This is a genomic window from Kitasatospora humi (assembly GCF_020907985.1).
GTDB classification, from domain to species: domain Bacteria; phylum Actinomycetota; class Actinomycetes; order Streptomycetales; family Streptomycetaceae; genus Kitasatospora; species Kitasatospora humi.
On sequence record NZ_JAJJPA010000028.1, the window covers coordinates 1 to 86,402 of the forward strand.

The 86,402-nt window shown below is 70.3% G+C and carries 81 protein-coding genes and 4 pseudogenes; 24 read left to right on the top strand and 61 right to left on the bottom strand.

The window, feature by feature from the left end; all coding sequences use genetic code 11:
• Positions 1–260: hypothetical protein (locus LN042_RS23790; protein WP_230053358.1), on the bottom strand; the 260-nt coding region annotated here is incomplete at its 3' end.
• 3 nt (positions 261–263) lie between these two features.
• Positions 264–782, bottom strand: coding sequence for a hypothetical protein (locus tag LN042_RS23795; protein ID WP_230053359.1), 519 nt, complete (start codon positions 780–782; stop codon positions 264–266).
• Between LN042_RS23795 and ku the strand changes: the two genes are divergently transcribed.
• Positions 769–1,857, top strand: coding sequence for a non-homologous end joining protein Ku (ku, locus tag LN042_RS23800; RefSeq protein ID WP_249801408.1), 1,089 nt, complete (start codon positions 769–771; stop codon positions 1,855–1,857). The genes LN042_RS23795 and ku overlap by 14 nt on opposite strands.
• Positions 1,858–2,052: 195 nt before the next feature.
• Here the strand turns inward: ku and LN042_RS23805 are convergent, their stop codons facing one another.
• The 5 genes from LN042_RS23805 to LN042_RS23820 form a co-directional block, all read right to left on the bottom strand.
• Positions 2,053–2,658 (bottom strand): HD domain-containing protein, encoded by a 606-nt coding sequence (locus LN042_RS23805; RefSeq protein WP_230053361.1) that lies wholly within the window; start codon positions 2,656–2,658, stop codon positions 2,053–2,055.
• On the bottom strand, positions 2,655–3,767 hold the full coding sequence (locus LN042_RS23810) for a helix-turn-helix domain-containing protein (protein ID WP_230053362.1): 1,113 nt from the start codon (positions 3,765–3,767) through the stop codon (positions 2,655–2,657). Before LN042_RS23810 ends, LN042_RS23805 begins: the two co-directional genes overlap by 4 nt.
• A gap of 29 nt (positions 3,768–3,796) precedes the next feature.
• Complete coding sequence (locus LN042_RS23815; protein WP_230053363.1) at positions 3,797–4,303, bottom strand: NUDIX hydrolase; 507 nt, start codon at positions 4,301–4,303, stop codon at positions 3,797–3,799.
• Positions 4,300–4,425: a hypothetical protein gene (locus tag LN042_RS37785; RefSeq protein WP_308191856.1), complete on the bottom strand. Its 126-nt coding sequence runs from the start codon at positions 4,423–4,425 to the stop codon at positions 4,300–4,302. The genes LN042_RS23815 and LN042_RS37785 overlap by 4 nt, the downstream gene beginning before the upstream one ends.
• A gap of 373 nt (positions 4,426–4,798) precedes the next feature.
• Complete coding sequence (locus tag LN042_RS23820) at positions 4,799–6,181, bottom strand: NsdA family TPR-like regulatory protein (protein WP_230053364.1); 1,383 nt, start codon at positions 6,179–6,181, stop codon at positions 4,799–4,801.
• Positions 6,182–6,550: 369 nt separating this feature from the next.
• Between LN042_RS23820 and LN042_RS23825 the strand changes: the two genes are divergently transcribed.
• From LN042_RS23825 to LN042_RS23840, 4 genes are read left to right on the top strand one after another with little or no spacing between them, the layout of a single operon-like run.
• Positions 6,551–8,092, top strand: coding sequence for a DNA polymerase subunit beta (locus LN042_RS23825; RefSeq protein ID WP_230053365.1), 1,542 nt, complete (start codon positions 6,551–6,553; stop codon positions 8,090–8,092).
• A complete protein-coding gene (locus tag LN042_RS23830) occupies positions 8,089–9,351 on the top strand; it encodes a hypothetical protein (RefSeq protein ID WP_230053366.1) in 1,263 nt (420 codons plus the stop codon). The genes LN042_RS23825 and LN042_RS23830 overlap by 4 nt, the downstream gene beginning before the upstream one ends.
• Positions 9,348–10,199 carry a class I SAM-dependent methyltransferase gene (locus LN042_RS23835; protein WP_230053367.1) on the top strand — a complete coding sequence of 284 codons (852 nt, stop codon included), beginning with the start codon at positions 9,348–9,350 and terminating at the stop codon, positions 10,197–10,199. Before LN042_RS23830 ends, LN042_RS23835 begins: the two co-directional genes overlap by 4 nt.
• On the top strand, positions 10,196–10,555 hold the full coding sequence (locus LN042_RS23840) for a MazG-like family protein (protein WP_230053368.1): 360 nt from the start codon (positions 10,196–10,198) through the stop codon (positions 10,553–10,555). The genes LN042_RS23835 and LN042_RS23840 overlap by 4 nt, the downstream gene beginning before the upstream one ends.
• A 69-nt stretch (positions 10,556–10,624) precedes the next feature.
• Here the strand turns inward: LN042_RS23840 and LN042_RS23845 are convergent, their stop codons facing one another.
• A complete protein-coding gene (locus LN042_RS23845; protein ID WP_230053369.1) occupies positions 10,625–11,926 on the bottom strand; it encodes a UDP-glucose dehydrogenase family protein in 1,302 nt (433 codons plus the stop codon).
• A 158-nt stretch (positions 11,927–12,084) separates the two neighbouring features.
• Between LN042_RS23845 and LN042_RS23850 the strand changes: the two genes are divergently transcribed.
• A complete protein-coding gene (locus LN042_RS23850) occupies positions 12,085–12,639 on the top strand; it encodes an NUDIX domain-containing protein (protein WP_230053370.1) in 555 nt (184 codons plus the stop codon).
• An 82-nt stretch (positions 12,640–12,721) separates the two neighbouring features.
• A complete protein-coding gene (locus tag LN042_RS23855; protein ID WP_230053371.1) occupies positions 12,722–12,895 on the top strand; it encodes a hypothetical protein in 174 nt (57 codons plus the stop codon).
• A gap of 317 nt (positions 12,896–13,212) precedes the next feature.
• Here the strand turns inward: LN042_RS23855 and LN042_RS23860 are convergent.
• Both LN042_RS23860 and LN042_RS23865 read right to left on the bottom strand, forming a co-directional pair.
• A pseudogene (locus LN042_RS23860) lies at positions 13,213–13,751 on the bottom strand (GNAT family N-acetyltransferase).
• A 357-nt stretch (positions 13,752–14,108) separates the two neighbouring features.
• Positions 14,109–15,020: a DNA-3-methyladenine glycosylase family protein gene (locus tag LN042_RS23865; RefSeq protein WP_230053372.1), complete on the bottom strand. Its 912-nt coding sequence runs from the start codon at positions 15,018–15,020 to the stop codon at positions 14,109–14,111.
• Between the two features lie 259 nt (positions 15,021–15,279).
• On the opposite strand from LN042_RS23865, the gene LN042_RS23870 reads away from it, so the two are divergent.
• Complete coding sequence (locus LN042_RS23870) at positions 15,280–18,738, top strand: DNA polymerase III subunit alpha (RefSeq protein WP_230053373.1); 3,459 nt, start codon at positions 15,280–15,282, stop codon at positions 18,736–18,738.
• Complete coding sequence (locus LN042_RS23875; protein WP_230053374.1) at positions 18,735–19,802, top strand: DNA polymerase Y family protein; 1,068 nt, start codon at positions 18,735–18,737, stop codon at positions 19,800–19,802. Before LN042_RS23870 ends, LN042_RS23875 begins: the two co-directional genes overlap by 4 nt.
• Here the strand turns inward: LN042_RS23875 and LN042_RS23880 are convergent.
• From LN042_RS23880 to LN042_RS23905, 6 genes are all read right to left on the bottom strand, one after another.
• On the bottom strand, positions 19,766–21,109 hold the full coding sequence (locus tag LN042_RS23880; RefSeq protein WP_230053375.1) for a hypothetical protein: 1,344 nt from the start codon (positions 21,107–21,109) through the stop codon (positions 19,766–19,768). The genes LN042_RS23875 and LN042_RS23880 overlap by 37 nt on opposite strands.
• Positions 21,110–21,530: 421 nt before the next feature.
• Positions 21,531–22,106, bottom strand: a complete 576-nt coding sequence (locus tag LN042_RS23885) for a hypothetical protein (protein ID WP_230053376.1) — start codon at positions 22,104–22,106, stop codon at positions 21,531–21,533.
• Positions 22,107–22,257: 151 nt separating this feature from the next.
• Positions 22,258–22,530, bottom strand: a complete 273-nt coding sequence (locus LN042_RS23890; protein WP_230053377.1) for a hypothetical protein — start codon at positions 22,528–22,530, stop codon at positions 22,258–22,260.
• 121 nt (positions 22,531–22,651) lie between these two features.
• Positions 22,652–23,197 carry a telomere-protecting terminal protein Tpg gene (tpg, locus tag LN042_RS23895; RefSeq protein ID WP_230053378.1) on the bottom strand — a complete coding sequence of 182 codons (546 nt, stop codon included), beginning with the start codon at positions 23,195–23,197 and terminating at the stop codon, positions 22,652–22,654.
• Positions 23,198–23,202: 5 nt separating this feature from the next.
• Positions 23,203–25,524, bottom strand: a complete 2,322-nt coding sequence (gene tap / locus LN042_RS23900; RefSeq protein ID WP_230053379.1) for a telomere-associated protein Tap — start codon at positions 25,522–25,524, stop codon at positions 23,203–23,205.
• A gap of 27 nt (positions 25,525–25,551) precedes the next feature.
• Entirely contained in the window at positions 25,552–25,908 is a 357-nt protein-coding gene (locus LN042_RS23905) for a hypothetical protein (RefSeq protein ID WP_230053380.1), read from the bottom strand.
• 167 nt (positions 25,909–26,075) lie between these two features.
• Here LN042_RS23905 and LN042_RS23910 point away from each other — a divergent pair, with 167 nt between their 5' ends.
• Entirely contained in the window at positions 26,076–26,330 is a 255-nt protein-coding gene (locus LN042_RS23910) for a hypothetical protein (RefSeq protein ID WP_230053381.1), read from the top strand.
• A 316-nt stretch (positions 26,331–26,646) separates the two neighbouring features.
• Here the strand turns inward: LN042_RS23910 and LN042_RS23915 are convergent, their stop codons facing one another.
• Together LN042_RS23915 and LN042_RS23920 are read right to left on the bottom strand one after the other, a co-directional pair.
• On the bottom strand, positions 26,647–27,306 hold the full coding sequence (locus tag LN042_RS23915) for a pentapeptide repeat-containing protein (RefSeq protein ID WP_230053382.1): 660 nt from the start codon (positions 27,304–27,306) through the stop codon (positions 26,647–26,649).
• 651 nt (positions 27,307–27,957) lie between these two features.
• Positions 27,958–28,161: a hypothetical protein gene (locus LN042_RS23920; RefSeq protein ID WP_230053383.1), complete on the bottom strand. Its 204-nt coding sequence runs from the start codon at positions 28,159–28,161 to the stop codon at positions 27,958–27,960.
• Between the two features lie 1,091 nt (positions 28,162–29,252).
• Here LN042_RS23920 and LN042_RS23925 point away from each other — a divergent pair.
• A complete protein-coding gene (locus tag LN042_RS23925; protein WP_230053384.1) occupies positions 29,253–29,921 on the top strand; it encodes a CPBP family glutamic-type intramembrane protease in 669 nt (222 codons plus the stop codon).
• A gap of 302 nt (positions 29,922–30,223) precedes the next feature.
• Complete coding sequence (locus LN042_RS23930; protein ID WP_230053385.1) at positions 30,224–32,206, top strand: WD40 repeat domain-containing protein; 1,983 nt, start codon at positions 30,224–30,226, stop codon at positions 32,204–32,206.
• 76 nt (positions 32,207–32,282) lie between these two features.
• Here the strand turns inward: LN042_RS23930 and LN042_RS23935 are convergent, their stop codons facing one another.
• From LN042_RS23935 to LN042_RS23955, 5 genes are read right to left on the bottom strand one after another with little or no spacing between them, the layout of a single operon-like run.
• Positions 32,283–32,993 carry an ankyrin repeat domain-containing protein gene (locus tag LN042_RS23935; RefSeq protein ID WP_230053386.1) on the bottom strand — a complete coding sequence of 237 codons (711 nt, stop codon included), beginning with the start codon at positions 32,991–32,993 and terminating at the stop codon, positions 32,283–32,285.
• On the bottom strand, positions 32,990–33,586 hold the full coding sequence (locus LN042_RS23940; RefSeq protein ID WP_230053387.1) for a type VII secretion system-associated protein: 597 nt from the start codon (positions 33,584–33,586) through the stop codon (positions 32,990–32,992). Before LN042_RS23940 ends, LN042_RS23935 begins: the two co-directional genes overlap by 4 nt.
• 18 nt (positions 33,587–33,604) lie before the next feature.
• Positions 33,605–35,341: a putative T7SS-secreted protein gene (locus tag LN042_RS23945; RefSeq protein ID WP_230053388.1), complete on the bottom strand. Its 1,737-nt coding sequence runs from the start codon at positions 35,339–35,341 to the stop codon at positions 33,605–33,607.
• The gene (locus LN042_RS23950) at positions 35,341–35,979 is read right to left on the bottom strand and encodes a hypothetical protein (RefSeq protein WP_230053389.1); all 639 of its coding nucleotides are present in this window, start codon (positions 35,977–35,979) and stop codon (positions 35,341–35,343) included. Before LN042_RS23950 ends, LN042_RS23945 begins: the two co-directional genes overlap by 1 nt.
• On the bottom strand, positions 35,972–36,346 hold the full coding sequence (locus LN042_RS23955; protein ID WP_230053390.1) for an SseB family protein: 375 nt from the start codon (positions 36,344–36,346) through the stop codon (positions 35,972–35,974). The genes LN042_RS23950 and LN042_RS23955 overlap by 8 nt, the downstream gene beginning before the upstream one ends.
• A gap of 573 nt (positions 36,347–36,919) precedes the next feature.
• Here LN042_RS23955 and LN042_RS23960 point away from each other — a divergent pair.
• Positions 36,920–37,474 carry an NUDIX hydrolase gene (locus tag LN042_RS23960; protein ID WP_230053391.1) on the top strand — a complete coding sequence of 185 codons (555 nt, stop codon included), beginning with the start codon at positions 36,920–36,922 and terminating at the stop codon, positions 37,472–37,474.
• Positions 37,475–37,600: 126 nt separating this feature from the next.
• Here the strand turns inward: LN042_RS23960 and LN042_RS23965 are convergent.
• Both LN042_RS23965 and LN042_RS23970 read right to left on the bottom strand, forming a co-directional pair.
• Positions 37,601–37,923, bottom strand: a pseudogene (locus tag LN042_RS23965) (hypothetical protein); the annotation flags it as partial.
• The gene (locus LN042_RS23970) at positions 37,924–38,511 is read right to left on the bottom strand and encodes a hypothetical protein (protein WP_230053392.1); all 588 of its coding nucleotides are present in this window, start codon (positions 38,509–38,511) and stop codon (positions 37,924–37,926) included.
• Positions 38,512–38,743: 232 nt separating this feature from the next.
• Between LN042_RS23970 and LN042_RS23975 the strand changes: the two genes are divergently transcribed.
• Entirely contained in the window at positions 38,744–39,073 is a 330-nt protein-coding gene (locus LN042_RS23975) for a hypothetical protein (protein ID WP_230053393.1), read from the top strand.
• A 153-nt stretch (positions 39,074–39,226) separates the two neighbouring features.
• Here LN042_RS23975 and LN042_RS23980 read toward each other — a convergent pair whose 3' ends face one another.
• The 8 genes from LN042_RS23980 to LN042_RS24015 all read right to left on the bottom strand — a co-directional run bounded on the left by LN042_RS23980 (position 39,227) and on the right by LN042_RS24015 (position 43,095).
• The gene (locus LN042_RS23980; protein ID WP_230053394.1) at positions 39,227–39,643 is read right to left on the bottom strand and encodes a hypothetical protein; all 417 of its coding nucleotides are present in this window, start codon (positions 39,641–39,643) and stop codon (positions 39,227–39,229) included.
• Between the two features lie 204 nt (positions 39,644–39,847).
• On the bottom strand, positions 39,848–40,162 hold the full coding sequence (locus LN042_RS23985) for a hypothetical protein (RefSeq protein ID WP_230053395.1): 315 nt from the start codon (positions 40,160–40,162) through the stop codon (positions 39,848–39,850).
• 40 nt (positions 40,163–40,202) lie between these two features.
• Positions 40,203–40,871, bottom strand: a complete 669-nt coding sequence (locus LN042_RS23990) for a hypothetical protein (RefSeq protein ID WP_230053396.1) — start codon at positions 40,869–40,871, stop codon at positions 40,203–40,205.
• A gap of 217 nt (positions 40,872–41,088) precedes the next feature.
• Positions 41,089–41,415 carry a hypothetical protein gene (locus tag LN042_RS23995; protein ID WP_230053397.1) on the bottom strand — a complete coding sequence of 109 codons (327 nt, stop codon included), beginning with the start codon at positions 41,413–41,415 and terminating at the stop codon, positions 41,089–41,091.
• Positions 41,416–41,546: 131 nt separating this feature from the next.
• Positions 41,547–41,795: a plasmid transfer protein KilB gene (gene kilB / locus LN042_RS24000; RefSeq protein WP_504871034.1), complete on the bottom strand. Its 249-nt coding sequence runs from the start codon at positions 41,793–41,795 to the stop codon at positions 41,547–41,549.
• Between the two features lie 216 nt (positions 41,796–42,011).
• Entirely contained in the window at positions 42,012–42,620 is a 609-nt protein-coding gene (locus LN042_RS38070) for a Pycsar system effector family protein (protein ID WP_372495804.1), read from the bottom strand.
• Positions 42,621–42,638: 18 nt separating this feature from the next.
• On the bottom strand, positions 42,639–42,821 hold the full coding sequence (locus LN042_RS24010; RefSeq protein ID WP_230053400.1) for a hypothetical protein: 183 nt from the start codon (positions 42,819–42,821) through the stop codon (positions 42,639–42,641).
• Positions 42,796–43,095 (bottom strand): hypothetical protein, encoded by a 300-nt coding sequence (locus tag LN042_RS24015; RefSeq protein ID WP_230053401.1) that lies wholly within the window; start codon positions 43,093–43,095, stop codon positions 42,796–42,798. Before LN042_RS24015 ends, LN042_RS24010 begins: the two co-directional genes overlap by 26 nt.
• 159 nt (positions 43,096–43,254) lie before the next feature.
• On the opposite strand from LN042_RS24015, the gene LN042_RS24020 reads away from it, so the two are divergent.
• The 4 genes from LN042_RS24020 (at position 43,255) to LN042_RS24035 (ending at position 46,792) form a co-directional block, all read left to right on the top strand.
• Positions 43,255–43,848: a GNAT family N-acetyltransferase gene (locus tag LN042_RS24020; RefSeq protein ID WP_230053402.1), complete on the top strand. Its 594-nt coding sequence runs from the start codon at positions 43,255–43,257 to the stop codon at positions 43,846–43,848.
• A gap of 149 nt (positions 43,849–43,997) precedes the next feature.
• The gene (locus LN042_RS24025; RefSeq protein WP_230053403.1) at positions 43,998–44,993 is read left to right on the top strand and encodes an IS256 family transposase; all 996 of its coding nucleotides are present in this window, start codon (positions 43,998–44,000) and stop codon (positions 44,991–44,993) included.
• On the top strand, positions 44,990–45,904 hold the full coding sequence (locus LN042_RS24030) for an alpha/beta hydrolase (protein WP_230053404.1): 915 nt from the start codon (positions 44,990–44,992) through the stop codon (positions 45,902–45,904). The genes LN042_RS24025 and LN042_RS24030 overlap by 4 nt, the downstream gene beginning before the upstream one ends.
• A gap of 582 nt (positions 45,905–46,486) precedes the next feature.
• On the top strand, positions 46,487–46,792 hold the full coding sequence (locus LN042_RS24035; protein WP_230053405.1) for a hypothetical protein: 306 nt from the start codon (positions 46,487–46,489) through the stop codon (positions 46,790–46,792).
• 26 nt (positions 46,793–46,818) lie between these two features.
• On the opposite strand, the gene cydC is transcribed toward LN042_RS24035, so the two are convergent.
• From cydC to LN042_RS24065, 6 genes are all read right to left on the bottom strand, one after another.
• Positions 46,819–48,546, bottom strand: coding sequence for a thiol reductant ABC exporter subunit CydC (gene cydC / locus LN042_RS24040; RefSeq protein WP_230053406.1), 1,728 nt, complete (start codon positions 48,544–48,546; stop codon positions 46,819–46,821).
• Positions 48,543–50,423 (bottom strand): thiol reductant ABC exporter subunit CydD, encoded by a 1,881-nt coding sequence (gene cydD, locus LN042_RS24045; RefSeq protein ID WP_230053407.1) that lies wholly within the window; start codon positions 50,421–50,423, stop codon positions 48,543–48,545. Before cydD ends, cydC begins: the two co-directional genes overlap by 4 nt.
• A gap of 40 nt (positions 50,424–50,463) precedes the next feature.
• A complete protein-coding gene (locus LN042_RS24050) occupies positions 50,464–51,408 on the bottom strand; it encodes a cytochrome d ubiquinol oxidase subunit II (RefSeq protein WP_230053408.1) in 945 nt (314 codons plus the stop codon).
• Positions 51,409–51,418: 10 nt separating this feature from the next.
• A complete protein-coding gene (locus LN042_RS24055) occupies positions 51,419–52,681 on the bottom strand; it encodes a cytochrome ubiquinol oxidase subunit I (protein WP_230053409.1) in 1,263 nt (420 codons plus the stop codon).
• Positions 52,682–52,812: 131 nt separating this feature from the next.
• Positions 52,813–53,505, bottom strand: coding sequence for a response regulator (locus LN042_RS24060; RefSeq protein WP_230053410.1), 693 nt, complete (start codon positions 53,503–53,505; stop codon positions 52,813–52,815).
• A complete protein-coding gene (locus tag LN042_RS24065; protein WP_230053411.1) occupies positions 53,502–54,737 on the bottom strand; it encodes a sensor histidine kinase in 1,236 nt (411 codons plus the stop codon). The genes LN042_RS24060 and LN042_RS24065 overlap by 4 nt, the downstream gene beginning before the upstream one ends.
• Positions 54,738–54,959: 222 nt before the next feature.
• On the opposite strand from LN042_RS24065, the gene LN042_RS24070 reads away from it, so the two are divergent.
• Positions 54,960–56,687 carry an IS1634 family transposase gene (locus LN042_RS24070; protein WP_443667717.1) on the top strand — a complete coding sequence of 576 codons (1,728 nt, stop codon included), beginning with the start codon at positions 54,960–54,962 and terminating at the stop codon, positions 56,685–56,687.
• A gap of 172 nt (positions 56,688–56,859) precedes the next feature.
• Here the strand turns inward: LN042_RS24070 and LN042_RS24075 are convergent.
• The 21 genes and pseudogenes from LN042_RS24075 to LN042_RS24175 form a co-directional block, all read right to left on the bottom strand.
• Positions 56,860–57,879 (bottom strand): annotated as a pseudogene (locus LN042_RS24075) (ISAs1 family transposase); the annotation flags it as partial.
• 125 nt (positions 57,880–58,004) lie between these two features.
• On the bottom strand, positions 58,005–58,586 hold the full coding sequence (locus tag LN042_RS24080; RefSeq protein WP_230053414.1) for a cysteine hydrolase family protein: 582 nt from the start codon (positions 58,584–58,586) through the stop codon (positions 58,005–58,007).
• A 241-nt stretch (positions 58,587–58,827) separates the two neighbouring features.
• Positions 58,828–61,068, bottom strand: coding sequence for a site-specific integrase (locus LN042_RS24085; protein ID WP_308191857.1), 2,241 nt, complete (start codon positions 61,066–61,068; stop codon positions 58,828–58,830).
• A gap of 45 nt (positions 61,069–61,113) precedes the next feature.
• Positions 61,114–61,458 carry a helix-turn-helix domain-containing protein gene (locus LN042_RS24090; protein WP_230053416.1) on the bottom strand — a complete coding sequence of 115 codons (345 nt, stop codon included), beginning with the start codon at positions 61,456–61,458 and terminating at the stop codon, positions 61,114–61,116.
• A complete protein-coding gene (locus LN042_RS24095) occupies positions 61,455–62,624 on the bottom strand; it encodes a tyrosine-type recombinase/integrase (RefSeq protein WP_230053417.1) in 1,170 nt (389 codons plus the stop codon). The genes LN042_RS24090 and LN042_RS24095 overlap by 4 nt, the downstream gene beginning before the upstream one ends.
• Before the next feature lie 350 nt (positions 62,625–62,974).
• Positions 62,975–63,425: pseudogene (locus LN042_RS24100) on the bottom strand (NUDIX domain-containing protein).
• Between the two features lie 190 nt (positions 63,426–63,615).
• Positions 63,616–64,305, bottom strand: a complete 690-nt coding sequence (locus tag LN042_RS24105; RefSeq protein ID WP_230053418.1) for a hypothetical protein — start codon at positions 64,303–64,305, stop codon at positions 63,616–63,618.
• Positions 64,305–65,162, bottom strand: a complete 858-nt coding sequence (locus tag LN042_RS24110; RefSeq protein ID WP_230053419.1) for a hypothetical protein — start codon at positions 65,160–65,162, stop codon at positions 64,305–64,307. Before LN042_RS24110 ends, LN042_RS24105 begins: the two co-directional genes overlap by 1 nt.
• A gap of 114 nt (positions 65,163–65,276) precedes the next feature.
• Positions 65,277–65,921 carry a hypothetical protein gene (locus LN042_RS24115; protein WP_230053420.1) on the bottom strand — a complete coding sequence of 215 codons (645 nt, stop codon included), beginning with the start codon at positions 65,919–65,921 and terminating at the stop codon, positions 65,277–65,279.
• A 231-nt stretch (positions 65,922–66,152) separates the two neighbouring features.
• Positions 66,153–66,782 carry a hypothetical protein gene (locus LN042_RS24120; RefSeq protein ID WP_230053421.1) on the bottom strand — a complete coding sequence of 210 codons (630 nt, stop codon included), beginning with the start codon at positions 66,780–66,782 and terminating at the stop codon, positions 66,153–66,155.
• 99 nt (positions 66,783–66,881) lie between these two features.
• Positions 66,882–67,187, bottom strand: a complete 306-nt coding sequence (locus LN042_RS24125; protein ID WP_230053422.1) for a hypothetical protein — start codon at positions 67,185–67,187, stop codon at positions 66,882–66,884.
• Between the two features lie 2 nt (positions 67,188–67,189).
• Positions 67,190–69,586 (bottom strand): DNA translocase FtsK, encoded by a 2,397-nt coding sequence (locus LN042_RS24130; protein WP_230053423.1) that lies wholly within the window; start codon positions 69,584–69,586, stop codon positions 67,190–67,192.
• A 145-nt stretch (positions 69,587–69,731) separates the two neighbouring features.
• Positions 69,732–71,906 carry a hypothetical protein gene (locus tag LN042_RS24135; protein WP_230053424.1) on the bottom strand — a complete coding sequence of 725 codons (2,175 nt, stop codon included), beginning with the start codon at positions 71,904–71,906 and terminating at the stop codon, positions 69,732–69,734.
• 350 nt (positions 71,907–72,256) lie between these two features.
• The gene (locus LN042_RS24140; RefSeq protein ID WP_230053425.1) at positions 72,257–74,089 is read right to left on the bottom strand and encodes a DUF2637 domain-containing protein; all 1,833 of its coding nucleotides are present in this window, start codon (positions 74,087–74,089) and stop codon (positions 72,257–72,259) included.
• Positions 74,086–74,472: a hypothetical protein gene (locus tag LN042_RS24145; RefSeq protein WP_230053426.1), complete on the bottom strand. Its 387-nt coding sequence runs from the start codon at positions 74,470–74,472 to the stop codon at positions 74,086–74,088. The genes LN042_RS24140 and LN042_RS24145 overlap by 4 nt, the downstream gene beginning before the upstream one ends.
• A gap of 105 nt (positions 74,473–74,577) precedes the next feature.
• Positions 74,578–74,871: a hypothetical protein gene (locus tag LN042_RS24150; protein ID WP_230053427.1), complete on the bottom strand. Its 294-nt coding sequence runs from the start codon at positions 74,869–74,871 to the stop codon at positions 74,578–74,580.
• Positions 74,872–75,016: 145 nt separating this feature from the next.
• On the bottom strand, positions 75,017–75,568 hold the full coding sequence (locus LN042_RS24155) for a hypothetical protein (RefSeq protein ID WP_230053428.1): 552 nt from the start codon (positions 75,566–75,568) through the stop codon (positions 75,017–75,019).
• A gap of 39 nt (positions 75,569–75,607) precedes the next feature.
• Entirely contained in the window at positions 75,608–75,859 is a 252-nt protein-coding gene (locus tag LN042_RS24160; protein ID WP_230053429.1) for a WhiB family transcriptional regulator, read from the bottom strand.
• 537 nt (positions 75,860–76,396) lie between these two features.
• Positions 76,397–76,573: a hypothetical protein gene (locus LN042_RS24165; RefSeq protein WP_230053430.1), complete on the bottom strand. Its 177-nt coding sequence runs from the start codon at positions 76,571–76,573 to the stop codon at positions 76,397–76,399.
• Positions 76,573–76,746: a hypothetical protein gene (locus tag LN042_RS24170; protein ID WP_230053431.1), complete on the bottom strand. Its 174-nt coding sequence runs from the start codon at positions 76,744–76,746 to the stop codon at positions 76,573–76,575. Before LN042_RS24170 ends, LN042_RS24165 begins: the two co-directional genes overlap by 1 nt.
• On the bottom strand, positions 76,743–77,141 hold the full coding sequence (locus tag LN042_RS24175; protein WP_230053432.1) for a hypothetical protein: 399 nt from the start codon (positions 77,139–77,141) through the stop codon (positions 76,743–76,745). Before LN042_RS24175 ends, LN042_RS24170 begins: the two co-directional genes overlap by 4 nt.
• Positions 77,142–77,471: 330 nt before the next feature.
• Here LN042_RS24175 and LN042_RS24180 point away from each other — a divergent pair, with 330 nt between their 5' ends.
• The 5 genes from LN042_RS24180 (at position 77,472) to LN042_RS24200 (ending at position 84,899) form a co-directional block, all read left to right on the top strand.
• On the top strand, positions 77,472–78,230 hold the full coding sequence (locus LN042_RS24180) for a GntR family transcriptional regulator (RefSeq protein WP_308191858.1): 759 nt from the start codon (positions 77,472–77,474) through the stop codon (positions 78,228–78,230).
• Between the two features lie 184 nt (positions 78,231–78,414).
• Positions 78,415–79,647, top strand: coding sequence for an NsdA family TPR-like regulatory protein (locus LN042_RS24185; RefSeq protein WP_230053434.1), 1,233 nt, complete (start codon positions 78,415–78,417; stop codon positions 79,645–79,647).
• A 1,222-nt stretch (positions 79,648–80,869) separates the two neighbouring features.
• Positions 80,870–82,951, top strand: coding sequence for a hypothetical protein (locus LN042_RS24190; protein ID WP_230053435.1), 2,082 nt, complete (start codon positions 80,870–80,872; stop codon positions 82,949–82,951).
• Between the two features lie 143 nt (positions 82,952–83,094).
• Entirely contained in the window at positions 83,095–83,610 is a 516-nt protein-coding gene (locus tag LN042_RS24195; protein WP_230053436.1) for a hypothetical protein, read from the top strand.
• Positions 83,607–84,899, top strand: coding sequence for a MarR family winged helix-turn-helix transcriptional regulator (locus LN042_RS24200; protein WP_230053437.1), 1,293 nt, complete (start codon positions 83,607–83,609; stop codon positions 84,897–84,899). Before LN042_RS24195 ends, LN042_RS24200 begins: the two co-directional genes overlap by 4 nt.
• A 66-nt stretch (positions 84,900–84,965) precedes the next feature.
• Here the strand turns inward: LN042_RS24200 and LN042_RS24205 are convergent, their stop codons facing one another.
• Positions 84,966–85,451, bottom strand: a complete 486-nt coding sequence (locus tag LN042_RS24205) for a hypothetical protein (RefSeq protein ID WP_230053438.1) — start codon at positions 85,449–85,451, stop codon at positions 84,966–84,968.
• Between the last annotated feature and the right edge of the window lie 951 nt (positions 85,452–86,402).

The following is an 86,402-nucleotide window of genomic DNA, read 5'->3' on the forward strand; positions in this document are numbered from 1 at the left end:
ACACGGCCGTGCGGGATGCCACCGGGGCCGGTCAGCGCATGGGGGACGCGGCGGTGCAGGGTGTGGAGCAGACGTTGGTCGCCGCGCTGGCTGGGCCGGATGCCGCCGCCCAGGTCGCCCGTGGCCAGCTCTCCACGGCACTCACAGTCCCGACCGCGTTGCCGGACCTGGGTCCGCTGCTCGCCGCCGTTCCCGATCTGCCCGCGACTACCCCCGCATCCGTACCCCGAGAAGCGGCGCCCCCGGTGGCTCGGCGCCATGGATCAGGTGGCCGGGGACGGCGCGAGGACACCCGACGGCAGCGGCCTGAGGCCGCCGTCGGCCGCGCCGAGCGAGAGCACGAACACGTCCTTGCCGAGCTGGAGCAGCGGTGGGAGCGGCTGCACAAGGAAGCCGCCACTGCCGAACAGGCGGCCGCCGAAGCCGAGCAGGCGCTGGCCGGCGCGGTGGCGGAGGCCGAGCGGGCTGGCGGCAAGGTGGAGCAGGCCCAAGCCGTGCTGGAGACGGCGCGGTTCGCCGCCCGGCGCGCCGAGGAAGCCCGCCGAAGCGCAGCGACCCGCGCCGAGGAACTGCGCCACCGAGCGGTCCAGGCCCACCAGAGCGCACGGCAGGTAGAGGAAGAGCTCGCTGCACGCCGAGGGGAGTCGCCATAGCCCCGCCAGGGAGCGGACCGGGTAGGTGGGCCGTTCGGCGGAGCACTCCACCCACCGGCCGAGTGCGGCCGCATAGTGGGAGGTGGAAAGGGGGTTGCGCGCGGAGGTGGTCATCATGGCCAGACCCATCTGGACCGGAGTCCTCAGCTTTGGGCTCGTAACCGTGCCGATCGCGCTGTACTCGGCCACCGAATCCCACACCGTCAGCTTCCGGCAAATTCAGCGCGGCACGGCCGACCGGGTCCGCAACAAGCGGGTCAACGAGCGCACGGGTGACGAGGTCAACTACCAGGACATCGTCAAGGGCTACGAGCTCGCCGAAGGCGAGTACGTGATCGTCGAGCCCGACGAGCTGGAGCAAATCTCCCCCGGCCGGTCCAAGACAATCGAAATCAAGGGGTTCGTCGACCTCGACCAGATCGAGCCGATCTTCTTCGACACCACCTACTACCTCGGCCCGAGGGGCGCCGAGTACGTCAAGGTCTACGCCCTGTTGCAGCGCGCCATGGCGAAGGCCGGCAAGGCCGGCCTCGCGCTGTTCACGATGCGCGGCAAGGAGTACCTCACCGCTGTACATCCCGAGCAGGGCATGCTGGTGGCACAGACGATGCGCTTCGCCGACGAGATCCGCGACCCCTACCGGGAGGTCGACAATCTCACCGACACCGAGAAGGTCGAGGTGTCGGACCGTGAGCTCAGCGCCGCCGAGCAGCTGATCGGCATGCTCGCCACCGACTGGAACCCGGAAGAGTGGCACGACACCTATGCCGAGCAGGTCCGCGACCTGGTGCAGGCCAAGGCCGAAGGCCGCGAGATCGCGGTCTCGGAGGGGCCGGCGGAAGCGACCAACGTCGTGGACCTGATGGCCGTTCTGGAGCGCAGCCTCGCCGCCGCCGGCGGCGGCGAACAGGACACGGCGGCCGCGGACGCGAAGGGGACGAAGTCGAAGGGCGAGACGGAGCGGTCCGGCAGGCGCCGGACGAGTGGGACATCGCATCGGCAGCCGAAAAGCACCGGCGCCAAGAAAAGCACCAGCACGGCCAAGGGGAAGGGCACTCGGGAGGACCTCGGCTCGCTCAGCAAGGCCGAGCTCTACAAGAGGGCTACCGACCTGAACATCCCCCACCGCTCCACCATGTCGAAAGAGGAGCTGCAGGACGCCATCGAACACGTCCCCGCTGGCAAACGCCGGCGCAGCGCCTGAGGCCCTGCGTGCGGCGCCGTCTTGGTCAGGCTGCCGCCGCTCCCAACGCTACCCCTTCCTCGACCATCCACAGCCGCCCCCCGTCGCGGCGGCGGCAAGGACGGGATCGGCGCGCGGCGTCTGGGCCGGCGCGGCGCGGGACGATGCGCTCAAGGCCGGGCCAGGTAGCGCGACGCCAGCGAGCCGCTGCTTCGGTCAGCTCGCGTGCGCGGCGATGGTCTGGAAGGTCCGCTGCCAATCGGCGGGATCGGTCCTGAGCGCGGCGTCTGCAAGACGGCGGGCCGCCGGGGTCTTGAGGGCGGCGTAGCAACGGTCGATCTTCCCCTGGACGGCGGCGTGGCCTTGAGCACGGTATTCGACGGCTCGCACGAGGCAGTCGAGTTTGTCGGCATCGTGGGCGCACCGGGCCTCGGGGGTGAGTCCCTCCTCATGCTCGTTGACGGCTCCTGTGATCGCCTCGCGGACGCCGGGGTGCGCGGCGGCGACCTGGTCGGCGGTCACCGTGCGGGGGTCGGCTGCGGAGAGGTAACGGCGGGTCAGGGGGGTGAGGTCCCCGATGCGGGTTTCGTGCAGATCGTGCAGGGTGCACAGGAGGGCGGTGCGCGCCGGGTCGGCCCCTTCCATCGCGGCGAGGGCGATGCCGATGACGGCGGCGCGGTGGCTGTGTTCGGCGACCGTCTCGGCGTTGCGGATCCCGTCGTAGCCCCACCCAGTGCGGTGGATGTCGCGCAGGGTTCCCGCCTCGAAGATCAGGGCTGCCGTGCCGGCGGCCTCGGGGTCGTCGTGCTGCTCGTGGTTCACGTGGTCCTCTGTCCGTTGGCGGGTTGGAGTAGGAATTGCACTTCGTCGAGGTCGAGACGCGACCGCTGGGAGATGGTCCGGCTGTCGAGAAGCTCGGCGGTGCGCTCGCCGAAGCGGCGCACGGTGGTCGGATCGGCGAGCGGCAGCCACGGGTACAGGCGCAGCAGGGTGGTGACCGAGTGGAGGTATAGATCGACCGTGCCGGGGGCGTCGTGGAGGGAGCCGACCAGTCCCTGGAGGAGGTGGACGGGGTTCCACGCGGCGGGTGAAGGGTTGTGCATGAAGTCGTCGTCCGGCTGCTCGGCGGGCATCGCGCCCAGCCAGTACGCCCAGTAGGCGAGGTTCGCGAGCTCGCCGTGCTCGTCGTCGGTGAGGGCTGTGGTGATGAAGTCGCGTAGTTGTTCCGGGTCGCCCTGGCGGGCGGCGACGGTGGCGGCGGTGCGGGCCTCGATCCAGCGCGGGGTGTAGCCGCGCAGGGCCAGGGCGGGCCGCATGGTGCGCAGGGCCTGTTCCGCCCAGTCGCCGGCGTCGGGGGCTGGGTCGTAGGAGGCGAGGTACAGGGCCTGGCGGCGCAGCAGCAGCGCGCGGTCGCCCGCAGCGGTGGCGGTCTCGGCGGTGCGGCGCAGGTGGTCGAAGAAGGCGGTGCGGTCGGCGGCGGCGAGCTGGGGTCCCGCTGGGGATGGGCCGCGGCGCGGCCGCGCGGCCTGGTCGGACAGTGCGGGCGGGGTGATGCCGCGTACTGCCCAGGCGATCATGTGGGCGGTCTCGCGGGACTGCACCCAGCCCGCCAGCGGGTGGTCGGCCGGGTCGGAGGGCGGGTTCAGCACGGCGGTGAGGACTCGGTCGGCGTCCATCGCCGCGCCGAGCAGGCCGAGCAGAGCGGGATCGGCGCCGAGCAGCGCCAGGTGGCGGCGCAGGTGCAGGAGGTCCCCCGAGCGGACGTTGGCCAGGGGGCGGCGACCGGACTCCCAGCCCTGGACCGTGCCGAGGTCGCGGCCGACCGCTTCGGCGAAGGCGGTCTGGGTGCGCGGGACGCTCTCGCGCAGGAGGCGCAGCAGGTAGCCGGACACGACTCCGACTTCCGCGCGGCTGCGGTCCCGTGGTGCCATCCGCGTCCCCCTGGGCGTGGTCGGTACGGTCAGCGCCAGCTGTACGTCCCGTCGTGCATGGGCGGCAGCTGGACGGGCAAGGTGGCGCCGCTCGCGAGGGCGGCGAGGGCGGGGCCGGCTGCGGGGTACAGATGCAGGTCCGCGGCCTCGGCGAGCGGGATCCACACCACGCGGGTGGTGTCTTCGGCGTCCTGCTCGGTGGCGGCGACGTGCTCGCGGATCGAGTCCGGGGCGTCGAGGACGTAGATGAGGTGCAGGCGCCGGAACAGGGTGTCGGTGCCGGGCCGGGTGTTGGCCTGGTCCTGGATCCAGCGCAGGTCCGGCGGGGCGGCCATGCCAGCGACGTCGAGGTCGAGCTCTTCCTTGAGCTCGCGCAGCAGCGCCGACAGGATCTCCTCTTCGGCGCCGACGATTCCTCCCGGGAGGGAGTACTGGTCGCCGTCGGCACGGCGGCGGTGGATGAGGCAGACCTCGCCGCGGTTGACGATGGCGACGCAGGTGCGAATCGGGACGGCGGGGGTCTCGGAGCTGGTCACGCGGTCACCCCCGGGACGCTCAGACCCTGGACACGGGCGACGGCCACGCCGGCAGCGAGCAGCCCCGCTGGGCTGCCACAGTCGTGGTACTGGCCGGGCGCGGCGGCGATGACGGCCCTCACGCGCTGAACCTTCCGTCGGTACTCGGTAGACGTGCCAGTCTACGCACCCTTTGCACCGCTTTCGTGAATCCGCAGGGGGACGCGGCACGATGCTGGCGCCTCGTCAATTCGGCAAGATCCCAATGTGATTGACACCGGTGTCCCGAGGCGGTCGGTGCGGGACGGTTAGCGCTTTGCGCCAACGCTGCGACCCCGGCAAACCGCTGCCTGCCCCCGGGCGGCCTGAGCAACAAGCCGTCCCTTTTAACTCCCGACCGGCCGTCGGGCCACCGCCCGATCAGCGACACCCTGTTCCACGTGCCATGCTCCCAAGGGACTGGCAGCGGCTCCACTGACGCATCCGGGCGGGCCCGCTGGTGCACGGTTTGAGGAATCAGTTGCTCGTGGCCGCTGTGTAGGCGAGGAAGTCGCTGATGGCCGGCACTGATCGGTGTGCCGCGAGTTTCGTCCGAAGGTCGCTGAGCGTGCTGCTGCCACGGGCGGAGGTGACACCCCCCATGTGTTCGACGGCTTGATGGGCGGTGGCCACGGCGCCCTCCAAGTCGTGCAGGGCGAGGTGGGCGTCAGCCCTGCGCGCGAGGTAGATAGCTGCGCCGCGTGGGAAGGACTCGCCGTCGTAGGCCTCGCTGGTGCAAGCGGCGGTGGCGGCGTCGAAGTGGGTCAGAGCTTGACGCGGGCGGTTGAGGTTGAGGCTAGAGGAGCCGAGGAGCTGGTAGACCTCGCCGAGGTTGAGCCAGTACACGCAGTCGGGGTCGTCATGGACGGGGCCGACGTTGGCGTAGGCGTCGAGGGCGGCGTTGGCCTGGCGGTCGGCCGAGCGATGGTCACCGGCGTGGGCGTAGGCGCGGCAGGCCCGGGCGTGGAGCATGGCGGTCATGCGGGCGGAGCCAATGGCGGGGACCTTGGCCTGGGCGGCCTCGACCAGGGCGACCGCGCCTCGCGGGTTGCCGGTGGAGTAGTGCTGGATGGCCCAGAAGGCGAGGGTGTTGACGCCGACCACCGGGTCGTCGCCGCTGGCCGCCGCGCGCAGCGCGGTGGCGAAGTGGCGTTCGGCCTGGGCGTGGTGGCCGCTGTCATAGGCGGTCCAGCCGGCCGAACGGGAGGCCTCAGCGGCGGCAGCGTAGAGCTGGCGGCCGACGTCCTCGGTGTAGGTGCACTCCTTGATCACGCTGGTGATCATCCTGAGCTCGGAGACGGCTGAGGTGTAGACCTGCCCGGAGCCGACCTGGTCGTCCAGGCGGCGCAGGACGGCCAGGCGTTGCTGGAACGCGCGGGGGACGGCGGCGTTGACGCGTCGGCCGCGCCCGGCCAGAGCGGCCTGGGCTGGCGGTGCGGAAGCCCAGCCGGCGATGACGGCCGACAAGGCCGTGGTTGAGGTGACGAGGAAGTCCCTGCGGTTGCGATCGTCCACCTGCGCCCCCACCTTCTCCAGTGCATTGACAGTACCCGTGGTGGTCCACGGGGAATCGAAGTAGAGCCGGTCGTCCTGGTCGGCCACCGCCAGGGTGAGCCAGCCGGGCCAGCCCAGCCGCAGGACTTCCTCGTGCGCGACGCCCTCCAGGTCGGCGATCGCCAGCTGGGTAGGCAGCTCGGGGATGGTACCGGCCTTCCAGCGGGAGAACTTGGACTTCCCAGCGGCCAGGGACCCGTATCCGAGGGCCTTGTGACGCTGGGCCACCCGCAGCAGGTATGCCTCGGCGGTGCTGCGGCGTCGGGCCAGCAGGTAGCTCAGCTGCCGGGCGACGGTATTCGTCATGGAACCTCCCGTACGCAAACCGCCGCCAGCTTCCAGCGCTACCGACTGTAGGGCCAGTGGTGCGCTGGGTGAAGGCAACCGGAGGCAACCGTAGGCATCGGCGAGCAACTGCTGATTCCTTCCGGGTCGCTGATCGTTGAGGTGTCCTGGTGGCGGTGCCACCAGCGCCGACCCACGGCCGGGCCGGTGTGCATGCGACAGACGCTCGAAACCCGTACTGCGGGTGAGTCCCGAACGGATGTCACCACTCCTACCTTGGTGACCCGCCGGGCGCAGCCCGCGCTCCGGACTCCACCCTGCGGCTCCTTCCTACCGCGCCACCGCGCGGCCGAGCCATGCCCGAAACCACCCGCCACGATGGAGGCCATCGTGATCAACCCCACCCCTGCCGACAGCACCGCCGCTGACTGGGACGTCGTCATCGCCGGCGCCGGACCCGCCGGGCTCGCGTGCGCCCGCGCCGTCACGGAGGCCGACTCCGCCCTTCGCGTTCTGCTGTTGGAGGCAGGCCGCCCCTACAAGCACCGACCCTGCCCCGTGGACCGGGCCCGGGCCTGCACGGGCTGCGCCGGAATCTGCAACGTGGTCAGTGGGTTCGGCGGCAGCATGCACTGGGGCGACGGCGCCAAGCTGTCACTGCTGCCGTCGGGGCGCCGGCTGATCGACCACCTCGGCGCCGTCGCCGCCCAGGAGCTGTGCGCCACCGGGTACTCCTGGCTGACCGAGGCGCTGGCCCAGACGCCCGAGTTGCAAGGCGTCGGCCTGACCGACCGCGCCGTGGAGGCCTTCGACGCCCAGCACCTGGCGATCCGGGAGTACCCGGTCGCCGTCCTGGGCGAGAGCGACCTCGCCCAGGTGATCGAGGCCTTCCACCACCACCTCGCCGGCCGCGTCGAGGTGCGCCACACCAGCGAGGTCACCGGCGCCGAGCCGGACGGCGCCGGCGGCCTGCGCCTGACGGTGCGCGGCCACCGCGAAGTGCAGCACCTGACCTGTCGGCATCTGGTGCTGGCCACCGGCCGACGCGGCGTCACCTCCACCACCGCGCTGCTGCACGCGCTCGGTGTGGTCACCGAGCAGCCGGACATCTCGGTCGGGGTGCGGTTGGAGATGGCGGCGCCGCTGCTGGCCGCGATCGGAGAAGAGCACCCCGACCTCAAAATCACCCAGCTCGACGGCGCCCGGAAGGTGAAGACCTTCTGCTTCTGCGGGGGCCCCAATGGCGGGCGGATCAAGTTCACCAACTACGAGGGTGCCTTCCCCGGCGGGGAGGTGATCACTTTGGATGGCCACGAGACCACCGAGCGCCCCGCCCCCGCGGACGGCCGCGCCCTGGCCGCGAACTTCGGGCTGCTGTGCCAGGTCGCCGGACGCGGTGACGCCCACCAGGCCCGTGACAGCTTCCTGGCCTCCTACCGGGAGCTGGCCGGCGGGCGCCCCTTCACCCAGAGCCTGGGCGCGTTCCTGGCCCGCCGCCCGGACACCGCCGACTGGCCGGAGCTGGCCGCCGCGATGCCGTTCCAGCCCTCCGTCGCCGACCTGACGTGCGGCCGGGTGGACGCGCTGTTCACCGATCACGAGCACGCCAGCCTCACTGCGGGCCTGGGCCGGGTGATGGCCGCGATCCTCGACCACGCCGGCCACCCCGCCGACTCGTCCACCCTGGAGGACCAGGTGCTGGTCGTCGGCCCCGAACTCGAATTCCTGTGGGAGAGGCCGCCGATCGACCCGGCGGGCCGCGTGCCGGGTCTGCCGGTGTACGTGATCGGCGACAGCGCGGGCATCGCCCAGGGCATCGTCCAGGCCGCCATGACGGGCATCGCCGCCGGACGCGACATTGCCGGGCACCTTGACACCGTGCCCGCCCAGAGCTCGACCCGGCAGCCCCACGGGGCGGTGACCGCGCGGTGAGGACTCTCGACGACCTCTACCCGCCGGCTGCGCTCGGGCTGCCGGTCAACACCGCCCTCATCGCGCCCCGCCTGCCCGACCCGCCCGCCGAACGGGAGAACCTGGCCGGCTACCGTGACCACTACGGCCCGTTCCTGCTCGGCGAGAAGCCGGTGGGCACCGAGCCCGAGACGATCGCTCTCATCGACAAGGCCTTCCCGCACACCCTGTACGACCTGATGCTGCTGGTGGGCCGCGACGACATCCTGCGCACCTGCGTCGGCGAGCTGCCCGACACCGTGCTGACCGCCCTGCTGGAGGCGGTCACTGCGTTCACGCACCTGGTCTCGGACCCCGCCGCGGTGCGCACCTTCGGCCTGGAGCGCGGCCGGCTCAGCATCGGCTGGAACTTCGACCCGACTCGGGACCGCGACAACGGACAGTGGTGGGACAAGCGGCTGCACGTCCACTGCAACGCCTGGCACCCGCGAACCTGCCGCACCGTCCGCCCGGTTCCGTTGGCCGCCGTCACCGATGCAACCCTTCGCCGCTCCCTGATCGACCCCGCGGCCTACCTCGCCCACCAGGTGCTGTTGGACGCGATCCGCACCGACCGCGTGCCTGCGGCCTGCCGGCTCCTCGCCCCGGATCCAGCCCGCGACGCCGCCCAGCAACTGCCCGTCGGCCTCAAGGTCCGCCTGCCCGGCTTTACCTACCTGGCCACGCACGAGTTCCGCACGCTGCTGCGCCTGCTCCACGGCACCGCCGTCGCGGCCTACCGACTGCTGCGCGCCACCCTGACCGACGACCAGTCACCCGCCGGCCTCTGGCGACGGCCCGCCTTGCGCCCGGTCGCCGACGTCGAAGCCGCTCTCGCGCAGCTGCCCTGGCTCACCGCACCCTCCCGCAGCCTTCTGCTCGGCCTGCGGATGGCGCTGCGCGACGTGCCTGAACGGCAGATGCGGCTGCTGCGCCACCGCTCCGACCTGGCCAACCGCTTCCTGACCTTGGACGGACCGAGCTACAACCTGTCCCTGTTCACCCCCGACCTGATCTCGGCCCACCGGTCGATCAGCGACACCGGCGAGCTGTACCTGGTCATGCAGATCAAGACGGTCAGCTCGATCGGCTCCAGCCCAGCGCTGGGCGGCGCGGTGGCCTGCGCCGCAGACCGCACCAGCGGACCCGCCATGACCTCCGGCGACCGGAGCATGCGCGCCGCCTTCCAGAGCGCCTACGCCCACCGCGCCGGCTTCACCCCCAGCAGGAGGACCGCGTGACCCGCACCGATCCGCCGCCCGTTCTCGACGACGCCGTCCTCGCCTTCTACAACGAAGGCCGCGAGCAGGACCGCCTGGCCGACCCGCGTCGCTCGATCGAGTACCTGCGCACCATGGATGTCCTGGAGCGTCACCTGCCGCCTGCCCCGGCCCGGATCCTGGACATCGGCGGCGGCCCCGGCCGCTACGCGCTGGCCCTCGCCTCGGCCGGATACGCGGTCACCCTCCTGGACCCGGTTCCGCTGCACGTGCGCCAAGCCGCCGACGCCTCAGCTTCCGCCGAGCACCCGCTGACCGCGACCGGCGTCGCGGACGCGCGCGCCCTGCCCGCGCCCGACGAGTCCTTCGACGCCGTGCTGCTGCTCGGCCCGCTCTACCACCTGCCCGAACCCGAGGACCGCCACCGCGCGTGGACAGAGGCCGCCCGGGTTCTGCACCCTGGCGGTGTCGCGGTTGCGGCCGGTGCCAGCCGCTACTACACCCCCTGGGAGATGATCGCGGCCGGCAAGCTCGACCTGCCCGGCGCCCTCGACGCCGCAGTCGGCCACCTGCGCACCGGCCGGCACGCCAACCCTGGTGGCGACCCGCGGCTGTGGACCACGGCCTACTTCCACGACCCGCACGAGCTGGCCGCCGAGGCCGCCGCAGCCGGCCTGGGCGTGCGCGCGCTCCTGCCGGTCGAGGGCCCGGCCAAACTGGTCGCCGGTATCGGCGAGATGCTCCAGGACGCTCGGCGGCGTGAGGAGATCCTTCACCTGCTGCGGCTGCTGGAGGACCGGCCGGACGTGCTCGGGACCTCCGAGCACGTCCTGGCTGTAGCCACCGCGGCACGCGGGCGCCGGCCGTGAACGCCGGCAGCGACACCCAGAGCATCGGCGAGGTGTTGCACGCTGTGTCCTCGTGGATCGACGCCTCCGAGTGCAACCGACAGCGCGATGCGGAGGCGCTGCTGTGGAGCCGGGTCGCCAAGGTCGGCGAGGAAGCCGGAGAGGTCGTCGCCGCACTGATCGGCGCGCTCGGCGCGAACCCGCGCAAGGGCGTCGTCGGGGACTTGGGCGACGTGGAGCGCGAACTCCTCGATGTCGCCACCGCCGCCTTGCTGGCGGTCGACCACCTGCGCACCCGCGCCGGCCAGCCGGGAAACGCAATGGAGGCCTTCGAGGAGCACACGCGCGCCGTCGCCGCCCGAGCCGAGGCCGGATAAGCGCAGGAGCCGCACATGGTGCTGCCCCGGCGGGTGACTCCCGCCGGGGCAGCACCATGTGCGGGTCAGTCAGTGGCGGCCCACGGAGAGGTAGGTGAAGCCGGCCGCCCGCATCGCCGCAGGATCCAGCAGATTCCGCCCGTCGAACAGCACCGGCGCCGCCATGGTGGCGGCGACCTGCTGCCAAGGCAGGTCGCGCAGCTGCGGCCACTCGGTGACCACGATCGCCGCGTCCGCCCCAGCCAGCGCCTCAAGCGGATCCTGGTACCGCGTGGCCTGATCCCACAGCTGCGGCTCGGTGACCCGGGCCAGCGGGTCCCAACAGCGCACCTGAGCACCTTCGGCGAGTAGCCGGGAGGCGACCACCTCGCTGGGGGCCTGGCGCATGTCATCAGTGTGGGCCTTGAACGCCATGCCCAGCATCGTCACCGTCTTGCCCGTGAAGCTGCCGAGCTCGTCCTTGAGTCGCTGCAAGGCGCGGCGGGGCTGGAGATTGTTGACCTCGATGACCGCAGTGAGCAGTTGCAGGTGCAGGCCGTCGTTGGACGCCAGACTCTTGAGGGCGACGCCGTCCTTGGGAAAGCAGGAACCGCCCCATCCGAGGCCGGCCCGCAGGAAGTGCGGGCCGATCCTCGGGTCCATGCCGACCGCGCTCATCACCTTCTCCACGTCGGCACCAGTGGCCTCGCACAGCGTCGCGACTTCGTTCGCAAAGGAGATCCGGGTCATCAGCAACGCGTTCGCGGTCAGCTTCGTGAGCTCCGCAGAGCGCACGTCCATTCGCACCACCGGCCCGTCCACGCCCTGATGCAGGGCGGCAACGAGGTCGCGAGTGGCCTGGTCGGCGGCACCGACGACGATCCGGTCCGGGTGCATGAAGTCCGCCACCGCCTTGCCCTCGGCGGTGAACTCCGGATTGGAGGCGTAGCCGACATGGGCCAGGCCGGCGAGATCAAGCCGCTCCCGAATGCGGTCACCGGTGCCGATCGGCACGGTGGACTTGACCACCACGGCGGCCAGGTGCGGTGCACACACGAGGTCCTCGACCACGGCGTTCACCCGCGACAGGTCCGCGTCCCCGGCCGCCGTGGGAGGCGTGTCGACGCACACGTACGCCACCTCGGCGCCGGCCAGCGCGTCCTCGGCGTCCAGGGTGAAGCGCAGCCGCTCGCCATTCCTCGTGATCAGCTCACTCAGCCCGGGCTCATAGAAGGGCACCTCGCCGCGGGCCAGGGCCTCCACCTTCTGGGGCACGACGTCGCGCACCACCACGCGGTGGCCAAGCTCAGCCAGGCACGCAGCGGTCACCAGGCCGATGTAGCCGGCGCCGAAGACCGCGACGCTGCGGGGGGCGGAGGGGGTGGATTCCATCTGTCGGTCCGTTCTCGAAGCATCACCGGTGGACTCGCCAGCACTGTAGTGCACCAGCGCAGACCGGTCCGATTTATCTGATGAACACTCAAGTAGGTTCTCAGTAGCCTCGGTTGGTGGCGCTAGGCTCTGAGACCCACCAGTGTGAGGAGCCAACCGTGACCACCGAGACGACCAGGACCGACCCGGCCGCGTTCGCCGCGGCCCTGCCCCACCACGTCGTGTCGGCCACCGCGATGGTCACCGACCCAGCCGGGCGCATCCTGATGCTGCACCAGGCCCACCCCTACCCCGGCCACCCCCCCTGGTGGCAGCTCCCGGGCGGCCTCAGCGATCCCAACGAGGACCCCGTCACCACCGCGCTGCGCGAACTGCGCGAGGAGGCCGGCATCCGTCCGACCCAGCCGCTGCGCCCCCTGGCCGTCGACTACCGCTCGGCACTCGACGGCTGGCCCCCGGTGATCGACTTCGCCTTCGACGTCGGCGCGCTCCCTGAAGGCCAACCGATCCGTCTCAGTCCCGAACACGACTCCTACGCCTGGCGCACCGCCGCCGAGTGGCCGGCGTTCTTGCAGCCGCTACAACTCGACTGGTTCACGGCGCTATGGCAGGCACACTCCGGGACGCGCACCGCTGTGCTGCTCAACGGCCGCCCCGCCGCTTGGGCCGGATCAGCGGTATTGGGTCCTACGACGGCCAACCGGGCCCCCTGACCGGCAGGTCCCCAACAGCTGGCCCTCTGCCGAACATCCAAACGGGCCAATCCTCCGAGGGCTCTCTCACAGTTGACCAACCGTGACCACCTTCATCGCCACCGCGCCGCCGGCCCGCCGTGACCCAGACCTCGCACTCGTGCAGGCATCCACCGCAGCCGCGGCCACCTGGATTGGGGAACTCGCCGAGCGCCAGCCGCTGCGCCACGCGGACTCCTACCGAGACCTGGCGGAGGCGATCCGCGCGGTCGGATAGCGCCTGAGCCTGAGCGATGACCTCCTGGCCGGCATCGACGACATCGACCAAGCCGTAGCAACCGGGTGGCGCGAAGCCTCCGGACCGGCTGGAGCCTGAGCACAGCGGCCGTCCCGGCCGACTCGCAGCAGTTGCCCATCGGGCTTTCGTCGACGAAAGCCCGATGGGTTCTACTGGTCCGTGGCCCTGTTCCTGTCGAGGCCGGAGCCGGTGTCGTCGCCCGTTGGCGGCAGGCGTTCGTGCTCCACGAGGTCAAGCGGCGGCCGAGGCCGACGACCTATAGGTGGCCTCGCGGATCCGCGCTGTCGAGCACGAGATCAACCGGACGGCGTGACCGGGGACCGAACGCCGAGCCACTGCTCAGCATTCCAGGCGTGGTACCGCTCAACCTCGGTGAACCCCAGCTTTGCCGCGAGGCGCATCGAGCCGACGTTGGCGGTCTGGGTGGCGAGCACCACCGGCTCACCGGGAAGGACATCGGCGAGCCATTCAAGTGCCGCCGCGCACGACTCGGCGGCATAGCCGAATCCCCACGCCCGTGGCAGGAACAGGTAGCCGAGATCGGCCTTCCCCGCAGCAGCCGGGCGATGGTGCTCCGGTGCCCTCCTGAGCAGGATCTGGCCGATCATCGACCCGTCGAGCTCAACGACGAAACTCCCTGGCCACCGCTCGGGCACCTCGGGCGTCTCGCGCTCAAGCTCGTCACGCGGCCGGGAGCCGCCGAGGTAGGTGTGCACCTCCGGCGAGGCGAGCAGCTCGATGAACGCCGCACGGTCCCGGCCTCGGGCTCGCGGAGCACGAGCCGCTCGGTCCTGATCGGCTCAGGTGGCCAGACGACGGGTCCGAGTCCAGTCATGGCGGGCAATTCCTCTCGAAGCCAGCGACACCAGGAGACGGTGCCGCAGAGGGGGACGCGTCTGACGAGTGATCCAGTTCCGGGCAACGGGTCCGCCAACCCGTCGCCGTGCCCAGTGGATTGGCACTGCCGTTCGGTGGCAACGGCGACGTGGCCGCGCTTGTCGGAGCCTTCAGCTCCGGACGTTGCGAGCCGTCCGGAGCCCGCGCCGTCGGGGATATGACACCGAGCACGGAACGATCAAGGTGACACGGAACGCGGAACCGTCAGAACGCCCAGCTCACAGCGTCGGCACGTGACACCGAAACGCGGAACCTACATATCCCTAGATAACAAGCAGGGCTGGTGGCTGCGGTGTCAGCGGTGGCGATGGTCGTTCGGGGCGAGTCTGGGGCCGAAGCGCGGGGCGCGAGCACTGGTGAGGCGGATGAGTCGGCACACGCGGTGGCGGTGCGGGACGAAGGGGGCGAGCAGCTCCAGCATCTGTTCGTCGCTGGACCGGGCGCTACCGGCCAGGCAGTACCCGACGTGGTTGGCGAGGTGAAAGTCGCCGACGGAGACGGCGTCGGCGTCCCCGTTGGATCGCTGGAGGGTCTCGGCTGCTGTCCAGATCCCGATTCCCGGCACGGAGGTCAGCCGGGCGAAGGCCGCTGGGCTGTCCATGGCCGCGGCTTCTTCCAGGCGGGGAGCCAGCCGGACGGCGCGCAGCACCGTGCTGGAGCGCTTGGGGTCGACGCCGGCCTTGTGCCATTCCCAGCTCGGGATCGCCGCCCACTCGCGTGCGGAGGGGATCACCCGCAGCGTGGGGTGGGGTCCGGGTGCGGGGGTGCCGAAGTGGCGCAGGAGGTAGCGCCATCCGCGGTAGGCCTCGGTGACGGTGACTTTCTGTTCCAGGATCGCGGGGATGAGGGAGTCCATGACGAGGCCGGTCGCGCCGAGGCGCAAGCCGGGGTTGCGGCGCTGAACCTCGCGCAGCGGGCCGGGCGGCAGAACGAGCTGGCTTGGGTCGTCGTCGGCGCCAAGCAGGGTGGGCAGCCGGTCCAGGAGCCAGTCGGCGGCCGGTCCCCACGCGGTCGCGGTGATCTCGCCGGTCTGGGGGTGGGCGGTGATTCGGATGGTGCCTATGCCGGCCGGGGTGCGGAACGCTCGCCACAGTCCGCCCGCTTCCCACGAGGCCGTCGGGTCGCCGGCGCCTCGGGAGATGGGGCCGAGGACGTGGCCGAGGTCGACGGCGAAGGCGGGCCGCCAGGTGCGCCGCGCGCCGTCCATGTCTCTTCACCACCGGGTCGGTCTGCTGCCCGCGCCTGCCCGCGGGCGATGCCGAACACTACGCGACCGCAGATGGTGATCGGAAACCCGCCTTAGGGCAGCCGTCACGCCCAGTGTTCGATTCGCCTGTGCAGGTGAGAGCCGACTTCCGTTCGAATCTGCGTTCGCTCAAGCGTTCGAAAAGCTCTATCGTGAGCACTAAGGAGGTGGGGGCCGACAGCAGCGACACAAGGGGGCAGAGCAAAGGAGGCGGCACCGCATGTTCGCGCATCTGCATGTCGCCTCCGGCTTCAGCGAGCGCTACGGCGCCAGCCAGCCGGTCGACCTGGTCCGCCGGGCCGCCGAGCGCGGCATCGCCACCCTCGCGCTGACCGACCGGGACACCGTCACCGGCACCTCCCGGTTCCTGCGCGCCTGCCGCCAGGCCGGTGTCCGGCCGATCCTGGGCGTGGACCTGGCGGTCGAACCCATCGCTCCCGAACCCGCCGGGCCGGCCTGTCGGACTCCGGCGCGCGGGGGCGCCCACGTCGTCGAGCACCCGCTGCGATTCATCCTGCTCGCCAGGAGCGCGGCCGGCTGGGCGCGGCTGTGCCGTCTGGTGTCCGCCGCGCACACCGCCGAAGGCCGGCCGGTGCTGACCTGGGAGCAGCTGCGTGAACACGGGAGCGAGGAGCTGCTGGTGTTGCTTGGTCCGGTGAGCGAGCCGGTGCGGGCGCTGGGTCGGGGCCGGGCGGATGTGGCCGAGCAGCTGCTGCGGCCGTGGCTGGAGGTGTTCGGGTCGGCGGTGCGGCTGGAGGTGGTGGGGCACTGCCTGCCGGGTGAGGGGCCCGGGTCGCTGCGGTTGGCCGCCCGCACGCTCGCTTTCGGGGACCGGGTGCGGGTGCCGGTGGTGTTGACCGGTGCGGTGCGCTACGCGGACGCCGAGCAGCACCGGGTGGCGGATGTGCTGGACGCGGCCCGCCTGCTGCGCCCGATCGATCGGCGCGTGCTGGACTGCGGGGAGCGGTGGCTCAAGGACGGCGTGCTGATGCGGCAGGAGGCGTCGCGGATCGCGGCCGCGGGCGGGCACGGCGAGGGGCGGGCGGTGCGGCTGGTGGCCGACACGGTGGCGGCCGCCGAGGCCTGCACGTTGCAGCCGCACCGTGACCTCGGTCTGGGGCGGCCGCACCTGCCCGAGCCTCATCTGGTCGGTGCCGGCAGCGGGGTGGGGGATGCTGCTCGGGCGCTGCGTGAGCGGTGCGAGGCCGGGCTGGTGCGTCGCGGCCTGGACCGCGACCGGCGGGCCCGGGCCCGCCTGGACCAGGAACTCGCCGTCATCAGCCGGCTCGACTACGACACCTACTTCCTGGTCGTCGACCAGGTGGTGCGCGACATCCGGGAGATGGGGGTGCGGGTCGCCGCCCGCGGCTCCGGGGCCGGCTCGATGGTCAACCACGTGCTGGGGATCGCGACCGCCAACCCGCTGGAGCACAGCCTGCTGTTCGAGCGGTTCTTGACGGTGCGCCGCACCGATATGCCCGACATCGACCTCGATGTGGAGGCGCATCGGCGCTTGGACATCTACCGGCGGGTGATCGAGCACTTCGGCACCTCCCGTGTGGCGATCACCGGTATGCCCGAGACCTACCGGGCCCGACAGGCTCTGCGCGCGGCAGGTCTCGCGCTCGGCATCGCCCCGGGCGAGGTGGACGAGATCGCCAAGTCCTTCCCGCACATCCCGGCGGCCGGGATCCGCCAGGGGCTGCGAGAGCTTCCGGAGCTGCGCCCGCTGGCCGCCCGAGCTCGCCGGTACGGGCCGTTGTGGGAGCTGGCCGAAGCCCTGGACGGGCTGACCAGTGGTATCGCCCAACATCCGTGCGGCGTGATCATCACGGACGGTTCGCTGCTGGACCGCCTGCCGGTCCAGCCGACCCCGACCGGGGACTTTCCGATGGTGCAGGCCGACAAGTACGACGTCGAACTCGGACGGGACGGGAAGGTCGGCGACGGCTTCGGACTGATCAAGCTCGACATCCTGGGCGTCAGGATGCAGAGCGCGATGGCGCACGCCGTGCAGGAGATCGCCCGCACCACCGGCACCGTCATCGACCTCGACGATCCGAAGCAGGTGCCGCCAGACGACCTGTTCGCGTTCCTCATGATCCAGGCCGCAGACACCATCGGCATGCACCAGCTGGAGTCACCTGGGCAGCAGGACCTCGTCTCCCGGTTGCAGCCGCGCGACATCAAGGACGTCATCGCCGACATCAGCCTGTTCCGCCCCGGTCCGGTGGCCGGCGGGATGCCCGCCCAGTACATCGCCGCCCGCCACGGCCGCGCCCCCGCCTACCCGCACCCGGACTTGGAGCCGGTGCTCGCCGACACCTACGGCGTGACGATCTGGCACGAGCAGATCATCGGCATCCTCGCGACGATGACCGGCTGTGACTTCGCGCTCGCTGAAGAAGCCCGGCGCGCGCTCGGCAATCCGGCCCGGTTGGGGAAGATCGAGGCGTGGTTCCACCGCGAGGCCACCGGGCGCGGTTACGATGAGCGCACCCGCGAAGCGGTCTGGGGTATTGTCAACTCCTTTGGTGCATACGGCTTTTGCCGGGCTCATGCGACTGCTTTCGCTGTGCCGGCCCTGCAGTCCGCGTGGCTCAAGGCGCATCATCCGGCCGCCCAGTACGCCGGGCTGCTGGAGCATGATCCGGGGATGTGGCCGGCGCGGGTGATTGTGGCCGACGCCCGCCGCCACCAGGTCCCGGTCCTGCCGGTAGACGTCAACCGGAGCGACGCGCACTACCGTGTCGAGAAGCACCAGGGCGTGTGGGGTGTGCGGATGGCGCTGTCCGCAGTCCACGGAATCAGCGAGGACGAGACCGCGCGGATCGTCGCCGGTCAGCCGTACACCTCGCTCTCCGACCTGTGGGAGCGGGCCCGTCCGTCCCGGCCGGTGGCCGAGCGGCTCATCTCGGTCGGCGCGCTCGACTCGTTGGCAGGGCCGTTGAACCGCCGAGACCTGCTCCTGCAGGCCGGCGAACTCCACCACGCCCAACGCAGTCGCCGCGTCCTGACCGGGCAGCTTCCCCTCGACACCGCCAGCGGCGCAGCCGGCGGCGCCGCGCCGAGTGGCCTGCCGGAGATGACCGAGATCGAGAAGGTCAGCGCCGAGCTGCGGGTCCTCGGCGTAGACGTCACCAGCCACCTGATGGAGCACCATCTGCAGCTGCTGCGCGAGCTGGGCACCGTGGACGCGCACCGGCTGGGCGACCTCGCCCCCGGCACCACGGTCCTGGTCGCCGGCGTGCGCGCCTCCACCCAGACCCCGCCGACCCCGTCCGGGAAGAGGATCATCTTCGTGACCCTCGACGGCGTCGACGGCCTCATCGACTTGGCGTTCTTCGAGGACTCCCACCCCGCCTGCGCCCGGACGATCTTCCACTCGGGCCTGCTCCTGGTACGCGGCGCCGTCACCCGGCGCGGGCCGCGCACGTCCATCACCGGCACCGCCTGCTGGGACCTCGGCGAACTCGCCGACGTGCGCCGCGACCACGGTCTGGACGCGGTCGCCGCCCGCCTCGCCCAGCAGCTGCCCCACCCCGCCGGCGCAGCGGTGCGGCCCGAGGCGATGCCCACCGGTGCGCGCCGCCACCCTTGGGCCGACCTCCAGACCCCGGGCGAGCGCTCCCCCTCCCCGCGCCGTCTCGCCCACGCCAGCCAAGGCTCCGCCGGATGACCACCGCCGTCAGCACCCGGGTGCTGTATCTGCGCTTCCACCCGCCGACCGGCCGAGTGCCGGAGGACGCGGAGTACGGGCGGCTCCTGGACCTGCTCACCGACTTCACCCCCATCGTTCAGGCGCTGCCGCCGGACGCTGCTTTGGCCGACGTCGCCGGCGCGCTGCGGTACTGGCGCACTGACCCGGCCGGCCTCGCCTCGCTGATCCGCGTGCGCGCCCTGGCTCTTCACGGCACCGACGTCACGATCGGCGCCGCGGCCAACCCTCAGCTCGCCCGCCTCGCCGCGCACACCCAGCCGCGCGGCGGCCTGCGCGTCCTGCCCCCCGAGCAGGTGCCGGCCTTCCTGGCCTCGATGCCGCCCACCGCGCTGCCCGGCATCGGAACGGCGACCGCCCGCACCCTCGCGCAGCTCGGCCTGACCACCGTGGGCGCCATCGCCGCCACCCCGCTGGCGACCCTGCAACGCGCCCTCGGCGCCGGGCCGGGCCTACGCCTGCACCAGCACGCCCACGGCATCGACCGCAGTATCGTCGTCACCGGCCGCCCCGAACCGGTGCTCGCCGTCGAGCACGACTTCGACTACGACGAACTCGACCCGGCCGCCCAGCGGCGGGCGCTGCTCAGCCTCGCCCACGACCTCGGGCACACCCTTCGCGGGCGCCGGCAGACGGCCGGGGCGCTCACCCTCACCGTCCGGTATGCCGACCAGGCCACCACGACCCGCACCCGCCGCCTTGCCGAGCCCTCGGCCCACAGCCCGACCCTGGCGGAGGCGGCGTACCGCCTGCACACCGGGCTCGGCCTCCAGCGCGCCCGCGTCCGAAGCCTCACCCTGCGGGCCGACCACCTCGACGCGGCCGACCGCGCCAGCCACCAGCTCACCCTGGACGGCGCCACCGAGCAGGCCCGGCACCGCGAAAGCGCCGCCGACCGGGCCCACACCCGCTACGGACGCCACGCCATCACACCCGCCGCCGTACTCACGCCGTCGACCAGGTCGCGCGCCAAGCCCCGGCCTCGACCTCAACCGGCGGCCTCCCGGTACGAAGCGGGCGCCTGAAGCCACAGCCGCACCTGACGAAGCCCCGCCCGCAACTGCTCCTCGTCGGCTTCGGCCCGCGTCCGCACCCCTATGGCGTCATTGATGCGCATCTGCACCATGGGGATCGTGTCGTGGACGACAGCGCTCAACGTGCCCACCCTCGCGGCGATCTCCTGACGAACCTCCGCACCGGAGAGCATGTCGATCTCCTCCTCCGACAGCGTCGGGTTGGGGATCTGCAGCGAGCCGGGGTGCGCCAGCCAGTGCTCTACCTGTGTCAGGCCCACGGCCAGATCGGCCAGCCTCGCATCTCCGCGCCACCGAACTCCCATGGCTTTGTTAATCACCGGATGAATGATCTTGAGCTGCTCCTTGTGCAGACGGCTCAGCTCGATCGCCCGCAGGTTCAGCAGGTCACGAGCATGCGCGTCAGACAGCAGCGGCAGCGGCTCGCACGAGCGGCAGTACTCCCCCGGCGCGGCGGCCGGCTCAGCACCACAGCCGGTACACACGAACCCCGGGCAGGAGTCGCACAGCTGGTGTCCTTCTTCCGCGTCGGCGTAGGCCTCCTCGGGCAGCTCCTCCCGCAGCACTTCTGCGACGGACCGGCATTGGGCGACGCAGTGCCGCGCGGCCTCGGCTGCCCCCTGCCGAGGGATCAGCGCCCGCCGGCGCCACTGGTGCCCGGCCCGCCCTCCGCCCACGGCCACTAGGACTTCCTCGACTGATTCGTTCCAGCCGTCCTGGTAGGCCTTCAGCAACCGCACGTCGTGGCCGTTCCTGGTCTTGTTGTGCTCGCGGTCGTTAAGGCACTCGCAAGACAACCGCTCGGCCTGCCCGAAGTACTCCGCCCCGAAGTACCCGCAGACCGGGCACAGGGTCCACCAGTACATGGCATCGTCGTAGACCCACATCCCGCCTTCGGGACTGCTCTGCCACACGTCCAGCCCATCGTCCCCGTAGGCCATGGGGAGCGGGCCGAACGCGAGCAGGGCCCTACCGTGCCAAGCCTCATCGACATGGACCGGGCTGTCCCAGTCCTGCTCGTCGAAAAACGTGTCGGTCGGGTAGTACTCCCAGCCGCCCGCGGCTGCCGCGAACCGGCGCCACCAGCCCAAATCCTCATGCCCGGGGGCCGTGACGGCGTCGAACCAGATCCGCTCGCGGGGCAACCAGAACGCCGGCATGCACGTTCGGCCGTCGCCCGCGGTGAACACTTGCGGCTCGTAGACCCACGGCACCTGCAACCGGTCGAACACAGCCGACCACCGAGCATGTAGTTCGGTCCGGAAGGATGTGGTGATCACCTCGTAAGCCAACGCCATCCTCCACCCTGCGATCGCCGTCACCCGGACAACGAGACCGTCCCACCAGGGCAACCAAGTTCCCTCAAATGGCAGAGCAGCCGGTTACCCGGACGGCCAACCCGATCCGCAGAAGCCCGCCCTACCAGCGGGCGTGAGCGCCCACCAATCGGAGATCGTCCGGTACGGCAGTAGTGCCCCGGCGCGAGGACCCCCGCAGGAAGCGCCAGCTGATATGGCGCTACTGCGGGGGTCAGTCACGGAGAACTCGGCCCGCACGGTGCAGTCGTACACCTGGGTCCTGTAGACGTGCTCACCAGGGGGCTGGGCGGCGTAATCGATCTCAAGCACGGTACGGAAGCCAGCCATCGCCCCACGGCCCGCCCCTGCAAGTTGTGTAGGAGAGTCATGCTCTGATCAGCAGGTCTGCAGGCCGGTGGTGTCAGGGGATGAAGTGGGCGCCCAGCACCCCCCGGCCTGCGTCGGCAGCGGCGCGCCAGAGCGGGGGGATTCCGTCGAGCAGCGCGTCGATGTCTTCCTGGCTGCCTTCGTCGCGCAGGGTGTCGTCCAGGCGTTGCGCAGCGCGGCTGCGTTCCTGGGGGTTCCAGGCGAAGGCGCGTTCGATGGCGGGTAGTGCCTGGCGGACCTGTTCCGGCGACAGCACGAGATCGCCGAGCCAGCCCGGGATCTGCAGAAAACGCTCAGGACCGACGGCGTAGGCCAAGGCGGCTGCCGGAAACCTCTTGCGCACGGTGACCACGATGGGTGGCAGCGATGCGTCATGCCCGCGATTCCACGCCTCGTAGACGACGCAGATATGTTCTGCCAACGCGCCTGGTGCGGCCGCTTCCATGAACTGGTGTCTGGCCTCTTTCGTGTCCGCGAGCGTGCGCCACCATTGAAGGAACTCGCTGGACTGGGCCGCCTCTTCGTCAATGGCCGGCCGCAGGAGCGGCGCGTAGTGGTCGATGGTGTCGGCGTCCACCGGTACCAGGCACCACGTCCCCATGAAGCTCATGTGCGCCTTCCTCTCTCGTCTTCGCGGATGTTGGCACGCGCGTCTGACAGGCCATCACGAGCGGCCGGAACGCGGGTGGTGTGCGGATCGGGAACCGGGCCCACCCGCCACTCAGCCTGGAGACCACGGCCACCCTGCGCTGTAGGGCCGGTCAGGGGCTGTCTCCCGCCCAGTCCCAGCGTTTCGGGTCCGAGCGGCGGGGTTCGTAGTGGGCGCGGCCTCCGGGGCCGTAGTGTCCGATCTCGGTGAGCAGTGCCGCGCCGTCGGCGAGTTGCTCGGCGTCCCAGCCGGTGACGTCCAGGAGTAGTCCGTCAAGGGGACCTGCGCACAGTTCCCGGTAGTCGTGGCCTGGTTGGGGTCCAGGGTCAGGGTCGTCGTGGTCGGCTCCGTAAACCCGGCCTCTCATCAGCGCCTCGTCGTCCATGCCGCCAGCATTCCAGCTACCTGCGACATGCCCGGCGTCGACCATTCACTGGGCGGGCGAGGAGCGTGCGTCTGCGCGGGCGGGCAGCGCCGACCGGTCGGCGCTGCCCGTGACGTGTGGCTCAGTCGACGGAGAAGTCGGCCCGCACGAGTCCGGTGAACGTGACCTCCAGGCTGCGGGCGCGGCGGCCGCCGTCGGTGAAGTAGGAGTCGCGCAGGCCTTCGGCGATGATCTTTTCCTGCTCCTGCTGGCTGGCTCCGCGGTCGCGGGCCTCGAACAGCCTGCGTGCGACGTCGCCGGACAGTTTCTGTGTGGGGAGGATGCGCTCGCGGGGATCGTCGGTGCCTGGTCCGGTGGTCTTGAAGCCGAAGGTGGCCATCACGTCGACGTAGAAGCCGTTGGCTTCGGCTGCCTTGCGGATCCGGTTGCGGACGCGGGGCTGCCAGCGTTCGCGGACGGCCTCCTCGACCTTCTTCGCGTTCTCCACGGTGATGCCACCGCCCTTGGCCCAGCGCTCCACCGAGCGCTTGGACACCCCGAGCTGTTCGGCGACGTTCTTGGTGCCCTTGAGTTGGCGGACCAGGAAGTTCGCGCGGCCGGCCAGGGTCTTTGGGATGGGCTGGGTCTGCATGGCCCGCTCCAGCCCCCGGTCGAGTGCTTCGCTCATTCAGGTCACTCCCCTTCGGCGTAGGCGTCGCCGCCCTTGATGTGGCGGCCCGGGTTGACGTCGTCGGCGATCAGGTCCAGCGCCCATGCCATCGTCTGGGTGCCTTCGTGCTTCACGTGCCCGGGAGAAATCCCCAGGCGCCACGCGGTGGCCGGGGTGCCGTCTGGGCGGCGCAGGACGTCCAGGGGTGAGGGGCCCTTGGAGGGGTAGACGATGCAGTCGGCAAGGGCGGCGATCGGGTACTGGCCGGTGGCTTCGGCGTGGCGGCGGATCTTGCGGTGCTTGTTGACGGTGTCGGTGTCGATGACCAACGCTCGGTTGAGCGGGTCCCAGGTGGGGCGGTCCAGGGCCGGCCATCGCTGGCCGGGCCGGTAGGAGGCACCGCGGGGGCGCTCGCGGAGCTTGCCGATCCCGCCCTTGGCGGTGGACTTGATGGCGTGCAGGATCGCCAGCTCGACCGGATCGCCGTTCTTCAAGTTGGCCATCGCCGCCAGGAACGCCTTGATGTCGCGCTCCGCGAGGTTCAGGGAGATGCCGAGGTTGGCCATGGTGGTGATGTAGGCCTCGCGCAGGTGCTTGTGCCAGGGGTCCAGCCACGGGCCTGAGTCGTGGCGCAGCCAGCCCTCGGTGGGCTGGATGGGGATGCCGAGTTCGTGGGCGTAGGCGACCTTGACGGTGCTGTACCAGGCGGGTCCGGTGGGCGGCAGGCCGTCGGGGGTGAAGGGGTTGGGCATGCGGGGGTCGAGCTCGGCGGTGGAGAAGTCGCACTTCCAGCTGCCCGGGATCCGCTTGTCGAAGGCGGGTTCGAGCTCGTGGTAGGGCTCGCCGAGTGCCATGGTGAGCCTGCCGGCTGCGGCGAGGAAGGCCATGTTGACGTCGAGGCCGATCACGTACGGGTAGCCGCGTTCGCGGTCCTCGATCAGGTCCAGGTCGCGGATCCAGTCCCATGTCTCGGTCATGAGTACGTCTTCCGGGGCGCGGTCCTGGGCGAGGGGGTGCTCGGCCGGGGGCTCGGGCGGTGCGGGGTCGAAGGCGTGGGCGCGGGAGCCCTCTACCGGTCCGGAAGTCCAGCCGGTCTCGGTGCGCACGGCGCGGGTCGGCGGGCGCAGCGCCTCCATGAGCGCCAGGCCGGTGACGGCGGTGGAGCCGCGCGGGGTCTGGACGCGCTCGGCGTAGCCGCCGAGGAGGGCTGCCAGTTGGGCGGCGTCGAGGTCGGCGGGCACCTTCCAGCCTGCGGAGGCGAGGGCGGACCACGTCGGGATGCAGTACTGCACGCAGACGCGCTTTCCGCCGTCCGGGGTGCGGAAGACGCGGGCCCAAGGGCCGAAGCCGCGCTGGGTGAGCTGCCAGCCGGCCTTGACGAGTGCCTTGACGACCGGTCCGGTCTCCGGCAGACGGCCGATTCCGCGCTCGAAGTCGCTGTCCGCATCCTCGCCCATCGGCGGCAGGCCCAGGAACTCCGCGGCGCCCGCCATGAGGACAACCAGCGGGTCGCTGTCCTTGCCGTGCTTGTGCAGCCGCTGCTGCCCGAGGCCTGCGCCCACTGCCCACTCGGTCAGCTGGGGCAGCGTCACTGCCGGCACGTCGAGCACGCGGCCGTCGACCAGGTGCGCGAGCAGGGCGCGGCCGGAGGGGGCGAGGTCGATGACCGCCAGCGGGCCGGCGGGGTACTTCGCGGGGGTGGCCGGGCTGGTTGCGGCCTGCGGCCGGGCTGTGGCGGTCGCCTTCACCGGTGCCCTGCGCGCTCGGGGCGCGGCCTGGCGTGTGGCGGGAGCAGCGGCGGTGGTGTGGGGCGCGGTCCGGCCGGGTGTCGCCGCCTCTGGGGCTGCGGCGGGGTCCGGCTCCAGCGCGGGCGCGGCTGTGGGCGGCGTGATGCCGGGGCGGCAGAAGCCTCCCAGGTGCATCGGCACGCCCTGGGAGCGGTAGACCGAGGGGTTGCCGCACTGCACGCACGGCGCGGCCGGGCCCATCACCAGCGAGCCGTCCGGGTGCTGGTCGAGCATCGGCATCGGCGCGGTCTCCACTGCGGGTGCGGGTGTTGGGATCTGGGGCTGGGTGGGCGTCACGGCGGCCAGCCGAGCGACGATGCCTTCCAGCAGGCGGGCGTAGGCTGCGCGGGCGTCGCCCTGGGGCTCGCGCTGGCCTGCTTCCCAGGCGGTGAACGTGCTGGTGCTGACGCCGAGGGCCTTGGCGGTGGCGGCCTTCGTCAGTCCGTACTCGGTGCGCAGCCGGGCCCGTTCGGCCGGGGTTGGCAGTTCGATGGCGCGGCGCGGGCCCTGGCCGAGCAGGGCGTCGATCGCGTCGGGTGCGTCAGGCTGTGTGCCCATGTCCTTCTCCCTCCCTGCGTGGTGGCGCTAGGCCGCGCTGTACAGGCCGCGCTTGACCCGGACGACCCGGCCGGCCTTCAGCAGTCCGTCGATGTACACCGACGCGCCGTTCTTGACGGTGTACTTGCCCGCCGCGCTCATGGCGTCGGCGATCTCCCCCAGCGTCATCGGCTTGTCTGAAGCCCGCAGAATCGCCACGATGGCGTCCGCCTTCGTCAGGTCCTTGAGGTCCTCCCCTGGCATTACAGCCGCCTCGACCAGCTTCTTGAAGGCGTCTCGCTGGGCGCGCAGCCCTTCGATGCGCACTCCCAGGAGGTCCCGCTCGCGCTCCGCTTCGCGGAGCTCATTCTCCACCCGCTCAAGATCCTCAACATAGGACGTCATACGCGGATCATAGCAGATACTACCCAGGATTCTAAAAGAGGTTAGAGAGTATCTCTTAAGATATCTCTCTATAGGTGCAAAGAGTCGCGGCGTGGTGTGCGATGTCCGTGCTACTCAGCTCGCCTGAGGTGGCGCCAGGGCCTAGCCGCAGCCGGGAGAATGGGCTGGTGAATAGCTCTCAGCCGCGCGGCCTCCACGCCCTGATCCCTACCGCCCGCCAAGCGGCAACTCCCGGGGAGCGGGCCGCTGCCCAGATGCTCCACCTGCGCACCGCTTCCGTTCCGGTGCCGGTGCTGGCCGCGGCCGCCGAGCTGATCGCCGCCCACCTGGAGGACCCGGACCCGGTCACCCGCGAGGCCGCAGCCGACGTCCACGCCCACCTTCTCGCCGTACTGGAGAACGCCGCACCCGGGCGCGAGTGAACAACCCGGTGGACCATCGAGCAGGCTGAGGCACCGTCACAACCTGCGCATCGGCCGGGACGATCCGCCGACCGATCAGCCGGACGTCGACGGGTGCGCCGAGACCTCCACCCGGACAAGGACCGGCTTCGGCATCTGAACGTGTTACCAGAGACGTCCGCGCGCATCCAGGCGGCAACTGCGGTTATCTAGGGCCGGATCTGATCTGTGAAGCACGTTGATGAGGCTCGGGAAATCGGCCACCCCGCGCTCAGCGGTTCGTCAGAGTTGCTCGCCCTGATTCGCCATCTGCATGCGGTGGGCGGGACCCACCGCATCAGTTGTCGTCCACGGTGAGGCCGACGTGCTGGGCGAGGGAGGGGGCGAGGTCGAGTAGCTGGGGGGTGGTGACGACGGCACCCCTGAGGGATTCGGCTCCGGAGATGATGCCCAGTGCGAGCGCTCCGCGCAGGTCGACCCGGGCGAGGGTGGCTTTGGTGAAGTCGACCCGGTCCAGGATCGTTCCCGGGAAGGAGACGTCGGTCAGGGTGGCGCCGGCGAAGTCCACGTCGCGCAGCAGGCAGTCGACGAAGGCGACCTCCCGCAGTTTGGCCGCGCGCAGGTTGACCGAGTCGAATTTGCAATTGTGGAAGACGGCTCGCCGCATCTGGGCCCCGTGGATCTGGGTGCCGGCCAGGAGGCTGGAGAGGCACTCGGTGTCCAGCCAGGTGGTTTCCGCGAGGTCGGTGCCCACGGTGCGGATGTTGTGCATCCACACGGTGTCCAGGTGCGCGCGCCGCAGGCGTCCGCCGGTGAAGGTCACCTCGGACAGGGCCGACTCGTTGAAGCGGGCCATGCCGGCGTCGATGTCGTTGAAGGCGCGGCCGTCGATGTGGAGCCACTCGTAGTCGCCCTCTCGTTCCAGATCCGCCTCGAACAGCTCAAGGCGGTGTGCGTAGGGCAGGTCGGTCAGGTCACGGGGGGCACGGGTGCGCATCGGCGTCCTTCCAGGATCGGAGGCAGCCCTCGAAACGGCCCTTGGCAGGGGCCATGCGGAGTTCGAGGAGATGGCCTCATGCTCACCCGCTCCGACCGGCTCCGTCCAATCGCCTCCGAGCGGGGAACTCCCTGCGTCGACCGCGCGGCCAGGCCTCACGAGCTACGACAGCATCGCGAAGTTTACGGAAAGCCACTATGTGTCACGCTTCGTGCTGGGGCTGGGATTGCCGTCACCGCGTCCAGAGCCTCACGGGACTGGCCAACAGGGCCTCCTGCCAGCGGTATTGCCCAGGCAGGGCGGTCGGGTAGGCGTCGGCCGGCGAGCAGTCGTGGGCTTCTCCCAGATTCATTTTGCGCTGCAGCCTTGATCACCCAGATGCGAAGGCCGCGCTCTCCGACCCTCACGGGGAACGCCGTCCCACGCCCCCGCACGCGGAGGTACGCCGCTGCGCGCCGAGACGCCGGTAGAGCAGCAGCGCGTCCGCTCCGCACACGCGGAGGTATGTGGGCACCGACAGCCTCGCGCGTCATCGCTTCTCCAAGCCGGAGCTCCCCGATCGGCACGCCGTGCTCGATCAGGACAGCAGCTGGGGCCAGTCCGTGGACGGAGGGATCGCGACGCGGACGAGCCGGACGATCTGATGAGCACTCAGGGCCTTCCGTCGAAGTCAATCGAACTGGCAAGCATGATGAGCAGGTGCAGCAATGCGACCCTGCGCACTACCGCCGGCGCCCGGTCCCAGATCGGGCGGGCCTTCTCGCCTCCCAGCTGCCGGGTGGTGGCCAGGGCCTTCATCGTGATGCTGGTCGCCGGGTCCGCCGTGCGCGCCGTACGGCGGAGGCCGTCCACCACCTCCTGCTCCGGTCGCCGTGGGCCATCCGGGTCCCAGCTCGGCCGAGCCGCCGCCAGCAGACCGAGGCACAACCCGGCTGCCTCCCACCCAGCATCGTCGCCGCGGTGCTCCAGCTCATATCAGCGGTGCCCTCCACCAGTTCCCGCCAGAGGCGGTGACGGTGGCCGGCATGCTCGCAGAATCGGTCATGCCTCGATCAGCTGGTACCCAATTCAGTGCGATGACGCAGGGATTCGCGCCGTGAGGTTCTGTTCACGTCCCTACACCTTATTCCCGCGCCAGATCGCAACTCCGACGAACGTTCCCATGGACACCACGAACGAGATCACCGCGTTGATGACGTCCCCAACTCCAATGCTATGCAGCCCGAAGACGAGCAACAGGACCACAAGAGAGGCAACCACCAGGGCGAATGCCCTCGGACTCTCTGACACGAGACACTCCTCCGGAGCCAGCATCCATCATGGTAGTCAGCCTCGTTGGTCTTGGCTGGTTACGGCAAATATACGCTCCGCACACTCAGTTGGGGCAAGCATTCGATAGGGCGGCCGACCGGGCCAGCGCGAGCGGGCTGATCTGTGCCATCCCCGAGCACGGCAGCCCGGCACCCGACAACAAGAGACCCAGCATGTCTTCGCGCGAAACCTCGGCCTCGTGTCCCTGCGGCCTGGCTTGGCTCTGCCACGGTCAGCGGCTGCGAGGTCGCCGTTCCTGGGCCAGTGCTGTTCGCCAATCCCGGTTGCGGCCAGCTTCGGTGCCAGTGAGCTCCAGGAGTCGGTGCGCGTCCGGGGACCGCGCTTGGGGTGCCGGCACCTCCTACCCTGAGGTGACGTGAAATCAGCTGGCCGGATGAGACGGGGGAATGTGCGTGGGAATCGTGCAGCGGATGCTTGGAGCCCTTCCTGACAAGGGGCCACTGCCATCCTCACGACGGGGTCCCTTCGCCAGCGCCATCGCCTGGTCCTCGGCAGGCTACGCGGCTGTGCTGTACCTGGCCGTCACCATCGTGAGTGCCTGGCCGGGTGCCAGAGCAGCTGCGGCTGGTCGTGCCACCGCCAGCGGGTCCGTCCCCACCGGTGGTGCACTGAGAATGTCGGCCCTGTGGCTGTGCCTGGCCTTGCTGGCGTGGGTGATGCTCTCGATGGCCGAGCGGGTCTCTGCGCTCGGCCTGCCCCGCCTGCCGCTGCGCCGAATGTTGGCGGCCGCTGGCGCGGTGTTCTGCATCGCGGAGGTCCCGGCGTTCGCTCTGAGCGAGCTCGTCGATCTGGCCCGCTCTCGAATCCACACTGTTGCCGCCTATTCGGGCACTGGCGGGCACAGCTCTCTCGTGGGTGACATCTCGACCTCACTGGCCGCTGGCCTCAGCGAGGAGGTCGTGGTGCTGGTTCTCCCTGTGCTCGCCGCGTGGCGGATCGGCCAGCACATCACCAACTCCCGCGTTCGCAGCGCCGGAACGGTCGCCCTTGTCGTACTGCTGACCGTCGCCCGGCTCTCGTACCACATGGAGTACGGGCTGGCTCTCCTACCGCTGATCCCTTGGGCCGCCACCTGCGTGTTGCTGTACCTCAGGTCCCGTGCCATCCTGCCTCTCATGATCGCCCACGCGGGCTACGACCTCACCGTGGACGCGATCAACAGGCTCACGCCTCGGTACGGCCCGGCTGCTGGGGTGTACACGTTCGCCGGAGTAGCGTCGGTCGCTTTCATCGCCGCGATGTGCTTGCAGTCGGCTAGCCGCCGTTTCGCGTCCGCACCCTGACGGGGCAGACCCTAGATGCCGCTGCCCATGCCGCTGGTCAGGTCACTGCCTGCTGCGGTCGGCTATATGCGATCGCCAGATCGCGAATCTGCAGCGCATCGCCCTCGGACCCGCCCGAAGTGCCCGCGTAACAGGCGCTAGCTTGTTCCGGTTTGGTCATACTTACACGCACTGCACCTCATGCCGTGGTGTGGCAGGACTCCAAAACGCCATAAAAGACGGGCGTTGACGCGCTGGGGTTAAATCGGCGCGCTCGGGCGTGACGGCCAGTCCGCAATCGGCGTTGATCGAAAGGCGTGGTGATGAGGGAGTACAGCTGGCTGCCCCCGCTTCCGGCGGGCCGGCAGCCGGCCGGAATGGCGCTCCTGGGTTGGCTCGACGACGATCGGGCGCCCCGGCTTTGCCGGGTATCTGGGGTACCCGGCAGTGGCAAGTCGCTTCTCGTCACCTGGCTCGACACGGTGTGTCGTTCTGCTGACGGTCCGGGCCGACCCGCTGCAGCGTTGTCGATGGCCGGCCTCGGTGTAGAGGCCGCAACGTGGTTGCTGAGTCGTCAGTTGGGGTACTGCGCGCAGTCCACCGACCAGCTGGTGGCAGAGCTCGGGACTGCAGCTCTGCCGTGCCTGCTGCTGGCGTGGGATCTGGGGCAGGCCGCGGATCCAACGGGGATCGTGGAGCAGCTGCTCATTCCACTGCTGGCGCTGTCAGGTATGCGGATCGTGGTGGAGACGGCCACAGGTAGCGCCGAGGAGGGGGCGCTTGCTGCTGGCGGTCCGGCGGCGGTGATGGACTTGGACGCTCCTCAGTGGACCGATCCGGTGCGCTTCGCTCGGTGGTATGGGCGCTTGGGTGGCCGGTCGCCTTTCACCGCTGCGCAGGTGTACCCGAATCCGAGTCTGGCGAAGCTGGCCGCCACCGTGCCGCCGGGTGCGCCGTCGGAGCGCGGCACGGTCGCGGCGTGGTGGTCGACAGTGTCTGAGCCAGTGCGCCCTACTGTGCAGGCACTGGCACTGGCTGACCAGCCGCTCACCACAAGACAGTGGGCGCTGCTGCCGGACGCCGGTCGGGTCCCGGAGGCGACGCAGTGGCTTGCGTTCTGCGCGTTGCCGGATGGCCGGTGGAGTCTGCCTGCCGGGCCCGTGCGGGATGCGGTGCTGGATGGCGTCGCCGTTGACCACCGAGTGATCGCCCAGCGTCTGACTGAAAGGCTGGCGCAACCGACCGGCGATGGCCGGATGTTCGTCGGAGCGGACCAGGACTTGCTTGCCGTGCTGCTGGGTCACGCGGTGCGCGGCGGTGTGGCGCAGCCGTTGCTGGACGATCCGCTGTTCCTGGTGAGTGCCGCGCCGCGGGCGGTGACCGCTGCTCTTGCTGCCCGGCCTGGCACGCCATTGGCTGCGGCTTGGATGCGGGCCGGGTACGCGTTGATCGACGAGCAGCAGGTTGCCGTGCGGGCGGCCGTGCTGGACACCCGACTGCGCGGCACTGCCGAGGCGATCCGACTGCCCAACCTCCCGCAGGCTGCGTGGCGGGGTAACTGGGGTCACTGGCGGGAGCGTTCGGCGCGGCCGCTGGTCGCCATGGCGTCCGGCCAGGGTGCCCTGGCTGGGCGGGTGCTGCTGGCTGATGTCGATGGGGCCTTGGTGCTGCTGGATCAGGTCACGGGCGAGCCGGCCGGCGCTCCAGGGCCTGCTGCTGTGCCGGCTGGGATCCGCTCGCTTGTCTGCCTGGCTGATGGCACGGTCGCGGCGTTGGACGGCGGCCAGGTCGGGGACCAGGGTGTGGTGCGGGTGGTGTTCGGTTCTGGTGCTGCGGCTTTGGACGGTCTCAAGGCCACGGCCGTGGCCGGGCTGCCGGCCATCGGGGACGGCTGTGGCGCGGTGCACTGGCTCGGCGGGTTGAGCACCCAGTTGCAGACGCTGCACAACGGCGCGGTCACAGCCCTTGGAGGCTACCAACTTCCGACGGGCGGCGAAGTGTTGTTGGTAAGCGGCGGTGTGGATGGCACGGTCCGTGCCTGGAAGCCCAGCCGCGCGCCGATGCCGTCACCGGTCGACTCGCGCTCCTGTCCGGTTGTGGCGGTTGACGTGGGCGGCGGCCCGCAGGGCCTGATCGTCGCCAGTGCCTGGCGCGATGGGCTCGTGCGGGTCCGCCGGCTCGGTGAGGCGGGGCGCACCGTCGACGTGCGTCTGGGGTCCGCAGTCCATTCCCTGGCCGTGACCGGCAGCGGCAGTGTTCTCGTCGGGATGGCCGACGGTGTGGTGAGTGTGCGTCTGACGCCGTAGCAGGCGAACACCGTGGCTCTCGGTGGCCTTCAACACGCCGTCGGGCAGAACCTTGTGCCCGTGGTGTCGCTCTGGCTCAGCCCCAGCCGTCTTCGACCAGGGTGCAGTCGGCCGCCGTGATGTGGTGGGTCTGGCCGGACCCGCCGGCCACGCGGCTGGAGCCGGAGACCTCCAGCCGCATCGACTGCGGATCCTGTGCGTTCTGCAGCTCGATGATGAAGTTGCCGTACATGCCCGGCACCGTCACCGTCAGGAGCGGATCGGGCAGTTCGGTCAGCACTGCGACCTGAGGTAGCAGTAGGTCCTGGTGGCCGGCCAGTTGCTGGGCGCGGGCGCGCAGGAGGGTGTGCAGCTGCGGCTCCATGGCCTGGAGGACGACGTCGGGTACTGGGTGTTTCGGGGCGGGGCGCAGCAGTGCGGCCAGGTGGTGATGGCCCAGCCGGGTGGCGATGTCCACGGGGCGTTCGCCGCGGGCGTCCCGCAGGGTGCGCCAGGCGCCGGCCGCGATCAGCTGTTCGATGACGGCGGGCGGGGCGGCGAGCCGAGCGGCGTGGTGGAGGGGTGCGGAGCCGCTGGCGTCGCCGACGCGGCGGGTGTTGGCCAGCGTTGTGGCGCTGATCTGCGCGCCGGCCTGCCCGGGCTGGGGGAGCAAGCTGAGGATGGTGGGCCAGTCTCCGTGGTGGGCGGCGTCGGCAGCTTGGTTCAGGGTGGCCAGGTAGTCGGGCCGGTATTCGTCGCGGCTGGTTGAGCCGATCCAGACGGTGTAGGTGCGCTGGGTCTTGGTCATCGGCTCGTCGGCTCCGGGTCGGTGTTGCCGGTGGCGGACAGATCGTCGAGGGGCAGGGTGACGCTGACGGTGGTTGTGGGGTTGAGGCGCAGCAGGTGCCCGGGTGCGGCGGCTGCGAGTTGCCGGCCGGTCACGGTGATCCAGCCGGGCCAGTCGGTGGGCACGTGTCGGGTCGAGGTGCAGGCGGTGATGGTGCCCGGGCCGTCGGTGGCGGGTTCGATGTACAGGCCCGGGTGCTCGGGGTGGGCGAAAAGCAGCAGTTCGGCGTCCTGCAGCGCGGCGATCAGTTCGTCTTCGCTGCCGTGGCCGGTGGCGGCGCGCTGCAGGGCGGCCTCGGCGGGAGTCTCGGGCGCGGGAATGCCCTTGGCCGCTGCCGAGGGCCGGTATTCGGGGTTGTGCCAGTAGTGGACGAGCTCGCCGCGCTGGTCGATCTGCCAGCCGCCGACGATCCCCCACACCGGGACTTCACCGGCGGGGTCGAAGACGGGGTCGATGTTGTACATCCACGTGCCGGGCTGCTGCCGGGCGCGGGCGCGCAGTTCGTCGGTGATGGGCGGGGCGGGACGCTCGGCGGCGGGCGGTGGGGTGGTCATTGCAAGGGGTTCCTTGGATCAGCGGTTCAGGTAGGGGTGTTTGCCGGTTCCGGCGCCTACGGGTGGCCGGTAGTACGGGTTGGCCTTGTAGCCCGTCCACTGCTGGGCGAGCGGATCCCACGTCTCCCAGCCCTTGATGTGCTCCAGCTTGATCCCGCCGGGGAAGGCGATCTCCTGCTCATTCCAGTAGGGGTTGTCCGGGATGCTGGCGTTGACGTCGATCCCGCCGGGGGCGTCCACCGTGTACCGGTACTTGCGGACCAGGTTGTAGCCGGGGTCGCGGGTGGTGCCGACGAATGCGGTCCGTACCCGGTTGTCCCTGACGTACTCGTTCAAGTCGGTGTTGGTGGGGTCCCAGGGCTTCATCCCGCCGTCTTGCATGATCTTTTGAGGCGAGCGGTCGGTGAAGCGCCACAGTGTCTCGTTGCTGTCGCGCCAGGTGACGCCGTCCAGACCGGACAAGTCGATGTTGGGGTCGGCGGCGGCCTTGAGCCGGTCCGGCTGCTGGGCGGCCGCGTTCTTGCCGGCGTCCTCCGCGGTGTTCTTGCCGGCGTTCTCGGCGGTGTCCTTGGCGGCGTTCTGCGCCGCGTCGCGAGTTGCGTTGGCGGTGATGTCGGTGCCGGCCGCTGCCACGTCGCCACCGCCGCCGGTCACGGCGCCGAACACGAGGTTGGTGAAGAGGTTCCCGCCGGCCTCGGCCGGGTCGGATCCCCAGCCGGATCCAACGATGGCGGACAGCAGCTGGGTGGGGTGGTTGCTGGTCTTGATCAGGCCGGCGGCGACCTGGTTGACGTGGTCGATGTAGGTGGCGGGGTGGGTGATGTTGTAGATGTCCATCGGGTTGACCCCGCGGATGAAATCCCCGATCCCCGCCGCGCCTTTGACGACCCCGCCGATGAAGTGGCCCTTGGCGATGTTCTCGCCCTGGGCCAGGTCGGCGGCGTCCAGCTTCAACCGCTCGGCCATGCTCGGCTCGGGCGGGGCCGCATCCGTGGCGGCCTTCAACGCGCCCGCCGCGGTCGCGGCAGCCGCGTCCCGAGCCGAGCGGGCACCGTTCAGCAGATCCTGGGCATGGGTGAACTGATCACCGGTCGGGTCCTTGAACGGACCCGGGTCGGTCGGCTTCGGGCCCGGGTTGGGGTTGTTGCTCTTGACGGCGTCGTTGTAGGTCTCGACGGCCTTCTTGTAGGTGTCGACGCTTGAGAAGTAGGCGTCCTTCGCCTGCTGCTGGGCCGCCTTCGCCGCCTTGTACGCGTCGATGGCCTGCTTGGCCTGGTCCTGCGCCCACGTGACGGTCTGCGCGTACTGGTCCAGCGCCTTGGCCGCCGCATCACACGCGTCCGCCGCCGCGAGCCACTGCGCCGGGTGCGGGGTGAACTTGGCGCGGAACGCCTCCGCCGCCTGCCCCTGCCAATGGTCGCTGTCCATCGCCCGCAGCCCACTGCCGGTCGACTCGAACGCATCGTGGAACGCCCGCAGATGCTTGACCGACTCCCCGATCGCCTTCACATCGCCGTGCACCAGCTGCTTCGGGTCATCGCTCTGCCCCAGCTGCAACTCCGCGACCTGTGCACCCAGCTTGTCGGCGATCTTGTCACCGTAGCTGTCCACCGTGTGCGCGGCATCGTGCAGGCCCACGAAGTCCAGCATGCCGCCCACCTCGTGGGCATTGCTCTCGACCTGCTCGCCGATCGCCTTCTTGCCGTCCTTGTACCAGTGGTCCAGGTCTTTGCCGACCGAGTCCAGCCACCCCATCAGCGGTGATCCCCCATCTGCTGGGCCAGCGCCCGGTTCTTCTCCGCCTCGGCCTCAAGGCGCTTCGCCTCATCGCCCGTCAAGGCGGCGCCGCTCGGCGACAGCGCGTTGAGCGCCTTCAGGCGCGGATCGCTGTTCAACATGTCGGCCCCCGTCGACTCCCAGGCCGCCTTGCTGTCCACCATCGCCTGGGTGAGCGACTGCTGCGAATAGTCCGCACCCTTGATCTGCGTGTACGGATTGTTCCCGAGTACCGTGTCCCAGGACTCCCCCTCCACCTGCTTGTCCGTCAGGTCCGGGTTGCCGATCGCCGCGTTCGCCAGGTCCTTCAAGGCGCCCGAGACGTACTGTTCCTGGTCGTAGTACATCCCCGCCGACAGATGCAGCTTCTGCGCGATGTCGTTGCCGTCATGCACCAGGCGCCGCACCTGCCAGGCCCACCGGTCGCTGAAGTTCTGCAAGGCCCCCTGCAGACCGTCGTTGCCGACCTGCATCCCCGTCAAAGCGACGTTGGAGAAGCCACGACCGACTTCGGCACCCTCGACGATCCCCAGCTTCTTCAACTCGGCGATCGCATCCCCGATCCCCTTCGCCGTCTCCTTCAGCGCGTTCGGATCCACCTGGTAGGAGTCAGCCACGATCCACCGCCACCGCGTCCGCAACGATCCCGCGCACCGGCGGCAGCAGGAACGGGGCGGGTCCAGCCACGTCCACCGCCACCCCCGCCGGTACGCCCGCCGCCGGCACCGCGACGTCCAGCAATCGTGCGCCATAGACGGTCAGATAGTCGACCACGTCACCCAACCCCCGCTCCGTAGCGAACAGTTCCAACGTCGCCTCGCTTGTGAAGGCGTAGATCCAGCGCACGCCGCCCGAGTCCGCCGCCATCGGCTCCCCGCCGCTCAACGGCACCAGCGATGCACTCCTGCGGAACTCGTCCACCACTGCGGCGCCGTCAATACACCCCGCGTGGAATCCAACGAGGCGTTCATCCAGTCCGCCCACCGACACCACCCCGCCCACTACGCTCGGCAATCATTCGAACACGTGCCAGTTATACAACACGTTCTCCCCGAGCTGGCAGGCAGGATGAGAACGGCTACCTACCCGCGCGCACGTCCCGCGGGCTCCAGCTGTGCATGGGACCGGGCCCGAAGTACCCTCACCGGCCGAAATGACCTAAACACGCCTTACGGCTACTGGTGCAGTGTCACATCTAACCCCCACGAGATGACACTCAATTTGGGGACGCCAACGCTGCAGATGTCACCGAAACTTCGTTGCAACACCCCTGAATGAGGGAAACTTCCGGCAGTCCCTGTGAGCGGCCGGCGAGGCTCGTTCAGACCGCCCGCCGCGGTGCTGTTGCGGCACGAGCCGAACATGCGGAGCGGTGTCTGTGAATGCGGGAGCCTGTCGCGGTGTTTCGCCCGTGGCAACCCCAGGGCTTGTAGTGTGCGAGGTGCCCCATCTGCTACTTGCCTTGCACGGAGCCGGACTTGCCACATGAAGACCGCAGTGATCGTCCACTCGGCCGCGCGTTTGTGTGTCCGTCCCTTGCGGCGGAGGTGACCTGCCGTGGCGATCAATGAGTCGGAGATCGTGGACGCGTTCACTGCCTACTTGGAGCGCTATCCGGAAGAGGCTGAACAGCTGGCCGAGCCGGCGCGCCTGCTGGCCGCGAAGGGCCTGGACTACACCTGCCGGACCAACTACCGCATGCACGTGACTGCCGGTGCGCTGCTGGTTCGTAACGGCGCCGAGATCCTGCTCGTGGACCACCTCGCCTACAAGATCCTTTTGCAGCCTGGCGGACATGTCGAGGCCGAGGATTCCACGCTCGTCGGCGCGGCGCTGCGGGAGCTGAGTGAGGAGACGGGCATCGACCCGGACACTGTGGTGTGCGTCTCTAGCGTGCCGGCCTATATCGAGTACGGCCTGGTGCCGGCCCGGCCCGCGAAGCGCGAGCCGGCACACCATCACCTGGACTTCGGCTTCACGTTCGAGACGGTGAGTGGGGATGTGGGCACCATCCAGGAGTCCGAGGTCGGTGGCGCCCGCTGGTATCCCCTGCGCCAGGCGCAGGAGCGCGTCGGCTCGCGGATCGGTCGCGCGGTGATCGCCCGGGCCTGACGCGCAGCCACCCTTGGGTCTCCTCTCCGGTGCGTGCCGCTCTCCGGCGGGGGACCATGGCGGTACTGGCCGGTGCCCAGTGTGGGTGCCGTGTTGCCGCCCGGTCTAGAACAACTCGCCCTGACCGGGTTGGTTGCATCGGGCAGTGCGGCCGGCTGTAGTCACGAGGCCCGTGCCGGCGAGCGTGGTCAGGGAGTCGGCCTCTCTGTGCAGGAGGTCCTCGGCCGGCCCCTGCCGGGTCAGGTCGACAAAGGAGCGCAGCACCAAGCGCCTGGTGCCCCCGTCCCCCATCCCGATGGTCAACTCCGCATGCCGGTGGCGCCGCCATGCAGCGCCTCGGCTCCGACGATCCGCTCGCCAGCCTCCAGGTGCCGGCGCACCCAAGCCAGTGACAACGGTCGCCGCTTCTGGGCGACTTCACCCGAGCGAGCGGCACCTCGACCTTGCATCTACTGAGTGTTGCTGGGGCATTCCCCAAGCTTCGCGTCGCAGTACGCCTTCACCCAGTTCGTGGCGATAGCCTCCTGAGCTGCGCGCAGAGGCATCTTCCCTGAACAGACGGCCTGATGGAGGTAGTCCTCCAGCCGATCCTTGTCGTGAGCGTTGAACAATCCCCGATAGTTCTGGGGCCATAGGTTCGCCGTCGAGGTTGCGCCGCCGAGCTCGATCGGCAGGAGGTGGTCGAGTGCGACCGACTTGGCCGGCAGCGGCGTGGCGTATGCGCGTATCCGCTCCGCTTTGATGGGGCCGGTCACGCTGGTCGGTGGCCGCGCCGCTTTACTCCACCCTGGTGCACAGATGGTCGCTTTGATGGTGTCGGGTGCAACCCGGCTGTCAGCTTCGCCCGGCGTGCAGGCGGGATCTGGGAGCGCTCCTCGGTAGTGGCAGCTTCCTGGCGGAGCGGTCACAACCGAGCCGACCACCCGATCTGGCGCGCCTGCGTCGCCGGACGCCGCGTCCTTCGTCGACAGGCCGCAGCCGGCCGCGATCAGGCTCAGCGCAGCTGCAGCGAGAGCGAGGCGGGCGGGCTGCTGCACGGTGGCTCCAGGGCGTTTGGTGTGAATGCGATAGGTCGTCGATGGAGCTGAGGACATTCTCCTGCGCCGCGCCGCCCGGTAGACGGGCGACGCGCTCGTCCGGCGAGTGTTTGATACGCCCGGATTCCCTACCGGCGTTGCGGATCCGAGTGGGGGAGGCCGACGGGCCCTTGTCGGCCAACTTCTGGCTAACGCTTCACGGTGGGTTGGCTCCAGTGACACTCTGGTGCCTGTGAGTGAGCTGACGATGAAGCAGGCTGGCGAGTTAATGCACGAGATGTACGAGGTCTCGGACAGGCGGATGCTCCAGACCCGGGCGCAGCTGCGCGGTGAGGAGGTGCCGGTAGCTGATCGGCTGCAAGCCGCGCGGGACCTGCTGGCGGTGACCGAGAAGTTGGCTGGCACCGGCATGGCGGATGCCTTCGACGATGCGGACCAGCTGCGCGCCGACATGGCGGAGACGGCTGCGAAGGCTCGTGCGGAGATCGCCGAGTTGGAGCGTGAGGCCGCAGGTGCGCGGGTTGATGCAGAGCGATCCGAGAGTTCCGGCCCGAGGGCTTGACGCTGCCTCACCGCTGAGCCTGCATACCATTTGTCGAGCTATCAGCCCCTACCACCGGCCAGGGAACATCGGCCCGATCCGGTTTCCGCTTGCCCGTGGTATCGCGGTCCGGAACGGGCCGGTGGCGGTCGCCGAGGCGGTGGCCGCCGCGGCTCAGTGCACCTGGATGCTCTCGACCATGGCTTGGATCTCGGGGCCGTAGCCGAGGTCGTTGATCCAGCCCTTCAGCTGGTCGTGCTGCTCCTTGGTGAGGCCTTCGCGCATGCCGGCCTGCATGTACCCGGCCGCAAGGTTCATCTTGATCATCTTGGGGGTGCACATCAGCTTGATGTGCTCCATGACGCTGTCCGCCCGCTCGTCGTCGCCGGCCGCCCGGGCGTCATACATCTCCTTGAACAGCACGGTGCTGCGCAGCGTGTCGGCGAGCTCCTCGCGTTCGGCGGGGGTGGTGGCGGCTTCGGCGAGCAGGTGCTCCTCGATCTGGCGGGCCTTCTGCATGTCGCCGGCCGTGTAGGCGTCGCGCAGGGCGTGGCCCTGGCGGGTCTCGAAGATGTCGGGGAGCTGGGTCATCGTCGTTCTCCTGTGCTGCGGTATGGATTGGTCGGTCGGGTGGAGCGGTAGCTGTTGGGATGTCAGCGGGTGCGCGCGGGCCTGGCGGCCAGGTGGCGGTGGGCCTGGCGGTCTCCCTCGGCTGGTTCCGGGTTCGGTGGTTGGCGGGTTGCTCGCTGCCTGTCGCGCGGACCGGCGCTCCGGCTGCAGGTGCTCAGCCGGTTGTCAGCGGCTGAGCCTGGGCGAGTTGATGCGGACGCCGACGGCCGGACCGCGCTGGTGCACCGTACGGACCAGGTCCTGCAGGGTGGGTTCGGCCGGGAACCGGGCCAGGACGTCGGCCTCGTCCATCATCACGACGAAGTCTCCGGCGGCGGTCCTGGTCGGCTCGGTCTCCCGGTGCGCGATCTCGTCCACGGCCCGGCGCAGCACCGCGGTGCACTGCTGGGCGGAGGCGAAGGCGGTCAGCGTCTTGCCGGTGGTCGGCCGGCCGAGCATGATCGGCCGGCGGTCGAGGTGCAGCTCCAGGTTCGGTTCCACGGTTCCTCCTGGCGGTGGTCGGGTGGAGGGCTCTTCTGCCTCAGCATCCCGGAAGCGTGGGGCGCTCCGGGTGGAATCTCTGAATCATCAGGCGCAGTGGTGACGGCGCCTCAGGTGGTCGAGGGCCAGGGCCCGCTGTACTTCCGGAGCGCCCAGCTGGTCTGGGCGACGCAGCGGTCGGGTCGTTCCGGAGTTGGCCGTCCTGAGGGCGGCGGCGGTATTCCGTCGGAATATCCAGTGCGGACGTGGAGGCCCGCCGCCAGCACGACACCGGCAACGCGCGGTTGGTCTCCTGCGTGCACTGGGCGGTGCTGTGGAGGTCGAACGGGCTCTGGATCGCGACCAGGTCGAGCGCGGCCGAGCGGAGCAGGAGGTAGGTGCGGTGGAGTTGGCGGACGAAGTCGGCCGGCACGCTCCCGGGGGCCCGCTGGCCCGCGAGGCGGGCCTGCTGCCACTGGTGGTACTGGAGGGTGCTGTCGAGCATGAGCCGGCCGATGGAGGGGGTGTCGGGGTAGGCCTCGCGGAGGGCGGCGGGGGCGAGGACGGCAGCGACCTCGTGGTCGTTGGTGTAGTAGCGGATGGTCTGGCCGGCGATCTCGATGTCGATCGCGGAGCGGCATTCGGCGAGCGTCAGGACGGTCCGCGCGATCTCGTTGGGGTCGGTGGCGGCCTTGAGCGGCAGGGTGACGTAGGGGCTGTCGGTGGTCAACTGGAACTCCTGCGTCGGTGCGGGGCGGTGTCGTGGTCTTTCTGTACACGGCGGACCTTGATGAACTTCTTGATGCGGGGCGCCTGCTCTGATCACAGCTGCGTAACGCCCGGTGTCAAGGTGCGGGTTGACGCCCCGGCAGACCTTGATGGACGAATACCGCCGCCCGGCCCGACGGCTGTTGGCCGCGGGCCGGGCAGGGCTGGCTGATGAGCGGTCAGGTCCAGGCACCGGTGGGGTCGTCGCTGATCGGGTCAGGCAGCGTCGGGGTCTCGCTGGGGTTGAGCAGGGCCAGCAGCAGCTGCGCGACGGCGGGGTAGCCGACGCGGATCCACGGCTGCGGACAGCAGCCGAAGAGCCCGCTCACGGTGGGGTGGATCGGGCTGCGGCCGGCGTGCTCGGTGGGGCAGGTGGGTGCGATGCCGATCTGGTCGGACAGTCGGACAAGACACCAGGCCCGCGGCAGCTGCCTGCCAGCCAAGTTCTCGATCTCGCGGTGGGCGGCAGCGCGCAGCACTGCGAGGTCGGTCTGATCGGTGGTCATCGGGGCTCCGTAGGTGGGTCGGTACCGGCCGGGTGGCCGCGCACCGCCTGCGCTGCCGGCCGCCTGGCCGGTGGCACGGCGGTGGGCCGCGTGACTGCCCGGTAGGCGGCGGGGCCTTCCGACGGGGACCATCAGGCCAGGTGCCGGCCCACGCGAGCGACCAGCTGGTCAGCAGCTTGCGCGGCTGCCGCGCGAGCTTGGTCGAGCTCGTCCTGATTCTGTGCCGCACGCATCGTGTAGGCGGAGCGGGCGGTCGTGCTGGCGGCTTCGGCAAGATCCGGCTCCAGCACGGACATGGCCACCAGCGGAACGTTGATGGCCGCGCGGGTGCGGCCGATCTCGCTGGGTGGCGTCTTCGACGGCGGCCAGATCGGCTCCATCAAGGCGCAGGCGCTCCCGGGTCCACATGGCGCGGCGGTGGTCGGCGAGGGCCGCAACCAGGGTGGTGACGGCTTGGATCAGCTCGCGACGCTGTTCCGCTTTCCGCTCTTCGGCTCGTTGCTGGCGGGCGGCCCGTTGCTGGAGTTGCTGGCCGGCCAAGGTGCCGGCCAGGGTGCCGAGGATGCCCAGGAGAGCAAGCAGGGTAGCCATCCCGGCTATCCGACCTGGGCCGTGATGCCGGCAGCGGCGATGGCCGCGAGGGCAACGAGGCTGAGCAGGGCCGACCCCTGCAGGCGCACCATCTTGCTGCGGCAGAGCTGGGAGAGGCGCCGGATGCGCTCTCCTCGCTGGTCGGCGGCGAGCTTCTCGTGGAGGTCCTCGTCGCTCTCGCAGGTGCCCCACTCCAGGAAGGAGGTGGGCTTGCCGTTCAGGCCGGCCAGGGTCGGCCTGATGACGAGGATCCCCAGCACCGCACCGACGATTAGCGCGGCGACGCCCAGGCCGACGAGGATCCGTCCGAGGCCGTGGACGGGGCCGAGCGTGCCGACGCTCGCAACGAGTACCGCGTCCGCAGTAAGCAGTGCCCCACTCTTTTGATCACATCGGTTGAAAACGCGCGGGTTCCCAGATTCCTGAACGCTGATGACCCAGAACCTGCACCTCGGTCGCTGGTTGTTGATGGTTCGCGTGCCGGTTCGGCCGCCCCCTCGGCTCGGTGGGCGACAGGTCGGTGTCAACCTCCTTCGCAGCAGTGCGAAGTCTGCAGGCAGGAACGTGCCCGCCGGGGCCCCGGACAGAAGTCCGGCCAGGCGGGCGGTGCCCACTGGAGTGTGAGAGCAGTGTCAGGGCTGGTCGGCGAGCTGGCGGCGCAGGGTGGCGAGCCTGGCCAGGCAGGCGTCGATGGAGGCGATGGCTTGGCTGGTCTCAGCATCCAGGCGGGTACGGACCTGGGCGAGCTGGTCCTGGAGTTCGAACCAGCGGTCCCGCTCTGGGGACAGGTCAGGCGCGCCGTTGGTTGCTGGCATGGCGCAGGTGGTCGGCGTGGCGGGTGAGGTCGTCCAGGCGGTCGGCGAGGTCGCGGTGGCCGGACTCGAGGTGGGGGCGCATGGCGGCCAGGGGCGGGATGAGGTCGGCGGCGTCGGCTGCGGCGAGGGCGGTGTGCACGGCGTTCTGGGCCGGACGGGCGTCGGGAGCCAGGTCGGTGAGGGCGCAGAGCTGGGCGGCCAGGACGCGCAGGTCCGCCGAGTGGGTGCGGGCCCAGGCGGTGACGCTGCGGTCGGCGGCCCGGCGGTCGCGCACGGCCTTGACCCGTTCGGCGCCGGTCGGAGCCTGCTTGGCCGCCCGTCAGCCCGTTCACCCGCACCGGCGCCGTTTCGTGCGCGACGGATGTCGAGGGAGCAGCGTCAGCGGCCCGAAAATGGTCTGCTCGCGGCTCGAGTGCTGTGGCACGATGCCGCAATGATCTCCATACCGCCTCCGCCTCCCGTTGTTCCGCGTGGTCGGCTGTCCGGGCAGGCACAACCGGTGCTCGGCCTGCGCAGCGGTCTGGTGTTGCGGCCATGGGCTTCAGCCGACGCCGGGGTTCTGGTGGCCGCCAGCCAAGATCCGTCGATCCGGCAGTGGAACATGCTGGCCGTGGACGGTCTGGAGGACGCGCACCGGCGGATCGAGCGTATGCACGAGCGGTGGCAAGACGAGTCAGGCGCCATCTGGGCCATCGCGCGCCCGGAGGGCGGCGAAGCAGTCGGGCTGATCGGGTGGCGCCAGATCAACCTCGCGGAGGGCAACGCAGAACTCCTCTACTGGCTGCTTCCGGCCGCGCGAGGCGCCGGCATCGTGGTCGAGGCCGTCAAGAGGCTGAGCGAGTGGGGACTCGAGGAGCTCGGTCTGCACCGGCTGCAGCTGTGCCACTCGGTGGCGAATCCGGCGTCCTGTCGGGTGGCCGAGAAGGCCGGCTACTTGCCCGAGGGCACCATGCGCAGCGCGTATCTGCATGCTGACGGCTGGCACGACCTGCACCTGCACGCGTTTGTCCAAGGCGATCCCCGGTGACCCGTTTCTCGCCGCTTTCGAAGCGAGCCATGCTCAGGACTTGTGGATCAGCCGCGGGAGGGACGCGAAGGCGTACCTTCCCGGATGATCCTGTGATGGTCACCGAGTAGGCCCACGTTCGCAGCGCGGGTCAGGAAGAAGGCACGCCCGTGCTCAGCGTAGTCAACGCCGATGGTTCGACGGAGTCCGGTTCCCTGATCGACGAGATCGTCCGCGAGGGCGCCCGGCGGATGCTCGCCGCTGCGCTTGAGGCCGAAGTCAACCAGTACATAGCTGAGTTGGCAGCTGAGACGGACGGGGCCGGGCACCGCCTGGTGGTCCGCAACGGCTATCACCGGCCTCGCAACGTGACCACCGCCGCAGGCCCCGTCGAGGTCACGGCCCCGCGCGTGAACGACAAGCGGGTGGACGCGGCCACCGGCGAGCGGATTCGGTTCTCCTCGAAGATCCTTCCGCCCTGGTGCCGCAAGTCGCCCAAGGTCAGCGAGGTGCTGCCACTGCTCTACCTGCACGGGCTGTCCTCGGGGGACTTCGTGCCCGCGCGCGAGTCCTGGGCTGACCTGCTGCGCGACTGCCGCAGGCGCGGCATGCGCGATCCCGAGCTGGTCGTCGGCGACGGCGCGATGGGGCGGTGGAAGGCGCTCGCCGAGGTCTTCCCCTCTGCCCGCCACCAGCGGTGCTGGGTCCACAAGGCCCGGAATGTCACGAACGCCCTGCCGAAGTCCGCACAGCCGGGCGCCACGAAGGCGATGCAGAAGATCTACAACGCCGAGGACCGCGCGCACGCCGAGAAGGCGGTCGAGGCGTTCGCGAAGACCTACCTCGCCAAGTTTCCCAAGGCCGTCGCAAAGATCACCGAGGACCAGGAGGAACTGCTGGCGTTTTACGACTTCCCGGCCGAGCACTCGATCCACCTGCGGACCACGAACCCGATCGAGTCGACCTTCTCCACGGTCAAGCTCCGCACCAAGGTCACCCGCGGCGCCGGCAGCCCGGCCGCGGCCCTTGCGATGGTGTTCAAGCTCGTCGAGTCCGCCCAGGACCACTGGCGGGCGATCACCGGAGCACACCTGGTTCCTCTCGTCCGGGCAGGTGCCAGATTCGCCAACGGCGTCCTGGTCGAGCGCGAGCAGGAGGCAGCGTGAGCGAGATCTTCTGGGTATTCTGCGGGACCCTTGGCACGCTGGCTGTGTTGTATCTCCTGTTCCTGCTCTTGGCATGGGTGGGGCACGATTCAAGCGCGTTCGCCGGCGCCGGTAGAGTCATCGAAGCCCCGCCTGCCGCGTTCGCGCGCACTGACCTGCAGCTCCCAATCGATGGGGACTCAAGAGACGCCGAACCCGGCACTGTTCACGCTTGGTGGATCGCCGACGTGCCCGGCGCCCACTCCACGTTGCTGTTCTTTCACGGCAACGGGTATCCCCTTGAACAGGCGGCAGCGGTCGAGGCGCCGACGCTCAGGTCGACCGGCGCCAACCTGTTGCTGATGGACTACCGCGGATACGGCACCAGCAGTCCCGTCAAGCCGAGCGCGGCGACAACGGCCGCCGACGCCCGCGCCGGGCTGCGCCATCTGACGAAAGATCGCGGCATCCCGCTTTCACAGATCTGGATCTGTGGCCGATCCCTGGGCTCGGCGGTGGCACTCCGCCTGGCCAGCGAGTTTCCCGGATGCGCCGGACTGATCCTGATCAGCCCGATCACGAACACCGTCGATGTCAAGCCATTCGGGCCGCTGCTGCGACCGCTGCGGTGGCTCGGCCTCGCCAAGGGCTTCGACTCCCGAAAGCGAATCACCGGCCTCGACATTCCGCTGCTCATCATCACCGGGACGAACGATGCCGTGGGCACCCCAGCGATGGCCGCCGAACTGCACGGCCGCGCATCCGGCCGCAAACGACTCGAACTGATCGACGGGGCTGATCACAGCATCTGGAAGCTCGGCGGCGAGCACATCCCAACCATCATGGCCGAGATGATGGGCACACCAACCGTTGCCAAGCCAGCCAACAGCGATGCTGCACCACCAGGCGGACCTTTGTCCGGCTCTTCATAGAGCAAGGAGTGGTTCCCAAGTCCGTGATGCTATCGGCGACCTCCGTCGCGTCCGTCCGGCACTCGGCGCAGCCCAGCCTCTCGCTCTGCTTCTTGCTGTAATCGGCCCACGCCTCGAGCGATCCGGGCGTGCTGAACTTGCCCGGCTTCCTATCCCCAGCCGCGCACAACAGCCCCAGGACCCGGAGTTGGTACTCCACGTGGACCAGCGCTCTGAACGGCTCCTGCTGCGGGTCCGGTGCCGCAACGAGGTCCGAGATGGTCACATCCACTCCAGCGTGTGCAGAGGCGCGAGAGAACGGTCGAGGATATCTCGTAACCTGCTTGCTGTCGATCTGTCAAATAACGTAGCAGTCAGGGCCAGCGGCTATACCCGCCATGACCATCAGGCATTTGTGATGACGAGGGCTGTGCGCTGTGCAGGAGACGGTGTAGGACGCGCACCCGAGGTACTGACCCGGGTCTACCGCGCCAACCCTCGGAGCTGACCATCGCTAGTACACGATGTGCAGAGCACCGAATAGCGCATGATCGGAACACTGCCTCTTCCCCAGTCCGCTACGACGTCCACGCGATCGGCGAGATGAACCGCCGGATCGACCTCGTCCGCTACCAGCGCTTCGACGGGGACATGCTGGCCCTGGAGTTGCACGCCTCGGTGTCCAGCGGTCCAAGTACGTTGGCCAGAAACGATGGTGACGGGGTCGGCCGTGCCTCCAGCGGACCGGGGCGCAAGACTGTCCGTGAGGCGATCGAGCGTGCTTCGCCGGCCCTGCAGCAGTTGTACGCCGATCTTGATGCCCGGCTGCTCAGAGAGGGGACGGCCGCGTCGGAGCCAGGGATCAGTGTGCCTCATGGCCGCGTGTTCGGACGGGCGCTCGGTTCATGACCCGGAGCAGCTCCGAGGGCTCCGGGTCACACCCAGGCCGCCGACTGCATCTCGCCCTGCCAGAGCTCGCGGTAGACGCCGGGCGCGGCAAGCAGCTCGGCGTGCGAGCCCTGCTGGACCACCCGGCCTTCGTGCAGGACGAGGATCCGGTCGAAGGAATCCAGCCCGACCAGCCGGTGTGTGGCCACACAGAGGGCGCGCTCCGCGCAAACGGCCCGGATCCGGGTCATGACCGTGTCCGCGGTCGCCGCGTCCAGGCCCTCGGTCGGCTCGTCGAGGAGCATCAGCGGGCGGTCCGCGAGCAGCGCGCGGGCCAGCAGCAGGCGCTTGCGCTGGCCGCCGGACATGGTCTTGCCGTCGTCGCCGATGACAGTTTCGAAGCCGTCGGGGAGACCCTCGACCCAGTCCAGCAGCTGTGCCTGCCCAGTTGCCTCACGTAGCCGCCCGGGCCCGGATTCCGGGGCGGCGACCGTCAGGTTCGCGCGGACTCCGGCTGCGAAGACGTGGGCGTCCTGGAGTAGCGAGGTGATGCCGAGCCGAACCTCGTCCGGATCGTAGTGCGAGGCGTCGGTCCCGTCGATCAGCAGTTGACCCCGCTCCGGTTCGACGAGCCGGGACAGCACGGCGATCAGCGTGCTCTTGCCGGAGCCGCTCGCCCCCACCAGGGCCACGCTCTGCCCGCGTTCCAGCCGCAGGCTCACCCCGTCGAGGGCCGGCCGGGTACCGGCCGGGTACCGGATCCGTACGTCGCGCAGTTCCCACGCCGTGGGGCGCGCAGGGCAGGATATGAGGGCCGTAGGGTGGGTGGCGTGGCGCGGAGCCTCGAGGAGGTTGACGAGTCGTCCGACGGGTCCACGGGCGGCCGAGAGCAGACTGCCCGCGGCGGCCAGGGGTTTGACGGTCTCGAACGAGGCCAGGGCGGTGAGGGCAAGCACCGGAACCATCGTCCCGTCCAGGGCACCGGCCCGGACCCGAACGGTGGCGAGGGCGGCCACGGCAATGGTCGTCAGACCCTGGAGCAGCAGCGCCGTTGCGGTCGCGCTGGCTGGCGTTCCCGGGCGCTCCAGGCGGCGGATTGCGTCGATCGCGGCGGTGGTGCGGCCGAGCACTGTGCTGTCGGCGGCGGCGGCCAACTCGGGCGCGCCATCGAGCAGGTCCAGGGTTGCGACGGCCATACACGTGCGCGCGGCGGCGGCGCGGCGCTCCGCCCGGGCGGAAGCGGCTGTAGCGAGCAGCGGGACACCGCCGCCCGCTGTGAGCAGTCCGATTGCGAGCACGGCCGCGACCAGCGGTGCCAGGGTCCAGGCGAACCCGACGGCGGCCGCGCCGACGACGAGACCGCAGAGCGCCGGGATCACGCAGCGCAGCATCAGGTCCTGCACCACCTCGACGTCGGCCACCAGCCGGGCTTGGAGGTCCGCGTCGCGGGGCAGCGTCGGCGCGAACGGGTCCAGGTCAACGAGTGCCTGGTAGATCCGGGTTCGCAGGCGGACGGTGGCGCGCAGTGCGGCGTCGTGGCTGAGCAAGCGCTCCCAGTAGCGCAGCACCCCGCGTAGCAGCGCGAACGCACGGACGCCGACGATGGCGAGGCCGAGGGCGGCGACGCCCGGGTGTTGGGACGCGCGCGTGATCAGCCACACGGCCGTCGTGGTGAGCGTGAGCGAGGCCAGATCACTGCCCGCGCCCACGAGGGCGGCGCCGAGCACGAGCCGCGCGCGGGGCGCGGCAGCGCGCAGCAGGACCGTGAAACTCATGCCGTAACCTCCGGGGCCGGGTCGGCAAGCTCCGCCGCGCCGCGGTTTGAGCTCGTCGCACGGCACACCTGCCGTGTGCGGTCTTGTGCCGCGAGCCCTGGCGGGCGGTCGGGCGCGTGGCCCACACCGGACCCGTCTGGAGGGCCCGTAGAAGGCGCGACCCCGGACAGGCCGTCGGAGGCCCGGAGCGTCGTCTCCGTCACCTGCCGGTGGGCGACGCGCAGCACCCGGTCCACGCCGTCGAGCAGAGCGGGGCGGTGCGCCACCACGATCACGGTCCGGTCCGCCATCAGCTGGCCCGTAGCGCTGAGGAAGGCGGCCTCGGAAAGATGGTCGAGTCCCGCCGTGGGCTCGTCGAGCAGCAGCACGGGCGAGGAGCGCAGGCAGGCCCGGGCCAGGGCGATGCGCTGCCGCTGACCGGCCGACACGCCGTGCCCGCGCTCGCCGAGGACGGTGTCGAATCCGTGTGGCAGCGCGTCGATGAACTCCTCGGCGCCGGCCGTCGCCGCAGCGCGACGCACCTGCTCCGGGGTGGCGCCCGGGAGTCCGAGCCGGATGTTGTCCGCTACCGAGGTAGCGAAGAGGTGGGGGCGCTGCGGCACCCAGGTGAGATTGCGGCGCCACACGGCGAGGTCCAGCTCGGCCAGGTCCCTGCCGTCGACCAGGATCCGGCCCTGATCGGGCCGCAGGAAGCCCAGCAGCAGAGCCAGCACAGTGCTCTTGCCGCCGCCGCTGGGGCCCACGAGGGCCACTCGCTCGCCCGCCCGGACACGGAAGGAGACATCGCGCAGGACGGTGTCCTCGCTCCCGGGGTAGCGCACCTCGACTGCGTCGAACTCGATGCCGCCGGAGCTGCCCGGCCGCAGCAGGGGTACGGTACGTGCAGGCAGGACCCGACGGGGCGGCGGTGTCGGGATGGGCCGGGCGAGGAAGTCCGACACTTGTTGAGCAGCCGCCAGACCCTCGGCGCTGGCGTGGAACTGGCTGCCGAGGACACGAAAGGGGAAGTAGGCGTCCGGGGCCAGGAGCAGCAGCAGCAGGGCCTCACGCAGCGTCATGCCGCCGTCCAGCAGCCGTAGCCCGACCGGGACGGCGACCAGGGCGACGGACAAGGAGGCGACCAGTTCCAGGACCAGCGCGGAGAGGAAAGCGATCCGCAGGGTTCGCATCGTCGCGTCGCGGTGGGCGTCGGCGATGCCGCGGACAGTCTCCGCCTGCGCCCTGGCCCGGCCGAAGGCGCGCAGCGTCGGCATGCCTTGGACCACATCGAGGAAGTGGCCGCCGAGCCGCCGGAGCAGGGCCCACTGCCGCTCGGTCGCGTCCTTGGTGCTCAGGCCCACCAGAATGCCGAAGACGGGGATGAGCGGCAGGGTGAGCGCCACGATGAGGGCGGACTCCCCGTCCAGCAGGCAGAGCCGGGCGAGCACGGCGAGTGGCACGCAGGCGGTGACCGCCGCCTGCGGGAGATAGCCGCTGACGTAGCCGTCGAGCGCGTCGAGGCCCCGGCCCAGCAGTGTGGTCAGTTCGCCGCGCCGCTCCTGGCCGAGCCAGGCCGGGCCGAGGCGTTGGCTGTGCTCCAGCAACGCGGTCCGGAGCGTGGCCTTGGCCCGCGCCGCCGCGCGGGCGGCGAGCCGGGCCATGGCCCAGGTGACCGCGGCCCGTGCGGCGACAGCGCCGGCCAGCACGGCGAGCGGGGCGAACAGGGCGCCCATGGCGAGCCGTTCCACCGGTGCCAGGCACAGGGCCGCAGCCAGGGCCTCGGCCTGCGCCAGCACCAACAGTGCCTGGAGCAGGCCGCCGACCCCGAGCCCCGCGGCGAAGCAGTGCCCGCCGGCTGCCTCTGCGACCAGCCGGCGCCCGGAGTTCTCGGCCCTCACCGGGCACCCCGATCGCGGGCCCAGCGAGGCGGCCCCCCGCTCACCAGTACGCCGGTCGGTCAACGGGCGCACGGAACGCGGTCCACAACCACCCCTGGTAGGCCAGGATGATCGGCACCATAGGCAGCGCGGCCCAGTTGAGCAGGTGCAGCGTGGTCGCGTCGGTCGCGCCGGCGCGCATCTGGCCGGCCAGTACCGCACCGACCAGCAGGACCGGCAGCAGCGCCGCCACCGAGGTGAGGGCGAAGGCCGCCCCCGCCCGACGGCCGAGCAGCGCGCCGGCCGTGCCCGCGGCGACGAGCAGAACCACGCCGAGCACTAGCTCGAGCGCCGGATGCGGCGCCGCCAACCGCACGCTGTCAGTGGCGATCCCGGTGCCGACCGCAAGTGCTGCCAGCGGCAGCGCCAGCACGCACACCCGGTGGCCGCTGACGACAGCGGTCCTGGCGAGCCCGGGCCGCTTGACGCGCAGCGCGAGAAAGGCAGCCGCGTGCGCCGCGAAGAGCGCGGGCAAGGTCACACCGCAGAGCAGCGCAAACGAGTTTAGCAAGTCGCCACGGCCGCTCGGCACACCTTGGAGCAGGTTGCCGACAATGAGGCCCCAGGCGATCGCGAGACCGGTGCTGCCGACCGTGAACACCCGGTCCCAGCGCGAGCGCCAGGCGAACGACTGGCGGCGGCTGCGCAGATGCAGGGCCATGTCGCGCATGGCGATGAAGAGCAGAACGGCGACTATGAGCGGGTAGAGCCGACTGAGCACCAGCCCCTCGAAGCGGGGGAACACGCCGATGAGCACACCCGCCGCGCCCACCAGCCAGACCTCGTTGCCGAGGAAGAACGGGCCGAGCGAGGCAAGGGCGGTCCTGCGCTCACGGTCGTCCCGGCCCAGCAGCGGGAGCAGGATGCCAATTCCGAAGGCGTAGCCCTCACCGACGAAGTAGCCTCCCAGCAGGAGCGCCAACACGGCGAACCAGATGTCTTGCACGATGGGCTCCTCAGAAGGCGATGACGGGCTCGGGGGTCGCGTCGGACTCGGTCGCGCCGAGGTCGGCGCGGTCCGGACCGCGGCGGGAGTAGCGGGCGATGATCGTGTAGTCGACGGTCGCGAGCGTCAGGAAGAGGAGCACGAAGCCGATCAGGGAGGCGGTCACCCATCCCGCCGAGATGTGCGAGGACGCCTGATCGGTCCGGAGCAGGCCGTAGACGGCCCAGGGCTGGCGCCCGATCTCGCGGAAGAGCCAGCCAGCGATGTTCGCGATGAAGGGCAGGGGCACCGTCCAGGTCAGTACCCGCTGGATTCTGCTGCTGCGGAAGAGGCGGCCGCGCCGCAGCATGAACAGCGAGGTCACCACCACCAGGGTGACCAGCACCCAGATGTACATCATCGTGTCGCCGCTGTTCTCCACTGCGGCGGTAGGCGGGATGTAGTGGCCGGGGCCGTAGGTGTGCACCATCTCGGCCTGGGTCTGCGCGATCTGGGCGGGGTCGTTGTTGAAGGCTGCGTCCTTGCTGGGCTGGTCGTAGCGGATCAGGATGAACTGCACGACGCCCAGGCCGATCGAGGGAAGCAGGCCGATCCCGGCCGTGATCACTCCGATCCGCAGCGAGCGCCGGAAGAAGTCCGCCTCGGCGGTCTTCTTCCGGCGTAGGTGGTAGCCGCTGATGCCTGCCAGGAAGACCCCCGCGGTGATCAGTGCGCCTGCGGCGATATGGCCGAAGGCGACGAGCGTGAACGGGTTCGTGAGCAACTTCGCGAAGTCGGTGACATGCGCCTCGCCGCCGCGCATGACGTATCCGACCGGGTGGTGCAGCCAGCCGTTGGCGACCATGATCCAGTAGGCGGACAGGAAGGCGGTCAGGGTGACCAGCCACATCAGCGTGAGGTGCACCTTCCTGGGCAAACGGTCCCAGCCGAAGATCCACATGCCGAGGAAGGTCGACTCGGCGAAGAAGGCGACCAGCGTCTCCATCGCGAGCGGTGCCCCGAAGACGTTGCCGGCGGTGTGGCCCAGGCCGTTCCAGTTCAGGCCGAACTGGAACTCCATCACGATGCCCGTGACGATGCCCATGGCGTAGTTGACGATGTAGATCTGCCCCCAGAACTTGGTCATCCGCGCGTACGTCTCGTCACCGGTCCGCACATAGCGGGTCTCCATGACGGCGAGCAGCAGGGCCAGTCCCAGGGTCAGGGTGACGAACAGGAAGTGGAAGCTGGTCGTCAGCGCGAACTGCAATCGGGCGAGGAGGAGGGGGTCCATGACACAGGATCGTGTCAGTGTGCGATCGACTCGCGCGTCCATCCGAGGCGGTCACTTCGGCTACTGCTCCACGATGCAGTGCGGGCGCCGCAGTACATCCCAGGGTGTCCGTCGTACTCCTGGGGAGGTACTCAGCCGGCCACCGGGCGTCCGGGCTGGACCAGCCCCGACTCGTACGCCAGAACCACGAGTTGGGCGCGGTCCCGGGATCCGGTTTTGGCCAGCAGCCGGCTCACGTGCGTCTTGGCGGTGAGCGGGCTGAGTACCAGGCGTTCGGCAATCTCGTCGTTGGACAGGCCACCTGCGACCAGCGCCAGCACCTCCCGCTCCCGCTTGGTCAGCATCTCCAGCTCGGTGACGCGGCGACCCGGCCGGCCCGGGTGCTCGTGGACGTAAGCGGCGATCAGCCGCCGCGTCACCGCCGGCGAGAGCAGCGCGTCGCCGCGGACCACGGAGCGCACCCCGTGGAGCAGGTCGGCGGTCTCCGCGTCCTTGAGTAGGAAACCGCTGGCGCCGACGCGGAGCGCATCGTAGACGTACTCGTCCGCGTCGAAGGTGGTCAGGATGACGACGCGGACGTTCCGCGACTCCTCCTTGCCGGTGATCACACGGGTTGCCTCGATGCCGTCCATGACGGGCATCCGGATGTCCATCAGCACCAGGTCCGGTACGAGATCGGCGGCCAGGCGCACTGCGGCGACGCCGGTCTCCGCCTCGCCGACGATGCGGATGTCCGGCTCCGCCTCCAGCAGTGCACGGAAGCCGGCCCGGATCAGCGACTGGTCGTCCGCCAGCACGACCCGGATGACCTGTTCGTTCGTCACTCGCCCTCCCTGGACGGCGCCAACGGCAACCGCGCACTCACCTGGTACCGCCCGTCCGGTTGCGGGCCGGCCGTGCATTGCCCGCCGACAGCCAGCGCGCGCTCCCGCATGCCGATGAGTCCGCTGCCGCTGCCCTCACTCGGCCACCCGCGCCCGTCGGCGCCGACGGGCGCCACCACGTTCGCGACGCGGATCGCGACCTCCTCGTCGCCGTAGCCCAGACGGATCTCGGCCTGCCCGCGGCCGCCATGTCTCAGCACGTTGGTCAATGCCTCCTGCAGGATCCGGTAGGCAGCCACGTCGACGTCCGGGGCGAGCGTCCGGGTCTCACCCTCCTGGACCACCTCGACCCTCAGACCGGCCGTGCTGACCGTCTCCACCAGTTCGTCGAGGCGGGCGAGGCCCGGTGGTGGCGTGCGCGGTGCCTTCTCGTCTGCGTCGCGCAGAGCGCCCACGGTGGTGCGCAGCTCGCGCAAGGTCTCCTTGCTGGTGTCCTTGATGATGTCCAGCGCCGCAGCCACCTGTTCCTGGTTGTCCGCGAGAAGACGCGAGGCGACCCGGGCATGGATGTTGATCAGCGAGATGTTGTGGGCGATCACGTCGTGCAGGTCGCGGGCGATCCGAAGACGTTCTGCGTCCACCCGGCGGCGTGCCTCCTCATCCCGGGTCCGTTCGACCTCCTGGGCCCACATGCGTACCTCGGCCAGCCGCGCGCGCAGCGAACGAGCGGCCCCGCCGAGGATCAGGGACGCGCCGAAGAACATGACCTCGCCCAGTAGCGGGTGGGACGTTGGATAGCCCTTAGCCGCTGACATCGCGGAGAGCACTCCGATGACTCCGACCCACGCGGCAAGGCCCAGGGCGCCCTGGCCGGTCTCGGCGAGGGTGAACAGCGCTACTCCGGTCGGGAGCGGTACGGGCCCCTGCGGGTAGCGCAGGGCCAGGTAGGTGATCAGGCTCAGGGCGGTGACAATGCAGACCGTCCGGGGCGTGTGCCGCCGGAACGCCACGGCGACCACGCCGACTACGAGCAGCCCGTAACCGGCCGCGTCCAGCGGACGTACCCCGTCCTGGTGCGCGACCAGAGCCTGCCACGGCAGTACCACTGCCGCTGTGGCGAGCGCCGCCGGCACATCGGCCCGCCACGGCCCGCCCGGAAATCCGTGCCCGGGTCCACGGTCCGAGGACTGCGACGTCGGCCCGATCCTCGCCGACGTCGAAGTCCGTGTCATGGTCGAACAGTACTCAACTTGAACTCCGGCTGTCCGCAGCTTCGATGATCATGTCGGCCTCGGCGCCTGCGTTCCGCATAATTCGGGGGCTCTGGAGTTCCTGCCGGGTTGAAGGTGCAGGTCAGCTGGGTGGGGGCTGGCGACGCGGTCAGATTTGCCTAGAGACGCGATTTTGCGGATTCGCCTGCGCTGAACTGGAGTTAGTCCGTAGGGCCTGGAGTCGTGTACGTGAAAACGACGAAACGGGAGAACAAGTCCGGCACGGTCCGGTACCTGCACCTGACCCACAACGAGTGGGACCCGGTGAAGGGCCGAGCGGTTCCGAAGGTCCTGTTCACGTTCGGCCGCGAGGACGACCTCGACCGGGACGCGGTGAAGCGCCTGGTCGCGTCTCTATCGAGGCTGCTGGAACCGGGTGAGGCGCTGGCATCGACGGCAGCGGGTGACCTGGAGTTCGTCTCGTCGGTCCCGTTCGGCGGCACCTACGTCCTCGATCATCTCTGGCGGCGGCTGAGGATCGACAGGATCGTCGGGCAGGTCGGGCAGCCCAAACGGGGCCGGCGCCGGGACATGTCGGTGACCGAGCGGGTGCTGTTCTCCCTGGTCGCGAACCGGGCCCTGGCGCCGTCGTCGAAGCTGGCCGCCGCGGACTGGGTCACGCACGACGTGCACATCGAGGGCCTGCCGGCCACCGACGACGACGCCTGCTACCGGGCGATGGACTGGCTCCACGAGGTGACCGACGACCTGGAGAAGCGGGTGTTCGACGAGGTCGCGAACCTCCTCGACCTCGAAGTCGACCTGCTGTTCTTCGACACCACCAGCACCTACTTCGAGCTGGAGGAGGCCGACGAACCCGCCGCCCGCGACGACAGGGGCCGCCTCCTGACGCACGACCACCCACCCGCCGAAGAGGACGGCGAGCCCTCCGATCAGGCCGGGTTCCGCACCTTCGGCAGGTCGAAGGACTCCCGTGACGACCTGCCGCAGATCGTGATCGGGATGGCCGTCACGAGGGACGGGATCCCGGTCCGCGTCTGGTCCTGGCCCGGCAACACCGGTGACCAGAAGCTGATCCGGCAGGTCAAGGACGACATGCGGGACTGGACCCTGAGCAAGATCGTGTGGGTCACCGACCGGGGATTCTCCAGCGAACGCAACCGCCGTTACCTCCGCCGGGGCGACCACGCCTACATCGTCGGCGAGAAACTCCGCTCCGGCAGCCCGGAGGTGAAGGCCGCCTTGTCCCGCCAGGGCCGCTACAGCGAGATCGCCGGGAACATGCGGGTCAAGGAGGTGCGGATCTCCGACACCGAACGGTTCGTGATCTGCCACAACCCCGAAGCCGCCACCCGTGACCAGCACATACGCGAACAGCTCGTCTCCCAGCTCACGACCCTGATCGAAGGCACCGACAAGCTCAGCGACTTCAAGCGCGGCGAGCTCCGCGGCAAGATCGCCGACAAGCCCGGCCTCAACCGCTACCTCCGCACCACCCCGGCCGGCAAGCTCCGCATCGACACCGCGAAGATCAAGACCGAGGAGAACCTCGACGGCAAATACCTGCTGCGATGCTCCGACTCACAGCTGTCGGCCGAGGACGTCGCCCTCGGCTACAAGCAACTCCTTGAAGTCGAGCGGGGCTGGCGGGACATGAAGCAGATCATCGACCTGCGGCCCGTCTATCACCGGCTCCAAGAACGCACACGCGCTCACGTCGTCCTCTGCTGGCTCGCCCTGCTGCTGATCCGCATCATCGAGACCACCACCGACGAGACCTGGACGACCGTCCGCCGCGAGCTCGACCGGCTCCACCTCGGCACGTTCACCGGCCCTACCGGCCTGTTCCGACAGGTCACCACCCTCACCAAGCCCCAGACCGACCTCCTGGCCAAGCTCGGCATCCCCGCGCCGAAGCAGGTCATCGCCCTCGAACCCGCACCCCGGTGACCAGCACGAACACCAGCGCCTAGAGAAACGGCTCTCAGGCGCCCTCACCCATGTCCGCCCAGGTCAGACCCCAGATTCGTGACTCTAGGCCGCTGAATTACGCGGAACGCAGGACAGCGAGGTTCCGCCAGGTCGCCATCGCGCGGGGTGCGTTGCCAGTGCGCAGTTGGGAGGCGTCCTCGGCGAAGGTGGTGTCGCGGACGTGGTGCAGGGCCTCGATCTTCCAGTGGTCCCGGATCAGCTGTGCGAGCTGGCCGGGGGTGGCTTGCTCGGCGGTCAGGCTGGTCACCGCGTAGATGGTCGTGATGCCGGTCTTGCCGGTCTTGCGGTTGGTGCGGCGGCGCTTGATCTGGACGGCCTGACGGGCACCGGGGAAGAGCAGGTTGTTCACGGTCGCGACCTTGATCCGGCGGATCTCAGCGCGGCCGTGTCCGGTGCCCCGGGTACGACCCTGGAGCGGGATGTCCTTCCAGGGAAGGGACTTCAGCTGCTTGCGTAGCTTCTTCTGGTTGCCCTTGACGATCGCGATGTAGTGAGCCCGGCGACCGAGGAGGTAACCGGCGTGCTCGCGCTGGGTGTGCAGCGCGTCGCTGGTGACGACCATCCCGGCGAGGTCTGCGACGTGGTCCAGCAACGGCTGGAAGCGGCCGGTCTCACCGGTCTTCTCTCCCACGTCGAGCTGGGCCAGGACGAGCCCGGCGGTGTGCTCCACCGCGGCGAGCAGGTGGATCTTCCGGCCCCGGGCCTTCGCTGCACCGCGCAGGCTCTTGCCGTCCACTGACAGCCCGCGCAGCCCTGAGCCCGCGGGCCGACGGTCGGCGAGCCAACTGCCCACCTCCCGGTCCAGAGCGTCGCCGTCGATGCGCGCGAGCAGCCGGCGGACCGTCGCCTCAGAGGGGACCAGCCGCCTGGGCAGCACTGGATCAGGGCGCACGCCGAGTCGCTCCAGCACGTGAGGCGGCGCGTCCGCGATCCACTCACCGACCGCCAGCAGCGAGGTCGCCCCGGCCAGCACCGCACACGCGGTCAGCGCGAGCACGACCGCAAGCGCATGCCGAACCCCGCGCGGATCGAGCGGGTCCGGCACCTGGGCCAGCTCCAGCAGACCGGGCACCTCGCTGGGGCCGACGTCGGGCTGCTCGCGAAGCTGGTCAAGGGCGGGCGGGATCGGGGATGATGCGTCGGTAGGCACGGTCTTCCAGGCAGGTCATGGGGCGTAGAGAACTCCATGATCTTGGAAACCGTGCCTGCCGACGCGTCCGTTCCGAGTGGAAGCCGCCCGTCCCCGCACCCTGTCCTTCGGAAGTCACCCGGACGCTACCGGAGGGTCTTCGCCCATTCGTCGATCGTCAGTACGTCGGCTTCCCGAGGGAAGACCCTCTCCAGCAGGAAGCGGCTGACCTCGGGGTCCAGGTCGTCGCAGCCGTCAGAAAGAACGATCTGCTGGTACTGGCGCTCGGTTGCCTCCCGCATGGTGCCGAACACGACGCCACTGGTCCCCAGGCCGGCCAGCACGAGCGTGTTGATGCCGCGGGCGCGCAGCAACGCATCCAGATCGGTCCCGGAGAACGCACCGAAGAAGCGCTTGGCGACGACCGGTTCGTTCGGCAGCGGCTCCACCGCCGGGTGGATTCGCGACAGCGGGCTCGATTCGGTCAGTGCGTCCGTGCCGATCAGTGGCTCGAACGCCTTGTTGGCGGGGCTTATCTCCGGATGACCGTCCCGGAACCGGACCACCACGTGGATCACGGGAACTTGCGCAGCCCGGGCCGCGGCGACCGCCTCGGCCAGTCGGGCGAGGATCCCCTCAGCCCGCTCGGGAACCCGTGCGACCACTCCCTGCTGAACATCCATCACGAGCAGCGCCTGCATCGAAACCACCTTCTGCCAGTCGGACACCAGTAGGGCAGATTCAACACGAGACGATCGTGTGAGCGAGCACTGATCGGGTTGCGGGTCGTCCAGGGGAAACGTGCGGCTCACCCTGGCCCGGAACAGTCGGGGCGAACGACAAGGGCGCCGCCCCGCAGCCTGCCCTTGCCCTTCTGGGCCTCACAAGTTCTCAAAACGGACATACGCAAGAACGCCGAAGCCCTGGAGAACCCGGCGTTGCCCCCCCGGGCGGCGGAAGGCAACAGCTCTACCTGGGCAGCTTCGCGGTGCGCTCCGGGTAGGCGGTGGTGACGTAGCGCATGGCGGTGTCTTCGGTGATACCGAAGAGCCGCATGAGCTTGAGCGGGTCTCCGGTGGCGAACGCCTCGTCGAGGATGCGGTCCTGGCGGAGCTTGTCGAGGGTCTGCCCCTTGGGCAGGACCAGGTTCAGCTGCATGGTGATCCGCCCTACGGCCGGGTGGTCCGGGTCCAGGGCCGTCTTCTGGGTGACCAGCAGGTGGGGGTTGACGCTGGTGGGCCAGCGCCGGTGGCGGTAGGTGAGCCAGTCGGCGGCCAGGCGGTGGGTGAACTCCTCCAGGTAGAGGGTGTGCCGCCGCATGCCGCGGCGCAGGACGAGAGTGCCGCGGGCGAGGTTCAGGTCGGCGGCCAGAGCGGTGCGGATCTCCGAGGCTGGGACGGCGTGAACGGCGGCCAGGGCGATGGCGAGCCGCGCGAACGCGGTGGTGGCCCGGTCGAGCAGACCGGCCAGCACATCAGAGGGGACCGGTCGCGGAATGCCCGTCAGGTCTCCCACCGGAAGGCCGCGAGCCAGGTCGCGGAAGACCAGCTTCTCGCGCTTGAGCACCCGGAACAGGCTGCGCAGTGTGATCGCGAGCTGGCGCCGGGCGGCCCCGTCCAGCGCGTCCAGCGCGTCCTGAAGATGGTCCGCAGTGGCTTCCCGAAGGCTGGTCATCCCGGCCTGGGTCCAGGCGGTCAGCACCGGCCGCAGGTGGGTCAGGTAGCTGCGGATGCTCTCCCAACTGCGTGGCTCGTCCTGCCGGGGGCCCTGGGTGCGCAGCACATCCGCCCACGCCCGCACCTCGTCGGCGACGTCGGGCGGCAGCGTGGCCAGCACCCTCTCGAGCCAGACCAGATCGCGGTCGCGGTGCAGCGCGGGATCGTCGATGAGCAGGCCGCGGGTGCGCAGGAACTGGCAGACGGGCTTGGCCGCGAGGTGACCGTCCAACTGGGCCAGGTCGTAGATGTCGCGCTCGTGGACGGCGTTGGCGACTCCGAGCCAGTAGACCAGGAACGTGAGGGTGCGCACGTTCTTGCGCAGGCCCGTCTCCGTCAGGTCGCGGCGCAGCTCGGCGAAGTCCTCCACCAGCGCGGTGGCCGCCTCGGACAGCGGCACGTCCGCCAGGGCGAGACCGCTCAGCCGGGCCAGCACCGGTGACCAGTCGCGGCGCATCGTGAACAGTTCCTCCTGGCCCGGACCGAGCGTCGAGGCGGGCGTGTCCGCAGGGTCCGGCACGGGTGCGCCGGTCGGCGGCGCGTGGTTTGGTCCGTCCGGGCGGGCGGGCAGGTCGATCGCCAACTGCTGGCCGACGAGCATGGTCTGCCCGTCGGTCCGGTAGGGGTGGCAGGCACGGCAGTGGCCGGCGCCCAGCGCCAGCCCGTCCCGGCCGCAGCGCGCGCACTGTCCCGGCTGGTAGTGCCGGCACCTGCGCCACTCGCGGCACGGGTCGCAGAGGAACCCCGCACTCGTACCCTCGGCCATCCAGGCGCCGCAGTCACCGCACGAGCGCGACGCGAGCCGCAGCTCCAGAGCGGATCCGCTGACCACCAGGCCGGCGCCCAGAAGGACCTCGCAGACCACATCGCCGAGCCTGGGCAACGACCGCAGCAGCTGCTCGCACGTCAGCTCCACGCCGTCGGCCTCCCGCAGGGCCAGGGCGATCCGGACCATCTCGGTGACCTGGCTGCGCCAGTCCCTGCCCATGCCCCACCGGGCCGTCAGCTCCAGCAGCACCGCCTCGGCCCGATCCCAGCCGGACAGTGGCCGAGTGGCCAAGGCGCGGCCCGTGTCCCGGGTGAGGGTGCGCGCCATGGTGAACAGGGGCAGCTGGCCCCACATCTGAGGCTCCAACAGGGCCGAGTGGTCTTGTTCGACCGCATGCTGCCTGTTCAGCTTGGTCTTCCACGCGGCGCTGACCCAGCGCTCGCTGCTCTGGCTCTCCACGATCGGGCGGGCCCGGATGGCGTAGTGGCGGTAGCTGCCGACGGTGAGCTGCAGCGCGCGCGGCCGAACGCCGGGGACGCGAAGGGCCCACTCGGCGTCGTCCTCGGCGCGGATGGCCTGCAGGCAGGGCTTGCAGAAGCCGTCGCGCCCCAGGTGCGCCTCGTGTCGGCACCGCGGGCACACCCCGCGTTGCGGGTGGTCGTACTTCCAGCGCTCGCAGCCGGGGCAGATCCTGCGTCCGTGCAGCACCGACCACTTCAAGCACACTGAGCAGCTGCGGGCGCTGCCGTTTCCCCTCGCCATGACCAGCCCTCAGCTCGGCGGCAGCGAACGCGGACCGCCGGTCGGGCGCGAGCGCGGTACGGGCCGCACCGGCCCCGCCGGGTCGCGTTTGGCGCCGACGGCCGCCTGGCCGACGTCCCCGGCCGGCTTCGCGGCGGCGACCGGCTCGGCCTGCATCAAGTCGCCGACCGTGCAGTCGAGCGCCGCGCACATCAGGTCCAGGTCGTCGAGGCGAACCGTGACCGGCTTGCCGGACCACAGTGCGGCGACCTTGCTCAGCGACGGGTTAAACCCCACCTGCTGGAAGGCGGCCAGCACCTCGGTGGGGCGCCACAGGTCCCGCTGGGCGGCGACCATCCGCAGATTCCACTTCACCGCAGGTTCCCCTTGTCCATCACCAGTCGTTGGGCCGCCCGGCCGCTGGCGGCCAGGTTCGCGTGCTCCGGGTCAGCGTGCGCAGTCGACATATAGCGGAGTGTCGTGGTCGCCCAGGCATGTCCGAGGACCTTCTGCACCTCCCACAACGTCATCCCGCGCTCATAGTTGTGGGTCGCGCAGGCGTGGCGAAGCAGGTGCGGGAACAGGTCGCTGACCGGCCCGGTCAGGTAGGCGCCGGCCGCGGTGTGCAGGGCCTTGCGGAACGCCGAAGGCCCGACCGCCGGCGCGATCGGCAGATTCAGCGCCGCCACCGCGGCAGGCTTGCGCTCGGAGGGCCACAGCGGTGCCTTCGGGTGCTCGGCGTCGTCGCCGAACTCGCCGCGGACCTCCTCGATGTACCACCACAGCAGGGCCCTACCCTCCTGGAACATGTACGCCTCGCGGGGCCGGGGCCCCGATCCGCCCGAGCCCTTGCCGAGCACAACGAAGCGGCCCCACTGGCCCGACTCCCAGTGCAGGTCTCCCATGGTCACCCCGCACAACTCGGTGGCCCGCACTCCGGACAGGTAGGCGATCTTCGTCATCACATAGTCGCGGCAAGCCACCAGGTGCTTGCGGGCATTCGGCAGGTCCTCGCGCCATCGGCCGAAGAAGTCCCGCATCGCCGTCTGCGACGGCGGGATTCGCAGGCCGAAGTCGCCGCGGTGCCGGGGCCGGTTGAACGGGTCGATCGGCGACTCGACCGCGTACCCGAAGCGGCGCATGATCTCGCCGGCGTAGCGCTGTTCGAGGAACGCGAAGTAGGCGTCGATCTTGCCGATCTTGCCCCGCAGGGTCGAGGTCGCCCGCTTACCCACCCCAGCGAAGTACCGGTCCACCTCGCGGGACGAGAGCTGCCACGGCACCGTGCCGTAGTACTCGCAGATCTCGATCACCGGCTTGATCAACCCGTCCAGCGTCTTCGGCTCCAGGCCCGCCGCGTCCCGTGCCCACTGGTACTCGGACAAGGTGTCGAGGAAGAAGCTCTCCTCATCCTGCGCCGAGATCCGGGCCTGGCGCCGCCGCTGCAGCGTGACGACGTCCGCCAGGCCGGACTCGACCGAGACCGCCGCCGGGTCCACCGGGGCGGCCGGATCCGGATCGGGCCGAACGAGCGTCAGCACGCGGCTTTCGGAATCTGCCACAAGCCAGCAAATTACGGGACCGACTCGCAGATTCTGCGAGTTACCGGCGGAATCTCACACGATCGAGCGACGCCCCGATAACCCGTTCCTACCTGCTGAGATGCCGTGATGGTGCTCTCGAACGGCTAGCGGGAACCCGCTCGTACTCCACTAATCTCGGCGGCCACGGTCGCCAGTGCCTCGTCCAGGTTCTTGTCCAGTCGGTCCATCAGGTGCTCCTTCTCATGGTGGGGTTGGCCGGGCGGCCACGCCCGCCGCCATCGCGCTCCGCCGTCCGGCCTGGCTGGCCGGGAGAGGGGGCGCGATGGCGGGCAGCGTCGGCGCCCGGGTCAGGCCGCGGTGCCGGTGGGACCGGGGTGGACCGGCTCTCCGCGCAGGGCCGTGGCGAGGATGGCCGCGTGGTCGAACGCCAGCTGCTCCGGGAGCTCGTTCCACTTCCACCAGCGGGCGGTGCGGGCGTCGTCCCCGGCGGCGGTCGGGGTGTCGTCCGGGACCACGGCGAGGTAGGCGACGGTGACGTACCGGCCGCGCGAGTCTCGGCCGGGCTCGTCCCAGGCGCCGAGCTGGACCAGGTCCGCGACGTCCACGCGGACGCCGGTCTCCTCCTCCAGCTCCCGGGCGGCAGCCTGCCGGCTCGTCTCGCCGGGGTCCACGTGGCCGCCGGGCGAAGCAGGCGCCCTCGAAGGGTCCCCAGCGCCGCTCGATCAGCAGGACTCGGCCGTCTCGTGTGGTGGCGACCACGTCAGCGGTGTAGCGGATGGTCTCGATGGCTTCGCTCATCTCAACTCTCTCGGTAGGTGTGCGGTGTTGACCGGGCGGTCACGCGGCGCACCAGGGCGTCCTGCGGTCCCGGCTGGGTGCCGGGTGCGGGGCGTGCACTGGTGCGCAGCGTCGGCGCTCGGGCACGGGTTGGACTCGGTGGTCTGTCCCGGCCGTGGTTGCGGCCTGGGGATCCTGTCCGGCCGTGGGGTCAGGCAGTCGGCTGCCAGGTGCGGAACTGGACGGGCCCGCTGAAGGGGCCGCGGACTCGGCCGGTGCAGCGGCGAGCACCGTGCGGTCCGTCGCCGAGCTCGATCCGGGAGCCCGTCTCGAAGTAGCTGTTGACCGTGGTGGGCGGTAGGTCGCCGGGGTGGTCGGTGGCCCGCAGGCTCACGCCGCCGCGGCGCGCGAGCTGCGAGAGCGCCTTCACCCGGTCGAGGAGGTGGTCGCCGAGGTGGGACAGCCGGATGAGGGTCAGGCTGATGAGCGGCTGATCGCTGGTGGGTAGGTAGCCCAGGGTGGCGCCGGTGCTGCCGCGCTCGATCCGGGTGTGGGCGGCGCAGAAGATGTCCGAGAGGAGGGTGGGCGCCTCGTCCTCCGTGCAGGCGACCCACCGGAGGTGGGGGTTCTCGTGGTGTGCGCCGGTGAGGTCTACCGCAAGCGGTCGGACGACTGCTATGGCGGCCTCCGTCGCCCACAGGTGGTTGAGCAGGAGCTCGACGCCGGTGCCGGGGGCGCCGGTGATCCGGCAGGGTAGCGCGCCTTCGGGGCCGTAAAGCTCCAGCTGGGCCGCGGTGCCGTTCCCGCGGTCGCCGATGGCGATCGTGCCGGCGGTCCGGTCGAAGAACGTGTGCGGGTCGGGCCGGATCGAGTTGATCGGCTCAAGCTCGGGGCGGGCCATTAGTCCTCATCACCCTTGTCGAAGGCGAGGAGCAGCGCGGCCAGGTCCTCGCGGGTGAACTGCCGACGGGCGGAGTAGAAGCCGCCCTCGTCGCTGACGTACTCCAGCAGCACCTCGGTGGTGTCAGCGTCGTCCGGACGGGGCGGCGCCGTGGTCGCGGGGGCCCAGGTGCGCAGCACGTGCGTCTCGCCGCTGCTCTTGGTGAGGCGGGCGGTGCCGGGCGGGACGTGGCTCTGCGCGTCGTCTGGGCCGGTGCTGCCGATCAGGTCGATCGTGCAGCGGTTGGCCTGGAGATGGGGCAGACAGGCGATGTCCGGACGGCTCTCGTCGCGGTCGATGACGAAGCGCAGACCGATGCCCACCGGACCAGCGATGCGGGCGAGCTCGGCGACCAGGCGCAGGACCTCGTCGTGCTGGCCGAGGTCCTGCCAATGGAGCAGGGTGATGGTGGTCAGCGGCCGGGTGGGCGAGGGCTCGTAGCCCTGCCAGGTCGCCAGGTCGTGGAGGCGGTCGCGGGCCGTCGTGGTGATCGCCTGCAGCAGCGCGACCGCGTAGGAGGGGTCGGTGGCGGCCCGGTGCAGGTAGCGGCTGTTGACGTCGGTGCCGGCCGGGTCGATCGCGATCGAGGTGACGATCCCGCTGGCGTGCTCGGCCGCCCAGAGGTGGTCGAGCAGGATGCTGAGTCCGGCGCCGGCGGTGGTGGTGATGACGGTGGACACCGCGCCGTGGTGGTCGTACAGGCGCGGGCCGAGGGGGGTCCCCGCGGCGGTGGTCCCGATCGTGAGGACGCCGGTCTTGGTGTCGAGCAGGTTGCTCGGGTCGGGGCGGGTGAAGCTGGAGAGCTGGTTGCTGGTCAACAGGGGCTGCCTTTCGGGAAGTAGGAGGGGCGCAGCAGTTGGTCTGCTGCGCCCCGGGGGTGGTGCGGGTGGGCGGCTGGTCGGTGGCGCCGGGTGGTGGGAGAGGCTGGTCGGCTACTGGGCCCCGGTGGACCAGGGGTCGGCGTCCTCCAGGGGGCGGCCGTCGGCGTGGCGGCGCAAGTGGTCGTGGAGCTGGGTGATCGAGGTGATCGTCGTGCGGGGGGTGCCGTCGATCAGCAGCTCGAAGTACTCGGGCATCCCGCGGTGCGCGGTGATGCCGGTGGAGGCGCCGGAAGGGGTGTAGCGCAGTTGGACGCCGGGCTCCAGGTCGCAGGTGGCGGGACCGTCGGTCGTCCCGACCCAGTTCTCGGCGTAGGTGAGGGTGCCGTGGCCGCGGTCGAGGCGCTGGGCGGCGAGCGCGGCCTGCTCGGCGGCGTGCAACTCGGTGTCCGCGGCGATCCGCTGGAGCGAGGGGGTCAGCTCGGCCTCCGGGCCGGCGGGCAGGTAGGTGTCGGGTTCGGAGCGGCGAAGCAGCGCGGTCCGGCCGGCGGCGCCGAGCTGGGCGGTGGTCGAGCAGGCGAGGCCGGCGGCCGCGAGGGCGCTGGCGACGCGGATCTCGATCGGGCGGGTGGCGAGCGTGCGGTAGACCGCGACGCCGGCGGCGGCCCCGGCGGTGACGGCGGCGGCGGGTTCGAGCACGTGGTTGAGGGCGCTGAGCAGCGCGCGCTGAAGAGGGGTGGGACGGGTGTTGGTCGTCATAGCGGGTTCCTCGGGTCGTGGTTGGTGCGGCGGGCTCACCCTGGTGGCGGGCCCGTTCGGTTCGGTGCCGTGATTCGGCGGCTGTGGGGGTCTGCGGTGTCGTCGCAGTGAACTGGCTGTTCCTTGATGAACTCCTTGATGAGGGCGGGGCTGTTCGGTTGCGATTGCGTATCGCTGGTCATCAAGGTGGCGGTTTTCCGCAGGTGGGGGCCATCAAGGTGTGGCGGTCACTCAGCTCCGGTTGGCGTTGGTGGTGGTGTTCGTGGTGGTGGAGGTGTCGGTCCGTCCGAACCACTTGGGGTGGTTGTTGTTGGTGACGGAGCTGTTGTTGGTGATGTAGGTGTCGCCGTCGGCGCGCCTGCCGGTGATGCCCCGCAGGAGCTGGGACAGGGGCAGGCGAGCGGCCACGACCATGGCGCTGATACCGAGCAGTGCACCGGTGGAGAGGCCTGCGGCGGAGGACAGAAGGTGCCCGAGGCCATCGAATGCCTGGCTGAGGCCCCAGCCGATGCCCGCGAAGGCGATGCCGGTGGCGGCGATGAACTGGGCACGGCGGTCGATCAGTGGCGCCGGGGCCGGGGCCGGCTGGAGGGTCGGGGTCGGGGCAGGGTGCAGGTACTCGGGCGGGAGCTCGCTCCTGGGCACGCCGATGAAGGCGTTGCCGGGGCCGGGGACGAAGACGATCGCCTGGCGCTCGACCGGCTGGTCGAGTACGCGAGCGGGCACCGGCGGGACCGCGGTCTGGGCGAAGATCTCGTGGATGCGGCGCATGTAGTCGATCTCGGCGCTGGTCGCCGCCGTGGTGCTGCTGGTGCTCTCCTGGGTGGGCTGGGCGTGGGCGAGGTCGGTGACGGTGTGCACGGGGGTGTCCTCAACTGGTCTGGGAAGCGCGAGACCCGCCCGTGCCGGGTGGCTCGGGCGGGTCTTCGGCACCCATGGTGGGTGCCGGCGGGGCGTGGTTCAGGCGAGGCTGTAGAAGGCGAGGAAGAGCGCGAGCACTCCCAGGGCGATCTTCGCCCAGAGGTAGGGGACCTCGATGGCGCCCCAGGCGGCCCCGGCGGCAAGCAGCCGCAGGGTCCAGCGGGCGAAGAAGCCGTGGCCGCGCAGGCTCTGCAGCTCGATGATCCGATTGGTCCGCCAGTCCATCTCGCGCTGCAGGTGCGCCCGGGTGACCGTGTCCTCCGGGCTGGTGTTGGCGAAAGTCGCGGAGTGGTTGTGCCGCTCGCCTTCCAGGCGGCGGATCTCGTCCTCCGGGGTTTCCAGCACCTCTACTCCTCTGCATCCGAAGGGGCGGTGGCCACGGCGGTGCCGTCGCTGAGCGCCAACGTCAACGCCATCTTGGCGGCTTCCAACTGGTCTGCGGAAACCCGCACTTCACGGGCCTTGGAGCCGTCGGACGGCCCGACGATGCCGTGCTGCTGAAGGACGCTGAGCAGCTGGTCGGCCGCGGCGAAGCCGATGCGGAGCTTTCGCTGGAGCATCGACGTCGATCCGAATTGGGTGGAGATGATCAGCTCGGCGCCCTGGAGCACGAGGTCGAGGTCCAGGCCGTCCGGCAGGCCGGAGACTGTGGGGATGGGCTCGGACTTGACGGTGTACCGGGTGTACTGGCCGCTGGTGTCCGCGGTGACCTTGCCCTCCTTGGCCCACGTCGGCAGCCAGCCGCGCACGGTCCGTTCTGCCGGCACGTCGGCGCCCCGCTCCTCCAGGGCTTGGGCGAGCGCGGTGTACAGCTCCTTCGGGGTGCAGCCCTGGTCGCCGGCGGCCTCCAGGATGCTCCAGGCCACCTCGCGGGGGTCGAGCGCACGGGTGGGCCGGGGCAGAGTGACCACCGGGGCGTCCGACAGGTCAGGGCTCGCGTCGGTCGGCTTGGTCAGATCGACCGGCGTGCCCGGGTCGCTGCTCCCGTCCCCGTCAGCGGCGAACTCGGCTTCGAGACGGGCGAACATCTCGGCCGCGCCGCCGGCACCGGTGGGCGCCTTCGGCGCGGTCGAGGTGGTGACCGGCTGGTCGGGGTTCTCCTGGAGAGCCGCGAGCCACTGGGCGGCGGTGCGGTGGTCGTCCGTGGTGGACACCACCTTCGCCGCGGCGGGGGTGAGCGTCTGGCCCTTGTAGAGCGCCGGGAGGGTGCGCGCCCACCGGCTGAGGTAGGCCTTGGCGGTCGGCACGCTGAGCGCGATCGGGTCGGCCGTGGGCCGGCGGGCGGCGCAGACCGTGCAGACCCGGTCGATGAGGGTATCGACGAGCCGCCAGGCCTTGAACGCGGTGGGCCGCTTGGGGCCCAGGCGGGTGTGCATGTTCCAGCCTGAGCCGGCCACCGGCGCGTCCTTGGGGTCGATCTTGACGTAGCCGGGGAACAGGTAGGCCAGCTCCTCCGGATCGCTGACGGTCATGCCCACGCGCCACTTGGACTGCAGCTTCATCGCCGACGTGATCGTGTCCAGGGTCGCGCGCAGGGCGCAGGCCAGGTTGCGCACGCGCATCGCTCGGCCTTCGTTGGCGACGCGGTCCAGGCCCTCCTTGATGTCGTGGGGCAGGGAGGCGGTCTCATCGACCAGGATGACGATGCCGGGGATGTCGTGGCTGATGGGCAGCTTGTCGGTCTTGTGCTGGCGCATCAGCTGCTGGTAGCCGGCCTTGCGGGCCGCGATCACCTCGATGGCCCAGCGGACCATCAGGCGGGCCTCGTCCTCGGTGTGGGCGATCCAGTCGATGATCGGCGCGTCCGCGATGCCCTCGGTGGCCCACGGGGTGATCCAGGGCAGGGCGACGCCGCCTCCGGTGATGTCGATCGCGAGGATCAGCGCGTCCGGCATCCGGGCGAGCTGGGCGGTGACGACGCGCAGCAGGTTGGTCTTGCCGGCGTCGGTCTCGCCGACCATGATCCCGCAGTCGTCCAGGAGCGTGCCCATCGCCTCGGCCCCGTTGCGGTAGGGCCCGAACGGGAACGGCTTGGTGAGGGTCAGCTCGGAGAACTCCTCCGGGTACGGGATCGTCTCGGTGATCACGTCCGTGAGCGTGACGTCGATCAGGATGACCCCGCGGTGGGCGCCGGGGCGGATCTCGACACCGCAGCCGTCCGGCAGCCGCAGGTCCCCGGCGAACTTCGGACCGAAGTTGACGATGTCGTCGATGGTGGTGCCGCCGCGGGGCAGCTCGATCTCGACGGTGTAGCCGACCTTGCCGTCCCACCACTGGATGTCCACCGAGGTACAGCCCTCGATCCGGGCGACGCGCTTGATGCGGTCCACCCAGTCGTCCAGGACGCCGACGGACTCGCGGCGCAGCGCGACCAGGCGCCGGCGCTCCTGGCGGGTGGGCTCGCTGCGCACCACGGACACGTTCAGGCCCGCGCCGATCGCGGCCAGCCCGATGCCCGAGGCCCAGCCGGTCGCGTCGAGCGGGGCGTTGCCCAGCGCCCAGGACGTCCAGGCCGCTGCGGTCAGCCACGAGACGGCGCGGGTGATGACGGTGCCGCGGGTGTGGCGCTTGCGCAGGTCGTAGGCGATGCCGGCCACGGCCGCGCCGCCCAGGGCGAGCGCGCCGGCCTGCCAGGGCACGTCGAGCATCGGGGTGAGGAGCGCCGCGGTGACGGCGGTCTCGGCGGCGTATCCGAGCAGGTGGTGGTGCTCGTTGGGGGCGGACCAGTCCAGGTCGTAGGGCATCGCGTTCTCCGGGGTGCGGAAGGGGCAGGTGGGGTTGAAGGGCGGGGCCGGGGCGCCCTGGTGGGGTGCCCCGGCCCGGGGTGGGCGCCGGACTTTCGTCGGCGAAGCCTCACCAGGTGCGCCCCGGGAGGTGGGTGAGCCGCTGTCAGCGCTGGGTGTTCCACATGGACTCGCCGGCCAGGCCCTTGCGCGGCTGCAGGTTGTTCCTGATCTCCCGCGCGTGGTCCTCGGCGAAGAGCTTGGCGGCCAGGCGGGCGTGGTCCGCGGCCAGCAGGACCATCTGGACGAGACCCGCGATCTCGTTGGTGACGCGGTCGTCCACCGGGTACTCATCGCGGGTGCGCTCGTACAGGGCCTTCATGGCCGCGGCGAGCGCCTCCAGGCCCACGCCGATGCCGGCGAACTCCTGACCGACCTGGAGCATGTGCTCCGGCTCGTAGGTCTTGTAGAGGACCGCGGTCGTCACGGCGGCGGTCTCGATCCGGCCCGGGGCGAACATGGCCTCCCCCGGCACGTCGGAACCGATCGGCGTGACGTTCCACATCCACTCGCCGTTGCGCGGGTTGCGCAGCCGCTCCAGGTCGAAGCGGTGCACGTTGCGGAACAGCACCACCATCTCGTCCGCCCGCTGGCCGGCGTTCATCAGCGTGCCGTAGGCCTCGACGAGCTTCTCGATGGCCCGCTTGCTGCACGGGTAGCGCGAGTCCGCGTTGGAGGCCAGGAAGCGGATGGCCTCGGCGGTGGCGCGCAGCGCGTTGGGAAGGCCGGCGTACTCGGCGGCGACGACCGCCATGCTGGTCGGCCGGTAGGAGGCGTAGTGGTCGTAGGTTCCGCGCATGGCCAGCGCGAACCGGGCGTTCGTGCCGTTGAGCACGATGCTGGTGTTGGCGAGGTCGCTCATCGGGTCGTCCTTCAGTGGGTCGTTGACGGTCAGGTTGAGGCCGTCGGCCTTGGCGTCCAGGTCGTGGCGGCGCTTGGAGCGGCGGTAGAGCGCGCGCCAGATCCGCCCGGCGACCCGGATCGGGAGCAGCCAGGGGTACATCGGGTCGTCGGGGCGGGTGATGAGGCTGGCCAGGCCCCACAGCACGCCCAGCGGCAGCGTCGCCAGCGCGCCCAGGCCGGCCAGGAGTCCGGCGCCGGTGCAGCGCAGCACGTGCAGCACCTTCCGGACCGCGGTGCGGCGAAGGCGGTACCAACGCCCGGCCGCCGTAGCCGTGCCGGCGGCGGCCGGGTTCGCGGTTCCGGGCCGCTTGCGCCGCAGCTTGCCGACCGCGGACTTGACGGCCTGCCAGGCGCGGCCGCGCCGGGTGGTCGGCGTGGTCGAACCGGACGTCCCCGTGCCCGAGCCGCCGTTCTTGCGGCGCAGTTTGGCGAGGGCGGCCTTGACGGCCTGGCTGGCGCGGCCGCTCCGCTTGGGCTGGACGGTGCCGGCGCCGGTCTTGCCCGAGCCCTTGGTGGCGTTGGTGCTGCCCTTGCTGGAGGTGCTGGCGCTGCCCGGCGTGCTGGAGCCGTCGTTGCCGGTGCCTCCTCCCCCGGTGCCGGAGCCGCGGGTGCTGTTGTTCCCGCCGGACAGCTTGTCCTTCAGCCGCTGCGCGGTGCGCTTGAGCCTGCTGTCGCCGCCCCCGTTGCGGGAGGAGTCGTTGCCGGAGGCCCCGCCCTTGCTGCGGTCGCGGCCGCGACCGGAGGCGCTGTCCTGGCCCCCCGAGCGGCCGCCGCCGGACGGGCTGGCGCCCGACTGGGTGTTGCCGCCGCCCGAGCGGCCAGGGCCCGGGGAGTTCCCGGCGCCGCCGCGCCCGGGTCCGGCACCGGACCCGGACCCGGTGCTGGTGCCGGTGCTTGCGGTGCGGTTGGATCCGCTGGCGGCGTTGGTGCACTGCCGCTGGGCACCGCCCGTAGGGCCGGAGGTGCCGCCGCCCCTGCGGCCGGGCCCGGGACCGGACTGGCTTCCGCCGCCGGAGCGGTTGGTGCCGGCGGCCTGGTTGGCTCCTCCGGCGCCCCGCAGCCGACCACGGCGGGCACCACCCTTGGGACGGCGGCGGTAGAGCGCTGCGGCGCCCGCCACGGCGCCAGCCGCACCAACGGTGGCCGCGCCGACGGGTCCGGCGAACGTGTAGGCGGCTCCTATGACCGCCCCGGCGGCGTTGCTGGAGTGGATCAGCGCCGGCACGGCTCGCACCCGACGGCGGCGGGACGGACGGGTGTTGTCGGTGGTCTCGGCGGCCGGCTGAGGGGTGTTGTCCACGACGTAGACAGAGCCGTCGTCGGGGTCCTGGAGGGCGCTGTCGGGGGCTACGGGTGCCAGGGTCGCGGTGTCGGCCACGGCGGTTCTCCCATCACGTTATGTAGCGGCGAGGCGGGGCGGGGCGAGGCGACACCGTGCGGAATCCCCACCCCAGGGCCGGTCAGAGCCGGTCCTCCGGGGCCTGGTGGGGTTCTGGCGTCGCCTCACCTCGCCTCGCCTCGCCTCGCCGCTACGTTGAGTAGCGACCCGGGTTGGTGGATTTCAGGGGCGAGGCGGGCCGGCGGGCGGCCCAGATTCGGGGCTGGGGACCCCTTCAGAGCGCTCGGGAACGGCTCCGGGAAGGGGCGCGAGGGGAGGGTGTCCGGCCGCCGGATCTGGCGGCCGGACACCCTCGGGCTGGCACTGCTGGGGGCTCTTCCGACCCTGGTTCAGCCGACCAGGGCGGGCTCGGGGGTGGCTCCGGATCGGTCAGCGGCCCGCTCGGCAACGATCGCTTCGGCACGCTTGCGGTAGGCACTGGCCGTGGACCCCACGACACCGAACTCGTCGGTGATGTGGGTGAGCTTCACGTTCTCCAGGCCACGCACCTCGATCCAGTCCGCGACCTTGCGTGCCGCCCGCTCAGCCGGCGTGAGCCTCGCTTCGGCCTCGGCTTCGGCAGCAGCCCGCCGGGCTTCGGCGGCCCGAAGTTCAGTAGCCGCTGCCAGCTCGGCGATTTCGGCGGCCCGAAGTCGCTTCTCCTGCGCCACGCGCTCGCCGTCCGCCTCGGCGACCTTCGCGGCGGCCAGGTCTTCGGCAGTCTTTCGGGCGACTTCTGCAGTCTTTCCAGCAGCTTCGGCAACCCGAAGTTCCGCTTCGGCCGCCTCCGCCTTCGCCTTCTCGGAGTCGGCCAGAGCCCGGTCCGTCCGCTGCTGAGCCTCAGCGATCTCAGCTGTCGACAGGGCCCTCGCTGCCTCCTCCTTCGCCTGGATTTCGGCAGCGCGAACCCGGCCTTCCTCCTCCAGGTCCCAGCGCGCCATCCGCTGCTCGCGCTCGTGCCTGAGCTGCTTCTTCTCCTCCAGGCGGCGCTGCTCGGCCACCTCGGACTCGGCCAGCGCGGCCGTCCGCTGGGCCTCCGCAGCAGCATCGGCGGTCACCTTCTTGGCCGCCGCAGCGGACTCAGCTTCGAGCTGCCGAAGGTCGGCTTCGCCTTGCCGAACCACCTCCGAAGCAGCCAGTTCGGCCTTCGCCCGGGCGGTGTCCAGCGCAGCTTGGGCGTTCAGCTCCTCGGTCTCGGCCTTGAGCTTGGCGACCTTGGTCTTGGTACGCATTTCGACCCGCCGAACCTCGGCTTCGGCCTCCCGAAGCTCTGCCGAAACGAGGTCATCGGCCTGCCGAATCTCGGCTTCGGCTCGCCGAAGCCGCTCCGAAGCCTCCCGCTCGGCCGGCAGGCCCAACGCCTCCTCAACCCCGACGCCGTAGGGGGCCAGCGTCTCAGGCAGCAACTCGGACCGAGACGCCTTCCAGCGCCAGGCCCACCTGCCGTACTTCTGCTTGAGCCACTCCCGATAGACCTTGCGCTTCTTCTGCAGCTCCAGGGCCTCGGCGTACGAGGTGATCTCCCACAGCACCATCAGCCGGCCGACGATCGCGGTCTCCATCGGGTTGAAGAACCAGCGCGAGAGCCTGATGCCGTCCATGCGCTCGCGCCCCTGGACCGCACCGATGTGAGCGGCGTAAATGTGAGCGGCGACCTCGGAGAAGATCACCCACAGGCACACGAGTGCCGCGTGTGCCAGTTGGTTGGGCACCGAGGTCGCGGACACCCAGTTGAGGTAGACAGTGGCAGCCGCGCCCAGGCGCGGCACCCACTTCACCCAACCCAGCCGGGCGTCCACCCGGATGAGCAGCAGGTTGATCACGCTGAATGCCAGGATCGACAGGTCCAGGCCGACGGGCAGCATCCACGGGTCCTGCCAGGCCCAGCCGCCCTCCGCGACCGATCGCCGGGCCTTGTCCTCCAGGGCCCGGTAGGAACTCGCCAACCCAATCACCGAGACACCGGTGGCGAGCAACACCCCGATGCCGGCGAGCAGCCACTCGCCCTTGCTGAAGGCCAACGCCGACTTCGCGTCCTCCTTCTTCTCCTGCTCTCGACCGTCGGCCTCGGGCTCGGCGACATCGGCGAAGCCGAGCACCGCCTCGTCCGGCGGCTGGGCCGGGACGCGGGGGTGGGTCGGCGCGATGAGCGGTTCGCTGGCGGTCTCGTGCGTGATGGTCACGCGGCCTTCTCCTTCCGGGTCCGGTGGGTGCCGGGGTCGGTGTGGTGTTGGGTCAGGTGGTTCAGTCGGGCGCTGGCGAGTTGCTGTGCCACGGCGAGCCGACGGCGCGCCTCGGCCAGGCGCGGTTCCCACAGCTCGTCGGGAAGGTGGTCTGAGGCGACGCTGCCCGCGTACGGCTCCGGCTCGTTGTCTCGGTAGACGGAGAGGTTGGGCTCCTCCCACTCCAGGTCGGCCTCCTCTGCGGGGCTCAGACGATCGTCGTCCGGCTCGTAGACGTCCGCCCCGTTGCCGGTGCGGCGAACCAACACGTAGACGGGGAGGAGGCCCAGCGCCGCAGCGATGAGGAAGCTGGCCAGGACGACGGAGCTGAACTGAAACTGCATCAGCGGGTCTCCAGGGGTGATGCCTTCGCCGGCAGTCGGCGCGGCAGGGGGGTGGTCCGGTGGCCCGGGCCGCCGGGGGGTTCGGTGCAGGGCTGCTGGCTGCTGCTACGCGGCCGGTGCGCTGCCCCAGGTCCCGGCGTGGGCCGTCTTCGTGGCCTCGGTGCCGGACTTGGCGAGCGAGGGCATCGTCAGGGCCAGGCCGACCACGATGCGGACGGCGGTGAAGGTGACAAGGCCGACGGCGGTGTGCTCCACCGTCGGCCAGAGCCCGTGGGCGAAGAAGTCCAGCAGGGCGAAGATCGTGGCGACCAAGGCGGTCAGGGTGGCCGCGGTGGTCAACGCCGGGTGGCGGAAGACGTAGGTGGGGGCAGCGTCGATGGGGCTGGTAGCGTCGGACATGCGGTCGCTCCTCATCAGCGATTCGCGTCGAGGCCCGCTGGTACGGGCCTGCGAGATGTAGAGGTCCGGCGGCCCGGGGACCGAACTTCCCCGGGGCGCCGGACCTTTCGTGTTGTGCTCGACCACCCGCCGTCGGACGTGGTGGTCAGGGTCGCGGTGCCCGGTCCATCACTCCGAGGGCCGTGTCCAGGGCGTTGACCCGCTTCTCCAGGTCGTTCTTCGAGCCGATCGCCGACCAGATGATGTAGCCGTGCGTCAGGTCGCCCAGGAGCTGGTCGGCGGTGCGGGCGGCCTCGACCGGGTAGATGAAGTCGGTCTGGGTCAGGGTGACCATCAGGTCGCGGACACCGGCGTCCAGCTCCAAGGCCATGCGGCGAAGCTCCGCCTGGTCGGCGTCGTCCTCGGTGAAGTCCAGGATCGTCAGGACGCTCCACAGGCGGGTCTGCTCGGCGAAGTCCTCGGCGAGCATGGCCAGCTTCGCTCGGGCCCTGGCGTGCTCGACGCGTTCGCGCTGCACCGCCACCTCGTGCGGGGTCGCGGTGTCCTCGCTGTTCGCCAGGTCGCGCTCGACCTTGATGAGTGCGGCCTCGCGGTTGATCCGGCAGTCGCGCCACTTCTTCCTGTTCGCCGGGACTTCGAGCCAGCTGACCAGGCTGCTGAGCGGCTCGATCGGGGCGTCGGGGTCGGACGTCGGCATGGTCGGTGGTCTCCTCGGTGGTCGTGAGCGGGCGGTCGGTCAGGCGGTGCGGGCGCGGTTGCGGGCGGCACGGCGCTTCATCGAGCGGCGCTCGTCCTCGCTCATGCCGCCCCAGACGCCGGCGTCCTGACCGGTCTCCAGGGCCCACTGCAGGCACTGCTCCATGACGGGGCAGCGGCGGCAGACGGCCTTGGCCTCCTCGATCTGAAGCAAGGCGGGCCCGGTGTTCCCGATCGGGAAGAACAGCTCCGGGTCCTCCTCGCGGCAGACCGCACGGTGGCGCCAGTCCATGAGTGCCTCCTCGGCGTTGAGTCGGTGCTGCAGCTCGAACAGCTGCGAGTGGTGGAGCGGACCTGTTCGGTCCCGGGGCTCCCCGTGCCGTCCGCGCCGGTGATGGCGTGGACGGCACGGGCAGCTTCGGGGCTGCTAGGTAGGTGGTCGCCGCCGGCCGGTTGGGCCAGCGGCGACCGGGGTCTTCGGTGGTGCAGTGCGTGACGGCCGTGCCCCGGTGCCAAGGGGGTGGACGGCCTGCGCCTGGATTACGGGGAGGCGGGCCCCGCGCCGAAGGTTCTTGCGTCACAAGGTGTGGTGTTGCGCCCCGCTGCGGCGTCACGCTCGCCGTAGCGGGGTCGAACTCTGTTGTCGCGCTGTTGAGTTGTCGAAGGAACGGGCGCTTCCTTCGGGCGGCTGTCAGACCGGCCCTCCGGGCGCTGCGGTGGTGCTGTAGGTGCTGGGCCCGCTGTGGGCCCGCCGCACCATCCCCGGCGCCGCCATGGACATGCCATAGCGGTTCCGAGGGAAAGACGGCGGGAAGTGGCACTGGCTGGGTCAGCGGTGCGCGGGCTTGACTGCGGGGACGGAGGCTCCGCGCCGGCGGGCGGCCCGGTCCCGGCTGCTCCGTGGGGCGGGCTCTCCGAACAGTCCGAACAGCTCGGGGCTGGCGGTCTGCTCTTCGACCTGGCGGCTCTTCATGCGGCCCACGGCGAGCACTCGAACGTCGGCCATCATGACTCCGCGGCCTGCAGGGTGCCGACCGCCGCCGCGAACCGCGCGGCGAAGTCCGTGACCTGGGCGTAGAGGTTGTCCACGGCGTAGGGCTTGGCCAACTCGGCCTGGGGCTGGACCTGCTGCCCCTGCTGGTTCGTGGCCTGGGCCGGCGGGGTCTGCACCTGGCTCATGCCGCCACCCGCCGGCCCGAAACGACCTCGCCGACAACGGTGATCGACGCGTCGCCGACCATGCCGGACGCGATGGTCTGCCCGCCCTCCCGGCGGACCCCGGGGGCGTTGATCTCTCGGACCACGGCGTCGAAGTGGGCCGCCGGCACCTGCCCGATCTCGATCCGGGCACTGAATCCGGTGACGGCCAGGCTGCCGATGGCCTCGATCAGGTAGGCGACGTCCTCGTCCGCCTTCTCCTCGGGGGTCAGCGGCGCGTCGATCGCCTTGGCGACCCGACGGGCGTTCTCCTCTCGGCGCACGACCAGCGCGGTCGGCGCCAGCGGCGCAACGGGCCCCACCAGGGCGGGGGCGTTGTTCTCCGGCGTTCCGGAGTACGGCAAGATACGGCTCACGGCCGATCACTCCCTCAGGCGAATTGAGGTTGATGTGGCTGCCGAGCTGCGGGCTCAGGGAGTGCGATCCCTGGGCCCGCAGTGCTGTTTCCGGCGTGCGAATTCCGGTTCCAGCTTGGGCAGTTGACGTCGTAGTGCCTTCTCGGGGTGCGACTCCGATCGGCTGGCGACGCACCAACCATGACACATCGTCAGCGATATAGTCAAGGCTAAATCGGTATTGCTCTCTCTACGTCTCGCTATACCGGTTTGGCATCCCGTATGGTTCACTACTGCTTGAGCGATGACCAGTAGTGCAGGGAAGGGAGCCCAGCAGTGGCGCACAAGTGGGTGCAGCTCGCAGACGAGCTGGCCCGGGACTGCGCCCAGCGCAGGCCAGGCGACATGCTGCCGAGCGTGGAGCAGCTGGTCGCGGATGGACGCGGCTCGCGCACCACGGTGGCTTCCGCCTACCGCGAGTTGACCCGCCGCGGCCTCGTGAGAGGGGTCCCCGGGAAGGGCTACGTAGTTCTGGCTCAGCGAGCGTCGAAGATCCGGCTGACCCATGACGGGGTGAGCCTGGCATCGGGTGGTGCAGCAAGAACTACTGGATCCACCGCGGTAGAAGTGGAACGGCGCCTGGTACTTGTGCATCATGCTTCGGGTGAACCCATGGCCAGCATTGCGCTGAAGCTGGGCTTGGATGAGAACAACCTGGTTGTGTTCAACCAGACTCATCACGGCGTCGAGGGCGCAGCCGGCACGGCGAGCGAAGGAGTCTTTCTGCTGCAGGAGGCCTGGTATCCGGCGTCCGTCGCCCAAGCTGCCGGAATCGCTGGCACCGGGCAGGCCCCAATCAGCGCCACGACCGCGCTTGAGGCTGCGGGACTGGCGGTTTCCGCGAGGGACGTCATCAGCTTCCGCGCTGCAAGCGATGCGGAGGCTGAGACCCTCGGCTTGCCGTCTGGCGAGAGCGTCGTTCAGGTCGAGCGGACCCTGACCAACGAGGGCGGGTCGCCGGTGGCCCTGCTCCAGATCGTCGCACCGGCGCTTCGCACCGAACTCGACTACCGCGATCTTCCGGTCACCGGCACAGGCCTCGGCGGCTAACACCCTCAGCTCCTCTTCAGCAGCAGACCAACATCAAATCTCGGTTACCGTGCACCGAATTGAGGCGCGCAGAAAGTGACATGACGGGGTGACAAGTTCGATGTCCCCCCTGGTTGTCACCTTCGCGGCGCGCGCCCCACTGCCAGACTCGCCATGACAGAGCTACTGCTTGGGAGGGATCTGCATGCCTGACGAACGCCCGAACTGGGCTCGCCGGATGGTAGAAGAGCGGACTGTCCGGGGTTGGTCCCAGCTCGACGCGGTACGCGCACTGATGGTTCGCCTTCCCGGTGATCAGGAGATCCTGGAGCAGGATCTGCTCCGTCAGTGGAAGCGCTGGGAAGCTGGCGAGACGAAACCCACCAAGTACCGGTCTGAGATCGCTCAGACCTTCGGCACCACAACCGGGGCCTTCTTCCCGGAGCCGGGGCGGCGGGATGGGCGCGCCGAAATCCTGCGGGTGAGCGGCATGGACACCGTGGACATCGTCGCCCGGTTGCGGGCGAGCGACGTTGACAGTGCCACGCTGGACGGCTTGCGCATCACCGTCGATCGCCTCTGCTGCGAGTACGCCTACATGCCGGCCGACCAACTGCTGACTGAGGGCAGGGCATGGCTCGCCCGCGTCGTCGGGCACAAGCATCAACGCGTCACGCTCGCGCAGCATCGCGAGCTCATTGCCTTGGCCGGCCAACTCTCTCTGCTGGTTGGGTGTGTGGAGTACGACTCGGGGCTCACCCGGGACGCTGAAGCCACCCGCCAGGCGGCACTAATTCTCGGGGAGGAGGCCGGCGAACCGGGTATTCAGGGTTGGGCTCATGAGATGCGGGCGTGGTTCGCCCTCACCAGGAACGACTACCGCGGTGTGATCGCCGCTGCCGAGGCGGGCATCGCTGTCGCACCAACCGAGTCCGTGGCCGCGCAGCTGTATGCGCAGAAGGCGAAAGCGTGGGCACGACTCGGTGACCGCACACAGACCGAGGTCGCGCTCGAAAGGGGTCGGGAGCTGCTGGAGAGCCTCCCGTACCCAGAGAGCGTTGAACACCACTTCGTGGTTGATCCCGAGAAGTATGACTTCTACCGGATGGACGCCTACCGGAAGGCTGCAGAGGATCGGCAAGCTGAGAGCCTGGCTCACCAAGTGATCCGTGCGGGCACCGACTTCGACGGTACGGAGCGGGCACCGATGCGGATCGCCGAGGCCCGGGTCACCCTGGGTGTGGTGGCGGCGCGTGACGGCGACCTCGATTCAGCCCTGGCCTTTGGGGAGCTAGCCCTCCAAGGTGATCGGCGATCGCTTCCCTCCCTTGCCATGGTCGCTGGCGACCTAGGGCACGTGCTGCAGGCACGCTTTCCGCACGCGCCGGAGGCTGCGGAGTTCGTCGCTCAACTGCGCAGACTGCGAGAGCCCCACTGATGCCCAGCACGAATCCGTACAACAGGAGCGAAAGGAACGGTCCGGTGACTGGAAGTCACATGATCTGTAGACAGTCCGACACTCCCCAAAGGATGTCGTCGGCGGGTCGCGGAGGGTCTAGGATCAAGAGCGCCCTGTAGTTGGCTTGAAGGTGCCTGGAAACACCTGATGGCTGCTCAGGACCCCCAAAACAACAGAAGCGGGGCCGGCTGTCCGCGGTGCTGGAAATCACCGTTGGTACCCAGGACGCCGGCCCCGATCGAGACCACAGGCCCTTTGTCAGAGGGGGGCCTCGGTGCTCGGTTGCAAACCGCTCTTTAGCAGAATGGAGACGGTTCGCTGTGGACCAGCGTACCCGTAATCAGGGCCCTGCACGCAACAGCGGCTGGGCGTTTCGGCGTATCGCCGTGCCGATCGGCGGCGCTGCCGCACGTTTCGACTCTCCGTCTTCCCGCGTTGAGCGCCCACTGGCGCGCTCCGTAGGGGGTTCTGCGCTGCCTCACCTGCAGCTGAACGCGGCACCATGCCGGCATCCCGTCTGCAGAAGGGTGGTGCTCTCGGGAGCTGACGGCCGTCTGCTGGATCAGCAGTCGGTCCCGAGCTCTCGGGTATTCCGTCGGAATATCGCGGTGGTGATGGGGATGACCTAGGCCTCTGAGGGCGGTGCTCTCCCGGCCTTGCCACAAGGCCTCCGCACCGCCCGGGACCGTTGGATCGGCGGTACCACCCACCGAACCTGCGTCCCTCACGTCACCGCATGACCGACCGCCTGCCCAGGCCTGTCGGGTTGTGCTGGCCGTCTCCCCTGCCACAGGGAGGTTCGGCCGATCCCATTTCACTGTCTCCACCCACGAGGGGTTTCGTTGTGCCCCCAGTTGGGTCCCGAGGACGAGGACATCATGCAGCACCGCGCTGTCCTTCGCCAGTTCGGCATGCCCGTGCATTGGCGAAACCACTCGTTTTCGGTCGTGCGGCGTCGCCGTGCGGCCGTGTTGTCGTTTCCCGCCCTGGCTCATGGCTGGGGGGCCGGGAGCGTCGTCGTGCCCGGGGGTGCCCGGTGACGACAGCAGCACTTCTCCCCTCTCCGACGGCCGCCAGCAGCAGGGTTCCGGCGACGAGCGCCAGCCCGGTGCCGGATGTTCCCGGTCACGCCCAGCTGGAGTTCCGCACGCGGTTCCCCGCCCGGTGGCTGAGGAAGTACACCGGGGACACGATCCGCACGGTGACCGCGGTAGCGGACTACGGCCGGCGGAGCGGTTCATGCTGGGCGTCCAACCGCACTCTGGCGGTCGGCCTGGGGCTGCACGAGAAGACCGTCGCGGCGGCGCTGCGGTTGGTCGAGGGCGAGCTGGTTCTTGCCGAGCACCACTCCCCCACCGGCACGCTGTCGCGACGGGTCAAGCCGGTCTCCGAGGACGAGCTCGCGGTCACCATCTCGGCGGCTGCCCGCAACCGCCTGTCCGGGTACCGGTTCAAGGTCTACTGCGCCATCAGCGTGCGCTCCGACCTCGGCCAGTCTGCCTCCGCGGCGCAGCTGGCGCAGGCCTGCGGGATGACTCCGGAAGGTGCGCGCACCACCGCGCGGGACCTGGTCACCGAGGGCTGGGTCACCCGGGACGGTAGCAGTGGTGGGGCGCCGAAGTACGTCGTCCACCCGGTGCCGCTCGCCGGCGTCGCGGTGCAACTTGGCCTGTTCCCGCAGCCCCAGCAGTCTGCCCGACCGGAGGCGGTTCCGGCCCTCGACGAGGTGACCGAGGGGTGGTTCTGCACTGGGCAGATGGCCTTGTTCGGCGAGGACGCTGAGTGGGAGACCCCCCTCGATTCGGCTCCCGCGACCCCCCTCGATCGCCTTCCTGAGGCCCCCCTCGGTTCGGCTCCACTAACAGGCCACCTTCAACAAGCTGGTGTGAATAGGCAATTGACCGTAGATGGTTGCTTGTCCCGCGTAGCGGTCACGTTGGTGACGCGCGACGCGGGCGCGCGCGAGGGTGCGTCTGGCAGGGCGCAGTCCGTGGTCGCGGCCGGGGGCCGGAGCCCGCTTCGCGGGGAACAGCCGAAGATCGCGGCGGTCTCCAGGGTCACTCCGTCCGGCACTGGGGGGGCGAGGACCGGGCGGTGGCTGGATGCACCGGTCGGCTCGGTGTTCGGGCTGCCGCAGGGCCTGCGAGTGGCGCTCGCGCCCGCTGTGGGACTGTGGCGCCGGCTGGAACGGTCGGGTACCCGCGAGTTCATCGCCAGTCAGGTGATGGCGGAGCTGCGGCGGGTCAGCGTGTGGACAGGCCCGGCCGCCGCCCCGGCTGCACTGGCCTTGCGGCTCACCCGCCGGCTGGACCGTCAGGGCGGGCCTTCCCGCGTCACCGACCCGGTGGGCTGGTTCCTCAGCCGTGGCCTGCCGCAGGGGCAGGTCTGCGCCAGGACCAGCTGCGACGACGGCATCCGCCTGGACACAGGGTCGCTGTGTGACACCTGCGAGATGCGCCTCGTGGACCGCCGGGCTACCCGAAAGGTCCTGGTCAGCGAGGTTCTCACCCTTCTGCCTGGTGCCGGCTACGAGGAGCGTCAGGCCGTCATCGAGGAGCACCTGCGTGATCACGCTCGTGCTCATGCCGAGCGTCAGGTCGCCGCCCGGGAGCGAGCCGAGGCCCAGCGGCAGCGTGTGGAGGCTGACCGGCCGGCTCGGGAAGCCGCGGCTGCGGCTGCTGAGGAGGCACGCGTTGCGGTGCCGTGCGCGGACTGCGGGACCGAGCGGTCAGCCGGGCTGTGCGGCATCTGCTGGTGCCACCGCGAGGCGCGTTCGGCGATCGCGGCGGCCGTCAGCGCGATGCTGACGACGGTGAACCTGTGCGACCGGGACGCCGTCTCCGCCCTGGTCCGGGAGGTCCGTGACGGGATGCGCAGCGCGATGCTGTCCGCCCGACCGGCACGGGAGCTCGCCCCCGACGCCCATGCCATCGCCAACAGCGACATGCTCGCGGCGAAGAACCGGTCCGCGGACTACCGCAACCACGCTCTGGTGCTCCTGGCCGGCAGCCCCAAGGCGGAGCAGGAGGCCGAGCAGGCAGCGGATGTCCGGCGGCGCTGGGCGCACCGGTACGCCTCCGCTGCCGACGCCCGCCAGGCCGTGGCCGACGCGGCCAACGAGGCCCGCTGGCGAACCGCGATGCACCTGTTCACCGAGCGCCTGCGCCAGGTGAAGGAGCTGCGGGACCGTACTCGGTCTGCAACGCAGCAGCCGGCCGCCAACCGGGCCTCCCGCTTCACGGCCGCCCTTGGCACCTGCGCGGCGGCGGGCAGGACGGCATGACCTATCAGCCCACTCCCCCGTACCCGCACTCCGCCGGCTCACGATCGGACTTCACCGAACCCGAGCGGGCCGTCTCCGCACCTTCGGTCGCTGCCCCCGGCGCCCCGATTCACTCCGGTGCACCGCAGCGAATCCACCCCGGCGTGTGGGTCACCCAGGCCTACCCCGCCCCGCTGCTGTCAGCCCTCGCTCGACTTGGCGGGATCCCGACCAGCGTCAAGACCGCGGTCCTGGAGCAACTGGAGCACCGGACGCCGGCCCAGCTGCGCGAGCGAATCGAGCGGCGCTACTACCTGCGCTACGCCCAGCTCACGGGTGCCGACCTGCTGGCTCGCGCCGACGAGATCGCGCTCGCCCTGGTGGCGCCTGGGCCTTGCCCCGAACCGCGTTGTGAGGACGGCTGGCTCCTGGACGACGCTGACCACGCCGGCGGCTGCCGGCGGTGCCGGCACCGCCGGATGGACAGCAACATGCTGCCCGCGGACGGACCCCCGGCCGCTGCGGCACAGGTCCACCGGTTCGCCGCGCAGATCCGCCAGCGCCTTCGACAGGACCGCAGCGCCACGCGGCACGTTCGACAACGCGTCGCGGACGGCACCCAGGACTTGGTCGGGCAGTCGCTGCCGACTGGGCCCGCCACCCGAGGCGGTGAGCGGTGAACAAGCACCTCTCCCCCGCCGTGACCGGCTCGCCGGCCGAGCAGCGCCCGGGGTGGCGCGCGAAGGTGCCTGACGGGCTGTCGCCGCGGATGCGGGCACTCGTGATCGACGGCAGCGGGATCGACCGCTACCGGCAGGGCGGTTGCGACACAGGCTCGGGAGCCGGCAGGGACACCCACCGGGTCACCAGTGCGATCGCAACGGCTTTCGCCCGGGCAGGTTCCGACCGGCTCGCCCTGCAGGATGTCCTGCTCTCCTCCCCCGCCCCCGGTGGCGCACTGCTGCGCGACCTCGCCCGCGCCAAGGGGCATGACCACGCCGTCCGGTACCTCGGACGGGTATGGCGCCGAGCCGAGCAACTGGTCGCCGCCTCGGTGCCGAACACCTCCCGGCAGGACGCGCTGGTCGCCCTGGTCAGTATTCGGGTGCGAGTCGAGACGCACCCCTGGGCCGGGCAGGCCGGGCAGACCGACCGCGCCAACCTCCTGTACCGGCTCAGGTTGTGCGAGCGTGCCGGCGGGCCCGAGCACGAGCTCTCCCAGCGCCAGCTCGCCCTTGCCATCGGCGTCGGGGACTCCACCGCGAAGCGCTCGGACCTGCGCCTGCTGGCCGCGGGGTGGCTCTGGCGCGCGGAGCAGGGCATGGCCGGCAAGTCCTCGACGTGGGTGCTGGGCGCCGGACCACCAGGGACGGTTGACGGGGTGTCGCCGGTTGACCCCACCTGCCAGGAAGGGCACCAGGCCCCCGGGTCCCTAGACGGGGTCAACCGGCGACACCCGCCCGAGCTGGACTTCCAGGTCCTGACCGAATTGGCCGGACGGGACGCTTTTCGCACTGCGGGCCTTGGGAAGACCGCCCTGGAGGTGCTGGCCGCCCTCGCGTACCGCGACGGGCAGACAGCGATCGAGCTTGCGAACAGCACCAGCCGGCACCGGGCCACCATCCACGCCAAGCTGGCCCGGCTCCGCGAGCACCACCTGGTCGAGAAGGACGGCGAGGTGTACCGCCTGGCCACCGGCATCCTGGACACCCCCGCACAGCCCCAGGCCGGCACCCGGGTCCCGGCCTGGCGGCCGCGGGACGGCTGGGACGACCTCGCACTGCGCCTGGGCACCTTCGGCCGCAGCTACCGGCAGTGGTGCGAGCACGCCTTCGACCGCCTCGCCTACACGGAAGTCCACCGGCGAGTGCGTGAGCACCGGCGCCCCGCCAGCCCCGCGCCAATGCTGACCACAGACGACCGCGCCTTCCTCCACGAATGGAGCACGCACTTCGAGCAAGCCGCCTGACCACCACGCCGCTGTAGCTGGCACCGCACCAACCAACGTGCGGTCAGCCGGATCCCTGGCGTGCCGTCAGGCACCACGGTCTGCCGCCTCTCCCGTCTCACCGATCGCGAGCGCGGTCAGCACCGCCGCCTGGGCGGAGACCTCATCCGAACCCGTGGTCAGAGCGAGCAGCGCATGGCCGAGAGCGATCCGCACACCTCGCTGCTCCGGGAACCCGAACCCCTTCAACTCGGCAATCCCCTCCCGCAGCCACGCCTCGACGTCACCCGCGTGATCCTCGTCCAGGTCGTGCAGCGTCACGAGGCGGACCCACTCCTCGTTGTGGGATCGCAGAATCTCCTCGTAGGAGCGGTTGTCGAGCAGCAGGCCGCAGCGGACCTCGCCGGGGTCCACTGCAGTGCGCCTGCCCATCCACGCCTTGCTGAGCCACCGGTGGTAGGTGCAGGTGTAGAGGGTGTAGTCGATCTCCCGGCTTCGGCGCTGACTGGTGCGCACGACCTTGATGGTGGCGTCCTTGGGACAGTTGGTGAGCTGACGCAGTGTCATCGACATGATCGGTTCTCCCAGTTGGTTGAGCCCCGATCGTTGCCCGTTCGCCGATCTGGTGCTGCCCAGGATTGGGCAGTACCAGCGTGATCCAAGTCACATTCGGTTCCGGATCGCGACCGTTCACTTCCCCGCCGATCAGGTGCCCGGCCACAGTCGGCGGAGACGGCCAACTCGGCTTCACCGAGGGCCCTCTCCAGGGCGACATGCTGCCTCCGCTCTCAGTACGTTCCCGTCGGAACCTTCCGCGGCTCGCCTCCGGCGGGCCGACTGTCCGTGCCGCTGCCGCTGCCCGGGCCTGGCACCGAGGCCGGCCTGCTGGTCGCGGCGAGCCATGGTCACTGCGCCAGTCGCGAAAGTCCGGCTGCCGCCGGACCCGGGCCTTGACGGCCCTTTCCGCGCCTACCCGTCACGGTGGCTCGCGTCGCAGCCCGGTCACTCACGGCCAGGTGAACAGTGAGCCCTGCGAGCACCAACGACGCTGCCAGCCCTTCAACACGGTGACCGCGCATAGGGAACTGGGGAGGTGCCCTGCGACTCGATGGCCGACGCCCGCATCCTGTCGTGCTGGCCCCGGCAGCAGCCACAGCACAGTCACCCCACCGGGCGATGCCGTCCACCAGGACCTCGCCAAGAACGGCAACCACGCACGAAGATCAACCACCCTGACTGGCTTGTCCGTCCGGGCCTTCGTTGCTGCCGAGACTCAGGACCGCTGCTGCTCACCACGGTCCGCCGTCCGGCTGCGCGAGCTCGCTCGCCGAGCACGCAGCCGCACGCGAAGCGCGACCAGCCACCGCAGCAGCGGCCCGGGCGGCCCCCCAACTCCCCGACCCAGTCAGCCGGTCGGGCCATGGCAGGTGCCAGGAGCAGCTGGTGCCGCAGCCTCGAACGCACGGTTCTCCCGCTTGCACGGGAGGGAGAAGAGAGCCGACCAGTGAACTGGACCCAAAAGTG

Bases quoted from the DNA above. Each gene is read 5' to 3' on its own strand.
- ku (WP_249801408.1), top strand. From the start codon at position 769: ATGGCCAGACCCATCTGGACCGGAGTCCTCAGCTTTGGGCTCGTAACC.
- LN042_RS23795 (WP_230053359.1), bottom strand. From the start codon at position 782: ATGGGTCTGGCCATGATGACCACCTCCGCGCGCAACCCCCTTTCCACC.
- LN042_RS23810 (WP_230053362.1), bottom strand. From the start codon at position 3,767: ATGGCACCACGGGACCGCAGCCGCGCGGAAGTCGGAGTCGTGTCCGGC.
- LN042_RS23820 (WP_230053364.1), bottom strand. From the start codon at position 6,181: ATGACGAATACCGTCGCCCGGCAGCTGAGCTACCTGCTGGCCCGACGC.
- LN042_RS23845 (WP_230053369.1), bottom strand. From the start codon at position 11,926: ATGGAATCCACCCCCTCCGCCCCCCGCAGCGTCGCGGTCTTCGGCGCC.
- LN042_RS23865 (WP_230053372.1), bottom strand. From the start codon at position 15,020: ATGGACGGCGCGCGGCGCACCTGGCGGCCCGCCTTCGCCGTCGACCTC.
- LN042_RS23870 (WP_230053373.1), top strand. From the start codon at position 15,280: ATGTTCGCGCATCTGCATGTCGCCTCCGGCTTCAGCGAGCGCTACGGC.
- LN042_RS23875 (WP_230053374.1), top strand. From the start codon at position 18,735: ATGACCACCGCCGTCAGCACCCGGGTGCTGTATCTGCGCTTCCACCCG.
- LN042_RS23880 (WP_230053375.1), bottom strand. From the start codon at position 21,109: ATGGCGTTGGCTTACGAGGTGATCACCACATCCTTCCGGACCGAACTA.
- LN042_RS23885 (WP_230053376.1), bottom strand. From the start codon at position 22,106: ATGAGCTTCATGGGGACGTGGTGCCTGGTACCGGTGGACGCCGACACC.
- LN042_RS23890 (WP_230053377.1), bottom strand. From the start codon at position 22,530: ATGGACGACGAGGCGCTGATGAGAGGCCGGGTTTACGGAGCCGACCAC.
- tpg (WP_230053378.1), bottom strand. From the start codon at position 23,197: ATGAGCGAAGCACTCGACCGGGGGCTGGAGCGGGCCATGCAGACCCAG.
- tap (WP_230053379.1), bottom strand. From the start codon at position 25,524: ATGGGCACACAGCCTGACGCACCCGACGCGATCGACGCCCTGCTCGGC.
- LN042_RS23905 (WP_230053380.1), bottom strand. From the start codon at position 25,908: ATGACGTCCTATGTTGAGGATCTTGAGCGGGTGGAGAATGAGCTCCGC.
- LN042_RS23915 (WP_230053382.1), bottom strand. From the start codon at position 27,306: ATGCGCACCCGTGCCCCCCGTGACCTGACCGACCTGCCCTACGCACAC.
- LN042_RS23925 (WP_230053384.1), top strand. From the start codon at position 29,253: ATGTCGGCCCTGTGGCTGTGCCTGGCCTTGCTGGCGTGGGTGATGCTC.
- LN042_RS23930 (WP_230053385.1), top strand. From the start codon at position 30,224: ATGAGGGAGTACAGCTGGCTGCCCCCGCTTCCGGCGGGCCGGCAGCCG.
- LN042_RS23935 (WP_230053386.1), bottom strand. From the start codon at position 32,993: ATGACCAAGACCCAGCGCACCTACACCGTCTGGATCGGCTCAACCAGC.
- LN042_RS23940 (WP_230053387.1), bottom strand. From the start codon at position 33,586: ATGACCACCCCACCGCCCGCCGCCGAGCGTCCCGCCCCGCCCATCACC.
- LN042_RS23945 (WP_230053388.1), bottom strand. From the start codon at position 35,341: ATGGGGTGGCTGGACTCGGTCGGCAAAGACCTGGACCACTGGTACAAG.
- LN042_RS23980 (WP_230053394.1), bottom strand. From the start codon at position 39,643: ATGACCCAGCTCCCCGACATCTTCGAGACCCGCCAGGGCCACGCCCTG.
- LN042_RS23995 (WP_230053397.1), bottom strand. From the start codon at position 41,415: ATGACCACCGATCAGACCGACCTCGCAGTGCTGCGCGCTGCCGCCCAC.
- kilB (WP_504871034.1), bottom strand. From the start codon at position 41,795: ATGGAGCCGATCTGGCCGCCGTCGAAGACGCCACCCAGCGAGATCGGC.
- LN042_RS24010 (WP_230053400.1), bottom strand. From the start codon at position 42,821: ATGCCAGCAACCAACGGCGCGCCTGACCTGTCCCCAGAGCGGGACCGC.
- LN042_RS24020 (WP_230053402.1), top strand. From the start codon at position 43,255: ATGATCTCCATACCGCCTCCGCCTCCCGTTGTTCCGCGTGGTCGGCTG.
- LN042_RS24035 (WP_230053405.1), top strand. From the start codon at position 46,487: ATGAACCGCCGGATCGACCTCGTCCGCTACCAGCGCTTCGACGGGGAC.
- cydC (WP_230053406.1), bottom strand. From the start codon at position 48,546: ATGAGTTTCACGGTCCTGCTGCGCGCTGCCGCGCCCCGCGCGCGGCTC.
- LN042_RS24055 (WP_230053409.1), bottom strand. From the start codon at position 52,681: ATGGACCCCCTCCTCCTCGCCCGATTGCAGTTCGCGCTGACGACCAGC.
- LN042_RS24065 (WP_230053411.1), bottom strand. From the start codon at position 54,737: ATGACACGGACTTCGACGTCGGCGAGGATCGGGCCGACGTCGCAGTCC.
- LN042_RS24105 (WP_230053418.1), bottom strand. From the start codon at position 64,305: ATGGCCCGCCCCGAGCTTGAGCCGATCAACTCGATCCGGCCCGACCCG.
- LN042_RS24115 (WP_230053420.1), bottom strand. From the start codon at position 65,921: ATGACGACCAACACCCGTCCCACCCCTCTTCAGCGCGCGCTGCTCAGC.
- LN042_RS24130 (WP_230053423.1), bottom strand. From the start codon at position 69,586: ATGCCCTACGACCTGGACTGGTCCGCCCCCAACGAGCACCACCACCTG.
- LN042_RS24145 (WP_230053426.1), bottom strand. From the start codon at position 74,472: ATGCAGTTTCAGTTCAGCTCCGTCGTCCTGGCCAGCTTCCTCATCGCT.
- LN042_RS24150 (WP_230053427.1), bottom strand. From the start codon at position 74,871: ATGTCCGACGCTACCAGCCCCATCGACGCTGCCCCCACCTACGTCTTC.
- LN042_RS24155 (WP_230053428.1), bottom strand. From the start codon at position 75,568: ATGCCGACGTCCGACCCCGACGCCCCGATCGAGCCGCTCAGCAGCCTG.
- LN042_RS24160 (WP_230053429.1), bottom strand. From the start codon at position 75,859: ATGGACTGGCGCCACCGTGCGGTCTGCCGCGAGGAGGACCCGGAGCTG.
- LN042_RS24165 (WP_230053430.1), bottom strand. From the start codon at position 76,573: ATGGCCGACGTTCGAGTGCTCGCCGTGGGCCGCATGAAGAGCCGCCAG.
- LN042_RS24170 (WP_230053431.1), bottom strand. From the start codon at position 76,746: ATGAGCCAGGTGCAGACCCCGCCGGCCCAGGCCACGAACCAGCAGGGG.
- LN042_RS24185 (WP_230053434.1), top strand. From the start codon at position 78,415: ATGCCTGACGAACGCCCGAACTGGGCTCGCCGGATGGTAGAAGAGCGG.
- LN042_RS24205 (WP_230053438.1), bottom strand. From the start codon at position 85,451: ATGTCGATGACACTGCGTCAGCTCACCAACTGTCCCAAGGACGCCACC.